The sequence below is a fragment of the Allobosea sp. UNC402CLCol genome, from assembly GCF_000745475.1.
Lineage (GTDB): Bacteria > Pseudomonadota > Alphaproteobacteria > Rhizobiales > Beijerinckiaceae > Allobosea > Allobosea spartocytisi.
Genome location: NZ_JQJJ01000010.1, coordinates 450,839 through 566,181, shown reverse-complemented (window position 1 = coordinate 566,181; position 115,343 = coordinate 450,839). Strand labels below are relative to the sequence as shown.

Genomic DNA, 115,343 nt, shown 5'->3' with positions numbered 1-115,343 from the left:
TCGCCGAGGACACACCGGTTGTCGGCCTGCCGCAGAGCTCCGAATTCGTCCGCAGCATCCGCGAGGGCGACGACACCGTTCCCTATGACGTGCTGCGCAACGAGGTGCTCGCCGCCGCGGGCGATCTCCTGAGCCGGCATCCCGATGTCGGTGCCATTGTCGGGGAGTGCACCAACCTGACGCCGTTCAGTGCCGATATCGCCGAACGCTTCGGCCTGCCGGTCTTCGACGCGGTCACGATGGTCAACACCTTCCATGCGGCGCTGAAGCCGCGGCGCTTCGGCACGGACTGACCATCGACGCTGCCATGAAACGCGCTCGGACCTATTCGCCCTGTCACGACATGGGCAGGGCCGCATGAGGAGCCCGCACAAGACGGGAATCGCCGTCATCGGCGGCGGCATCGTCGGCGCGAGCGTCGCCTATGGTCTCGCCGCCCGCGGTGAAAAGGTGACGCTGTTCGACGAGGGCGACATCGCCTTCCGGGCGGCGCGCGGCAATCTCGGCAATGTCTGGGTGCAGGGCAAGGGCGCGGGCGGCCCGGCCTATGCCGACCTGACCCGGCGGGCGGCGAAGGATTGGGACGATTTCGCCCACGATCTCGGCGCCGAGAGCGGGATCGACCTGCATTTCCGGCGGCCCGGGGCGTTCTTCTTCTGCTTCACGGAAGCGGAACTGGAACGCCGCAGCAAGACGCTGACCGATCTGGATGCCCAGGCCACGGTGCCGAGCCGGTTCGAGGTCATGGACAATGCCGGCATTCGCAGGCTGCTGCCCGAGGTCAGCTCCGCGGTGGTCGGGGCGACGTTCTGCAGCGACGACGGCACGACGAACCCGTTCCACCTGCTGCGCGCCCTGCTGTCGGTGTTCGAACGGCGCGGCGACTACCGGCCCGGCCACCCCGTGGCGCGCCTTGCACCGGACGGCTCGGGTTTTCGGGTGGAGACGCCTCAGGGCGACTGGCTCGCCGATCGGGTGATCCTGACCGCCGGGCTCGGCAACAAGGAGCTCGCACCCGGGCTGGGCCTGTCCGCTCCGATCCGTCCCGTCCGGGGCCAGATTCTGGTCACGGAGAAACTGAAGCCTTTCCTGCGCTACGGGATCAGCTTCATCCGCCAGACGGTGGAGGGCGGCGTCATCTTCGGGGAATCCTCGGAAGAGGCCGGGCTGGACGATCGCACCACGCCCGATGTCATCCAGACGACGGCCCAACGCGCCGTCGCCGCCTTGCCGCTGCTCGCCAATGCGCAGGTCGTGCGCAGTTGGGCGGCGCTGCGCGTGATGTCGCCGGACGGCATGCCAGTCTATGCCGAGTCGGCGGCCCATCCGGGCGCCTTCCTGGTCACGGTCCATAGCGGCGTCACGCTCGCGCCGTTCCATGCCGGCCCCCTTGCCACCGCATTGTCCGCCGGCCGGCTGGATCCGGCCTGGCAGCCTTTCTCATCGGATCGCTTCAGTGTTCCAGCGTCTTGACCTCCGGGAATTCGATACCTCGTTCACCTTCGCGGGCAGAGCCATTCCCGCCCGCGAAGGGGAGAATCTCGCTGCGGCCATTCTGCGTGCCGACATCAAGGCCTTCCGCAGCACACCGCGATCCGGGGCCCCGCGCGGCCCCTATTGCATGATGGGGGTGTGCTTCGAATGCCTCGTCACGGTCGATGGCGAGCCCAATCGGCAGGCCTGCCTTGAGACCGTGCATGGCGGCATGGTCGTCGAGCCGCAGGCGGGCGCCGCGGAGATCAACCGGTGACCGCCCCGTTCGACGTCGCGATCATCGGCGCGGGGCCGGCCGGCATGGCAGCTGCCGTCATGGCCCGGAAGCAGGGTCTGAGCTGCGTGGTGTTCGACGAGGCCGGCCGACCCGGTGGCCAGATCTATCGCGCCGTTACCGAGCGGCCGGAACGGGATCGCCAGGACATCCTGGGACCGGACTATTATGCGGGTCTCGACCTGGTCGAGGCCTTCCAGCGCTCCGGCGCGGAGCATCGCGCCGGGACGATGGTCTGGTCCATCGCGGAGGGAGAGATCCATTGGCGCTCGCGCAGCGGCTCGGGCGTGACCTTCGCGCGCCGGATCGTCGCGGCGGCCGGTGCGATGGAGCGTCCCTTCCCGCTCCGCGGCTGGACCTTGCCCGGCGTGATGACCGCCGGCGCGGCCCAGATCCTGCTGAAATCCGCCGGGCTGGTGGAGGACGACATTGTCTTCGTCGGTTGCGGGCCGCTGCTCTACCTCGTCGCGGCGCAATATTGTCGCGCCGGCCATCCGCCGCGGCTGGTCATCGAGACGACACCGCGGAGGAACCTCGGCGCGGCGCTCCCGCATCTCCCGCGAGCCCTTCTCGCCGCCCGCTATCTGTTCAAAGGGCTCGGTCTGATCCGCGAGCTGCGGGCCGCGGGCGTCCGGATCGAGCGCGGCGTGGAGCAGGTGGAGCTCGAAGGCGAGGACGCCATACGCGGCGTGAGATGGCGTAGCGGCGGGCGCTGGCAGCGCGCCGATACGGGCCGTGTCGCGCTCCATCAGGGCGTCGTGCCCAATGTGAATCTCGCCATGGCTCTGCGCTGCCGGCACCTCTGGGACGAGCGCCAGCGCTGCTGGCGGCCCGCGCTCGACGAGTGGAACCGCTCCAGCCAGCCCTGGCTCTGGATCGCCGGCGACGAAGCCGGAATCGCCGGCGCCGTTTCGGCGCGACTGAGCGGCGCGATCGCCGCACTCGACATCGCCCGCGACCTCGGCGCGATCGACGAGCGGGAGCGCAACAGGGCCGGCACTCCTTTGCGAGCGGCGCTCGGGCGCGACCGCGCCGTCAGGCCGTTCCTGGAGACGCTCTACCGGCCGAGCGACGTCTTCGTCGTGCCGCAGGCGGACGACGTCATCATCTGCCGCTGCGAGGAGGTGACGCGGGGCGAGATCGCGCGGGTCGTGAAGGAGGGCGCGGCCGGCCCTAACCAGGCGAAGGGATTCCTGCGCTGCGGGATGGGGCCCTGCCAGGGCCGAATGTGCGGGCATACGGTCACGGAGACGATGTCCGCGCTGAGCGGGAAAGGTCAGGAGGAGATCGGCTACTTCAGGCAGCGCATGCCAATCAAGCCGATCACCACAGGCGAGATCGCAGCCTCAGCCCCATTCGACGGGGCAGGCGCGTGAAGCGGCTCGAAGAACCTCATGAGCCGGGCGATCCGCATGAGTTCTATGAGCCGATCGATAGACGCCGAAGGGAACGAACGGATTAGGCGCCGGTTGATGCGCCGTGGCCCATCTCGTCATCCGCGATGAGCAGGAGCTGACCGCTGCGCTGGAGCGGGCCGAGGAACTGCTGGGCTGTACCACCGCTAGCGACGAAGAACGCGAGCGCGCGGCAGTCGCCGATGCTGTCGAGACCTATCGGCAATCCAAGCGCCGGGCCGAGTCCCGCCTGGTCATTCGCCTTCGGCAGGAGCCGCCGAAATCCGAACCCTGGGGGCTGTCATTCTGCAGCCTCTTCATCACCAGGGCTGCGGTGGAGGGCAAGCTTGAGCATGGCCTCAGACGAAGCGAACAGCAGATCGCGCTCCTTCTCGTTCAGCACGGCTGCGATGGCGTTCTCCAACCAGACCCGCCGCGCATGAATATCGTCGGCCAACACGCGCCGCCCTCGATCGTTGAGGGCAATGAGGATTTCGCGCCGATCGGCATCGCTTCGGGCTCTGACAATGAGGCCCTCCTGCTCCAGACCCGCGAGGATGCGAGTCAGTGACTGGGGCTGAAGACGTTCCTCGGTAGCGAGCTGGGTGGCGGCCATAGGGCCAAGCCGGCTTAGGGTTCCGAGGATGCTGACAGCGGACAGGGTGACCGAACCCTTCGGGCGCTCTGCTCGCAGCCGGCGGCCGAGCGCCAGAACGGCCCGCAGAATCGATATGGCTTCCTCACGGGATGAACTTTCCATATACTACGCATAGCGTATTATATCGGGAGGCACCAGGACATCCGGAGCGAATGCCGAACCTGAGCACAAGAGCGCATCTGCGGGAGGCTTTTCGCTGGTCCCCAGACGGGAAAATCGAGGTCGCCGCGATTCTTGCGGCGGGGCTGGGCATGGCCTGCCCGGTGCTTCTCGCCATGCAGAGAGGGCACCTCGCGCTGGGCCTTGCTGCGGCCATCGGCGGCCTCGCGGTGGGGCGCGTGGAGATTGGCGCAGGCTTGCAGGCACATGCAAAGAGCGAGCTCGATGCGCTCGTTCCCATAGTTCTCGCTGCGCTTTGTGCAGCCCTTCTTGGAGGATATGGCTGGCTGAGCAATGTCGGGCTGCTCCTGCTTTCGGGCATCGCTGCGGTGATCAGCGGCTTCAGTCGCTTCATGGTCGTAGCGGCGACCCGTTTTGTCCTCTTCCTGATGATTGTGAGCGCCGTGCCGCCGGCTGCGGAACCCGTGCGCGCATTGACCTCGCTGGGGTTCGTGGGGCTGATTTCCGCGGGTGCGTTTTGGACCTCAGGGCTCAGCCTGCTTTTCGGCGCCCTCGCCCGCCGAACCCGGCAAGCAGCGCCGGAGCCCGCCGATGCGCCGGTCCGGGTCCCGACGGCACGACAGAAATTCGTCCGCTGGCGACGCTCGCTCGCCGCACCGGCCGGCTGGAGCTACCCTGCAAGGCTGGTCACTTGCCTGGCGATTGCTGCGGGGCTGGATATCGCCTGGCCCAACCATCATTTTCACTGGATCGGGCTGACCGTGGCGATCCTGACTCCACGGCACGTGGAGACTGTGCCGATCAAGGCAACACAGAGGGCGCTTGGCACGGCACTCGGGGTTGCCGCGGCAGGGATCTTCCTGCGGCTGGGACTGCCCGCCTGGGCTCTCGTGGTCGCCATCGGGTTTCTGGCCGCTGTGCGCCCTGTGCTGCGGGGCGGCAATTATCTTGCCTACTCGGCTGTGATGACGCCGCTGATCATCCTGCTCATCGACGCCGGCCGGACGTTGGAGAACGATCTGCTGCTCGATCGTCTCGTCGCCACGCTGATCGGCGCATCACTCGTGGTTGGCGCCAACTTGTTGTTCGTCCAATTCACTGCACGACGAAACGAAAACACGTCCCCGCCCGCAATCGCCCGGTCCCTCGACGACCGTGAGCCGTAGGCGCCGTCGGCGGCGAGCTTGGCCGGCCACAGGCCGAAGCGCTCTTGCGTCCAGTCGAGCATGGTCCGGGTCGAGCCGACCTCGGCCTGCCGGATCGCGCGGCTGACCTCGACGATGACGGCGTGATCGAGATCGATCAGATCGTTGGTGGCATAGGCGAAGAAGGCCTGGCCCTTCAGGGCTCCGGTCCATTGCGCCGCCGGATCGGAGCGGGAGACGAACTTCGGCTTGGCCTCGCTGGCCGCGCCCCAGGCGGCCTCGTCGAGCGTGTCGAGATACTCGCGCACCGAGCAGCGGGTCCGGGCGAGATCGTCCCAGTCGACCGGCTCGGAGGCTTCGGCCGAACGCTGCTTGTTGGCATCGGCCTTGATCAGGCTGGCATCGACCGCAAAGCCTTCGCCGCCGACGAGCCCCTCCGCGATGCAGCGCTGCACGGTCGTCTCGAACAGCTCGCGCAACAGATCGCTCTCGCGGAAGCGGCCCTGCCGGTTCTTCGAGAAGGTCGAGTGATCAGGCGCGCTGCCGTCGAGCCCGAGCCGACAGAACCAGCGGTAGGCCAGGTTCAGACGCACCTCCTCGCACAGGCGACGCTCGGAGCGGATGCAGAAGCAATAGCCGATCAACAGCATCCGGATCATTCGCTCCGGATCGCTCACTTTGCCTAGATCAGGCTGCCTATGTTTCCAACGAGCTGCCCCTTGGCCACAAAAGCATGCTCGGTTTGCCGCAGGACGAAGCCGGACACCGGCGCCTTGATCTCAAGCGCATCCGCGAAAACGCCGCCAATCGGGTGCAGTCGCGCCACTAGTTGCCCACTTTCAACCTTGTCGCCGAGCTCAATGCAATGTTCCACCAGTGCAGGCGCAGGAGCGAGATATTGCCCGTCCGCCCCGGCGCTGAAATGCACGCCGGCAAAGGGCACGGGCTCTAGCTGCGGCTTGATCGCGCCGAAATCGGCGAGCGCGCGCAGGAGGCCGTCCTCCATGATCGTCAGCTCTTCGGATTTCATCCGGCCGCCGCCGCCCTCGACCTCGATCGAGGCGAGATCGGCGAGCTTGGCGGCACCGCAGGCCGTCTCGTCGATGCCGTCGACATGCTGGACGAAACGGTAGCCCCAGGCTTCCATCAGCCGATTCAGGCGGGCATCGTCGACCACGCTCTTCTGCGTCGCGAAGCCGAAGACCATCGGCACCACCGAGACGTCGCTGCCGCCGGCATGAACGTCGATCAGCAGATCGACGACGGGGAAGAGCCGCTCCATCACGAAGGCGCAGAGCCGTTCCGTCGGCGTGCCGTCCGCCTTGCCGGGGAAGCAGCGGTTCATGTTCTGGCCGTCGAAGGGAGAGAGGCGCTTGCCCTTCTGCGAGGCCGGGAAATTGAGCGAGGGGATGATGATGACGCGCCCGGTGACATCGGCCGGCGTCAGCCGCTCGGCCAGGCGACGCAGCACGATCTGAGCCTCGTATTCGTCGCCATGGATGCCGCCGAGCAGCAGCACCGAGGGACCTTCGCCATTATTGATGCAGCAGAGGATCTCCCCTGCGATCCCCTCCGGTGGTCCCGCGATCGGGCCGAGGTCGTGGACGGTCTTGCCGGGGCGGGCGGGGTCGAAATCGGTCAGCATGAATCCAGATCCTGTCCTGCGGCGGATGCGGGCAGGGCCGCATCCGCCGGCTGGCGTCGATGGTGCGGAGGGGTCAGGCCGCGGCGCGCCCGAGCGCGGCGGCCTTGAGCATCTCGGCCGGCTTGTGGAAACGCAGCGGCGAGAACGGCTCCAGCGCCTCCGGCTTCTCGCCGGTCGCGATCCATTCGCTGAACAGCCTGGTGAAGCCGAGCGAAATGGCGAAGCCGTGGCCGGACCAGCCATAGCCGTAAATCAGGTTCGGCAACGCCTCGGCCTGTCCGATCAGCGGAATCTGGTCTGCCGCGACAGTCTCCACCCGCGAGGCGTCGACGCTGAGCAGGCTGGAGTTGTCGATGAAGGGCATGGTCAGGAGGCCGTCGGTGACGTTCTGCGTCATCGAGCTGAGGGAGCCCTTCCACAGCCCTTCCGGCGTGTAGCCGACATGGGCTCCGCCCGAGAGCATGATCGTGCCGTCCGGGAGCTGCTTCACCGCCAGCCGGCGATGTGCATGGGAGAGCAGGTGGTTGATCGTCCTGTTCAGCGGGTTCGAAACGAAATGCATCTGCGGCATCAGGTTCCAGACCGGGCCGAGCTCATGCGGTTTCAGCACGGGCTTGAGCAGCGCCTCGGCGCCGGCATTGGCGACGACGACGAGGCGCGAGCCGACCGGGACCGTCTCGCCGCCGGCGAGCTTGACCGCCGTCACCGCCCCGCGCGTCTGCACGATCTCGGCGACCTTGGCGCCGGTGCGGATGACGGCGCCGGCCTTAGCCGCCTCCCTGGCGAATTGGCGCGTCGCGAAGCTGTGGTCGCCGACGCCGTCATGCGGGCACCAGATCGCGCCGAGGATGCCGGGAGCGAGCTCAGGCTCGCGGGCGAGCGCCTCGTCGCGCGAGAGCACCTCGGAGGGTGTGCCGAGGCTCGCCTGGACCATCGCGGTCGCTTCCATGCGGCCGCGCACCTCGTGCTCGCGATGGCCGTAGGAGACGTCGTAGATCTTGAGGCCGCCGACGCGGCGGTAGCCGACGCCGCCCTCGATCCTGGCCTGGTATTCGGCCCAGAGTTGCTGGGCCAGCGCGCAGACCGGCAATTCGCGCAGGTCGCGGCCGCTGGCGCGCACACCACGCTCGCCGGGCCCACCCGAGGCACCGCCGGCGATCTCGCCGGCCTCGAGCAGGGTGACGCTGCGGCCCGCCTTGGCGAGTTGATAGGCCAGGCTCGTCCCATAGATGCCGCCGCCGACGATGACGACTTCGGAGGCGCTGTTGTGATCGGACATCGATCGAATCCTTCGTCTTTCAACTCTCTTGGATGTGGGGGCGTTCAACCGCGAAATGACAGCTCGCGGCGCTGCGGCCCCCGGGCGCAGGGTGGAGAACGGGCGTTTCCTCAACGCAGCGGCGCGGCAGGCGTCCGTCGGGCGTGTTGACGCCCGGCAGGCCCTCGGCGGCGAGCTCGCGAGCGAGCGGGCAGCGCGTGTGGAAGCTGCAGCCGCTGGGTATGGCGAGCGGGCTCGGGATCGAGCCTTCGAGCAAAGCGGGGCGCCCGGCGCGCTGCGGCGGCACCGCAGGCGCGGCAATCGCCATCAGGCTGCGCGTATAGGGATGACGCGGCGCGCCGCAGACCTCCTCGACATCGCCCTGCTCGACGAAGCGGCCGAGATACATGACACCAACCGCGTCAGCCATGTGGGCGACCAGGGCAAGGTCATGGGTGATGACGATATAGGTCAGGGCGAGGCGGGCCTGCAGCTCGGCGAGCAGGTTGATGATCTGCGCCTGTACGGAAACGTCGAGCGCGCTCACCGGCTCGTCGAGGACGAGGATATCCGGCTCGCAGATGATGGCGCGGGCAATGGCGACGCGCTGGCGCTGGCCGCCCGAGAGCTCGTGTGGATAGCGGGCCAGATGCGCCGGGTTCAGCCCGACCATGGCGATCACGGCATCGATGCGCGCGGCGCGGGCGGCGCGCTCGCGATGCAGGCCATGCACGGTCAGCGCCTCAGACAGGGTGTCGAACACGGTCATGCGCGGATCGAGCGAGGCGCGCGGATCCTGCAGGACGAGCTGGACCTTGCGGCGCAGCGCGCGCAGGCCGGTCTTGTCGAGCGTCGAGAGCCGGGTGCCGTCGATCGTGACCTCGCCGGCAGTTGGTTTGAGCAAGCCGACGACGAGCCGGGCGAGCGAGCTCTTGCCGGAGCCGGATTCGCCAACGATGGCGAAGCAGGTCCCGCGCCGGACGCTGAACGAGACGCCGTCGACGGCGCGCACCACCGGCGCCGCGACGCGGCTCAACAGCGTCTTCCGGCCGCCGAAATGCCGGCTGATCCCATCCACGACGACGATGTCGTCGCTCTCGGTGTCCGGATGTCGGGGCGGCAGGCGGAAGGGCGCGTTCACGACAGGCCCTCCTCGGCGAAGAGGCAGGCGACCTGCCGGCCGGAGACGGTCCGCGGCTCGGGCTCCCGCTCGGCGCAGTCCGGGCGCCCTTGCGTGCGCGGGCAGCGCGGGCGGAAGGTGCAGCCCGCCGGGAACTGGCCAATAAGCGGCGGCTCGCCCGGGATGCTGCGCAGCGGCTGGCCGCGCCCCTCGCCGGCACCGGGCGCGGAGGCGCGCAGCGCCAGCGTGTAGGGATGCAGCGGCCGCTCCAGCACGGTCGCGACCTCGCCGCTCTCGACGATGCGGCCGGCATACATCACCGCGACGTCGTCAGCGAAGCGGGCGACAAGGCCGAGGTCATGGGTGACGAGCAGCACCGCCATGCCGCGCTTCGCCTGGATCTCGCGCAGCAGGACCAGGATCTGCTGCTGGATCGTGACATCAAGCGCGCTGGTCGGCTCGTCGGCGAGCAGCACCTGCGGGTCCTGGGCGAGCGCGATCGCGATGACGATGCGCTGCTTCATCCCACCCGAGAACTGATGCGGATACATGGCCAGGCGCCGCTCGGGATCGGCGATCCTGACATCCTGCAAGAGGGCGATGCAGCGCTGCCGGACAGCTTCATTGTCGAGGCTCGATCCGGCGCTCACCGCCTCGGCGAGCTGGGCGCCGACCGTCAGGACCGGGTTGAGGGCGCTCGCCGCGTCCTGGAAGACGACGCCGATCTTGCGTCGGCGCAGCTCGCGCAAAGCCGCAGCGGAAAGCCCGAGCGCGGATTGCCCGCCGATGCCGATCGCTCCTTCCGTGATCGCGACCTCCTGTGGATTGGCGAGCGTGCCGATGGCCCGCAGCAAGGTCGATTTGCCGGAACCGGATTCGCCGACCAGCGCCAGCGTCCGGCCCGGACGGATCGCGAGATCGACCCCGCGCACGACATCGAGCAGGCCGTCGCGGGTCCGGAAGGCCATACGCAGGGCCTTGACCGAAACGGCGCTCCGCTCGGCCTCCACGTCGGCAGCGATGCCGGGCGACGGTGCCGCGGGACGGCGGCGCAGGAAGGCGAAGAGCGGCGCCCTCCGGGCAGTACGCCGGCTGGTCGGGTCGTAGATCACACGCAACGCTTCGCCCAACAAGTTGAAGGCAAGGGCGGAGACGGCCAGAAACAGCCCCGGAAAGGTCGCGAGATAAGGGTGGCTGCGAATATAGGAGCGGCTTTCGCCGAGCATCGTGCCCCATTCCGGGAAGGGCGGCTGCGTGCCCAGCCCGAGGAAGCCGAGGCCGGAGGCCGAGAGCAGCGTCGAGGCGAAGAGCAGGGTCGAGAGCGTCAGGAGCGTGCCCGAGATGTTCGGCAGCACATGGCGCAGGATGATGCGGGCCGGGCTGGCGCCGAGCGCGGCCGAGCCCTCGATATAGGGTTCGGCCAGGATGCTCAGCGTCACGGCGCGGGCCGTGCGAGCGAAGACCGGCACCGCGACCACGCCGACCGCGATGATGACGTTCTGGGTATTGGCGCCGAGGATCGCCACCACCGCTAGCGCGAAGACGATGTCGGGAAAGCTCAGCATGATGTCGATGGCGCGCATCAGCACCGCCTCGATCCAGCCGCGCCGCCAGGCGGCGAGGATGCCGAGCGGCACGCCGATGAGGAACGCCACGGCGACACCGCCGACACCGATGCCGAGCGTCGCGCGTGCACCCACCAGCACGCGGCTGAAGACGTCGCGGCCGAGCTGGTCGGTGCCGAACCAGTGGGCGGCGGAAGGCGGACGCAGGGTCTGGGCGAAGTTCTGGCGGAAGGCATCCTGCGGCGCCAGCATCGGCCCGAAGATCGCGAGCAGCAGATAGAGCACGACCAGCGTCAGCCCGATCGCGCCCTTGGGCTGGGCGAGGATGCGCCACAGCAGGGTCCAGCGCCGGCGCGGAGGGGCAGCGTCGGATTTCGCGGCGAGAGGGGGAGCGCCGGCGGCCATGTCCTGCACCAGGCTCATGCCGGCCTCTCCTGCTCGCGGGTGCGCGGGTCGAGCCATTGCGTCAGCAGGTCGGTGACGAGGTTGATGACGACGAAGAAGACCGCGAACATCAGGATCGCGTACTGGATCACGGGATAGTCGGCGCGCGAGACCGCATCGACGAGCAGCCGGCCGACGCCGGGGATGCCGAACACAGTCTCGGTGACGACCGAGCCGCCGAGCATGCCGCCGAACTGCACGCCGGCGACGCTCACCGCCGCGATCAGCGAGTTGCGCAAGGCATGGGCGAGCACGACGCGGGTTTCGCTCAGCCCCTTGGCGCGGGCGGTGTCGAGATAGTCCTTGCCCATCGTCTCGGTCAGGCTGGCCGCGACGAGGCGGCTGAACATCGCGGCCGGCCGCGTGGCGATGACGAGGATCGGCAGGACGAAATGCGCCGGTGTCGAGGCCCCGGCCGCCGGCAGCCAGCCGAGATGGACCGCGAAGAGCCAGATGCAGAGCAGGCCGAGCCAGTAGATCGGCATCGAGATCCCCGCGAGCGTCAGCACGGTGATCGCCGCATCGGCGAAGCCGCCCGGGCGCATCGCGCTGACAATGCCGGCGAGCGTGCCGACGACGACGCCGATGACGAGCCCGCCAATCGAGACGATCAGCGTGTTCGGCAGCCGCTCCGCCAGTTCGACGACGACGGGGCGATGGGTGCGGAAGGAGGTCGCGACGGCCGGGTCCCAGATGCCGCGCAGGAAATGGCCGTAGCGCGTGAGCAAAGGCTCGTTCAGGCCGAGGAACTGACGGATGCTCTCGATCTCCTCGTTCGAGGCGGTCGGCCCGGCGAGAATCTGCGCCGGGTCGCCTGGGATCAGGTCGACGAAGAGAAAGACGAGCAGCGAGACCGCGAACAGCGTCGGCAGGGCTCCGCCCAGGCGTCTCAGAACGAACATCGTCCGGCCCTCCGCTTGCGTGGCGCCGGAGCATTTCCGCGTTTTGCAGAAACGCCGAAATGCTCCAACTCTTTGTTTGATCGCATTTTCTTCACGCGAACCGGTGTCCACTTCGCTCGAAAATGCGCTAGTTCAGGGTCACCTTGTCGAAGACCAGCGTCTCGTTGGGCTGGACGGCAAAGCCCTGGACGCGGTTGGCGACGCCGATCGCCTGGGTTTGGTACCAGAGGAAGAGGAAGGGCTGATCCTTCCAGACGATCTCCTGGACCTCGCCATAGATCGCCTTCTGCTTTGCCGGATCGGTCGTGGCCCGGCCTTCCTTCAGCAGGGCGTCGACGCGCGGATTGGAATAGCCGGTGCGGTTGGCGCCGACGCCGGTGTAGAACAGGCGGTAGAGCGTGTAGTCCATGCCCGCCGTGGCGCGCCCGACCATGCCCATATTGTCGGTGCGCTGGGCCGGCTCCATGCCGACCACCTTGGTCCAGGTTCCGCGATCGACGACGAGCGGCGTCGCCTTGATGCCGACATCCTCGAAGGAGCCGGCCAGGGCCTGGCAGACCTGCACGTCCTTGATGTAGCGCCCGGTCGGGCAGGTGAAGCTGAGCGCGAGCTGGCCGGGCTTGTAGCCTGCTTCCGCGAGCAGCTTTTTGGCGCCGGCCGGATCGAACGGGATCGGCGGGAAGGTCTTGCGCAATTCGTCCTGCGTGCCGGGGCCGACCATGCCGACCGAGGGCGTGCCGAGCCCGCCGAGGACACCCTTGGCGATGCCCTCGCGATCGACGGCGAGGTTCAGCGCCTGGCGCACCCGCGGATCGGCCAGCGGGCCGCGCAGCACCATCTCCATGTTGATCGAGAACATGCTGGGCGGGGTGACGACCTTGGCGCTCTTGAGCGCATTGATCGCGGCGATCGATTCGGGCGGTACGCGCTCGACGATGTCGGCGGCGCCGGTCTCCATCAGCGCCATGCGCGAGCCGTCCTCCGGCACCACGGTGAACTCGATCGCCTTCAGCGTGGCCGGATAATCGCCGGCATATTTCGGATTGGGCACGAGGCGGAAGCCTTCGCCGCCGACATAGCGCTCGACCATATAGGGGCCCGAGCCGACAGGCTTGCGGCCGTACTCAGCGCCCATCTCCTTGAGCGCCTTGACGTTGACGATGCTGGCCGCGGTGCTGGCGAGCAGCATCAGCACGTGGCCGTTGGGCTCGGCCATGTGGAACTCGACCGTATCCTCGCCGACCGCCTTCACCGTGCCGAGCGAAGCGTAGAGCCCGCGATAGATCGAGCCGGTCTTTTCGTCGAGCATGCGGTTGAAGCTCGCGGCCACCGCCTCCGCGTTCAGCGGGTCACCGTTGCTGAAGGTTTTCCCCGCCCTGATCTTGACGGAGAAGACCTTGCCGTCCGGCGAGAAGGAGGAGTCCGTCGCGAGGCTCTTCTGGACATTGTTCTGCGGATCGAGCCGGAAGAGCCCCTCCAGCACCGCGAGATCGACCGCATTGCCGACCGGCAAATCGTTGAAGGCCGGGTCGAAGGTCGCCGGATCGGCACCCACGGCGACGCGCAGGACCCCGGCGGGCTGCGCGAAGGCCTGGGCGGCGAGGAAAGAGAGGCCCGTGGCCAACGCCGCCACGGTGCAGGAATGACGAAGGCTGCGCATGTTCTGCTGTTCCCCAAGCTGGCAATTTCGTCGCACCGGGCAAGCGTCATGGCGCGCGCGAGCGCCCCACCGCCGTCCCGGTGCGAAGTCAGTCTCTGGTTTTTTGGCCGCCTTCCCGGTCATCCGGTCGAAAGTGCGGATAACGGCGACATCGGTCAGCAGATCACAGCATTCGATCTGCCTCAAATTCATAAATTTACGATCTATATGAACTCAGGTTATGGTCATGCCATGCATTACCGCCAGGTCGAAGTCTTCAAGGCGATCATGGATTCCGGCTCGATCACCGAGGCGGCCAACATCCTGCGCATCTCGCAGCCCGCGGTCAGCAAGGCCCTCAAATTGCTGGAGGCCGAGCTGGGCTTGCGGCTTTTCGCGCGCACGACCAAGGGCATCGCCGCGACCGAGGAGGCGCGGCTGCTCTATACCGAGGTCGAGCGCACCTATTTCGGCATGCAGAATCTGGCGCGCTTCGCCGCCGGTCTCAGCGACCGCAAACAGGGGCGCATCGTCGTCAGCACCATTCCCGCGCTGGGCATCGCCTGGCTTCCGGCGATGGTCGCCCGCTTCTCCGAAGCGCATCCCGACGTAACGATCTCGCTGCATTCGAGCAATTCGGCCGACGCCGCGCGGCTGGTCGGCAGCGGCGAGATCGATCTCGGCATCGCCCAGCTCCGCAGCGAGGAGTACAATCTCTCCCGTCGCAAGCTGTTCGACCTCGAAGGGGTCATCGCCTTGCCGGAAGGGCATCGGCTCGCGGGCAAGCCCTTCATCGAGGCATCCGATCTCGCGAATGAGAGGATCATCGCGCTCGGCCCCGAGGACGAGTTCCGCCGCAAGCTGACCCAGGCTCTGGAAAGCGACGGCCAGCATCCCCGGACGATCATCGATGCAAGTCTCGGCCTGACCATTTGCGCGCTCGCGGCCGCCGACTGCGGCGTCGGCATCGTCGACAGCGAGGCGGCGCGGATGCGTGACGGCCATGGCCTCGTCTTTCGCAGCTTCCGGCCGGCGATACGGGTTCCGATCTTCCTGTTCCGCCAGCGCGGCCGGCCGACGAGCAAGCTGGTCGAAACTTTCATCGCCAGCCTCAAGCCGCCGCCGCCTTTCCGGAGCGCGGCGGGCTGAGTCTGACCGCGGCCGACCCAGCTCTCTGCCCGGGGCCTTCCCTCAATGTCTCAGGCGCTTCCCCGCAGGACGCCATTGGGGGAGTATCGCTCCGCGAACTGCGCAGCCACGGGCACAGGACGCAGCGGTCGCATGTCTGCGAGGGGACGGATGACAGTGAATCTCAGGCATGTCGAGCTCTTCCGCCACATCATGCATCTCGGTACGCTCACCCAGGCGGCCGAGATGATGTCGGTCTCGCAGCCGGCCGCCAGCAAGATGCTGAACCAGCTCGAGCGCAGCACCGGCATCATCCTGTTCCAGCGCATGAAGGGACGCCTCAAGCCGACACGGGACGGCGAGCTGTATTTCGCGGAGGTTCAGCGGACCTGGGAAAGCGTCGAACGTCTCGAGCGGATGACGAAGGACATTCGCGAGCTGCAGTTCGGCCGGCTCAATCTCGGCGTCATGCCGATGCTGGCAGGGACGCTCATCCCGCCTTTGCTGACGCGCTTTTGCCGGCAGCACGAGAAGACCTCGGTCAAGCTGCATTCGCGCAGCTCCGACCGCATCATCGAATGGGTCATCGCCGGGCAGATCGATGTCGGGATCACCGAACATTTCACCCCGCATCCCAATGTCGTGTGCCGCCTGATCGCGCGCATCCCCAATGTCTGTGCCGTGCCCGAAGGCCATCGCCTCGCGGGGCTGAAGACGATCCGGCCCGAGGATCTCGACGGCGAGAACTTCGTCTCGATCGGATCGCCGGATCGTCGCATCTTCGTCGAGAAGGTCTTCGAGCAGGCGGGCGTACTGCCACGCATGTTCATCGACGCGCCAATGGCCAACGTCGCCAGCGCCCTGGTCGCCAATGGCGCCGGGATCGCGCTCGTCGACGAGCTCAACGCGCACAGCTTCATCGGACGCGGCCTCGTCGCGAAGCCCTTCGCGCCGGAAATCTTCTCTCCGGTCTGGCATCTGCGTCCGAACACCCTGACGGGCTCCTCGCTGGCCGACGCACTGATCCGGGATATCGAGGACGAGCTGGAACGGCTCGGCTACAGCGCGGATTCGTGAGGAGCGGGAGGGCGCCGCAAAGGTCCAGGTCGGCACGGACGCCATAACCTGCAGGAATGAACTGGCAAAATCATATTCTTTGACGCCTCGATTTCCGGTCCATACCTTCGCTGTCATTGACATAGATCAAACAAACGGGACCCGGTCCTGGCTGCGCCGCACAGCGCATCCAGAACACGGGAGATCTATGGCCAATCTGAACGGGAGATACTGGCCGCAATGCAGGTTTTCGTCTTTCTGACGAGGAGGCTGATCTTTGCGATCATCCTGATGCTCGGCGTCAGCGCAGCGATCTTCTTCCTGATCAACGCGATCGGCAATCCGATCGAGCTGATGATGGCGGAGACGCCCGGCATGACCGGCGAGGTGATCGAGCGCATGAAGTCCTATTACGGGCTCGATCAGCCGCCGCTCACCCGCTACCTGCTCTGGCTCGGGCGGCTGCTCCACCTCGATTTCGGCACCAGCATCGTCTATAACCAGCCGGTCGGTTCGCTCATCCTGACCTGGGGCTGGCAGACCCTCAAGATTCAGGTCCCCGCCATCCTGATCGCGCTGGCAATCGCGATCCTCTTCGGCGTCACGGCCGCCCGCCGCCAGCATTCGCGCTCGGATTTCGCGGTGATGGGCACGGCGCTGCTCGGCCAGTCCCTGCCGGCCTTCTTCCTCGGCATCCTGCTGATCTTCGTCTTCTCCTACACGCTCGACTGGCTGCCAAGCTACGGCGCCTATTCGACCCGCAACCCGCTCGGCGGCAGCCCGACGCTCGACGCGCTCTGGCACATGGTGCTGCCCGTCGCGATGCTGACCTTCTTCAACACCGCGACGCTGACGCTGCTGATGCGCTCGAACATGGTCGACGTGCTGAAGAGCGACTTCATCGCGGCGATGCGCGCCAGCGGCATCCCCGAGCGGCGCGTCATTTACGTTCACGCGCTGCGCGCCGCCTTCATCCCGATGCTGACCTATCTCGGGCTGCTGATCGGCCTGATGCTCGGCACCGCGCCGGTGACGGAATCCGTCTTCACCTGGCCGGGGCTGGGCTCCCTCTATGTCGCTGCGATCCACCAGCTCGACTACCCCGTCATCATGGGCGCGAGTGCGGTCATCGCCTTCATGCTGATCTGCACGACCCTGCTGACGGACGTGATCTACGTCCTCATCGATCCCCGCATCAGCCTGGAGTGAGCGGCGTGACCGACCAGACGATCGCGAGCCACACCTCACGGCCAAAGCCGCTGCCCAAGCCCGCCAAGGGCATCTGGCGGCAAGGTTGGCAGCGCTTCACGCGGAGCCGCACCGGCATGCTCGGCCTCGTGCTGGTCATGCTCGTCGTCGCGACAGCGGTGATCGGCCCCTTCCTCGCGCCCTTCGATGCGCATGACCAGAGCCCGATGCTCGACCCCGGCGCCAAGGCGCCGCCGAGCTGGACCCATTGGCTCGGCACCGACCGCATGGGCTACGACGTGCTCAGCCGCCTGATCTACGGCGCGCCGACGGCGCTCGCCGTCGGGCTCGGCGCGATGTCGATCGCCTCCGTGATCGGCGTGCTGGTCGGAGGCTTTGCCGGCTATCGCGGCGGAACCACCGACGAGGTGCTGATGCGCTTCACCGACTTCTTCCTGGTCATCCCGATGTTCGTCGTCATCCTCGCCGTGGTGCGGTTGCTCGGCGTCGCCATCGTCAACACGCCCTTCGAAAGCGTGCCCTATCTCAATCTCGGCGTGATCATCCTGCTGATCGGCGTCTTCTCCTGGGCGCCGATCGCGCGGATGACGCGGGCCGAGTTCCTGCGGCTCAAGAACCAGGAATTCGTCGAGGCAGCACGCTGCATCGGCGCGACCTCGGGCGACATCCTGTTCCGCCACATCCTGCCGAACGCCCTGCCCTCGCTCGTCGTCATCGTGGCGCTCGGCATCGGCGGCGCCGTGCTGGCGGAGGCGATGATCGGCTTCCTCGGCTTCGGCGATCCGGCGGCGGTGAGCTGGGGCCAGCTCCTCTACTTCAACTACGAGGCGCTCAAGGTCGCGCCCTGGGCTTCGCTGAGCCCCGGTCTCGCGATCTTCATCACCGTGCTCGGCTTCAATCTCCTGGCGGATGGGCTGACCGACGCCTTCAACCCGCGGGCCAAAGTCTGATGATGAGCCTCGCCGCCGAAACGCAGGCCGCTGCCGCCTTGCCCAGACAGCCCGAGGCTGCAGCCTCGCAGGCGCCCGTGCTGGTCTCGGTAGAGAATCTACATATCCAGTTTCCGCCCTGGAACGCGCCGATCCGGGTCGTCGAGGATGTCAGCTACCAAGTGCGTGCCGGCGAGACGATGGGCATCGTCGGCGAATCCGGCAGCGGCAAGACGCTGTCGAGCCTGGCGATCCTCAACCTCCTGCCGCCGCCAGCGCGGATCGCGGGCGGGCGCATCCTGTTCGAGGGCGAGGACATCGCGGCGAAATCGCAGCGCGAGATGCAGAAGCTGCGCGGGCGACGCCTCACCATGATCTTCCAGAACCCCGGCTATTCGCTCAATCCGCTGCTGACCGTCGGCGCCCAGCTTGCCGAGATCCTGAAGGTTCATGAGAAGCTGCCGCGCGCGGCTGCACTGCAGCGCGTCGAGGAGCTGTTCCGTCTCGTCGGCATCACCGATCCCGGCCCGCGCCTGTCGCAATACCCGCATGAGATGAGCGGGGGCATGAAGCAGCGGGTCTGCATCGCGCGGGCGCTGCTGTGCAATCCGGCGCTGGTGCTTGCCGACGAGCCGACCACGGCGCTCGACGTCACCATCCAGGCGCAGATCCTCGACCTGCTCGAGGAGCTGAAGCAGCGGCTCGGCATGTCGATGATCTTCGTCACCCACGATATGGGCGTGGTGGCGCGCATAGCCGACCGGATCACCGTGATGTATGCCGGCCAGGTCTGCGAGACCGGCGACAAGCATGCCGTCTTCGCCCGGCCTTCGCACCCCTATACGCAAGCCCTGCTCGCCTCGACGCCCCGGATCGACAAGCGCTACGCCGTCGATGCCGAAGGGAGGCGCGAGCGCCTGCCGACGGTCGGGCTCGCGGCGACGCCGGGCCAGCCGCTCGGCGGCGGCTGTCGTTTCGCCGGGCGTTGTCCAGAGGCTGCGCCGGACTGCACGCGGCTCGTGCCGCAGGCCGCCGCAATCGAGCCCGGCCGCGTCGTCCATTGCCTGAAGCGCGGCAGCGCCGGAGTGCCCGGCCATGGCTGAGACCGCGATCGCTCCCGTGCCCGAGCCCCGCCAGCGTACGAGCCGTAAGCCGCTGCTCAGCGTCGACGGGCTGGTGAAGAGCTATCCGCTGAATCGGCGCGGCCTGTTCCGCCAGAAGGTCACGGGCGAGATCCGCGCCGTCAACGACATCAGCTTCAGCCTGGACGAGGGCGAGACGCTGAGCATCGTCGGCGAGAGCGGCTGCGGCAAGACCACCGCCGCTCGCTCGATCCTACATCTCGTCCCGCCGAGCTCCGGCACGATCAGGCTCGGCGATACCGATGTCTGCGCGACCTTCTCGCGCGACCGCCGGCCGGAGGTGCTCGCGCTGCGCCGGCAGATGCAATACGTCTTTCAGGATCCCTATCTCTCGCTCAACCCGCGCTGGAGCGTCCGGCAGATCCTGTCGGAGCCGCTCAGGGTTCACGGCCTCGTTCCCCCGGCGCAATGGGACGGCGCGGTCGAGGCGCTGCTGGAGCGCGTCGGGCTGCCGGCCGAGCATGCCGACCGCTACCCGCATGAATTCTCCGGCGGCCAGCGCCAGCGCATCGGCATCGCACGCGCACTCGCCGTCGAGCCGCGCCTGCTGATCTGCGACGAGCCGGTGTCGTCGCTCGACGTCTCCGTGCGCGCCCAGATCCTCAACTTGCTCGCCGAATTGCAGGAGGAGCTGAAGCTCTCCTATCTCTACATCTCGCACGATCTGAGCTCGGTGCGCTTCCTCAGCAACCGCATCGCGGTGATGTATCTCGGCAATCTCGTCGAGATCGGCGAGGTCGACGAGATCTTCGCCCGGCCGGGCCATCATTATACCGCGGCCCTCATCTCCGCGATTCCGGTGCCCGATCCGGCCCGGCAGAAGCCGCGCGACGCGATCAGCGGCGAGATCCCGAGCGTGGTGAAGCGGCCTTCCGGCTGCGTCTTCCACACCCGCTGCCCGGCGGCGCTGCCGATCTGCTCCCGACAGGTTCCGCCGCTCGCCGCCCCGGACGGCGCCCATGCCTTCGCTTGCCACAACCCGCGCTGATGCGGGCCAGATCACAGGACATGCCATGATGAACGTCATCGTCGTCGGAGCCGGAATCGTCGGCAGCTCGGTCGCCTACCGGGTGGCGCAGGGCGGGGCGAAGGTCACCGTGCTGGAGGCCGACCGTATCGGCGGCGGCACCTCCGGCGTCAGCTTCGCCTGGACCAACTCCAACAACAAGACGCCGCGCCCCTATCACGACCTCAACGTCGCCGGCATGCGGGCCCATGCGGCGCTGAAGGAGGAATTCGGCGCCACGCCCTGGTTCCACCAGAGCGGCAGCCTGGAATGGCGCGTCGATCCGGCGGAGGTCGCTGCGCAGGCCGAGAAGGTCAAGCGGCTGCGCGACTGGGGCTACGCGGCCGAGTTCATCGACAAGAAGCGCCTCGGCGAGCTCGAGCCGGAAATCGCCCTCGATGCGGTTCCGGACGACGCTCAGGTCGTGTTCTGCCCGGAGGAGGGCTGGGTCGATCCTGTGCTCTATGCCGGCACCATGCTGCGCGCCGCGCGCCAGCGCTACGGTGCCGCGCTCAAGACCGGCGTCAGGATCACCGGGCTGGAAACGCGCAATGGCCGCGTCGTCGGCGCGCGGGACGAAAGCGGCGCGCTCCACGAGGCCGATCTCGTGATCAACTGCACCGGCCGCTGGTCGAACGAGACGGTGAGCCAGACCGCGCCGAACGTGCCGCTCGCGCCGACGATCGGCTTCCTAGTGTTCACGCCGCCGGTCGGCGTCGCATTGCGCCGACCTTTCCACGCCCCCGATGTCGATGTCCGGCCGGACGGTGCCGGGCGGCTGATGGTGCGCAAGGATTCGCTCGACGACCGCTTCGCCGCACTGGAAAGCCGCACGCCGGATTGCGAGGAGGCGCGGATCGCCATCGCCAGCGCCGCCGAGATCCTGCCGGGGTTGAAGGGCGTCAAGGCCGAGGCCGTGCGCACCACGATGCGGCCGATTCCGGCGGACGGGCTGTCGACGGTGGGGCCGGCACGCGGGGTCGACGGCTACTACGTCGTCGTCACCCATAGCGGCGTCACGCTCTCGCCCTTCCTCGGCCAGGCCGTGGCAGACGAGGTGCTGCATGGCCGCCAGCGGCCGGAGCTGGAGGCGTTCCGCCCGGCGCGCTTCCAGGCCTGAGCGACACCGTCACTTCCGTTTCCAATCAACCAGAAGAGGGGACAACGATGTCTGAGAAATCGACGCGACGTGACGTTCTGAAATGGACCGGGGCGGGGGCCGCCGCGCTCGCAGCCGGCGGCCTGCCCGAGCCCGCTCTGGCGAAGCCGCCCCACTTCAAGCTCTATCTGATGATCTTCAACAACCTGCAGTCGCGCATGATCTGGACCGATCTGATCGGCAAGCAGTTCGCGCGGCTCGGCATCGACGTCAATGCGAGCTACCAACCGCCTTCCGTGGTCATCGCGCGGCGCGCCAACGACAGCGGCAAGACCCATGTCGAGGGTGGCTTCGACATGTATTCGGAGCGGATCTACTATAACGGGCTGGCGCCAAGCCCCGAGGCGCTGTTCCACAGCAAGAACGTGCCTCCGAACGGGCAAAACTACTATCGCGTCGCCGACCAGCAGATCGACGCGGCCATCGAGACATATTCACGCGCGATCACGCCCGAGGACCGCAAGACGGCGATGGCCGCCTTCGTGAAGCGCTGGTACGAGATCGAGCCGCTGCACATCGTCTTCTATCCGGAAGAGGTGATCATCACCAATCCGAAGCTGAAGGGGATGGAATCGACGACCTATAACCCGGTCTTCTATCCGCGGCCGGAGGACTGGTCGATCGAGGGCGCGACCGGTGACGTCACCGCGACCTTCGCCTCCTGGCAGCCGCCGAGCCAGCTCATCCCGATGTATGGCAGCGGCTATAATGAATCCAACATCTTCGGCCCGGTCTACAACGCGCTGATGGAATATGACAGCTGGGCCAACAAGAAGCTTGTCCCGGCGCTGGCTGAAACGGTCAAAGGCTCGGAGGATGGCAAGAGCTGGGTCATCAGCCTGCGCAAGGGCGTGAAATGGCATTCCGGCGAGGAGTTCACCGCCGAGGACGTCAAGTTCACCTGGGACACGATCATCGACAAGACCTATGCAAGCCTGTTCCAGGCGACGCTGTCAGCGGTGATGGGTTCGCGCGACGCCTACAAGGTCACCGGCACGCACGAGATCACGGTGACGCTGCCGCAACCGAACATGTTGTTCTACGACTTCCTGCTGCCGGTCATCGCGATCATGCCGAAGCATGCCTACAAGGACATCAAGCCGGAGGAATTGCGCGGCCACGTCATCTCGACCTGGCTCGGCACCTTCCCGGTCAAGACCTCGGACGGCAAGGTCTTCGCGGCGAAGGGCGGCGTCGGCACCGGGCCCTGGATCCCGCAGGGCTTCGACCCCTCGCGCAAGGCCTACAAATACAGCAAGAACGAGAACTACTGGCGAAAGACCGACGGCAACGTCAAGACCTTCTATGTCGTCAATATCGAGGGCGCCGATGCCTTGCTCAGCGCCATCAAATCCGGCGCCATCGACGCGCATGACCCGATGTACGATGTCGGCGGCCTGCTCAGCACCGTCGATCCGTCATGGGGCAAGGTCAATCGCTTCGACTCGTTCAAGTGGATGCAGACCTGCCTCAACCTGAACCATCCGGTCTTCGGCACCGGCGTCGAGACGCCGCTCGGCAAGAAGGATCCGAGCCGCGCCGCGGAAGCGGCGATGTATGTCCGCAAGGCGATGAGCCACATGATCCCGCGTGAGCAGATCATCAAGAACGTCGTTGCCGGCTTCGGCAAGCCCGGCACGGTGCCGATGCCCTTCACCTCGGAATTCTACGACCAAGACCTGCTGAAGCCGATCGCCTACGACTTCAACCTGGCGAAGCAGTACATGGAAAAGGCCGGTTACACCTACTGACATCCCGGGCCTCGTTGCGACGGACCGGGCGCTCTTGCCCGGTCCACCCAGACCACCCCAACAAAACTCCCAAGGATCAAGACGATGCGTGTCGCTGTGCTCGGTGCGGGCTCGATTGCCTATGGCAATGCCGCCCTTCTTTCCTCCCTCGGCCATGAGCCGGTGCTGTGGTCGCCATCCGGCAAGAGCGGCCGGAGCCTCGCCAAGGGCGAGCCTCTGACGGCGACCGGCAGCCTGACCGGCAGCTTCAAGGTCGCGGTCGCCGCGAGCGCCGCCGAGGCGGTCGCCGGGGCCGGGGCGGTGCTCTTCGCCCTGCCGGCCAATGGCCACCGCGCGGCGATGGACGCCGCCGCCCCGCATCTCGCGGTCGGGCAGGTCGTCATCATCAGCTCCCACACCTCGTTCAGCGGCCTCTATATCGCCCGCAAGATCGCCGAGCGAGGGCTCGACGTGCCGGTCGTCGTCTGGGGCACGACGGTGACCGCCGGGCGCAGGACCGGAGATGCCAGCGTCAACGTCTCGACCGTCCGCTCGAAGGTCGACATCGCGACGATTCCCGTCTCGGCCTCCAAGCGGGGGCTGACAATCTGCCAGCAGCTGTTCGGCGATCGCTTCGTCCAGCGCGACGACGCGCTGGCGATTTCGCTGTCCAATCTCAACCCGCAGAACCATCTCGGCATCGCGCTGTGCAACTTCACCCGCATGGAGCATGGCGAGACCTGGGGGCAGAACGAAAACAACACCGATTCCGTCGGCCGCCTGCTCGAAGCCCTCGACGCCGAGCGTCTCGCCATCGCGGAAGCCGCCGGCTACAAGGTCCGCACCATCCGCGAGCACTACAATCTCTCCTTCCATGTCGAGCCCGGACCGGTCGGCGAGATGGCGCGCCAGCTCGCGGCCCGCGGCAATGGCGGCAACGGACCGAGCAGTATCGACACGCGCTATGTCCTGGAGGACGCCCCCTTCGGCCTGCATCCGACAGTGCTGCTCGGCAAGCTCGCCGGCCGGCCCGCGACGCTGCACCAGGCCGGCATCGACATCTTCTCGGCGCTCTATGGCCGGGATTTCGCGGCGGAAAACGATCTGCTCGGCGAGATCGGCCTCGAAGCGATGTCGCTCGCCGAACTGAAATCGCTGGCGCGCGACGGCTGGGCTGCGAAGCGCGCGGCGTAAGCCTATTCGAACCTCCCCCTTCTCTAGCGGATATGGATCATGACTGAGATCATTGTCGTCGGCGCCGGCGTCCTCGGGACGTCGGTCGCCTACCGGCTGGCGCGCGCCGGCGCCAAGGTCACCGTGCTCGAGGCGACACGCGTCGGCGGCGGGACATCCGGCATCTCCTTCGCCTGGACGAACTCCTCGAACAAGACGCCGCGTGCCTATCACGACCTCAACGTGGCCGGCATGCGGGCCCATGCGGCGCTGAAGGACGAGTTCGGCGCGACGCCCTGGTGGCACGGCGGCGGGCGCATCGAGTGGCGGGCGGAATCCGAGCAAGCCGCGCTGAAGGCCAAGGTCGAGCGGCTGCGGAGCTGGGACTATGCGGCCGAATGGATCGACCGCAAGCAGTTGCTGGAGCTGGAGCCGGACATCGCGCCCGAGGCCGTCGGCGACGCGCCGATCGCCTGGTACCCAAACGATGGCTGGCTCGACCCGGTGGTCTATGCCCATGCGATGATGAGTGCGGCGCGGCGCCATGGCGCGACATTGCGGACGCAGACCAGGGTGGCCGGCCTGATCGTCGAGGGAGGCCGGGCGAAGGGCGTGCGCAGCGAGAGCGGCGAGACCTTCCATGCCGACATCGTCGTCAACTGCACCGGGCGCTGGTCCAACGACACGGTCGGAGCCGCAGCGCCGAACGTGCCATTGGCACCCACGATCGGTTTCCTCGTCTTCACGCCGCCCGTTCCGGCCAGCATCCAGCGCGTCATCGCCAGCCCCATCTGCGACTTCCGGCCGGATGGAGCCGGGCGCCTGATGCTGCACTGGGGCGCAGCCGACGCCACGGTGACGCCGGAGATCGGCGTCAATCCCGGCATGGAGCAGGCGCAGGATCTCGTCGACCGCCTGCTGCGCATTCTGCCCGGCCTCGCCCCGCTCAAGCCGGAAGCCGCGCGCGTCACCGTGCGGCCGATTCCACAGGACGGTCTATCGGCCATCGGCCCGGTGCCGGGTGTCGAGAACTACTACGTCATGGTCACCCATAGCGGCGCGACGCTGTCGCCGGTCTTAGGGGCGATGGCCGCCGACGAGATCGTTAATGGAAGGACGCGACCGGAACTTTCGAGCTTTAGGCCGGCGCGCTTTTTTCCATGATTGAGCCCCTTCCCGGTCGTCGTCCACAGCGTGCCTGTGAACGCGTTCAGGAGAAATGGCATGAATGGAGGGCATCGATGCGATTGCCCTCCGGCAAACGAGCGAGCGAAGATGGCCATGGAAGGTTGCACAATCGCCTGAACCCGATCCCGGATGGCCTATTCGAGCTGACAAAGCCAACCAAGGTTGCTTCGCTGATGGCAGTTCCAGGTGGCTAGCTTGCCGCAGAGGCGTCGATCGCGAGCTCGCCGTCAGCCGCAAGCTTCGTGCATTGACTGGAGGCCAGGAGGTTGGAAATGAGCCAACTTTGCCAATCGTATCGCCGCGCAAACTGGATTGCCGGAAAGCAGACGCTCCACGAGTCAGCAAGGGGCCAACTGCAGACATCCGATAGCTGCCATCTGGCGGACGTAGCATGCCAGCTGCATTATGATCTCTGAGCGCCAAGCGGAGCGCCACGCGCAATGGCTGCTTATCACGGCAGGTTCTCGCGCAGCACGATCTCGATATTGGGCCGTGCCGTCCCCTCCGGCGGGTGGCGGCCCGCCCGGATGTTGGCGAAGATGGAGACGCAATCCATCAGCGCCGCCTGCGGATTCTGGTTGATGACGGCATCCATCACCCCGTCGATCAGGAGGCTACGCGTCTCCGGCGTCAGCCCGTGGCCGACGAAGACCACGTCGTTCTGCCGGCCAGCCTCCTTCAGGGCGCGTGCAATTCCCTCCGGCCCGCCACCGATGTTGTAGATGCCCGCCAGATCGGGATGCCGGGCGAGCAGCATCTTGGTCTGACGGTAGTTGCGCGCCTCCTCGTCATGGCCCTCGCGCAGCCCGACGACCTCTATCGCTGGGTAACGTTCCCGAAAGAGGTAGAGAAAGCCCATTTCGCGCTCTTCATGGGCGCGGTAGCTCAGGCTGCCGGCGATCATCGCCACCTTCGCGGGCCGTGATCCGATGAAGCGCGCGATGAGCTGCCCGGCCGTCCGCCCGGCTGCGCGATTGTCCAGCCCGACATAGGCGACGCGGCGCGTATTGGCGATATCGGAGATCAGCGTCACAGTTGGCACGCCGCGCTCCGCGAGCCAGTCGACGGCCTCGCGCACCATGGGATGCTCGATCGCCATGAAGGCGATGCCTTCGACCTCGCGGCCGACCGCCCGAAGATGCTGTGCGAGCAGCTCGGGATTGAAGCTGTCGATGTGGTCAAGCCGCGCGCGGATATTGAAGGACGCAAGTCGCTCGCGCGATTCCACCACGAGCCGGCCGAGCCCGGCGAGAAAGCGGTTACTGCCAGCCGGCAACAGGAAGGCGAGGCGCAGCGGTTTCAGCGCACCGGCAGGCAAGGCCGCATCCAGTACATAACCGAGATCGGCGGCCGCCCTGAGGACCCTCTCGGTCGTGACCGGCCGGACGCCCGGACGCCGGTTCAGCACACGGTCCACGGTCGCTGTCGAGACGCCAGCGAGCCGCGCCACATCGACGACCGTGGCCAGCTGACGCCGCCGATGCGGATCGACCGCGGTCACAGTCGGTTCGGGTGGATGCTTAGCGACATCCGAATCCATCAAAAACCATCAGTATTTGAGTTTGACGACGATCATTCTGCCTTTCTATCGTTCCCCCCAAGATCAAGACAAGGCTCATCGAGGGCCATTCGGGAGGATGACATGACCAAAGTGACTCGTCGGACGATTCTGCGCGGCGCCACCATCGGCGCGGCTTTGCCGCTGATTGGAGCGCCCCTCGTCGCCCGGGCCGCCGAGATCGAGCTGAAGTATGGCAACAACCTGCCCCTGAGCCACCCGCTCAACATCCGCTCGCAGGAAGCCGCTGACCGCATCGCCAAGGAGACGAACGGGCGCGTCGAGATCAAGATCTTCCCGAACAATCAGCTGGGTGGCGACACCGACATGCTGAGCCAGGTCCGCAGTGGCGGCATCACCTTCTTCACCCCCTCGGCGCTTGTCATCGCGACGCTGGTGCCGGTCGCGGCGATCAATGCCGTGGGCTTCGCTTTCTCCGGCTATGATCAGGTCTGGAAGGCGATGGACGGCCCCGTCGGCGCTCATGTCCGGCAGGCGATCGAGAAGGTGAACCTCTACGCTTTCGAGAAGATGTGGGATAACGGCTTCCGCCAGATGACGACCTCGGGTCGGCCGATCGAGAGCGCCAAGGACATGGCCGGCCTCAAGATCCGCGTGCCTGTCAGCCCGCTGTCGATCGCGATGTTCAAGGCGCTCGATGCGTCGCCGGCGAGCCTCCAGTTTTCCGAGGTTTATTCCTCGCTTCAGACGAAGATCGTCGATGCGCAGGAAAACCCGCTGCCGATCATTCAGGTCGCCAAGCTCTACGAGGTGCAGAAGAGCTGCGCGGTCTCCAACCACATCTGGGACGGATTCTGGTTCATCGCCAATGGCCGCGCCTGGCGCGGCCTGCCGCCGGACGTGCAGAAGATCGTGGCCGCCGCGATCAACGATGCCGGCGTGGCCCAACGCAACGACATCAAGAAGCTCAACGAGACCGTCCAGGCCGATCTGCAGTCGAAGGGTCTCGCGTTCAACAAGACCGACCCAAACTCCTTCCGTGCCAAGCTGCGCGACTCTGGCTTCTACAAGGACTGGCAGGAGCGCTTCGGCAAGGAAGCCTGGGACCTGCTTGAAGGCTCCGTCGGCAAGCTCGCCTGAGCACCGCGACCCGATCAGGAGGCTGACGAATGGATGTGCACGGCGCAACGCTGCAGGAGCCTGCGCGCCTGCCCCTGACGGGACTGGCGCGAGCGGCCGACAGGTTCGAGCGCGGCCTCGGCGGACTGGTCGAGTTCGTCGCGGCGGTGATCGTGCTCGCCGAGATCGTCATTCTTGGTGCCGGCGTGACCGCCCGCTACGTCTTCCACGCGCCGCTGGTCTGGGCGGACGAACTCGCCTCGATCCTGTTCCTGTGGCTGTCGATGCTCGGCGCGGTGATCGCATTGCGCCGTGGCGAGCATATGCGGATGACCGGGCTCGTCAGCCGCGTCTCGCCCGGCACCCGTGCGGTGCTGGAGGCGCTGGCCGTCACCGCCGCGATCGCCTTTCTGCTGCTGATCCTGCCGCATGCGCTGGAATATGCCGAGGAAGAGCATTTCATTGTCACGCCGGCGCTTGAGGTGAGCAATGCCTGGCGCGCCGCCGCCTTGCCGCTCGGCAAGAGTTTGATGCTGATCGTCGCCTGCCTGCGCCTGATGCGCCTGGGCGCGCTCAAGCCCATTCTTCTGGCCATTGCGATCACGGCGGCGTTCGTCGCCCTGTTCTGGCTCGCCGGCCCAATGCTGAAGCCGCTGGGCAAGCTCAACCTGATCGTCTTCTTCGTCGGCGTCGTCGCCCTCAACGTCTTCTCCGGCGTGCCGATCGCCTTTTCCTTCGCCCTCGCCACCTTCGGCTATCTCGCCTGCACGACCTCGACACCGATGCTCGTCATGGTCGGGCGGCTCGACGAGGGCATGAGCCATCTCATCCTGCTCGCCGTCCCGCTCTTCATCTTCCTCGGCGCTCTGATCGAGATGACCGGCATGGCGCGCGCCATGATCCAGTTCCTCGCCTCGCTGCTCGGCCATGTCCGCGGCGGGCTCTCCTATGTGCTGATCGGCGCGATGTATCTGGTCTCCGGCATCTCCGGCTCGAAGATCGCCGACATGGCCGCGATCGCCCCGGTGCTCTTCCCGGAAATGCAGAAGCGCGGCGCCAAGCCCGGCGACCTTGTCGCGCTGCTCTCCGCCACCGGCGCCCAGACCGAGACGATCCCACCCTCGATCGTGCTGATCACCATCGGCTCGGTCACCGGCGTCTCGATCGCCGCGCTGTTCACCGGCGGCATGCTGCCGGCGCTGGTGCTGGGCATCGCGCTCTGCTTCGTCGTCTGGTGGCGCTATCGTGGAGAAGATCTGAGCCATGTGGTCCGGCATTCGAGCCGCGAGATCGCCAAGCTCTGCCTCATCGCGCTCCCCGCGATTGCCTTGCCCTTCGTCATCCGCGCCGCGGTCGTCGAAGGTGTTGCCACCGCGACCGAGGTTTCGACCATCGGTATCGCTTATGCCGTGCTGGCGGGGCTCCTGATCTATCGGCAGTTCGATGTCCGCCGCCTCGGCAAGATGCTGGTCGACACAGCCTCGCTCACCGGCGCGATCATCTTCATCGTCGGCTGCGCCACCGCGATGGCCTGGGGGCTGACGCAATCGGGCTTCTCGCAGGATCTGGCCCGTGCCATGTCGTCGGTGCCCGGCGGAGGCTGGGGCTTCCTGGCGATCTCGATCCTGGCCTTCATCATTCTCGGGAGCGTGCTGGAAGGCATCCCGGCGATCGTGCTGTTCGGGCCGCTCGTCTTCCCCATCGCCCACCAGCTCGGCGTGCACGAGGTCCACTATGCCATGGTCGTGATCTTCGCGATGGGCATCGGCCTTTTCGCCCCGCCCTTCGGCGTCGGCTATTACGGCGCCTGCGCCATCTCGAAGATCAATCCCGACGACGGCCTCAAATACATCTGGGGCTACATGCTGGCCTTGCTGATCGGCCTTGTCGTGGTCGCCGCCTTCCCTTGGCTCTCCACCGGCTTCCTGAAATTCTGAACTGCTTGCATCGAGGTCATCACCATGAGCCGCTTTTTCGGCCAGATCCGCCAGGCCGGCTATGTCGTGCCTGATATCGAGGCCGCGATGGATTACTGGAGCCGCGTACTCGGCGTCGGCCCCTTCTTCTACAATCCCAAGGTTCCGATCCGGAATTACCGCTACAAGGGCGAGGCCCATGAGCCGCACAATTCCGTGGCGCTCGCCAATTCAGGGCCGCTCCAAATCGAACTGATCCAGTGCCGCAACGACGTGCCGTCGATGTACAAGGACTTCACCGATGCCGGCCATAGCGGCCTGCAGCACGTCGCCTACTGGACGTCGGATTACGACGCAGACCTTGAGCGGTTGCTGGCGGAAGGCTTCAAGCCGGTGATGAGCGGCGAGGTCGGCGAGCGCGGCCGCTTCATCTATTTCGATACGCATTATCACCCGGGCACCGTGATCGAGCTGTCGGAAGTGGCGGGGCCCAAGGGCGAGATGTTCCGGTTGATCCGCGAGGCGTCTGAAGGCTGGGACGGCAAGGATCCGGTACGGCCCTTCCCCGATCTCACGAAGCTTGCCGCAGCAAACCGGTGACGCGGGCATGATGAACCATGACCGTTTCGAAGCCAGCTACCTGATCGAGACGCCGCTCGATCCCGCGCGCGTCGCCGAGATTATGGCCGGCGAGCAGTCAAGCGGTACCTTCACCCGTGTCGCTGGCGAAACCGACGAATTGCGCAATCGTACGCGGGCCGTTGTCACACAGGTGGAGGAGTTCGCGCCCGCCGCGACGCCGAGCCTTCCCAATGCCTGGCTCGCCCGCAAAGGCGTCTCTGGTCCTTATCGGCGGGCTCAGGTCTCCATCTCGTTCCCGGTCTCGAATGTCGGCTCTAATCTGGCCACGCTCGCCTCGATCGTCGCCGGCAATCTCTTCGACCTCGGCGAGACCACCGGGCTGCGTTTGGACAGCATCCGTCTTCCTGAGAGCTATCGCCGGCGCTTCGCGCTGCCTGCGCAGGGCATCGCCGGCACCCGTAGGCTCACCGGCGTGGACGCGGGCCCGCTGGTCGGCTCGATCATCAAGCCCAATGTCGGATTGAGCCCGGATGAGACAGCCGAACTCGTCGCGACGCTCTGCGCCGCCGGCCTCGACTTCATCAAGGATGACGAGATTTCAGCCAACCCGGACCATGCGCCACTCGCCGAACGCATCCCGGCGGTGATGGCGGCGGTCCGCCGCCATGCCGACCGAACCGGCAAGCAGGTCATGATCGCGTTCAACATCACGGACGAGACCGACGCGATGAGGCGCCATGCCGATCTCGTGGCGCGCGAAGGTGGCACCTGCGTGATGGCGAGCCTGAACTGGTGCGGCTTCTCCGGTATAGAGACCTTGCGCCGCTCGACCGATCTTGCCTTGCACGGCCATCGCAATGGCTATGGCGCGGTCTCACGCCACCCCTGGCTCGGCATCTCCTTTCAGGCTTATCAGACGCTCTGGCGACTGGCTGGCGTCGACCACATGCATGTCCATGGCGTGCAGGGTAAATTTGCGCAGGAGGACGAAGAAGTCGTCTCCTCAGCACGCGACTGCGTGACGCCGCTGACCGAAGACCTAGATGACCGGGTCCTGCCCGCCTTCTCCTCCGGCCAATGGGCCGGAACGGCGCAGCCGACCTGGGATGCGATCGGCCATGCCGATCTCCTGTTCATGGCAGGCGGCGGCATCCTGGCGCATCCGGGCGGGCCGGCCGCCGGCGTCGCCAGCATCCGCCAGGCCTGGGCGGCGGTGGCCGCGGGCGTGTCATTATCCGAGGCAGCCCAATGGCAGCCGGAACTGAAGCAGGCACTCGATACTTTCGGCGCCAAACCGTGCTGACCCCGAGATGACAATCCCGCCCTTCTACGGTTGGTTCGGTGACGACTTCACCGGCGCAACGGACACCCTCGCCATGCTCGCCGAGCGCGGCTTTCGGGCGCTACTCTTCCTCGGCATTCCCACCCCGGAGCAACTGGCCTCTGCCGGACCTCTCGACGCGGTTGGAATCGCGGGTGCGACCCGCTCGATGCCTCCAACCGAGATGGGCCCCGTGCTCGACGCCGCCGGCCGCTTCTTCGCGCAGCTCGGCGTGCGGATCATGCACTACAAGTGCTGCTCCACCTTCGATAGCGCCCCTCACGTCGGCAACATCGGTGCCGCCGTCGCGGCGTTGAGGCCGCATTTTCCGGAAGGGCCTATCTCGATCATCGGCGGGCAACCCAATCTCGGCCGCTACTGCCTTTTCGGTCATCTCTTTGCTGCGGCCGGCGATGGTGAAGTCTACCGGATCGACCGGCACCCGACGATGAGCCGTCACCCCGTCACGCCGATGGTTGAGTCCGATCTGAGGCGACATCTCGGGCTTCAAGGCTTCGGATCGATCAGCCTCGTGGACTACAGGGCCCTGGAAGGCGCAGGACCAGCGAATATTCTGGATCGGGACATCATCCTCTTCGATGTGTCACGCGAGAGCGACCTCACAGTGATCGCCCATCGGCTTCGGAAGTCTCTCGATGCCGCGCCTGGACTGTTCGTAGGTGCGAGTTCGGTTGCGCGGATGGCGGCGCAACTCTTGGGGGGGACGGGGGGGCCGGCTGCGTCACAGCCTGTTGCACGATCGTACGGCCCTGTGCTTGCGCTGGTCGGTTCCCTCTCGCCCGTCACGCGAGCCCAGGTCGAGACCGCGAGCGGCTTCGCGCATCTGCCTGTCGATGCCGACCGGCTGCGCGACGAGCCATCCTATGGGCAGAGGCTCTCTGAGCAAGCCCTGGAACTCCTCGCCGTCGGCGACACCATGCTCGTCACGAGACCACCTGACGGCGCTCCGGGCGATCCGCGCTCCGTCGCACGGGAGACCGGCCGTCTGATGCGCAGAATCATGGACCGTGCCCGCATCTCACGCCTCGTCGTCGCCGGCGGAGACACCTCCACTCTCGCAATCAAAGCGCTCGACATCTGGGGCCTATCTTACCGGGCCCCGCTGGTTGATGGAGCACCGCTTTGCCGCGCCCATAGCGCAGTTCAACAGTTGGATGGTTTGGAAGTTGTCTTGAAGGGTGGTCAGATGGGTCCAGTCGATTTCTTCCAGTTGGCTTCAAATTGAACGCCCATCTGCATCAGTCGCCTTCACACGGCGCTTCACGAGCAACTCCAGGACTGTTTTTGGTTTGAATTGGCTGGCGAAGTCACAGTGCCACAAGCTGACGTTGAAGGACCGCCCGGCAGCAGACGGTCTCAGCTTCAAGTCACCGGCGATGTTTTCCGAACGTGATCGATGAACGCGTGTAGCGGGCCCGGCACCGGCCGGCGGCCGGGACAATAGAGAAACGAGCGCTCTCCGATCGACCGCAATCCAGGCGGAGATCGGCAGCGTTTAAGTAGTGAAAGTGGAGTTTGGCGTGCCGTCTCGGGCGATGATGAGAACTATGTCTGCTCCATAGTCCTCTACATTGAGAGCGGGGACATCGGCACCGCAGGAACGAGATCACTTCCGTCTGCCCAGACTATTGGATGCGAGGCCGAGGTTCGCGCAAAGCCCGGCATGGAAGACGATCTGCGCAAGGCTACGCTCCCGCTCGTGGCGCAGGTTCGCAACGAGCCCCACAACCTGATCTACTTCCTGCACGAGGATCGTACCGCGCCCGGCCATTTCATCTTCTACGAGATCTTCGCCACCGAGGCGGATTTCCAGGCGCGCAACGCGACGCCGCACGTGCAAGCCTGAGTTCGCGCGCCTGCCCGAACTCGCAGAAGGCGGTGTCGCGGTCACGCATATGCAGATGCTCTCCGAAGCAAAGCGAGACCGACAAAGCATCGATTGGGCAGGAAAACGGGACCCGCTCTCCTGCCCACAGAGCAGATTTGGCGCAGACTCACTGTCTGTTTTCCATTCGGCGCGGTCATTCGAAAAGGTGGAATCCTCAGGGCCGCCGCGCGCCACAACGCGGCCTGCGTCCTCCCGGCAGGCGCGCGCTGAGGGACTTTGGCGCATTGAGCTCAACTGGCGTGGGGCGACCGTTCTATCGATCGCCAAGCTTGCAGCCGGCCACCTGGAATGCTAGTGCACTTGTATACAAGAAGACGTTATCAAAATGATCCAGGGTGGAAATGGAGCCTATTGCCGTCAGCGTCGCGCGGCCGCACGCGCTCAGCCTGGTTTCAGGCTCGCGGCCGAATCCCGGACCGGGTGAAGTGAAGCTGCGTGTCCGTCGCGCCGGAATCTGCGGCTCCGACATGCATATTCTCCACGGCTCCAATCCCTTTGCCCGCTATCCCCGTATCATCGGCCATGAATTCGCCGGCGAGGTCACCGCGATCGGCGAAGGCGTCTCGGCGCTCGCGATCGGCGACCATGTCGTCGCCGACCCGGTCGTCTCCTGCGGCCATTGCTATCCCTGCCGCCGCGGCCGGCCCAATGTTTGCGCCACGCTCGAGGTCATCGGCGTCCATCGCGACGGCGGCTTCAGCAGCGAGGCGATCCTGCCGGCGAAGAACGCGGTGAAGGTTTCGCGCGACCTGTCATTTGCCGTGGCAGCCCTGGCCGAGCCGCTTTCGGTCGCCGCCAACGTGCTGACCGCGACGGGCTGCGACGCCGAGGACACCGTGCTGGTCTATGGCGCGGGTACGGTCGGCATCACGGTGCTGCAGGTCGCCAAGCTGAAGGGCGCCCGCTGCATCGTCGTCGATATCGACGAAGCCCGGCTGGAGCGTGCCAAGAGCTTCGGCGCCGATCTCACCATCCACTCCCCTTCCCGCTCCGTCCCCGAAGCCGTGAAAGCGGAAATGGACGGCCTCGGCCCTTCGGTGGTGATCGACGGCGCCGGCATCCCGGCCTTGCTTGAGGAAGCCTGCCGGGTCGCCAGCCCCGCCGGCCGCATCGGACTGCTCGGCTTTTCACCGGCCCCCTGCAATGTCAGCCAGCAGGAAATCGTCCGGAAGGAGCTGTCGCTCTTCGGCTCGCGCCTGAACCGGAGGCTCATTCCGGAGGTCGTGACCTGGCTGGAGAGCGGCCGCCTCGATCCGGCGGCCATGATCACACAGACCTTCGCCGCACGCGATGCGCGCGCGGCCTTCGATTTCGTCGAGACGCATCCCGATCGCCTGCTCAAGGTCCAGCTCGCCTTCGACGAATAAACCCGGCCTGACCGGGCCCCGCTTACAGGAAAGGGAGAGAAACAATGTTGTCCAAGCGCGGAATCATGAAGTCGCTTTGCGGTATCGCGGCGGTGGGGCTGTTCGGCATGGCCACGCTCGCCTCCGCACAGGCGCAGAACGCCCCCGGCATTCTCCAGAGCATCCTCCAGCGCGGCACGATCCGCATCGCGGTCCTCGGCAGCCTGCCGCCCTATAGCCGTGTGATGCCCAATGGCGAGCCGGAAGGCTACGATATCGACATCGCCAAGCGGCTCGCCGAGGCGCTGAAGGTCAAGCCGGAATTCATCATCTCGGACATCCCGGCGCGCGTCACCGCCCTGCAGACCCGCAAGGCGGACGTCACGATCGCGGACTTCACCCGCAACGTCGAGCGCTCGACCTCGATCGCCTTCACCAACCCCTATCTCGTCACCACGATGCGCCTGCTCCTGCCGGCGAACAGCCCCTACAAGACCATCGCCGAGGCCAACGAGGCCGGCATCCGCGTCGCGATCTCGCGCGGCGGCACCGCCGAGCGCGCCGTCCCGGCCAATATGCCGAAGGCCCAGATCATCCGCTTCAACACCCAGGCCGACGAGCTTAACGCCGTGTTGACCGGGCAGGCCGACGCGATGGCCGAGGACAATTTCTACAACGGCAACGCGATCAAGGAGAACCCGGGCAAGCTGCGCGAGGCCGAGGGCGACCTGGCCCGCGCCGAAATCGCCATCGGCCTGCCGGCCGGCGACGCGGACTGGCTGCGCGTGCTCAACCTCTTCGTCGATCAGTTCAATGCGTCGGGCGACAACAAGAAGCTGTTCCAGAAGTGGTTCGGCTTCGAGCAGCCGCCGATCCAGGCGAAGTACTGAGTTCGCACATGCGGCGACGCCCTCACGGGCGTCGCTCTTCCGCCGCGGAGTGCATCGGCGCCAGTTGAGCCGATGCCGGACAGGAAGGCCTGATCGGTGCCTTATTATTTCTCGTTTCGCAGCATCTATCCCTATCTCGGCGATCTCGCTGCCGCAGCTCAGGCGACGCTGCTGCTCTCCGTGCTCGCGATCGTGCTGAGCGTCGCCATCGGCTCCGGGGTCGCGCTGATGCGCCGCTCGGATTCGCGCCTCCTGCGCTTTACAGGCGGCCTCTATGTCGAGGTGATGCGCAACACGCCGCTGCTGGTCATCCTCTACATCGTCTATTTCGCGCTGCCGCAGCTCGGCCTGCGCATGTCGCCCTTCAATTCCGCGCTGATCGGGCTGACGCTGAACAGCGCCGGCTATATGGCCGAGATCATTCGCGCCGGCCTCGTCGCCGTGCCGCCCGGCCAGTTCGAGGCCGCCGCCTCGCAAGGCTTCACGCGCGTTCAGCTCTACCGCCATATCGTGCTGCCGCAGGTCTTCCGCACCATCTACGCCCCGCTCGGCAACCAGTTCATCGCCGTCATCCTCGCGTCCTCGCTGGCCTCGGCCGTCGCGGTCGAAGAGGTCGCGTCCTGGATGCAGACGGTCGGCTCCTCCTCCTTCCGCTTCTTCGAGACCTTCGTCATCGCAGCGGTGGTCTATCTCGTGCTCTGCCAGATCGTGAACCTCGGACGCATCGCCATCGGGCGCTGGCTGTTCCGCCAGCCGGAGGCCTATCGATGAGCGCACAACTGCTCACCTACATGCCGCTGCTGCTGAAGGCGGCGCTCGTCACCATCTGGCTGTCCTGGCTCGCGCTGCTGATCGGCGCGGTCGGCGGCACGCTGATCGCGCTTGCCAGGATGTCCACCTTCCTGCCGCTGCGGCTGCTGGCTCTGCTGTTCACCGAGTTCTTCCGCTCGATCCCGATCCTGATCGTGCTGTTCTTCGTGTTCTTCGGCATGCCGCTGGTCTTCGGGATCGATCTGTCTCCGTTCACCGCTACGACCGTCGCTCTGGCGCTCCATGCCAGCTCGACCATGTCCGAGGTCATCCGGGCCGGGCTCGAAAGCGTCGGCAAGGGCCAGTGGGAAGCCGCGCGGGCCGCGGGCATGACCTATTGGCAGATGATGCGCCACGTCATCGTGCCTCAGGCGCTGCGTGTCATCCTGCCGCCCTCGGTCGGCGTCTATATCGCGACGCTGAAGGAATCCTCGCTCGCCTCGATCATCGGCTATGTCGAGCTGACCAAGACCGGCCTCCTGATCCGCGAGACCATGGGCTCGAGCTTCGTGCCGCTGCTCCTGCTGGCGCTGATCTACTTCCTCATCAATTACGGCATCTCGCTCGGCGGGGCTGCGCTCGAACGGCGCTTCCACGTCAACACCCGCCTCATGACGGCCGGAGCAGGACAATGACCGACACCGTTCTCAAGTTCGACCATGTCGTGAAGCGCTTTGGGGACAGGACGATCCTCGACGGCGTCTCGACCACCGTGCAGGCCGGCGAGATCGTCTGCTTCATCGGCCCCTCCGGCACCGGCAAGTCGACGCTCCTGCGCTGCGTCAACGGCCTCGAGACCATCGAGGGCGGCAACATCCTCTTCGAGGGCAAGGCCGTGCAAGCCAAGCAGCGCAGCATCATCGACGTGCGCCGCCGCATCGGCATGATCTTCCAGCACTTCAATCTCTACCCGCATCTGACGGCGCTGGAGAACGTCATGCTGGCTCCAGTCGTCGTCCATGGCGAGGACCGCAAGACCGTCGAGGAACGGGCGCGAGGCCTGTTCGAGAAGGTCCGGCTGTCGCACCGCATCAACGCCTATCCGGCGCAGATGTCCGGCGGCGAGCAGCAGCGCGTCGCGATCGCCCGCGCGCTCGCGACCAACCCGCATATCCTGCTCTTCGACGAGCCGACCTCGGCGCTCGACCCCGAGACCGTCGGCGAAGTGCTGGCCGTGATGCGCGATCTCGCCGTGGAAGGCCGGACCATGCTGGTCGTGACGCACGAGATCCGCTTCGCAGCCGATGTCGGCACGCGCATGGTCTTCCTGGACGGCGGCAAGATCGTCGAGGAAGGCAACCCGCGCGAGATGCTGGCGGCCCCCAAGAGCGAGCGCGCCAAGCGCTTCCTCAGCACCATCAGCAACGCCGCGCATTGACGCCCGATGGTCGTGGTCCCGAAAGCCGAGAGCCGCTGGACCGTCACCCAGGTCTATGACGACCTGAGCGGGCGCATCCTCACGGGCCAGTTGCGGCCGGGAGAGGCGCTGTCCGAGATCAAGATGGCGGCGCATTACGGCTTGAGCCGGACCCCGGTCCGCCAGGCCTTTCACCGCCTTTCCGTCGAGGGCTTGCTTTCCATCGTCCCTCAGGTCGGCAGCTTCGTCGCGCCGATCCAGCTATCGGCCGTTCGCGATGCGCAATTCGTGCGGCAAACCGTGGAATGCCGCGCCGTGCACAGCGCCGCCCTCGCTACGGGCCACGAGAAGGAGCGTGTGCTGAACGGTTTGCTCAAGGAGCAGGCCAGGATCATCACGCGCCGCGACCATTATGGGTTCTTCAGCTCCGATGAGGATCTGCATCGAGCGCTCATGCTGATCGCCGGGCATCCGCATGTCTGGGATTTCATTCTCTCGATGAAAACCCAGCTCGACCGCCTGCGCTATCTCTCGCTGGAGAGCCAGGAATGGCTCGAAATGATCTTCCACCAGCATGAGCAGCTGGTGAAATGCGTGCTCTCGCATGATGCCGATGGAGCCGTGGCGTTGATGGAGACCCATCTGCACAGCGCCTCGCTGGCGCTCGAAAAGATCGCCGTCGAGCACGCCGAATTCTTCGAGGATACGCCGCCCCAGCCCGGCGGCACGCCGCCGAAATCCCCTTGAACAGGCCTATCTGAGAAAGCGCGAGACCATGGAACAGACCTGGCGGTGGTGGGGCCCCAACGACATCATCCCCCTCGATCACATCCGGCAGACGGGCGCGACCGGGCTGGTGACGGCCCTGCACGAGGTGCCGGCCGGCGAGGTCTGGACGCGCGAGCAGATCCGTGCCCGCTTCGATGCCATTGCGGCCAGGCCCGAGCTTGGCCTGCGCTGGAGCGTCGTCGAGAGCCTCTGGATCCATGAGAAGATCAAGCTGGCGGAGGATGATGTCGAGCCGCTCTACGAGCGTTTCCGCCAGTCGATGGTGAACCTCGCCGAGGCCGGCGTCCACATCATCTGCTACAATTTCATGCCGGTGCTCGACTGGGCCCGGACCGTGCTGCGTCACAAGCTGCCGAGCGGCGCCATGGCCCTGCGCTTCAACGCGCATGAGTTCGCGGCCTTCGATTGCTTCATGCTTCGGCGCGAGGGTGCGGAGGCCGACGTCTCGCCCGAAGTGCTGGCCCGCGCCAAGGAATGGTACGACGCCTCGACGCAAGCCGACCGCGACCGCCTGCTCGCCACGATCATGGCCGGCTTGCCGGGCGCCTATGACCGCTACGACATCGAGGGTCTGCGCGTCATGCTGAAACGCTATCACGGCATCGGCCGCGAACAGCTCCGCGACAACCTGATCCGCTTCCTCAAGGCGATCATCCCGACCGCCGAAAAGGTCGGCATCCGCATGGCGATCCACCCGGACGATCCGCCTCGTTCTCTGCTGGGCCTGCCGCGCATCGCCGGCTCGATGGAAGATTTCGAGGCGATCCTCAGCGCGGTCGACAGCCCTTCCAACGGCCTGACCTTCTGCACCGGTTCGCTCGGCGCCAATCCGAAGAACGATCCCGTCGCGATCGCCGAGCGCTTCGCCGATCGAATCCATTTCGCCCATCTGCGCAACGTCGCCAACGATCCCGACGGTTCGTTCATGGAAGCCGATCATCTCGGCGGCGATACCAACATGGTCGCGGTCATCCGGGTCCTGCTGCGCGAGCAGGCCCGGCGCAAGGCTGCCGGACAGGCCGACTGGCGCATCCCCTTCCGGTCCGACCACGGCCACGAACTGCTCGACGATATCGGCAAGCCGACCTTCCCGGGTTACCCCGCGATCGGCCGCATGCGCGGCCTGGCCGAGCTGCGCGGCGTGATGACGGCGCTGGCCGACGAGCACGGGTGGCCGCTGTGAGCGCGAGCGGGAAGATCCTTGCCGGCAAGACCGCCTGGGTAACGGGGGCCGCCGGCGGCATCGGGGAGGCCACGGCGCTTGCCCTGAGCCGCGCCGGCGCAACGGTCGCGCTGACCGGCCGGCGCGCGGAGCCGCTGGAGCAGCTTGCCGCGCGCATCGCGGGCGAAGGCGGGGAGGCGATCGTCGCCCCCGCCGACGTGGCCGATGTCGCGGCCATCGAGCAGGCGCTCGCGCTCCTCGCCGGCCGCTCGCTGGACATCCTCGTCAGCAACGCCGGCACGAACATTCCCGACCGTTCCTGGTCCAAGCTGACGCCGGATTCGGTCGACCTGCTGCTCGACGCCAATCTACGCGGCGCGCTGCAGCTCTCGCGGGCCGTGCTGCCGGTGATGCAGGCGCAGGGCGGCGGCGTCCTCATCCATATCGGCTCGCTGGCGGCGCATGTCCTCAGCGCCGGCCCCGGCCCGGTCTACACGGCCGCCAAGAGCGGTGTCGTCGCCATGAGCCATGCGATCAATATCGAGCACGGCGTGCACGGCATCCGCTCCTGCGTACTCTCGCCGGGCGATACGCTGACGCCGTTGATGGACAAGCGGCCGGTCAAGATGAGCGATGAGGTGCGAGCCCGGATGCTTCGCCCCGAGGACATCGCCGGCCTCGTGCTGCACGTCGCGACACTGCCGCCGCATGTCTGCGTCAACGAGATCATCGTGACGCCGACATCGCTCGTCTGACAGCCAAACATGAGGTCAGAGGCGAGCACCAAGGCTCCGAGCAGGATCGCGCCCGTCACCCAGTCGAGTAATCCGGCCGAGGGCGGCCGTCGGGCTCAAGAAGAACGGCGCCTTCAAACTGTAGCGTGCCCACAGCCCACAAAGGTAGCCGACGCCGGACAGGCTGAGCGCTATCGCTAAAACTCCAGCGAGCAGAGCAGCGACAAAACCGCCACCGCCACTCGAGAGGAACGGCAGGACAGACAGTGCTGCCAGGCCGCGAACGAAACTCATCTTCGCGGAGAAGCTGGTTCTCGGCGCCGTGAAATGGCACTCTGCCCGCCATGCGCATCCTGCTGATCGAGGACAATCGCGAGCTCGCCGACTGGCTCTCCCGCCTGCTGCGCAAGAGCCGGTATGTCGTCGATGCGGTCTATGACGGCGCGGATGCGGATGCCGCGCTGGCGACGCAGCTCTACGATCTGATCATCCTCGATATCGGACTGCCCAACATGACCGGCCTGGAGCTGCTGCGGCGCTTCCGGCAGCGGCGCGGACTCACTCCCGTGATCATCCTGACCGCCAATGACGCGGTTTCGAGCCGGGTGGCCGGGCTCGACGCCGGAGCCGACGACTATCTGGTCAAGCCTTTCGATCCGCAGGAGCTCGAAGCCCGTATCCGGGCCCAGCTACGCCGCAAGCAGGACAGCCGCGTTCCTCACCCCGCTTTCGGGCCTCTGGTCCTGGAAACCGAGAGCCGCCAGTTCAAGCTCGAAAGCACTCCGCTGGATCTGACGGCGCGGGAGTACAGCGTTCTCGAAGCCCTCCTGCTGGCGTCGGGGCGCGTGGTCTCGAAAGCGGCCCTGACCGAAACGGTCTTCGGTCTCAACGACGACGCGACCGACAATGCGATCGAGATCTACGTCCACCGCGTCCGGAAAAAGCTGGGCGATGGCCCGATTGCGATCGGCACCTTGCGCGGGCTCGGCTATGCGTTGAGAAAGACTGCCGGCTAGAGCCGGAAATCCGAAGCGGCGACGCGTCTAGACAGTGAGAGCAGGGTTCTTGCGAAAAGCCAGTTCCCCCTTTTTCGCATCCGGCTCGAGGAGCCTGCGCGCCGAGCTGCTGGGCTGGCTGCTGCTGCCTCTGGCCGGTATCGTCGTCTACAACGGCTGGACGGCACAGCGCAGCGCCGAAACCGTGGCCAATCTGATCACCGATCGCATGCTGCTGGCCTCGGCGCGCGTGATCGCCGAGCAGGTTCGCGAAACCGACGGGCGCGTCGAAGCGCTGATCCCGCCTTCGGCGCTGGAAATGTTCGCCTCGCCGGATCGCGACAGGGTGATCTATCGGGTGCTGTCGCCCACGGGACAGCTGATCGCCGGATTTCCGGATATCGAGATGCCGCCTCAGCCGCCGCGCGATCTCCAGCCCGTCTTCTACAATGCGCGTTTCCGCGTCGACGACATCCGGGGCGTGGCTCTCGCACAGCCGGTGATCTCGGAAACCGCCGGGGGCAACGCGCTCGTCATCGTCGCCGCGACGTTGAACGGGCGTGACCGGCTGGTCCGGGAGCTCTGGCTGAGGTCGCTGCGCGACCAGGCGATCCTCGTCTGCATCGCCGCCCTGCTGGCGCTGCTGGGGCTCCGCAGCGGCCTTGCGCCGCTCCTGCGGGTCCGCAATGCCCTGCAGTCGCGCGATCCCGGCTCCCTGCAACCCTTGCGGCGGGAGGATGTGCAGACCGAGCTGCAGCCGCTGATCGATGCGCTCAACCAGGCCTTTGCGCGCGTGCAACGCTACATCGATTTGCAGCGGCGCTTCGTGGCCGATGCCTCGCATCAGTTGCGCACGCCGCTCGCCGTGCTCAAGACGCAGGCCGCGACCGGGCTGCGCGAGGAGACCTCCGCGGGCAAGAGCGACGCGCTGGCCGCGATCGACGGCGGCATCGACGCCATGGGCCGCCTCGTCAATCAGTTGCTGACGCTGGCGCGCGCGGAGCCCGGTGGAGCCGCCTTGCGCAAGGAACGGATCGATCTCGCCGCCATCGCGCGCGCGGCTTTGGAGAGCCTGGCCGGCATCGCTTTCGACCGGGGCGTGGATCTTTCCTTCGAGGACAAGGTCGGTACCCTCCCTCTGGCCGGCCACAGCACGCTGCTGCGGGAGCTCGTGGTCAATCTGGTCGAGAACGCGCTTCGCCACGGGCCCTCCGGGGGCGCCGTGCGCGTGACGCTCGACCGGCAGGGCACGCAGGCCCTGCTGATCGTCGAGGACGAGGGGCCGGGCATTCCCGAGGCGGAGCGGGAACGCGTCTTCGAGCGCTTCCACCGGCTCGCTCCGGCGACGGTCGAAGGAACAGGGCTTGGACTCGCGATCGTTCGCGAGATCGTCGCGGCCCATGGCGGGACGATCTCGCTTTCCGACAGATCCGGCGGACCGGGACTGCGCGTCCTGGTCGAACTGCCCGTGGCGGACCGAGATGGCACGCCACGGGAGGAGCCTCACTGAGTGTCGTGAAGGGGCGCCGGGCGCCAGGTCGCCAGCCGGTTCTCGACCAGTGTCATCAGATATTCCGCCGCCAGCGCCACGATCATGATGACCACGATCGCCGCATACATGCCGGCCGCATCGAAGGTGCCCTTGGCGATGTTGATGAGCAGCCCGATGCCGTGGCGGGAGCCGACGAACTCACCCACGATCGCGCCGATGATCGCGAAGCCGAAGCTCACATGCAGCGATGCGAAGATCCAGCTCATGGCCGAGGGGATCACCACCGAACGGGTGAGCTGCCACCCCTTCGCGCCCAGGATCTGGGCATTGGCCATCAGGTTGCGGTCCGCCTCGCGCACGCCCTGGAAGGCATTGGCGAAGACGACGAAGAACACCATCACGAAGGCCAGCGCCACCTTGGAAGCGAGGCCGAGCCCGAAGATCATGATGAAGATCGGCGCCAGGACGACGCGCGGGACGGAGTTGATCAGCTTGATGTAGATCGAGAAGATGTCGGAGAGCATCCGGTTGCGGCCGAGCGCGATGCCGACGACGATGCCCGTCACCGAGCCGAGCGCGAAGCCGACCAGCGCCTCCTCCATCGTCACCCAGAGATGGAGCCAGAGCGGGCCTTCCGAGGTGCCGTTGACCACCCAGTCGACCAGCCGTTCCCAGATCGCGCTCGGGCGCGAGAAGAAGAACTCGTCGATGATGCCGAGCCGGGCGCCCGCTTCCCAGCCGCCGAGCAGGACGAAGAGGATCACCCAGCGCCAGAACAGGACCGTCCGGCGGCGGTTGCGGGCGGCCTTGGCGGCGGCCGCCTCGATTTCGGCATCCGACGTGCCGGGCCGGAAGGTCGTGTCGGCTGTAAGGGCTATATCGGTCATGATCGATCTCCTCAGGCAGCCACGGCTTCGTCGCGGGCGGCGCCACGCTCGACCTCGTCGCGCAGATCGTCCCAGATCGTGCGCGAGAGGGCGATGAAGTCCTCCTGGTAGCGGATCTCGGCGACCACGCGCGGGCGCGGCAGCGCCACCGGATAGACCGACTTCACGGTCGCGGGGCCGGCGGTGAGCACATAGACCTTGTCGGCCAACGCGATGGCTTCCTCGAGATCATGCGTCACGAAGATCACGGAGGCCTTCGCCTCGGACCACAATCCGAGCAGCACGTCGTGCATGATCACCCGCGTCTGCACGTCGAGCGCGGAAAAGGGCTCGTCCATCAGCAGGATCTGCGGCTCGTTGATGAAGGTCTGCGCCAGCGAGACGCGCTTGCGCATGCCTCCGGAAAGCTGGTGCGGGTACTTGCTCTCATGGCCGCTCAGATGGACCCGCGCCAGCCATTCGCGGGCCTTCGCATAGGCCTCCTCGCGCGGCTTGCCGCGGAAGAGCGGGCCGGCCACGACGTTGTCGATGACGCTGCGCCAGGGAAAGAGCGCGTCCGTCTGGAAGGCGAAGCCGATCCGGGGATCGATGCCGTCGACCGGGCCGCCGAAGAGCCGGACTTCGCCGCTCGACGGCCTGGCGAGGCCGGTGACGAGGTTGAGCGTCGTCGATTTGCCGCAGCCGGTCGGGCCGACCACTGCGACGAACTCGCCGCGGGCGACGCTCATGTTGAAGTCGCGGATGGCCGTCATCGACTTGCCGTCCGGAGTCAGGAAGCGGCGGCTGACATTGATCAGCTCGACCGCCGGGCTTGCGCTCGCCTCGATTGCAGGCATGGGGCCTCCTTCGCCGCGAAAGCGGCGGGACAGGGATGGGCTGAACGGAAGCGGGCGGAGCAGAGCCACCGCCCGCGGAGAGGTCGGCTGCGAGACCCGCCTTACTTGGCGTTCTTCACGAACTCGGTCGTGTAGGTCTTCGACAGGTCGATCTGCTTGCCCTTGATGTTCTTCGAGAAGCCGGAGAGCACAGCCAGCACCGTCTCCGGGCCACCCTGCGGCATGACGCCGTCGGTGGTGAACATCGCCTTGCCGTCGGCCAGAGCCTTCACATAGGCCTCCTTGTTGCCGACGTAATAGTCCTTCGGCATCTTGTCGGCGATCTCTTCGGCGCTGTGGGTACCGATGTATTTCAGCGTCTTGACGAAGGCATTCGCCAGCTTCTGCACGATGGGCTTGTTCTTCTCGACCCAGGCCGTCGTCATGTAGAGCGAAGCGGCGGGATAGGTGCCCCCCAGAGCCGCCTTGGTCTGCTCGACCGTGCGCATGTCGACGAGGATGCGCGCTTCTCCGGTCGAGAGCAGGCGCGAGATCGTCGGCTCGGTCGTCATGCCCGCCTGGATCTTGTCCTGCTGCATCGCGGCGATGAAGGTGGCGCCGGCGCCGACCGGGACGGAGGTGAAGTCTCCGAGCTGCACGCCCGACTTCATCATCAGATACTGCGTCAGGAAATTGGTCGACGAGCCGAGCCCGGTGACGCCGAGGTTCTTGCCCTTCAGATCGGCCATCGATTTGACGTCCGGATATTTCGACGAAACCAGCTCGACCTCGCCCGGCGCCTGACTGAACTGCACCACGGACATCACGAACTTGCCCTTGGACTGCAGGTCGACGCAATGGTCGTAGAAGCCGACCACGCCCTGGACCACGCCGGCCAGCATCTCGTTCTCGGCATCGACGCCGGCCGCCTCGTTGAGGAGCTCGACCTCGAGGCCCTCATCCTTGAAATAACCGAGACTCTCGGCGAGCTTGGCCGGCAGGTAGATCTGCTTCTCATAGCCGCCGACCATGATGGTCACCTTGTCGGCGGCCAGCGCCGCGGTCGACGCGGCGAAAAGCGAAGCGAAAGCAATCGAGCGGATGAGAGTCTGCGCGCGCATAAGGCTACTCCTTGTTCGTTTCCTCGTCCGGAAGCGCTTCTCTTGAGTGGAAGCTCTCCGACCATGCATCGGCTTCCTAGGCCGCCAAGCTTTCACCAACCTTTCAGCCTCGCCCGCCCACGGCACCGGCTTCCTTGCACGCGATGCAGCCGGAAGCTCCGCGGCTTGTGGCGCGAGCCGGTCAATAAAGGGCATCCCCAGCCCAAACATAACAGCGTCGGCTAAAACCTATAACTTGGTATGGCTCGCCCTATTCCTTGACCCAATCGACCGAAAAACGGGCTCCCAATAGCGTCTCCGGTGCCGTGAGCAGAGCGGCGTCATAAGGAGACAGTCATGAGCCTGGACATCGCCTCACGCCCCAGCAAGACAGGACCCGAGGAGCTCGTTCCATCGCGCTATGCGGTGCAGATCGGCGATATCGAGGTGCTGATCATCAGCGATGGCGTATTGCCGCTTCCGACGAAGATGCTGGGTCACAACGTCGCCGCGACCGAGCGGGCGACCTGGCTGAACGAGATGTTCCTGCCGCAGGACGCGTTCGACTGGTCGCTGAACGTGGTCGTGGTCCGCAGCGGCAACCAGACTATTCTCGTCGATGCGGGATTGGGGCTGGACCCGGACCTGAACCTGCCGAAGGCAGGGCAATTGATCAAGCGACTTGCGGCCGCCGGCATCGACCTCGCATCGGTCACCGATGTCGTGCTGACGCATATGCATATGGACCATGTCGGCGGGCTGCTCGTCGAAGGGGTGAAGGACCAGCTGCGTCCGGACCTGCGCATCCATGTCGCCGCCGCCGAGGTCAAGTTCTGGGAAGCGCCGGACTTCAGCCAAGTCAACATGCCCGAGGGCTTCCCGGATGCGCTCCGCGCCGCCGCCAAGCGGTTCGCGCAGGAATATCGGAGCCATCTGCGGCTGTTCGACGAGGAGCACGAAGTCGCGCCAGGCGTGATCGTCCGCCGAACCGGCGGCCACACCCCCGGCCACAGCGTGGTCCGCCTGGCGTCCGGCGGTGATCGGCTGACCTTCGCCGGCGATGCCGTCTTCACCGTCGGTTTCGACCACCCCGATTGGCACAATGGCTTCGAGCACGATCCCGAGGAGGCGGCCCGTGTCCGTGTCCGCCTTTTGACGGAGCTTGCGGCGTCCGGCGAACAGCTGGTGGCGACCCACCTGCCGTTCCCGTCCGTCGGCCGGGTGGCCGTCGACGGCGACGCCTTCCGCTGGGTCCCGGCTTTCTGGGACTACTGACACCTGGCCTTTCGCGCCGGCAGTGCCGTTCGCCCGCGAATTGGTGAACGGCGCGCCGCACGAATGCCGCGAGAACGGAGACAGCAGATGAAAATCGTGATCATCGGCGGGACCGGCCTGATCGGTTCCAAGACTGCGGTGCGCCTGCGCCAGAAAGGGCATGAGGTCGTTGCCGCCTCGCCGAATACCGGCGTCAACACGATCACGGGCGAAGGTCTGGCGGAGGCGCTGAACGACGCTGCCGTGGTGATCGACCTCGCGAACTCGCCGTCCTTCGAGGACAAAGCCGTGCTCGAATTCTTCGAGACCTCGGGCAAAAACCTGATGGCGGCGGAGAAGAAGGCCGGCGTGAAGCACCATGTCGCGCTCTCCATCGTCGGCACCGACCGGCTGTCGGAGAGCGGTTATCTTCGTGCCAAGGTGGCGCAGGAAGCGATCATCCGCCAAGCCGGCATCCCGTATACGATCCTGCGGTCCACGCAGTTCATGGAGTTCCTCGGCGGCATAGCCCAGGCAGGAACCGTCGGCGGGAGCACCCATCTGTCGACGGGTAATCTGCAGCCGATCGCCTCCGACGACGTCGCCGATTTCGTGGCGGAGGCGGCGCTGGCGGCGCCGGCCGATAGCATCATCGAAATCGCCGGCCCCGAGCGCGCGCGCCTCTGCGATTTCGTCGCGCGCTACCTCAAGGCGATCGGGGATTCGCGCACCGTCGTCCCCGACCCGGATGCCCGCTATTTCGGGACCAGGCTGGAGGCCGGTTCGCTCGTCTCCGACAACAATCCCCGCATCGGCCGCATCGATTTCGACCGCTGGTTCGCGACCGCTCCCCGGAAATAGCGGCTCATCACAATCCATCACGAAAGGACGATCGACATGGCCAGATCATGGGCGTGCGTTGTTGCGTTGACGGCTCTCCTGTCGGCCTCGGCGATGGCGCATGACACGCCCGGCGGCGGCGAAGGCGCAAAGGTTACGCTGGTCTACGACCACAAGCTGCCGAACGTGCCGGGCAAGAGCATGAGGGGCGTTCTCGTCGAATATGCTCCGGGCGGTTTCTCGGAGGGCCACACGCACCCGACATCGGCCTTCATCTACGCGACCGTGCTGGAAGGGGCGATCCGCAGCCAGGTCAATGATGGCCCGGTCACAGTCTACAAGGCCGGCGAAAGCTTTTCGGAGCTGCCGGGCGACCGCCACGGCGTCAGCGAGAACGCCAGCAAGACGCATCCGGCCAAGCTGCTGGCCGTCTTCGTCGTCGACACCGCCCAGCAGGAACTGACCTTCCCGCTCAAGAAGTAGAGGAGCAAGCCGGGTTTCGGCCCCGCACAGCCCTTCTCCAGCCTGGACGATCGTGATCGGGGCCCTTCATGTTCGGCGATGACCACACCCTCCCACTGGTTCTGATCAACGTCCTGGGAATTGCCGGTATCGTCATCTGGCACATTCAGGGCTGCGACCGGCCGACCGGTCGCCTGATCGTCCAGATCCTGTTCTTCGCCGGCATGAGCCTCGTGCTCTACATGGGCGGCATCGCTCCGCACCAGTCCGACGACGTCTATGCCGAGGGGTTGACCGCGCTGCTCTCCAAATCCGCCAGGATCCTCTGGTGGACCCATCTCGCCTGGACGATCATCGGCTTCATCCACATCTATGTCAGGCTCAACCGCAAGCCGCAGGAAGCGCATCTGATCCTGGATATGGCCGTCGCCGCCATCTATCTCGGCGTGGCACTGTCGGTGATGGGCTTCGTCTTCGGCCTGCCGATCGCCACGCTGGTGACGACCTCGGGCGTCGTCGCGCTGATCCTCGGCCTGGCCTTGCAGAATACGCTCGGCGACGTTTTTTCCGGCATCGCGCTGACGCTCGGCAAGGCCTATGCCATCGGCGACTGGGTGCAATTGAGCGACGGCACCGCGGGGCGCGTCACCGAAACCAACTGGCGCTCCACCAATCTGCTGACGGGCCTGAACAACATCGTCGTGCTGCCGAACAGCCTGCTGGCCAAGCAGAGCCTGACCAGCCTGAGCCGTCCCGACGAGTCCCATCTCATCACATTGGGCGTCCGCTTTACCGCCGGGCAAAGGCCGCGCATCGTCGAGGACGCCATGCGATCCGTGCTGGAAGCCAGTACCCGGATCGTCAAGGAGCCCCCGCCGGCCGTAGCGCTGAAGGGGATCGACGCGGCAGCCATCGAGGTAGAACTGCAGTTCCGCGTCGCGAGCCTCGCGACAGGGACCTCCGCCAGGAACGAGATCATCGACCTCATCCATGATCGTTGCGAAGCACAAGGCCTTTCGCTGGCCGAGCCCGCCTAGGCTCCTCTCTTCCCGGCTCGAGCTCCCGGCAAGTCATGGATTTCCATAAGTGCGGCTGCGGCCTCCCAGCGCTAGCTTCAGGTGAGTTTGTCAGTCGCGACTTCGAGGACTGGTGCTAGACGAAGCTGTGACGGTTTCCAGGCATGCCGTCTCCGAAAGGAGCAGCCGATCATGATAGCAGCGCTTCGTCGAACGCCGGCGGCGTTGATGGTCGTCACATTGGCTGTCGGCCTCGCGGCATGCTGGTCGACCGGGACACTCTTCGGCGTCCTGGCGCCGCTCGGTGCTCTGTTTCTCTATGCGCGGGGATATTGGCTCCTGCCGCTCTGGATCGGGCTGCTGATCGCCTTCGCCGCGTCGGCGTTGGTTGCCCTGCTCTACCCGGGCGCGATCCGGGACGCCGCGCTTTCGCTCGGGGCATTTGTCGCGGTCGCCGCTTGTATCGGCCTGCTCCTTTGGTCAGACCCGTCCCGGAGCGGCAGGTGGCCCGCAGCGGCGCAGCGACGAGAGCCTGGACAGCAGGACGGTCTCGGGCCTGTTTCCGAGCACAGCGCGATCCATCCGGATGACCGGCCTGCGATTGCGCAGGCCGCTGCCTACGCGTTCTGGACGGGCGTGCCACAAGTGACGAGCTATCGGCTGCGTCAGCCGGACGGCAGCTATCACTGGACCGAATTGCGCGCCGAGCCGGGCTATGGCGTCAGCGTCGATGTCGACGCGATGGTGTCCAGACCGGACGACCGCTGGACCGTCGCGGAATCCCTCGGCGCGACCGTGGAGGCGGTCAAGGCGGCCAAGGTGATCGAAAGCCTGCACGGCAAGGCCTGGGCCTTCGATGCGATGGGCAAGTTCACCTATGTCACGCCGGCCGCCCAGGTCGCGATCGACATGGCCCTCGAGGATCTCAATCGCCGCCTCGGCGAACGCGAATTCATCGACGGCGGCGAAGCCGGGTGGATGCGCGGTGTCCATCCCGACGATGTCGACAGGGCCGCCTCGACCTTGCGCCATTGTCTGAAGACGGGCGAGCCATGGAACATCGAGTACCGGATGCTGCGCGCGACGGGCCAGTATGTCTGGCACCGCATCTCGGCGCGGCCGACACGGGATGATGAAGGCCGCATCACGGGCTGGTTCGGCACCTCGATCGATATCGACGTCTACAAGAAGACGGAGGCCGCCCTGCGGGCCAGGGAACAGCATCTCGAGCAGTTGATCGACACGGTTCCGGCCATGATCTGGAGCATGACGGGGGCAGGCCATCCCGTCTATCTCAACAGGCGGATGATGGAAGTGACCGGCGCCACGACCGAGACCGTTACGGCGCCGGATGGGTCACTCACGCTCAAGAAGATGATCCATCCCGATTTCCTGGATCTGGCGGAGCGGACCTTCGCCAAATCCGTCATGACCGGCGTGCCCTACGCCATCAAATACCTTCAGCGTCGGGCCGATGGCAGCTATCGCTGGACCGAAACGCGGGCGGAGGCGCTGCGCGACGAAGCGGGCAAGATCATTCGCTGGTACGGCGTTTCCGTCGACATCCACGATCTGATCACCACGCAGACGGAGCTGCATCTCCGCAAGCAGGAATTGACCCGGCTCGTCGATCTGGTGCCGAGCTTCCTTTGGCGCTTGACCCCGGCCGGAGCACCGAATTTCTTCAACCGCCGCTTCATCGATTTCCTGGGCCTTGACGAAGGCAACCATGAACAGTCCCAGACGGAGCAATATGCGGCGGCGCTGAAGGCCGCGCTCCATCCGGACGATGCCGGTCGCGTTTGGGCCGAGCTCCACGATTGCCTGAACAGCGGCCGGCCTTTCGCGATGCGCTATCGCTTGCGCCGCCACGACGGCGTCTATCGCTGGATGGATGGGCGCGCCGAGCCACTCCTGGACGAGGATGGCAGCATCATCCAGTGGCACGGCCTGTCCCACGACATCGACGATCAGCTGCGGGTGGAGGATGCTCTCCGGGAGAGCGAGCAATCGCTGCGCCAACTCGTCGAGACGCTGCCCGCCCTCATCTACTGCGCCGCACCGAACGGGGACCCGATCTATCGCAGCGAGAAGCTGCGGGAATTCCTCGGGTTCGGGCTGGGAGACAAGGATGAGGACGGCAGCACACGCCTGGCCGGCACCCTCGAAGCCATCATCCACCCGGACGATCTCCCCGACGTCAAGGAGAGGTATGGTCGCTCGCTGGCGACGGGCTCTCCCTACGCGATGAAGCATCGCCTGCGACGGGCGGATGGCGCGTTTCGCTGGGTCGAGACGCGAACCGCGCCGATGCGCAATGTCGAGGGCGAGATCGTTCAATGGAACGGCATCTGCTTCGAGATCGAAGATCAGGTGCGTGCGCAGGAAGCGCTGACATTGACGCAGGAGCGCCTCGCACGCGCGGCACAGGCCGCGAGCCTGGCGGAACTCTCTGCGTCGATCGCCCACGAGGTCAACCAGCCGCTCGCGGCCGTGGTCGCCAACTCGCATGCCTGCCAACGCTGGCTGACCTCCGACCCTCCCAATCTCGAGCGGGCGCAGAAGACCGTCGAGCGCATCATACGCGACGCAAATTCCGCAGCCGACGTCGTCGGCAGGGTCCGTGCCCTGTTCAGGCAAACGGTCGAAGCGCGAAGCCTGTGCCAGCTCGACACGATTCTTTACGAAGCCCGCGACCTGATGTCGGAAGAAGCGACCCGGCGGCGCATTCGCATCGAGATCAATGTCGAGGCCGGGCTTCCGCCGTTGGCGCTGGATCGGATCCAGATCCAGCAGGTTCTCGTCAACCTGATCCGCAACGGCATGGAGGCGATGGAATCCGCGCAGCGCGGAGCGCTCCACATCCAGACCATGCGCTCTGGCGCGTTCGTCCGGACCGAGGTCCGGGACATGGGCGAGGGAATCGGCGCTCCGGACAAGGTCTTCGAACCGTTCTTCTCGACCAAATCCAATGGAATGGGCATGGGGCTGGCGATCTCGCGCACCATCGTCGAAGCCCATGGCGGGCGCCTATGGGCCGAGAACAATGAGGATGGCGGGGCGACATTCCTCTTCACCCTGCCTGTCGAAGCGAAAGCGGACCATGACCGCTGACGGCACCATCGTGTTCGTCGTTGACGACGACGAGGCTCTGCGCGAAGCGCTGGGTGAGCTGCTGGCGGCAAACGGCGTCGAATCCGCCCTGTTCCGATCGGCCGGCGATTACATCGCTGCGGACAAGCCCGATCTTCCCGCCTGCCTCATTCTCGATGTCGAGCTTCCCGACATCAACGGCCTCGAACTGCAGCGGCTGATCGCGCGCGATGACCATCCGCCCATCGTGTTCATTACCGGGCATGGCGACATTCCGTCATCGGTCCGCGCCATCAAGCATGGCGCCATCGATTTCCTGACCAAGCCGTTCAGCGATACGGCGCTTCTGGGGGCGATCCGCTCGGCGATCGCGCAGGACCGGGAAACGAAGGCGAAACGCGCCGAGCTCGCCCTGCTCCGAAGGCGCTACCAGGAGCTGTCTCCGCGGGAGCGGGAGGTCCTTCCTCTCGTAGTGAGCGGGCTCCTCAACAAGCAGGCTGCGGCCGAACTCGGCATCAGCGAAGTCACCCTGCAGATCCATAGAAGAAACGTCATGCAGAAAATGGCCGCGTCATCGCTGGCCGACCTGGTGCGAATTGCGGAGCGGTTGGAAATTCCGATCCAGCATTCGCGCCGGACGGGAGGAGTCTGAGTGTGAGCATGCATAAATACGTCGTCGCCGTGGTCGATGACGATCCGAGATTGCTCGAATCGCTCGAGGATCTGCTTGAATCGGCGGGCTATGCAGTTCGCGGCTTCCCCTCGGCGACAGCGTTGACCGGGGCAGGCCTCTCCGGGCTGGATCTTCTCATCACGGATATCGGCATGCCCGGATTCGACGGCTTCGAGCTGCGGGACCTCGTGAACAGGGAGCGCCCGGACCTGCCGGTCTTCCTCATCACCGGCCGCCATGAAATCGCCGACCAGATCAGGGCGCGCGCGGTTGAGTCCTTCTTCTGCAAGCCCTTCGACGGTCAGGCCCTGCTGGCGGCGATCGCAAGAGCCCTGCATCAATAGGTAGTGTGGAAGGTGAACATGATCATGGATCGCTCACTCTCGCGGAGACCGATTCCGCTTCCGGTACAACGCCAGGCCGAGGCGAAGCAGCCCCTCGTCATCATTGTCGATGACGATGCCTCGGTCCAGGAAGCCTTGTCCGAGCTGATGCTGTCGGCCGGCTTCGAAGCGGTTTCGTTCAGCTCGACGCAAGCGCTGCTCGAAACCGACGCTCTCGACTGGCCCGGATGCCTGATCCTCGACGTCCGTATGCCCGGCTCCAGCGGGCTCGACCTCCAGCGTCACTTGACGACCACTGGCAATCCCAAGCCGATCATCTTCCTGACCGGGCACGGCGACATCCCCATGACCGTCCAGGCCATGAAAGCCGGCGCCGTGGACTTCCTGACGAAGCCGGTGCGCGACCAGACGCTGCTCGATGCCGTCAACGCAGCGATCGGGCTGGATGCGGCACGACGGGCGGAAGCCGCGAAGATCAAGGGCTATGTCGAGCGCCTGCAGACGCTGACGCCCCGGGAGCGGGAAATCATGCATGAGGTGACGCGGGGGCGTCTCAACAAGCAGATCGCCTTCGATCTCGGCATCAGCGAGGTCACGGTCAAGCTGCACAGAGGCAATCTGATGCGAAAGATGGAGGTCGCCTCGATCGGCGAGCTGATCCGGGCCTGGGAAGCCCTGCCGGTCAGGATGCGCGAGACCAACGCGGCCTAAACCCATCGGGCCGGACCGCCCTTTCGCATCCGATGGGACGCATGACGATCCAGGCATGGCTACTCATCGCCGCGCCGGATCGCCTGGAATGTCCGGATCGTACCGGCGATCAGGTCAGCGTCATGCCACCGTCGACCGCGAGATTGACGCCCGTCACGAATTCGCTTGCGGCCGAGCAGAGGAAAAGGGCGGCTTGAGCAAGTTCGTCGGCCTCGCCCATCCGGCCAAACGGGATCGCCTGCGCGGCCTGTTCCTCGACCTCTGACAGCACTTCGGCCGCGATGCCGAGCTTCCCGATGATCGGCGTATCGGTCGGGCCGGGGCTGAGCACGTTCACGCGGATGCGCCGGTCCTTGAATTCCAGCGCCCAGTTGCGTGCGAAGGCCTCGATTGCAGCCTTGCTGCCGGCGTAGACGGCGTGACCGTCCAACACCTTGCGACTGGCGATCGAGCTCGTCAGCAGGATGGCGCTGCCGTCATGCAGCAAGGGGGCAATCTTCTGCACGCCGAAGAACGTGCCACGCGCATTGGCGAGAAACTGCGCGTCATAGTCGCCCGGCGTCACGGCGCGGCTGGGCTGAATGCGAATGCCACCCGCATTCGCCATATAAATATCGGCTTTGCCGAACCGTTCAGCCACGAGCGCGGCAACACGATCATGGGTGCCGAGATCGGCGACGTCGCCCGCCAGACCGGTCGCTGCTGACCCCAAGGCCTCGACGGCTGCGCCGACCGCATCCTGGCGGCGCCCGACGATCAGGACCTTCGCGCCTTCGGCGACGAAGCGCTGTGCCGTCGCGAAGCCGATGCCGCTGTTGCCGCCGGTGATCACGGCGACCTTGTTGGACAGTTTCTGCATGCGGACCTCCATTCTGAGATTCGAGAATGGGAAGCCCATCATTGAAATCAAAATATACCGAAGTAGAGATATCCTATACTTAAGAATAGACCGAGACGACATCGATCGTATTGATCGCGGTGGCGAGAAACGCATGATCGTCGAGCTTTTCGGAAGCGGTCAAATATTGACGCGGCCCCTGAGCCGAGACCTGAGGAGACGCCTGATCAAGGCGCCGTCCAAAGGTTTCGATCGCAACCCCATAGTCGCGCCTCGGAGGCGCCGATGCCGAACGAAACTCTATCCAGAGCGACTGACCTCAGTCGGCGGGACTTCCTGTGCGGCGGTGCCGGCATGGCGGCAGCTGGCACGCTTCCGCTCCAGTCTCTCGCGCAACCCGCCACCGTTTCCTCTCAGAAAAGCAGAAGGAGCCAACGCATGAACTATGTGACGACCCGTGATGGCGTCGAGATCTTCTACAAGGATTGGGGCCCGAAATCGGCGCAGCCGCTGGTCTTCCACCATGGCTGGCCGCTCAGCTCGGATGACTGGGATGCGCAGATGCTGTTTTTCCTGGCGCAGGGTTTCCGGGTCGTCGCGCATGACCGGCGCGGGCATGGCCGTTCCAGCCAAGTCTCCGAGGGTCATGACATGGATCATTACGCCGCCGACGTCGCGGCTGTCGTCGAGCATCTCGACCTGCGCAACGCCGTCCATATCGGCCATTCGACCGGCGGCGGCGAGGCCACGCGCTATGTCGCCCGTCACGGCAAGAAGCGCACGGCAAAGCTCGTCCTCATCGGCGCGGTGCCGCCGATCATGGTCAAGACCGACAAGAATCCCGGCGGCCTCCCGATCGAGGTCTTCGACGGCTTTCGCAAGAGCCTCGCCGCCAATCGCAGCAAATTCTACACCGATCTCGCGGCGGGCCCGTTCTACGGCTTCAACCGACCGGGGGTCGAAGCGGATCCGAGCCTCGTCCAGAACTGGTGGCGCCAGGGCATGATGGGCGCAGCCAAGGCCCATCATGACGGCATCAAGGCCTTTTCCGAGACCGATTTCACCGAAGACCTCAAGGTGATCGAGGTCCCGACCCTCGTGATGCATGGCGATGACGATCAGGTCGTCCCGATCGGCGACAGCGCTCCGCTCACCGCCAAGCTGCTCAAGCGAGCGACACTGAACATCTACAACAAGCTGCCCCACGGCATGGCGACCACCCACGCGGACGTCGTGAACAGGGATATCCTGGCCTTCGTCCGAGGCTGACCCGCGAGGACGAGGCGGCAATCAAAGCCGCCTCGTTCATGTTCGCGTCACGGACGCGACGAAACGATAAAACATACCCCATGACGCTGCGTAAAACAGTGCCGGCGCTCGCAATAATGCAACCGGAACGCGCCAGGCACTGTCATACTCCGCCAAGCTCAGCAAAAGGACTAATCTGACTGTCCAAAAGCGGGCATTCCCGATGTCAGCAAAGGGCCGATTTCGGCGCTCGACGACTGGCCACATAGCGCTACCCGGAAGCAGACCTTCCAGACGTCAACTAAGGGCCAGTTCCACCCTGCCTGGCAATGTAAGTTAGACTTCCGAAAGCGGACTGTCGCAAGGACCGTTGTGGCCACCTGCGGACAAGGGCTCCTGCGGTCCACCTGTCAGGAATTGGTGCGCGCCAATTGCGACGAGCGTTGCCCACGTGGGCAACGCTCGATGGACTCGCTGTCTCAAGCCGAAATGCTTTCGCCAAAGAATGACAACAGAGAACCCTCGAAGCCCTCAGAAACGCGTCCGAAGCCCCTTTTCGTCACGCATAAACCGCAACGCATCGCTTCCGAGGGTAGAGGCTACCGAAGCTCGAAAGGGGCGCGCATTCGCCCAGTGCATTGATTTCATTAAAAAAATGGCGCGCCCGACACGATTCGAACGTGTGACCTTTGCCTTCGGAGGGCAACGCTCTATCCAGCTGAGCTACGGGCGCAAACCGTGAAGGCTGGATAGCCGATCCCCGCTGCTTCGGCAATGCGGGATTTTGCGAAGGAACAAATGCCCGAAGAGGCAAAGGTCACACGTTCGAATCGTGTCGGGCGCGCCGGGAGTGTGGCTCGCCGTCATGAGACCGCCGACCATGAGGGCTCCTCAGCCTCGCTAAAGTTCTGCGACCAGGCGAGGAGGTCGATCCCGGCTGCGACGTATGCGGCGCGAGGATCTGGGCGCCCCCCCCCTGCGCAGCACCTTGTCTTCGCTTTTGAGGATCCAGGCTATTTCGGCGCGCATGAGGATCGGTACACGACAGCGCCCCAACACAGACGAGGGCAGCAAAAGCAGAACGATATCGAGACATGCTTCACTCCGGATAGACCTGATGTGCGTTTATCGGAGTGGCCGACCGGAGTTAGCAGGCAGTCCGGCAAAGCAGGTGGGATACTGCGCATTCGACGGTGCACGGTCCCACGACCAATGCGCGAGTCTATGCGGCCTTGGTTGGCAAGGATTGAGCAATGAGGCAGCGAGAGATTGGCAGCATGCTGTTGGCGCTTAGTGCGTCAACCTAGGACTTCGATGTCTGGCCCTATCCCAGGCGAACAACTAGATCGGTCGCTCGGAGGTGGGCGTAGCGCGAGAGCATTCTCAACTCCTTGTGCCCGCTGATCGTCGAGACCTCTATGACGTTCAAGCCCTTCTCGAAGATCGTGTTCAGTTCGCGGATGATGGTCGACGGCGACGCGGTCTTGAGGCGCTCATCGCGATAAGTCGCGAGATCTGAGGGCGAGAGCAGCGTGAGCGTCCGGTGACAGATCGTACGACGCAGCAGCGCCTTGATCCGAGAGGTCTCGGTGTGGGCGCTGCGTTTCCGAGGCGAGACCTCGACCATGTAGCGCTCGAGGATCGATCGGAGTGTCGTAGATTCAGCTACGCGCGTATCCGGCAGCATACCGCAGCGATCGAGCTCGCTCTCAAGGGAGCGCGCCCACTTCTCGGCGTCAGCCTTCTGATCAAAACTTTTGGCACGAGGTGCCATGCCGCGCCGTCGCACCTGTGCCTGCCATCTGCCCCGGAGCTTCCGGATCGTCGCCATTGCGGATCAGTCCTGTTCGTCCAATGACTACAGGACGCCCAGGAAGCCCCGCCAAGGAGGTTTCCGGAAGGGATGATCAGATTTCCCGAGCTGGATGTGGCCCTGTTGTGCCGATCGCCGCTCAGTCAGGTGCTCTCCGCTAAAGAAGCCCTGGTCGGTCAAGGAGTTCCGGAGATGTCGCTCACCGCCTGGAGCCACCTTCGGTAGGCAATGCTCTCACGAAACACGGAACGCTTACGCATGCCCATAGGCGTCGTTTTCGTCAGGCGCGCCGTCCTCAAGCTTGCGCGCATCGAAAACGGCCCACCAGCTGTCCAAATCCTTCCGGCGCTCGCTCGATGCGGCGAGCTGACGCAGGGTCGCCTTGATAGTGTGGTTAGCAGCTCGCACCTTCGGCACCGGGAAGGAACTCGGCTGGTCGCCGCCTCGAATGGCCGCGAGGAGATCTCGCTTGACCCTTACAAGCTCGGCATCGCCATGAGCCTGGAGCAGGCGCTGGAACTCCTTGTGCGCGCGCTCGTCCCATGGGCTCGGCCGGTCCATGGCATCCTTCACCGGGTGGGCGGGAATGAGGTGAGCACAGGGCACAAACCCATCCGGCACCGGCTCGGTCGCGGCATGGGTGCGGCCCGAGCGCAAAAGCTTCGGCAGGACATGGGTATGCGGTCCCTCGGGGCTCTTGCCGTCTGCCGGCGGGATCGGCTGATAAACCTCGCAGCGACCAAAGCGGGCGATGAAGACGCGGTGCGGCCCGGCGGCAAGGATTGCGCCCATGGCACCATTGCCGGGCGCGAAGAGCGGCCGGCCGGCCTCCGCCCTGAGCACGCCGATCAGCGCGGGATCGGCGGTGCGGATGCAAATGTCCGCCTGCAGCGTGCCGAGGCCCATGTCGAACAGAATCGCGGCACGATCCTCCTCGCGCAAAGCGTCCTTGTCCGGGCCGAGTTCAGTCAGCTCGGTCCGGCCGGACATGGCGCAGGCATCCGTCGGCAGGCAAAGCGCGACGCGGTGGTTCCAGCTCGCGCCGGTCGCGGATTCCGAGGCAAAGGGGCGGATGCCCGCGAGCGAGCCGAAGCCGATGCTGCCTCGCGCCGTCGCCGCGGAGAGAAGATCGGGCCGATCGACAATCTCGCAGGCATCGCCGGGGTCGCGCATGAACTCGGCGATGGCGCCGAACGTGCCCAGGTTCCACTGCGTCCCAGCAGTGTGGATGTGCTCGCGCAGCAGCGCGCGAACGGTCTCAGCATCCGTCATGGGTAGAGCCTCTTGCGTCGATCGTTTGCCAGGGCAGAAGGAAGGGCACACCGTCGCGCTGACCGCGCAGCACGCTCACGCCGAAGACATCGGCCAGCGCTGCATCATCCAGAACATCGCCCGGTGCCCCATTGGCGATCCGGAGGCCGCGATGGATGAGCAGCAGGCGGTCACAGAAGCGCGCGGCGAGCGACAGGTCGTGCAGCACGACCGCTACGCCCACGCCTCCGGCAGCGACGGTTCGGAGCCGCTTTAGCGTCTCGAGCTGGTGGCCGGGGTCGAGCCCCGCGAGTGGCTCGTCCGCCAGGAGATAGGCCGCGTCGACCGCGAGCGCGCGCGCCAGCAGGACACGCCTGCCTTCGCCGCCGGACAGAGTTCCGAGAGTCCGGCCAGCAAGGGCCGCGATGTCGCAAAGCGCCATGGCGTTCGCAACGGCCGCGCGGTCCGCCTCGCTCTCGGCGCCGAAGGGCGGCCGATGCGGCAGCCGGCCGAGCCCGACCAAGGCTTCGACGGAGAGCGGCCAGGTGGCTGCGCCGTCCTGAGCGAGGAAGGCGACGCGGCGCGCCAAGGCGCGCCGGCCAAGCTCGCGCGCCGTCGAGCCGTCGTAGCGCACGCTGCCCTGGTCCGGCCTAAGGAGGCCTGCGAGGACGCGCAGCAGCGTGGTCTTTCCGGCGCCGTTGGGGCCGACGATGCCGAGCACTTCGCCGGGCTGGAGCGCCATGTCGGCCGCGGTCAGCACGCAGCGGCCGCCGAGGGAAACGCAAATCCCCTGTGCCACGATCGCCATCAGAGTGCCTCCCGCCGCAGGCGCTGCACCAGCCCGAACAGGAAAGGCGCCCCGATCAGCGCGGTGACGACGCCGAGCTTGAGTTCGGGCCGGACCGGAGCGAGTCGCACGCCGAGATCAGCGGCAAGCACGAGGACCGCGCCACCAAACCCGCTCGCGACTAGGAGCCGGCCGGGCCGGTGGCCGACCAGCGGGCGCAGCAGATGCGGCACGACGAGTCCGACGAATCCGATCGCGCCGGTGACCGCGACGGCGCTGCCGACCGCGAGCGCCGCCCCGCCGATCAGCCGCGCGCGCAGCCAGGTCAGATCGAAGCCGAGGCTCGCTGCCGTCTCCTCACCCAAGCTCAGCGCGTCGAGTGCCGGTGCCGTCGAGGCCATCAGCAGCCAGCCGGCGAGCATCAGAGGCAGCACCAGCCAGACATGGCTCATGCTGCGGTCGGCGAGCGAGCCCATCAGCCAGAACACGATCTCCAGCGCAGCGTAGGGGTTGGGCGCTAGGTTGAGCGCGAGCGCAGTCGCCGCACCCGCGAAGCTGTTGAGCGCGACGCCGGCGAGGATCAGCGTCATCGTGCTGGCGCCGGGCCCCAGCAGGACGAAGAGGACGAGTGTCGCCAGGAGCGCGCCTGCGATACCGCCGAGCGGCAGGGCGAGCGCGACCGTCGCCGAAAGGCCGCTGTAGAAGGCGGTGACCGCGCCAAGGGCGGCGGCGCTCGAAATGCCGACGATGCCGGGCTCGGCCAGCGGATTGCGCATCAGCCCCTGCATCGCCGCTCCGGCCATGCCGAGGCTGAAGCCGACGAGCGCGCCGAGCAGCGCTCGCGGCAGGCGCAGTTCCATGAGCACGAGCGCCGGCAGGCTGGCCCGCCCGGCAATGGCGTCGGCAAAGGCCTGGCCGAGCGGCAGCGCCGCGTAGCCGAGCGCCAGCGACGCAGCGGCCATCGCCAGTGTGGCAAGGCCCAGCACGGGCATCAGGACGACAGGTCGGACGCCGGCTCCGGGAAGCTGTCTCATTTGCGCTGTTCCGTCTGGGCGACCAACTGCTCGATCGCGTCGACCACGCTCGGCCCGGCGCAGGTCCAGAGGCGCGAGGGCAACGCCACCAGCCTGAGCCTGCCGGAGAGCCGCGCGATGACCGGGTGATGCAGCACCTCATGGGCGAGCGACGGTGGCCCGTCCGGGGTGTCGTTGAGCACCAGCACCTCCGCGCCGGCGAGCGCGACCGTCTCGAGCGGGATTTGTCCATAGCTCTCGATGCCGAGCTCTGCGGCGATGTTGACCAGCCCGGCACGCGTCAGGATCTCGTCCACCAGCGAGCCGCGCCCGACGGTGAAACCGTTCGGGCGAAGGACGATCGCACGCAGCGGCCGCGCCGGGCGACGCGCTACAAGCACATCAAGGCGGGCATCGATATCGGCGATCAGCGCCTCACCACGCGTCTGCGCGCCGAGCAACGCCGCCATCTCGCGGATTTGGGCACGCATCTCCGCGAGGTTGCGCGGCACACTGAACTCGCGCGGCGACGCTCCGACGCGTTTCAGCAGCCCGATAGTCGCCCGCGTCGTGTAGGCACCGGCAACGACGAGATCGGGCTTAAGCGCCAGGACCTGCTCGACGAGCCCGTGATTGGCCGGGATCCGGCGCGCGACTTCTGCCATGTTGGCGTTAAGCGGGTCCTGCGAGAGCCAGGTCACGGAGGCGATGCGCTTAGCGTCGGCGAGGCGGAGCACCAGCTCGTCTGTGCACATGTTGAGCGAGACGATGCGCTCCGGCTGCGCGCGCGCTGCTGCGGTCGCCGCGAGCACGAAGCCCGCGACCACCAGCGCTGCTCGCAGCGTGCAGCGGGGACAGCGATCCGCCGTCATCCGCCGAACGCGACCTTGATGCCGCCGAAGGCGCCGAAACCAGGCACAAGGAAGCCGACCGGGTTCTCCCAGCGCTTATCGAACAGGTTGTCGACGCGCCCGAAGACCGTGACCTTGTCGGTCGCCTTGTATTCGGCGGCGAGGTTGACCAGGGTCGCGCCCTTGGCCTTCAAGCGAGGCACCGAGAAGTCCCGGTTCCCATCGACCCAGGGGCCAACATAGATCAACGTGGCCGAAAGGCTGAGCTTCTCGATCGGCGCCCAGGTCACGGTGCCGCTGGCCTTGTGACGTGGCCGACGCAGTAGCTCCTGATGCGCGGTCTCATCCTTGGCGAGCGTGAAAGTGTAGTCGCCCCGGACGCGCAACTGCTCGGAGATCTGCAGCGCAGCGAAGGCTTCGACCCCTTTCGTCTCGGCCTTGCCGACATTGGCATAGGAGTTACGCGCCACATTGGTGACGATCAGGTTCTCGATATCGTTCTGGAACCAGGTAGCACCGAACTGGACGCGCTTGTCGAAGAGCGGCTGCTCGAAGCCGATGTCCCAGCCCTTGCTCTCCTCAGGCTTGAGGTTCGGGTTGCCGAAGAAGTTGAAGCCCGGCCGGTAGTCGATGAACAGCTCGGCGAGCGTCGGCGCCTTGAAGCCGGTGCCATAGCTCGCCTTCAGCTTCGTCTCGGTGCCCGGCACGATATAGGCCGGCGCGATCCGATAGGTGGTGTGACCGCCATAGCTGTCGTCGTGATCGTGGCGGATGTTCGCTGCGAGGAAGAACCGATCGGCGAAGCTGCCCTGATACTCAAGGTAAGCCGCCTTGTTGCCGTTCGAGGCCGTGAAGCTGGGGGTCTCCAGCCGCTCGCGCTCCCAAGAGAGCCCCCCGATCAGCATATGGCCCTTGGCGATCTCGAAATCGCCCCGCCAGTCGAGCTTCATGCGCTCACCAAGGTTCTCCGTCGGCAAACCAAGGATCCCGAAGGCGTTGGGCGAGCGGTTCGAACGGTCCTGATTCGAGTAGGAGATGCCGAACCGGTTTACGAAGCGCCCGCCGAGCGGGTCCCAGACCACCTCGCCGCGAGTGAAGGCCTGGGCGTAGTTCGAAAGTGCTCGATAGGGCGTCGGCCGGCCCGGGAAGCCGGCATCGTAGGTCGAGCGGAACTGGCCGTCGGTATAGCGGCCGACCCAGTTGACGCTGAGCGTGTCGGTCAGCGCGAAGCCGAGGCGCCCGGAATAGCTATAGGCGTCATAAGCGTTCGGCTTAACGCGCACGCCCGGCGGGATCAGGTTCGGCGGCACCGAATCGGTTGAGTCCGAGCGCATATGGGAAACGTTGAAGGCGTAATTGAAGCGATCGTCGCCGCCGCTGAATCCGGCCGCCTGGTTGAAAGTGCCGTGCGATCCGGCCTCGATGCGCGCCGTTGCCTTCGGCGGACCCTCGCCCCGCTTGGTGGTGATCGAGATCACGCCGCCGATGGCGTTGGCGCCGTAGAGGCCGCTCTGGGGGCCGCGCAGCACCTCGATGCGTTCGATGTCGTCGGTCAACATCGAGCCGAAGTCGAAGGAGCGGTTCGGCGTCGAGGGGTCGTTCGCCTCAATGCCGTCGATCAGAACCTTGACGTGATTCGAGTTGGTGCCGCGCATGAAGACCGAGGTCTGGCCGCCCGGACCGCCGATCTGGACGATGTTCAGACCCGGCACAGCGGCAAGCGCCTGCGGCAGGGTGCGGCGCTGCTGCTGATCGATCTCCTGAGCGGTGACCACCGTGACGGAGCTCGCGACCTCGCGCACCCGAGTCGGCGTGCCGGTCGCACTGACGACGATCTGGTCGAGCGCGATGGTTTCGCCGGGGGCCTGGGCACGGGCGGGATGGGCCAGCAGCGTAGCACCGGCGGCGAGGGACAATGCGATGACGGAAGACGTGCCGCGCTGCGCGGCTCTGGAAAGGCGGATCACGATGAGACCTCGGGCGTTGACGTCTGTGGCACGTCACCGCGAACGCGATCTCCCGTTCACTCCCGGCAGGGAGCAGACAGTCGAGCAGCGATCGAAACACCCCGTCCGAACGTGTTCGCGTGTGACCACGACTGACGGCAGGTCTCCTGGCTCGCGGGTCGTCGCCTTGTCACCGCCTTCCCAGGGCCGAGGTCCCAGTGGCGTATGGCGATAAGGCTCGCCGCTTACAGTTGCGGGGGCAGCCGCAGCATAGAATGGCAAATCATCCGCACTGCGTTCCCTTTTGATCCCGTGAGGGAACCGTCGTGTTTACGAGTAAGGCGGAAAAGTGGCGGGGTCAATTGGCAATGTGGCGCGGTCGTGCCGAGCCGAGTTGGGATCGGATCTCGCGCGCAAATTCGTGGCGTAAGCGTCTGTTATTGTGGGGTATTTCGGCGGCGCGTTCGGCAAAAACCCAGCTTCGGAGGGACGTGCTCCCTCGGCAAGCTGCCTTCAGCGGGCAGCATTCTCTAGGGTGCGGGTTCCACCGTCAGTGTCGCGTCGTGTTGAACTCTCGATGAGATTGCAACACGGATCAGAGGTCTAGGATCTCCTTCGCAGCGATGGATCCGAGCTGCGGCAGAAACCCGTCGTCCTCGGCGATCGCCTCGCCTTGCGAAAACACCGTCAGGATGAACTCGGCACCATCTGGCAGAACGGCTCGAAGCGCGTCGTGGCGTCGAAAATCGGCGCGGTCGTCGCCGAGCCAGCGGGTGCGTCCCGCTTTCGACCAGATCTGCGTTCCGGCAGGCATGCCACCGGCGAGATAGCCCGTCACCTGATAGGCACCTCGCGGCAGGAAGGGACTGGCGAGATCGCGGGCGAGCAGCTCTTGAACCCTCTCTCGCCTCGCCTCGGTCAGCACCGAGCCGTGGAAGATCGCGTGCATCAGGCGGGCCATGGCGATCGGCGTCAGGGCATTGTGCCCGTCCGGTGAGCGATCGAGGCCAATCTTCTCCCGGCCATAGCGCAGGTCGTCCATCAGCTTCTGATTGAGGTTGATGCCGGCCAGCTCCGGCCAGCCGAGCTGTCCGAAGAAGCGGTTGACCACCTGGCGGCGCTCGCCCCATTCGGTCATCTCCGGCTCGGAAAGCAGCGTGTCCCCGGTCGTTCCGGACAGCAGGTCGATGACGTAATTGGTTGCCGCATTGGAGGACCAGAGGATCATGTCGCGCATGGCGCGATCCAGTTCCTCGTGCCCGGTTAGCTGCCCTGTCTCCAGTGCAGCCTGTGCCGCGATAAGGAAAAACACTTTGACCAGCGAACAGGGATAACTGCGCCAGTCGGGGCGCAGAGCAACTCCCTTTGGCCGCTCGCCATCTCGCGCCGGTTGCAATAGCACGAATCCGAATTGCTCGGTCGGGACACCACGTTCGCGAAAGATGGCTTCTGCCTTCGCCGTCAGCAGCGTGCCGATGCGCTGCAGGTTTTCATCGGTGTCGAAAAAGCTCATGGCGCACCTGTCGCAGGCGGGTCGGAAAAGGAGATCAGCCCTTGGGCCGAAGGGCGGTGTCGAGGCCTTCGCCGATCAGCGCGAAGGTCACGCCGGTGTAGATGATCGCGAAGCCCGGAAAGGTCGCGATCCACCAGGCATCGAACAGGAACTGACGCCCGTCCGAGATCATCAGCCCCCATTCCGGTGTCGGCGGCTGGATGCCGAGACCGAGGAAGCTCAGCGAGGTCACGGCGAGGATGGTCAGCACCACGTCGGCCATGGCGTAGACGATCGCCGGGTTCACTGCATTCGGCAGGATATGGGCGGTGACGATCCGCGGTGTCGTGCAGCCGAGGCTGCGCGCCGCCTGCACGAATTCGAGATTGCGCAGCACCAGCACCTCGCCACGAACGATGCGGGCGAAGGAGATCCAGTTTACCAGCAGGAAGGCCAGGTAGAGATTGGCCTCGCCCGGCCCCAGCACGCCGACGATGGCGATGACGAGCACATAGAAGGGGAAGGCCCAGAAGATGTCGGTGACGCGCATGATGAAGGTGTCGACGCGCCCGCCGATGAAGCCGGAGATCGCCCCGATCACAACGCCGAGAACGGCCGGCGCGGCGACGCAGATCAGTGCGACCTTGAGGTCGACATAGCCGCCCGCGAGCACCCGCGAGGCAACGTCGCGCCCGAGATCATCGGTGCCGAACCAGTTGGCCAGGGAGGGCGCTTGCAGCGTGTTGCCGTAGTCGACCTCGAAGGGATCGTGTGGCGTCCAGACCTGGCCGAGCGCGACGAAGGCGGCGAGCAGTGCCAACATGGCGAGCCCGACGAAAAGGCTCGGATTGGAGCGGAAGCGGCTCATTGGTCATTCCAGCCTGATGCGCGGATCGGCGAGCGCATAGGCGAGATCGGTCGCCAGATTGATCAGCACGACGAGGACGGCGAAGACGATGGTGAGCCCCTGGATCAGCGGATAGTCGCGGGAGAAGATCGACTCGACGAAGAGCGAGCCGAGCCCCGGCAGGGCGAAGACGGTCTCAATCACCACCGTGCCGCCGATCACCCAGCTCGTATGAGCGCCAAGCACCGAGATCGATGAGATCAGCGCATTGGGCAGCACATGGACGCCCATCAGCCGGCCCGTGCCGGCGCCTTTTGCGCGTGCCGTCGTGACGTAGTCGGAGCCGAGCACGGCGAGGATGGCACTCCGCAGACTGCGGATCGTCAGTGAGGCGGTCGCCAGCGCGATAACGAGTGCCGGCAGCGTCGTATGGTGCAGACGCGAGAGCAGGTCATCGCCATAGCCCGAGGTCGGGAACAGCGGCAGCCAGATCGCAAAGAGGATGACGAAGATCAGCCCGAGCCAGAAGGACGGCATCGCGATGACGATGGTGAAGGCGAGCTTGATCGCGAGATCGACCGGGCCGCCGCGCCGCATCGCCGACCAGAGTGCGAGCGGCACCGTCATCGCCACGGCGAGCACTGTCGAATAGGCGACGAGCCACAAAGTCGCCGGCAGCCGCTCCAGCACGAGTTGCATCACCGGTCGGGCATGCACGACCGAGCGGCCGAGGCTGCCCGAGCCGATATCGGCGAGGAACAGCAGATATTGCCGCCAGAGCGGCAGATCGAGGCCGAGCCGCTGCTTCATCAGCGCGATCTCCTCGGGACCACCGCGCGCGCCGAGGAGCAGCGTCGCGGGGTCTCCGGGGAGGGCGCGTAGCAGCAGGAAACAGGCCAGAGTGATGCCGAAGAGGACCGGCACCAGCTGGGCGAGACGCTTGACGATGTAGATCAGCATGGCGGTGCGTGAGGAAGGGCGCGGCAGCGCCCATCCGTCACTTCAGCTTGACGTCCTCGAGGCGAAAGTTCGAGGTCGGCAGCACCTCGAAGCCCTCGACATTGTTGCGATAGGCATAGGAGGTGCCCGGGTAGAACAGGAAGACTGAGGGTGCGCCGTCATGGGCGAGCTTGATGATCTCCTGGAACATCTTGCCACGCTCCGGGCCATCGGCCGTCACGCGCTCCTTCTCATAGAGCTCATTGACCCGGTCGCTCTTCCATTCGGTGTGATAGGCGTTGGCGCGCTCGGGATTGACGAGGAGGAAGCCGACGAGCTGGTCCGGATCGATCGTGTCACTCGTTGCATAGGCGACGGCCATCTCGTAGTCGCCGGATTTCGTCGTGGTCCAGTGCGTGCCGCCTTCGACGAGGCGGATATCGGCGGTGACGCCGATCTGCTTCAGCGCCGCCTGCAGGGCCTGGCCGAGCTGGCGATGCAGCGGGCGGCCGGAATCGACGAGGAGCGAGGTCTTGAAACCATCCTTGTAGCCGGCTTCCGCCAGCAAGGCCTTAGCTTTGGCGATGTCATGCGCGTGGGGCTTCAGGTCCGGATCGGCATAGGCCATCGGCGGCATCGGTGAGTTCGAGACCTTGCCCGTGCCGTAGAGCAGCGCCTTGAGCAACCCCTCTTTGTCGACGGCATAGTTCAAGGCCTGCCGGACGCGCAGGTCGTCGAAGGGCTTCTTCTTCGTATTCATCAGCACGAAATCCGTGCGGAAGACGTTGGCGACGGCCGTCTTGATCTTGCCGTCGCGTCCCAGAGCCTGGAGCTGGTTCAGCGGAATGTCGATCGCGGCATCGACCTCTCCGGCCTGCAGCTTGAGCACGCGGCTGTTGCCCTCAGGGATGACCATCAGCTCGGCGCCGTCGAGATCGGGCTTGCCGGCCTGCCAGTAGTTCGCGTTCTTCTTGAGAGACAGGCCCTGTCCCTTGTTCCAGGCCGCGACGGTGAAGGGGCCGCTGCCGATCGGTTTGTCGAAAAACTTGTCGCCCGCGGCCTCGAAGGCCTTCTGCGGCAGGATCGCCGAGGAGAACAGGGCGAGGTTGTTGAGGAGCGGCGTGAACACCTTCTTGAGCTTGAGCACGACGGTGCGATCGTCCGGCGTGTCGATGGTCTCTATGCCGGAGAAGAAGCGCTTCCAGCTCGAGGCATCGCTGCCGGCGCGCTTCAGCGAGAAGGCGACATCGGCGGCCGTCACTGGAGTTCCATCGGAGAACTTCGCCTCGCGCAGCTTGAAGCTGTAGGTCATGCCGTCATCGCTGACCTTCCAGCTCTCGGCGAGGCCGGGCTCGAGCTTCGTGGCATCCTTACTGGGCCGCAGCAACGTGTCGAAGATCAGGAGCTGCGCGTAGATCGAAGCGTTGTCGCTGGTCGCGATCGGGTCGAGCGAGACGAGATCCTGAGTCTGCGCCAATCTGAGAATGCCCTTGGCGAAAGCTGCGGACGGCGCGGTCACGAGCGCCGGGGCGCCGATGGCAAGCGCCAGCGCGCCGGCCGAAATCATCGAGCGAAGCTTGGTCATACCGATCCCCTGATTCATTGGCCGCGCCACGGCGACGACTTGCATCCTTCCATGAGGGGATCTAGTCCTTCCAATGAAACATTCGGCAAGTTCATCGACCATTTGGAATAGTCATGAAGCTGGGCTCGTTGCGTGCGATCGATGCCTTCATCCGGCTCGGCGGAACGGGCGAGGCGGCGCAAGGCCTCGGCATCAGCCAATCGGCGGTGATCAAGACATTGCGCCAAGCCGAGGAAGAGCTCGATCTCAGCCTGGCCACGACCATCCAGGGCCGCTTGGTGCCGACTCCAGAGGCTCAGTCACTCGTCCGGCAGGCTCAGCCACTCTTCGGCGCGCTGAGGCGCGCCCATCATGAAGCGGACATGATCCGGGTTGGCATGGTCAATCGGCTGAGGGTGGCGACCGTTCCCGGCCTCGCCCACAGCATCCTGCCGCCGGCCATTACCCATACGCGGCGAGCGCTCGATGAATCCGCAGCGGTGGAGATCATGTTCGACCATGTGCGGGAGCATCTCGCCACGGGCGAGGCCGATCTGGGGATTTCCTACGGTCCCATGAGGGCGGACGACATCGAGGACGTGGCGCTGGGGCAAAGCCCTCTAGTCTGCGTGCTCTCGCGCGATCATCACCTGGCCCGGCGAACGGAACTCAGCAGGGGCGACATCGAGGGCGAGCGCCTGATCAGCTATGGACCGGACGGCGTCAGCGCGTCCGACAGTTTCCAGGAGGCCCTGACGAGCGCAGGCCTGTCCGAGCGGGTCGCCATCACCGTTCGCCACACCGATACCGCCTGCCATCTCGCTCGCGAGCGCGTCGGCATCGCCCTGGTCGACGGGTTCGTCATCAGCAGCAATCTGGTTGAAGGCCTCGCCGCGCTGCCGCTGGAGCAAAGTCCTCTGGTGACGGCCTATGCCCATCATCGCCGGCATTCGCCTCTCGATCGCGCAGCCCGATTGCTCCTAGCGCAACTGCAGGAGCGATCCGGGTCATGAAGGCATTCACGCCCGCCCATGCCGCGGTCCTTCGTGCCGTTCATCGCTTCGGCACAACCGTCGAAGCGGCCCATCGGCTCCACCTCACGCAGTCGGCCATCAGCAAGATCATCGCGCGCAGCGAAGCCAGCCTTGGCGTCGCCGTCTTCGAGCGCCGGGAGGGGCGTCTGCTGCTGCGTCCCGAGGCGAGCGCCCTGATGACTGCGCTCGACTCGGTCGATCAGGAATGGCGTGAATTGCGCGCCGCCGCGACGCGGTTGCGGGCTGGCCGGGAAACGCCGCTGCGCATCGCCTCGACGCCGAGCATCGGCCACGGACTCATCGCCCGCGCCTTGCGTCGCCTGACGGACGAATATCCGCAGGCGCGCGTCGAGCTGATCATGGGCGACGCACCGACGGAGCTTTCCGCGGGAACGGCCGATATCGGCCTGATGTTCTCCCCGCGCGTGACCGACGACATCACGCTGACGCCCCTGGCCGGCGGCGAGATCATCGCGCTGGTGCGGGAGGATGATGCTCTGGCGAAGCGGCGCGTCGTCAGCCTGCATGATCTCAAAACCCGGCGCATGATCTGCTTCGATCGCGAGAAGTCGCCGCTCGGCTGGCTGATTGCGCAATGCTACGAGAGAGAGGGGCTCGAATACGCCCCGTTCATGACCGTTCCCTACAGCATTTCAGCCGCGCATCTTCTGGCGGAGCCCGGGGATGTGACGCTGATCGACAGCCTGCTGACGCAAGCGCAGCGTTTCGATGGGTTGGCTCAGCTCTCCTTGGAACCGCAGATCCCCACCACGATCTGTCTCATGACCATGCGTAGCCGGCCGCTGTCGCGATTGGCAGCCCGCTTTGTCGAGATCGTCCGCAAGCAGTGATCGTGACCGCAGCGCATTGCCCGAGCCAAACGTCAACGAACAGAACTTCTGAGGCGATAACTCGATGCACTGTGGCTTGGTCGTGCCGTCCTCTCGGAAACTGGCCCGGATCGGCTGCAGTATCAGCTTAAGATATTGATATATTGATGTAATTTTTGGAGTGCCGAGCCGCGATTCCCAGCTTCGGAGGGCAACGCTCTATCCAGCTGAGCTACGGGCGCAAACCGTGAAGGCTGGATAGCCGATCCCCGCTGCTTCGGCAATGCGGGATTTTGGATGAGGCGCAGTTCTCCGAAGGCAAAGGTCACGGCCCGAAGGCGAAACGGATCGCGCGATTGATCGCGACCGGCAGGACGGACATATGCGTCTCGCCCTCGAAGACCGCGAATTCCACCGGCTTTCCGTAACCGCGCAGGCGCTCCGCCATCTCCCGGGTCTCGTCCACCGTCCGCGCCTCCTCCAGACGCCCGCGCCGCTCGCTCTCGTCAGGGGCTCCGATCTGGAAGGGCGCAAGGGCCTGCTCGTATTCTCCGACGCCGAGGAAGACACGAACGGCTCCCTCCGGCGCAGCGGCGAAGCGCAGCACATTGTGCTGTTCCCACCAGATCGCCGGGCTGATGGCGATCCAGTCGCGAAAGGCGGCGGGACGCGTGAACAGCGCGTAGAGGACGAAGAGCCCCCCGAAGGAATGGCCGAAAATGGCCTGATGCGCCGCATCGATGCGCGTCCGCGTCGCGACCAGCGGCTTCAGCTCCTCCTCGATGAAGGTCAGGAACGCCTCGGCGCCGCCCGTGCGCACATCGGGTCCCCCGACCGCGTGTGGCGGGTAGACCTGGCCGGGTGGCGGGCCATAATCCCAGGAGCGGCGCACGCTGTCATAGGCGCCTTCGGTGGGATAGCCGATGCCGACGACGACGGCATCCCGAATGCCCGTGCCGAGCGGATAGGCCGCCTGGACGCGCAAGGCCTCCACCGCCGTGGCGATGACCGCATTGGCGTCGAGGAGATAGAGGACGGGCCAGCCCGAGGCCGGCGGCGTTCCCGGCGGAATCCGCAGGAAGATCCGGTAAGGCGCGCCCCCAGCCTGCGGCGTGAGATCGAACCGGACGGTCTCGGGAACCGGCAAAATCGCATCCATGGTCATTTCCTTGCGAGCAGGGCGATGAGGACCGGGCCACCGATCAGCGTCGCGATCAGCCCGGCCGGCATTTGCCAGGGAAAGGCGGCGACGCGGCCGAGCCAGTCCGCCGCCACCATCACGAGAGCCCCGGCGAGAGCCGAGGCCGCGAGTTGCGATGCGGCACGCTGGAGACCGAGCAGCCTGGCGAGATGCGGTGTCATCAGGCCGACGAAGGTCAAAGGACCGATGACGAGCGTCCCCGCGGCCGTCAGTGCCGCGCTCAGCAGCAGCAGGAAAAGCCTGACCAGGGGCAGCGTAAGACCCAACGATCGGCCGGCCGCATCGCCGAGACCGACGAGTTCGAGCCAGCGCAGCAGCAACGGCACCGATGCGAGGAGGAGGATGGCCGTCGCGGCGGCCCAGACCATCTGCGTCTCATCGACGGCATAGGTCGAGCCAGTCATCCAGCTCATCAGCAGCATGGCGCGGGGATCGCCTCCCGCCAGCAGGGCGCCGACGACCGCATCGAGCATGGCGCCGAGCGCGATACCGGCGAGCAGGGTGCGCTCCGGCGAGAAGCCCGCTTTGCGACCGAGCACGAGGATGAGCCCGAGGATCGCGGCCGCACCGGCCGTCGCCGCGAATAATTGCTGGTGGCGACCGACCGCGGGCAGGACGAACAGCGCCACGATCAGGCCGAAGGCGGCTCCGGAACTGATTCCGAGGACCTCGGGGCTCGCCATCGGATTGCGCAGAAGGCGCTGGAGGATCGCTCCGGCCACACCGAGCATGGCGCCCGCGGCAAGGGCCGCGACGACCCGGGGAAGGCGCCACGGCAGCAGCGCCGCCAACCCATCTCCCCACGCGAAGGACCAGCCGCCCGACGGCGTGCGTCCAAATGTTAAAGCGAGGGCCAGGACAGCGGTCAGGGCCAGGCCGAGCCCGGCCAGCACGAGGGCAGCGCTGCGGGCTCGCGGCTCGCTTCGCGGGGCGTTGCTGGCCTGCGCGAATGTCGTGCGCAGCCGCGGCAGCATCCAGAGCAGCACCGGCGCCCCGAACAGGGCCGTGATCGCGCCGGTCGGCAAGGTGGTGCCGGCACCGAGCTGCAGAACCGCCTGGTCGGTCAGCCAGAGCAGGGCTGCGCCGATGATCGGCGCCCAGAGCATCTGCTGGTCGATCCGCCGTGCACCGCCGAGCCGCGCGAGCGCCGGCGCGATCAGGCCGATGAAGCCGATGACCCCGATGAGACTGACCACGACGGTGCTGAGAGCAACGGCGACGCCAAGCGCGCCGAGCCGCGCGAACAGCAGCGACAGGCCGAGGCCGCGCACGCCGTCATCGTTCAACGCCAGCAGGGCAAGAGGCCGGAGCAGCAACACCGCCAGCCCGGCCAGGACGACGAGGCGCAAGGCCAGCGCCAGCGCGACATCCCAGCCCTGCTGTGCCAGCGAGCCGTTGCCCCACAGGAAGAGCCCCTGCAGATCATGCTCCTTGAACAGCAGCAGCAATGCCGACAGCGCGCCACAATAGAGGCCGAGCACCAACCCGCCCAGCACCAGCGCCAGCGGCGAGAGCCCGCGGCGCCAGGCCAGCGCGATCGTCGCCGCCATCGCCAGCGCGCCCCCGGCGAAGGCGATGCCGTCTCGCCCGACGGAGGAGAGCAGCGGCGCGCCCATCACCGTCGCGAGGCCGAGCGCCAGCTTGGCGCCGGCGGCGACGCCCAGCGTCATCGGGCTCGCCAACGGGTTGCGCAGCACCTGCTGGAAGATGGTGCCGGCGAGCCCCAGCGCCGCGCCGCAGAGCAGGCTGACCGCCATGCGCGGCAGCAGCGATTGCTGCAGGACCAGGATGGCGATATCGCCACCGGCATCGGCCTTGAACAGCGCGAACCATTGTGGCGGCGGCAGGCGGACCGCCAGCGTCCAGAGCGACAGGGCGAAGGCGGCAGTGAGCAGCGGCAGCGCCAGCCGCCAGGGGCGCATCGGCGAGGAATCGGCGGAGAACATTGTTCAGCCGCGCTCCGCGAGGAGATCGCCGACGAGCCGCGCGAAGCGCAGGGCCGAGGGCACGCAGCCGAACATCAGCACCGGCGGCAAGCCATGGACGCGGCCGCTGCGAACGAAGGACAGCGACCGCCAGATCGGATTGCGCGCCAGGGAAGGCAGGACCGCGGGAGGAACGGGATCGAAATAGACCAGCAGGGCGTCCTTCCCTGTCTGGAGCGCCTCGATCCCGACCGTGGCGAAACCCCAGTCATTCGTCGGGCCCAGCCAGGCATTGGCAAGGCCGATGCGGTGGAGCGTGTCATCGAACAGGCTCTTGGCGCCATAGACGCGCACATGGCGCTCGTCCATGAAGTTGACGAGATAGACCGGCGGCAGCGCGCGGTCGGCGAGCCTGTCGCGGATCTGCTCGAAGCAGCCATCCGCTTCCGCGAGGAAGCGCACCGCGGCGGCGGGGTCCCCGATCATCTCGCCGAGCCAGCGCGCCGCCGCCCCGGCCAGCGCGAGAGGGCGCCCTTCCGGCGCGTAGATCGGCAGCGAGATGACCGGCGCGATCCGCTCCAGCCGGTGATGGATTCCGGCGAGGTAGGGCGTGCTCAGGATGGCATCGGGCCGCAGCGCCTGCAGCACTTCGAGATTGGGCTCGCGGCTGGCGCCCAGATTGACGGTGTCGGCCGGCAAGGCCGGCTCGACGACCCACCGGTTCCAATCCTGGGTCGCGACCAGCGCGACCGGCGGACAGCCGAGGCGGATCAGCGTCTCGGCGAGCCCATAGTCCAGTGACGCCAGCCGGCGATCGGGCGGTGCTGCGCGAACGGCCGGCGAGAATGCCGCCGACGCGCCGGCCAGCAGCAGCGAGCGCCGGTCGAGCGACACCACCCTGCCCTCACCAGCGATAGGTCAAGGTGCCGATGACCGTGCGCCCCTGGCTCAGATAGCAATAGCCTGCATTGCAGACGCTGACCTGCTTGTCGGTGATGTTGTTGGCGGCGACGGAGGCGCTCAGCCCCGCGAGCTGCCGGTTCGCCTTGCCGAAATCGTAACGGAGCACCGCGTCGAACAGGGTGTAGGCATCGTTCTTCGCCGTATTGTCGTTGGCGGTCCAGGTCTCGCCGACATAGCGGACGCCGACGCCGGCGCCCAGGCCGGCGAACGGCCCGGCCTGCAGATTATAGTTCAGCCAGAGCGAGGCCGTATGCCGGGGCGTCACGGCCGGCGTGCGGCCATATTCGCTGGCCACCGTCGTCCTGGTGATCTCCGCATCCGAGAATGTGTAGGAGGCCGCGAGATCGAGCCCTTCGAACAGACGCGCCTTTCCTTCCAGCTCGACGCCCCGCACCGTCACCTCGCCGACCGAAACGTAATAGGGCAGCCCGGCGACATAGCCGCCGAGCTTCGGCGCATTCTTTTCCTTGAGCTGGTAGGCCGAGGCGGTGAGCGAGATCGCGCCATTGGCGGGCTGATACTTCAGCCCCGCCTCGATCTGCTCGCCCTCGGACGGCTCGAGCACCGCGCCGTTGGCGCCCTGGCTCGTGACCGGCTGGAACGAGGTCGCATAGCTGACATAGGGCGCCAGGCCGTTGTCGAAGAGATAGAGCAGGCCGGCACTGTAGGTGAAGGCGTCGTTCCGGTTGGCCGCCGTCACCGTGTTCGCGATCTGATTGCTCTCGTTGCGGTCGGTCCAGTCCTTGCGGGCGCTGAGGGCGATGCGCCAGTTGCCGAGGCTGATCTGGTCCTGGACGTAGAGGCCGAGCTGTTCGAGCTGCGAGCGCGTCCGGATCGTATAGGCCGGCGTCGGCCCCGAGAAGCCGTAGACCGGGTTCGCGATATCGAACCGGTAGGCCGGAAGCGTGGGACCGAAGCCCAGGCCGAAATGCCAGAGATTATAGTCGTAGTTCAGGCCGAGCAGCAGCTTGTGGGCGGCCGGCCCCGTGCGGAAATTCGCCTCGAGATTGTTGTCGATCTGGAAGCTCGTCAGCCTATCGCCCACCGAAACCGCGCCGCGGTCGTAGATCGTCGTCGTGGCATTGGCGAAGCTGCCGCTCAAATAGCGCGACTCGGCCTCGATCTGGCTGTAGCGGGCCTTCTGGCGGAAGGTCAGGATGTCGTTGAACTTGTGTTCGAACTCATAGCCGATCTGGCCCTGCTTCTGCTTGAGATGGTCGTAATGCGGATCGCTGCCGCGCAGCTTCAGCACCTGGCCGTTCCGGTTGATCCCCGCGGCGCTCGCATCGGTCTCGTCCTGTTGGTAGAGCGCTGAGAGGGTCAGCGAGGTCGCCGCATTTGGCCGCCAGGTGAAGGACGGCGCGATCATGAAGCGCTGGTCGGCGATGTCGAAATTGGTGTCGCCGAGGCGCCCGAGCCCGACGACGCGGTAAAGCATGGTCTTCTCGGGATCGACGGGCCCACCGAAATCGAAGGCCGTCTGGGCACGGCCGAAGGTGCCGATCTGCGCCTGGACTTCGCGGAAGGTGTAGTCCGTCGGCAGCTTCGAGCGCCGGTCGACAAGGCCGCCGGGCACGCTCTGGCCGTAGAGCACCGCTGCCGGGCCCTTGATCACCTCGATGCGTTCGAGCTGGTAGGGCTCGGTGCGGAAGGTGGTAAAGCCGGCCGGGAACTGCTTCAGCCCGTCACGGAAGTCGCCCAGCGTGGTCATCGGGAAGCCGCGGACATAGATCTGGTCGAAACGAGGGTCGAAGCCATAGGCGCCCGTCGTCACGCCGGCGGTGTAGCGCAGCGCTTCCGGCACCGTGGTCGCGCCGCGATCGTCCATTTCCTGCCGGGTCACGACGCTGATCGAACGCGGCGTCTCGATCAGAGGCGTTGATGTCTTCGTCCCCGCCGTGCTGCTGCGCGCGACATAGCCGGTCGTCTCGCCCTGCCCCTGGACCTCGACCGTATCGAGCGTGATCGTCCCCTCCGGCACGGCCGGGGTTGCTCCGCCCGAGGCCCAGGCGATCGTCACGCTGGCGGGCCCCGAGAAGCGATAGCTCAGCCCCGTCCCCGCCAGCAGCCGCGACAGGCCCTGCTGGATGCTGTGGCGACCGGAGAGGCCGGGGCTGGAACGCCCGCGCGCAACGTCTCCGCTATAGACGAGCTGGATCTGCGCTGCGTCGGCGAAGCGGTTCAGCGCGGCCGCCAGCGACCCCGGAGGGATCGCGAACGCGCGGATCTGCGCGCTCTCGGACGGCCGGGGCTGCGCGAATGACGGCGACGATGCGGCAGCCGCCAGCACGGCCGCGACGCTCGCGCTCCACATCAGCGCGGCGATCCGCCCCTTCTTCGACCCAGCCATTCCGCTCTCCGCTTCGACATCCGGCGGGCCCCTCGAGGCCCCTCTGCCGCTATGACGAAGGCGTTCGCGAAATGAGGAGGTCGATCGCCGAATTTTTTCAGCGATGGAGCAGAACGAGATAATCCGTCAGGCGCGTCGAGCGCAGGCCGAGCGATGTCTGCACCAGATCGAGGGCATGGAGCGGGTCCCTCGTCTCGAAAACCCCGTTGACGCGCTGGCGGCGGATTCCCGGGTCGACGATGCGGATGTAACCGCGATGGTAGCGGTTGAGCTCGTCGATGACCTCGCCCAGCGGCTTGTCGATGAAGATCAGCTTGCCCCGGCGCCAGGCCGTCCGCGCATCGGCATCGACGGTCTCGATCGCATCGAGCTTCGTGGACGAGAACCGCACGCTCTGCCCGGATGCGAGGGTGGCGGCTTGTCCCGCCTCCGCGCCCGGCTCCACCGCGACGCGGCTCTCCAGCACGGTGACCACGGTCTCATTCGCGTCCTGCCGCACCGAAAACACGGTGCCGAGTGCCGTCGCACTGCCCGAAGCCGTCTTGACCACGAAGGGGCGTCCCGGATCCTTCGCGACCGTGAACAGCGCCTCGCCGCCGACGACCCGGATGCGGCGCTCGCGCCCGTCATAGCGGATCTGGATCGCCGTATCGGTGTTGAGATCCACCCGCGAGCCATCGGCCAGGACGATCTCCTCGGTCTCCCCGACGCCGGTGGCGGCATCGGCACCGAGATGGAGCCACCAGGAACTGTTCAGGACGGCGAGCGCGAGCATCGCCGCGAGAGCCGCACCCGGCACCGCATGGCGCAGATAGCGGCGCGCGGGCCGCATGGAGGGGCGCTCGATCCGCGAAAGGGCCGACCAGGTTCCCGCGATCTCCGCATAGGCCGAGCGGTGGCCCGGCTCCGACAGCCAGCGCTGGAATTCCGCCTCTGCTTCCGGCGCCAGCGGACCGGCATCGCGACGAAAATACCAGGCCGCCGCCTCGCTTCTGATTGTCTCGTCGGCGTCCGCCATTCGGCTCGTCCTGCCTCGCCCGCTCCCTGCACCCTGTCCATGAGACGTCGGGCGGCAGAAAAACAGGAGCTTAGAGCATTTTCAAGCGCGGCGGTCACGGGCTCGCGCGGATAAAATTCGATAAAACAAGGGGATAGAGAGCTTTCGCGATTTGGGAAAACGCGAAAACCTTCCAAAGGCGGAATGTCGAGTCAGGTCAATCGTGCTCGCGCAGGCGTCGGGCGCAATGCAGGGCGGCGGCGCGCAGATGCTTCTCGACCATGTTGCGCGAGATGCCCATCCGCCGTGCAATCTCATCCTGCGGAAGCTCGTCGAAACGCCGCAGGACGAAGCACTCGCGGCAACGCGGCGGCAATTCCTCGACAGCCCGCGAAAGAATTGCCAGGCGCTCCCGCCAGATCAATGCGCTTTCGGCATCGGCGGAACCATCGACCGGCTCGATCTCGCCCAACGGCTCGCAAGCCTGTCGCCCGCGCCGGCGCTGGTGGTCGACGACGAGATTGGCGAGAATCCGATAAAGAAAGGCGCGCGGGCTGACGATCGACTGCGTCCGGGCGTTGGCATAGCGCAGGCAGGCTTCCTGCACGAGATCGTCCGCCACATGCTCGCCGCCGAGCTTGCGGCGCGCGAAGCGCAGAAGCTCGCCGTAGCAGGCCTCGATCAGCCGGGACGCGGGCGTGGAAGCGGCCGAACTCATGAATCCCGATTGCACGATCAACAGCACGAGTGATGTGCCGCTGCATAGGGCATCGAAATTAAACCTGCAATATCAATGTTTTATATCGATTCTAGACTACTGACGGCGATGGCGGGCGAGGCTCCCGTCCGAAACGAACGATCATCCGCACCGTCGCGATGACGGCGATCGCGGAAATCGCGGTAGCGATGGCGAACAGCCAGCCATAGCCGAGCGCGTCCGCCAGTCTGCCCGCCAGCATCGAGCCGGCGAGATAGACCAGGAGCTGCGCGCAGGAGAGGATGGTGAAATCGGTGCCTGGCTGCTCGGAGGTCGTCACCGACATGAACAGCGAATAAAGCGCGACGATCTCCATATAGCGGATCAGCGTCTGGAAACCGGCGGCGCCGAAGAGCGGCCAGGCTCCAACGACGACGCCGAGCGCATGCGCCGTGAACAGCAGGAAGCACAGCGTCCGCATGCCGCCGAGCAAAGCGAGCACGACGGAGAGCCCGTGTCGCTTGACCATCCAGGCTGCCAGAGCCGAGCCGGCGAGCCCCGCCGTCGTCGCCGAAAGCCCGGAGAGATAGCCGATCTGGTCGAGCGGAATGCCGGCATCGACGAGATAGGCCCCCTCCATCGCCTTCACCAGCCCTTCGCTCGCGCGGTAGATCAGCGCGATCCAGAGGATCTGGCGCGCCTCGGGGCGCTTCAGGAAAGCGCGGATCGACGGTCGCGCGACGGCCTGCCCGGCCACGGGATCGTCCTCGCGCATCATCGCCGCGGCGACGAGCGGCAAGAGCGAGACCGCCGCAATGGTCACGAGCATCCCGGTCCAGCCGACATGGTGGTAGAGCACCAGCCCCAGCGTACCGCCGATCACCACGCCGAAGGCGACCGAGCCGCCCTGGATGGCATTGCCGATCGGCCGATCCTCCTCCGGCAGATATTTTGCCGCATAACCATCCGTCGCGATATCCTGCGTCGAGATCAGCACGGAGGCGACGAAGCCGATCGCGACGATGGCGCCGACCTGCGTGGGCCCCGCCGCGATCAGGGCCAGGATGGCGAGGATCGTCAGGCTTTGCGTGATGAAGACCCAGCCGGCCCGATGCGCCCGCGCAAAGGGGCGGATGCGGTCGATCCAGGGCGCCCAGAGGAACTTGATCACCAGCGGCAGCAGCAGGATGCTCATGGAGCCGATGGCGGTGCGCGAGACGCCGAGCTCGCGCATGATCGGCGGCAGCGCCGCGACGAAGAGATAGGACGGGATCGCCTGCGCCAGATAAAGCCCGCTGAGCACGGCAAAGAGGCGATAGCGGCCGCCCCTCGGCGCCGCGTCGCTCTCCGCTGCCGCCGTTCCCGACCCCGCCGCGCTCATGTCGCCCTCGCCTGTCCCAGCAGGAAGGCGCGGCCGACCGCTTCGTCGCGCTCGGCGACGATCGGGAACGGCCAGAGTCGGCGGAAGATCTCGGCCGTCTTCTCCTCCGCATCCGGCCTAACGATGGCGCAGGCCCGGCAATAGCGCCCGACCCGCTCGCGCGTCGCCTTGAACCAGAGCGCCTGCTCGCGCTCGCCGGCCTGCGAGAGCGCCCGCCCGCCGCCGAAGATCGTGAGCAGCGTATAGGGCTCTTCGCGTTCGCCGATCGCGTGCAGCGCGTCGAGATAGGCGCGCTCGTCCCCCGCTCCATAGGGCGGCACGAAGCGCAGCGTCACCACCGCATCGGCGTCGATATCGAGGCTGACCATCGGCGCGCAGCCTCAGAAAGTCTTGCGGAAGCCGAGCGTGACGGTCCGGCCCCAGCTATAATTCGCCAGATTGCGGACCGAGGTCGCGGTCGGGTTCTGGTAGTTCCGGTCGAACAGGTTGTTCACCGCGACATAGGCCTCGCCCTCCCAGATCGGGGCGGTGAGCGCGGCATTCATCGTCGCCGCGCCCTTCAGCTTGTAGCGCGTGCCGCGCAGGTCGATGGCGACGTCGCGGTCCGAGAAGGCTTCACCCTCGACCCGGAGCTGCATGCCGTTCACGAAGCGATAGCTGCCATAGAGCATGCCGCGCCAGGGCGAGCCGATGCGGTTGTTCGGCAGGTTGCTGTCGAGCTTGCCGTCGCCATTGGTGTCGTAGCGACCCTCGCGATAGGAGATCACCGTGCCCATCGTGAAGGCATCGCTGACGGTGACGTCGCCGGTCGCCTCGACGCCCCAGATCCGCTCCTTCTGCTGCGACATGGTGTTGGTGACGGAATCGAAGGTGACGCCGTCGTCGGAGGTGCTGATGAAGCCGGTCAGCGAGCCCTTGAAGCGCTCATAGCTGCCGCGAATGCCGAGTTCGTAATTGTTCACGATCTGCGCCTTGGGCGCGATCGCGGCATAGCTGATCGTCTGCCGGCTGGCGGGCAGGCAGTTCGGCGCCTGCAACGGGCAGGCATAGAGCGTCGAGACGCCGGCGCGCCGCGTGAAGGCGCCCACATCGGGCAGCGCGAAGCCCTGCGAGAAGCCGCCGAAGATCTCGCTGGTCTCCGAGAGCTTGATCGTCGCGCCGATATTGGCGGTGAGCGCCGAATAGTCGAAATCGCCGCCGGTCACCTTGAGCGCCGGCAGGACGAAGGCCTGGTAGCCCTGCGCATTATTGGCGGCGACGGCGGCATAGGCGGCCGGGCGCGTATAGTCGCTGACCGAGAGCGAAAAATGCTCGTAGCGCAGGCCGCCGCGCAGCACGATACGCTCGCCGACCGGGATCTGGAGCTGGCCGAAGCCCGCCGCCGTCGTCTGCTTCAGCGGGGTGAAGACATCCTGCCCGCTGGTCAGCGTCTGCCAGGTCTTCTCCTGGATGAGGTCCCCGCCCCAGGTGAATTTCGCGCCTGGCAGGAGTCGGTCGAGCGGCGTGTCGATGGTGACGTTCACACCGCCGCGCTGCGAATGGAGCGTCGTCTGGTTGTCCGGGCTCGTCGGCGAGAGCGGGTTGAAGGAATAGTAGACCTGTGTGTTGTACGGATACGAGAAGGTCGAGAAATTGAAGCGCTTCTTGATGTCGTTGTAGTAGCCGAGCACGCTGAGCTTGCCGAGCGCGAAATCAGCGTCGCTATAGCGCAGCGAGACGGTCTTCGTATCCTCCAGCACGCTCTGGCCGGTATAGGGCTTGGTCAGGTCCGGCCGCGCGAAGGGCGGGGCGTAGTTCGTCAGAGATTTCGGGTCCTGGTCGAAGCCGATCCAGGAGGCGTTGAGTTCGACACGCTTGCCCCCAGCGAAGTCGTAGCCGAGCTTGGCGAGCAGGTTGCCGGCCTTGTAGCGATCGCCACCGCCCTGCCCGAGCAGCCCGTCCGAGGGCAGTTCCCGCCCGGCGCCGTCATAGGTCCGGCCCGCCCCGCGGATCTGGCCTGAGAACAGGTAATCCACCCCTTCCGGCACCTTGCCCGAGACCGTCACCGACGCCTCCGGCGCCAGCGAGCGGCCGATGTTCTGGGTGAAGGCGCGGATCGCCGTGTTGACCGTCACCCGCGGCTTGCCCTCGGCCGCCTTCCTGGTGATGAAGTTGACTGTCCCTCCGGTCGCCCCCGCGCCATAGAGGCTGGAGGCGCCGGCGACGACCTCGATGCGCTCGACCGTGTTGAGATCGATCAGCGAGAGGATGCGCGAGACGTCGCGCAGCGGCGTGTTCATCGGCACGCCGTCGATCATCACCAGCAGATCGCGGCCGCGATAGTTCTCCGAGGCGCTGGAGACCGTCTGCGTCGACATCGAATAGCCCGGCACCAGCTTGCCGAGCACAGCGGCGGCGTTCGGGCTGAACTGAAGCTGCTCCTCGATCGCCTTGCGCTCGATCACCTGGATCGATTGCGGGGTCTCGGCCGTGCTGCGCTCGGCGCGAGCGGCTGTGACGGTGATGGTGTCGAGATCGATCGTGGCCGGCGGCGGCGCCTGCTGCGCGAAGGCGGGCGATGCGACACAGAGCGCCAGGAGGCTGCTGGCAAGGGGAGCGAACTTGAACATCTCGGCACCTGTCGGTGAAGGTTCTCGGATCTGTGCTGCCGGGCAGCGCCATGAATCCGAAGTTGATCTAGTCTTTGTACGTGAACTCTGCCGGCTGTTTAGAAATAGAATAAACTGTGAAATCGCATCTTTATCACCGTCCATTCCGCGTAAGCGTGCAGCGATTGATCGATTGCTCTATCTTCCGCTACAGGATTTAATCTTGGACCTGTGCGAACGCCGTATAGGACGGAAGCGAACTGAAGCATCGAAGACGATGGATGTAGTCGCCACGACACAGCCCGAAACCGCAGATGCCGGCGCCGGCGATGCCTTTTCACCGTTCTGGCTGATGTCGGACGGCATCGCGGAGGCAGAGGCGCGCGCGATCGCGCACAAGATTCTCGGGCGCGTTCTCGGGCGCCGCGATCTCCGCACCGAGCCGGCGCTGCCTTTCGGCGCGCGCTGCGTCCTGACCACCCGGCCGGATATCGGCCTGATGTCCTGTTTCGAGCCGGCGGCCCGCTGGCTTTGGCCGGCGACCGCCGGCACCGACCAGCCACGCTACGTCCTCGTCAGGCCGGCCGACGGCCGGGCCGTGATCGAGCAGGGCGAGCATCGGCTGTCATTGCGTGCCCGCGAAGCAGCCATTCTCGACCTCGCCTGCGAGACGCGCTTCCGCCTGCCGCAGCTCGGGCGGATCGACCTCATCGCGCTCGACGCCGGGCGGTTGCCCGCCCTGGCCTCGGTCGATGCGGCCGCGTTGATGCGACCGATTCCGCGCGGCAATCGCGGCCTGCAGGTTCTCGCGCATTACGGTGCGCTGCTGCTGCGCGGGTTGTTCCCGCTGAACTCGGCCGCGCTCCGGGATCTCGCGATCCGGCATGTCCATGACCTGGTCGACGTCATGATGACGGATCGCAGCCCGCCCGGCACGCCCGCCACAGCGGACAAGCGGGCGGGACGGCTGATGGCGATCAAGGCGGATATCGAGGTCAGGCTGGAACGGCGCGACCTGAGCCTCGAGATGATCGCGGGACTTCACGGCGTGACGCCCCGCGCCATCCAGAAGTCCTTCGAAGCCGAAGGCAGGGCCTTCTCGGAATATGTTCTCGAACGCAGGCTGGAGCGCGCCTGGCTCAGGCTGGTCGCGGCGGACGAAGCCCGGCTCTCGATCAGCGGCGTCGCCTTCGAGGTCGGCTTCGGCGACCTGTCCTATTTCAACCGCAGCTTCCGCAAACGCTTCGGCTGCTCACCATCGCAGGCGAAGGCTGGTGCGGCGCAGAGCGAGGTTCCGTAGCGAGGGCGCCAACGAGCGATGGCCCCAGTGGTCATCGCGGGCTTGACCCGCGATCCATACCGGAGCGCTGCCGAAACGAGGCGCGAGCACGCCGTTGGGCGGCCTGCTCCCATCTTGTCTCTCTCACATTTTGAATCCCGAGCGAATATCGAGCGAGCCCGCTTCCTTTCGTCATGAGCAAAATCTGTCGACATCAAGAAACCGTAGAACGAATGCTTAATTCGATTGTATTTAGAGCAATTACAAACAAGAGAATTGCTTTGCGGAACTGTGACCGCCTGTGGTAGCGCGGGGCCGTCTTCACTGATGGATCCCCTCCCATGGCCGCTTCCCGCTGGTTCCGCCGCCTGACTTCGGCGCTCACGCTCGGCATGGCGCTCCTCGGTGCCGCCACGGCCTGGGCGGAGACCATCGAGGTCACCGATCTCGCCGGCCGCGTCGTCAAGGTGACGCGCGATCCGCAGAAGATCGTCCTCAGCGAAGGCCGGCAGCTCTACACGTTGGCGATGCTCGACCGCGACGATCCGTTCAAGCGCGTCGTCGGCTGGGGCAACGACCTGATCGCCAACGATCCGGGCGCCTGGGCGAAATATCTGGCCAAATTCCCCAAGGCCAAGGACGTGGCCGATATGGGCAACCCCTACTCGTCCGATGTCAGCATGGAGAAGATCGCCGCGCTCGGCACCGAGGTCTACATCCTCGACCTCTCCAACTATTTCAAGGCGCAGGAGACTGGCCTGCTCGGCAAGCTCGATAAGGCCGGCATCGCGACGATCTTCGTCGATTTCCGCCAGGACCCGACCCAGAACGTGCTGCCGAGCGTCCAGCTGCTGGGCCGCGTGCTCGGCCGCGAGAAGGAGGCGAACGCCTTCGCCGACTACTTCCTGCAGCAGACCCGGCGCATCTATGCCCGCGTCGGCGCTGTTCCCGACAAGAAGAAGCCGCTGGTCTTCATCGAGCGCGCCGCCGGCCTGCTGCCCTGCTGCGCCACCTTCGGCGCCCTCAATTTCGGCCGCTTCATCGAGGAGGCCGGCGGGCGCAACTGGGGCAGCCAGTTCTTCACCGGCTTCCAGGGCGATGCGGCGCAGGAGAAGGTCCTTTCGGACAACCCCGACATCTACTTCCTGACCGGCGCCAACTGGTACGGCAGCAATCCGGGCAGCAGCGCCGTCAGCCTCGGCTATGACGCCACGCCCGAGAAGGTCCAGAAGGAGATCTCGGCCCTGATGAACCGGCCGGGCTTCCAGCAGCTCAAGGCCGTGCAGGGCAAGAAGGTGATGGCCTTCTACCACCAGTTCTACGATGCGCCCTATTACTTCGTCGCCGAGCTCGCCATGGCGAAGGAATTCTATCCCGATCTGTTTAAGGACGTCGATCCGGAAGCGGTGTTCAAGGAATTCCACGAGAAATTCCTGCCGATCTCCTATTCCGGCCTGTTCTGGGCGAAGCTGCAGTGAAGAGGTAAGCGGCGATGGCCGCCGTCATGCCCGCCACAGTGCCTGCCGCCGCGGATTATCGCAGGCGCAATGCGCGCCGCCTGCAGCTCGTCCTGTTCGGGTTGCTGGCGCTGACCTTCGCGCTGGCGCTCGACGTCTCGATCGGCCCGGGCAATCTGCCGCTCGCCGACGTGCTGCGGACATTGCTCGACCCGCAATCGGCGACGCCACGCCTCTCCGTCATCGTCTGGGATCTACGCCTGCCGATTGCGCTGATGGCGCTCGCCGTCGGCGCCATGCTGGGCCTGAGCGGCGCCGGCATGCAGACGATCCTCTCCAACCCGCTGGCCGACCCGTTCACGCTCGGCGTCTCCGCAGCCGCCACCGTCGGCGCCTCCGTCGCGATCGTCTTCGGCTGGAGCATCGTGCCGGGCGCCGGCCCCTTCATCGTGACGGCGAACGCCTTCGTCTTCGCGCTCGGGGCCTCGCTCATCCTGTTCTTCATGACCAAACTGCGCGGCGTCAGCGCCGAGACCATGATCCTGGTCGGCATCGCCCTGCTCTTCACCTGCAACGCCATCACCGCCCTGCTGCAATATCGCTCGAACGAGGTGCAGCTCACCCAGATCGTGTTCTGGTCCCTGGGCAGCCTCGCCCGCGCGACCTGGACCAAGGTCGGCGTCGCCGCGCTGCTGATCGCGCTCGCCCTGCCTTTTTTCCTGATGCGCGGCTGGGCGCTGACCGCGCTCCGGCTCGGCGACGAGCGAGCCGAGAGCCTCGGCATCCGCGTCGATCGCTTACGCCTGGAAATCCTGATCGCCACCTCGCTGCTCGCGGCGGTTTCCGTCTCCTTCGTCGGCGGCATCGGCTTCATCGGGCTCGTCGGCCCTCACATCGCCCGGCTCCTGGTCGGCGAGGACCAGCGCTTCTTCCTGCCGGTCGCGACGCTGGCGAGCGCCACCCTGCTTTCGCTCGCATCCAGCCTCTCGAAGGCGATCACGCCCGGCGTCATCTACCCGATCGGCATCATCACGGCGCTGATCGGCGTGCCCTTCTTCTTCAGCCTGGTCATGTCGATCCGCAGCAGGGGAGCCTGAGCATGGCGCTTGCGATCCGCGATCTCTCCTTCCGCTACGGCGCGGTGCCCGTGCTGGAGCGGCTTTCCACCGGCGCATTGCCGCGCGGCGAGCTCACGGCGCTGGTCGGCCCCAACGGCGCCGGCAAGTCGACGCTGTTCCGCTGCGCCGCCGGGCTGCTCAAGCCCCAGCTCGGTTCCGCCACCCTCGACGGCGCCGATCTCGCCCCCCTGACGAGCCGTGAGCGGGCGCGCAAGATCTTCTACCTGTCGCAGGATACGCAGGCGCGCGTCGCGCTTTCGGTCTTCGACATCATCCTGCTCGCCCGCAAGAGCCTGCATCGCGGCTTCGCGCTGGCGGCCTCGGCGGACGACATGCGCGCGGTCGAGGCGGTGATCGCCGAGCTGGGCTTGGGCCCCTTCGCCTCGCGCGATATCGGCACGCTCTCCGGCGGCCAGCGCCAGCTCGCCGCCATCGGCCAGGCACTGGTGCGCGAGCCCGACGTGCTGCTGCTCGACGAGCCGACCAGCGCGCTCGACGTGCGCCGCCAGCTCGACGTGATGGCGACGATCCGCGAGGCGACGCGCCGGCGCCATATCGTCACGATCACCGCCATCCACGACCTCTCTCTGGCGGCGCGCTTCGCCGACCGGGTGCTGGTCATGAATGAGGGGCGCATCGCACAGGCCGGCCCCCCGGCCGAGGTGCTTGCCCACTCCGCCGTTTCCGAGACATATGCGGTCGGCGTGCATCTCGAACGCTCGGCACGCGGCACGCTTCTGGTCGAGCCCTATATCCAGGTCGATTGAGCCATGTCAGCCATGAACCCGCAGGACAATTTCTCCCTCAAGGAAGAGATCCGGGCCTATTGGTCGGCGCGGGCCGAGAGCTTCGACCTCTCCTACGGCCATGCGATCAAGTCAGACCGTGAGCTTGCCGCCTTCCAGCGGCTGATCCGCGATTCCTTCGGACCGGCGCCGCTCGACGTGCTCGACCTCGCCTGCGGCACCGGCGAGATCACGCGCGCCTTGCTGTCGCTCGGCCACCGCGTCACGGCGCTCGATTTCTCCGAGGCGATGATCGCGCGCGCCCGCGCCAAGCACGGCAATGCCGCGCGCATCCTGCTCGGCGACGCCGAAAGGCTACTCGACGACGATGCGAGCTATGATGCGCTGATCACGCGCCATCTCGTCTGGACGCTGACCGATCCCGAGGCCGCCTTCGCCGAATGGTTTCGCGTGCTGAAGCCCGGCGGCCGGCTCCTGGTCATCGACGGCGACTGGGTCAACCGCACCCGCTGGCAGGCTCTCGTCAACCGCTTCGGCACCTGGCTGCGCGAGCGTCGCGGCGCGGCCGTGCACCAGATCGACGCCGACACTCACGCCTCGATCACCAGCCGCTTCTATTTCAGGGACGGACTCGGACGGGAGCGTCTCGAAGCCATGCTGACGGCCGCCGGCTTCACCGGGATCACGCCGGCCGACTACCATCAGGTCGTGCGCGAGCAGCAGCGGGCAGCCCCGCTGCACGACGCGATCCGCCTGGCTTCCTCGACCCGCTTCGCGCTGGTCGCACGCAAGCCCGGCGGCGCGGCGCGGTAACGGCCACCGGTCCGCGCGGCGCATAAGCAAGTCGGACCTCGCAACAGGGTGGGGTTTGTTCTATCGGTTTAAATGTTTCGCAATGGCGCCGCCCCCATAAACGGGGCGAATCTCGCTGCCTGATCCAGAGTCGCCCGTGCCGCTGGACTATCATTCGCTGCTGACGGCCTTCACCCTTTCCGGCTGCGGATTGGCGGCCGCGTTCCTCGCAAGCTGGCTCGTCTCGCAAAAGGAACGCTTCCTGATGGCCTGGACCATCGGCGTCTCGCTGATGGCGCTCGGCGTGCTGGTCTATGGCGCCTATGGAAAGACGATGTCCCCGGCGCTCGGCGCCACCGGCTATACGATCCTGCTGATCGGCCTTGCCTTCGTCTTCGGCGCCGGCCGCGAGTTCCGCACTGCAATTCTGCCCTGGCGCGGCATGGTCGTGATGGCGGTCTCCTCCTCCGTCGCCATGGCCGTTCCCATGCTCGCCGGCTACAACGGCATCGCGATCCTCATGCTCAATGCCGCGGCGACGATCATCCTGCTCGTCACCGCCTGGGATTACTGGCTCGGCCGCGCGGAAGCCCGGCTGATGATCGCGCTGCTCACCGCCCTCTACGTCCTGACCGGGCTGTCCTTCGTTCCCTGCGCCGTCCTCCTGCTGCAGGACGGCCAATGGGTTCTGCCGCAAATTCCGGCGAACTGGGCCGAAGACCTCAATATCGGCATCTGCCTGACCACGCTTGCCGGCATCGGTGCCCTCTCGCTCGCGCTCAACCAGGCGCGGCTGGCGCGTGGCCACAAGCGCGACGCGGAAACCGACCCCCTTACCGGCCTGCTCAACCGGCGCGCGTTGCTCGCTCGCCTAGCAGGCGAGATCAAGGGACCGGCCGCGCTGGTCGTCCTCGACGTCGACCGTTTCAAGATGATCAACGACGCCCATGGCCACCTCGCCGGTGACGACGTCCTGCGCGCCTTCGGCGAAATCCTGACCCTCTCTGCGCGCCCGCAGGATCTGGCCGCACGGCTCGGCGGCGAGGAATTCGCGCTGCTCATGCCCGGCACCTCGCTCGTCTCCGCCGCCATTCTCGCCGAAGGCATCCGCACGCGCCTCGCCAAGCGCGATTTCACCGGGAGCGCCGGCGCGTTCGACTGCACCGTCAGCGCGGGCGTCGCCCATACCGAAGACAGCGTCATCGATTTCGACGCCTTGCTGCACGACGCCGACAAGGCGCTCTACGCGGCCAAGCGCAATGGCCGCGACCAGGTCGCGATCAGCTCGGACGAAGCGGAGTTCCTGGCCCAGATCCGGCCACTGCCGGACGGCCAGCGCGGCTCCGCCGACATCGTCAAGCTCAGGACAGGCTGAGACGCCGCCGCAGCGACCTTCTCCCCACCACCCGCGCCGGTCCCCACCCAGTGCAGGCCGCGTGGTGTCCCGGGTCTGACGCCCGCTAGCGGCGGCAGACACGAAGCCGGGCCTGTCCGCCTCAGCTCGAGCCGAAAGACGGCGATGGGAGCCGCGACCAGCAGCTCCAGTAACGGTCTGTCCGTTCGTCAGGCGGCCTGGGACTGCTCCTGCGGCGCCAGATAGGCGTTCTCGAAGGTCGTCATCACATGCGCGACCATGTCACGGGCAATGTGGAGCTGATCGTCCTGGAAGGCGATCGGCCGCGGCGAGTTGAGCACGATCTCGTAGCTCGGGAAGTAGTCGACGAAATCGTGGCGCCGGAACAGCTCCTCCGCCACCGCCCGCAGCACCGATTTCGAGGCGCTGTTGGCGACGATGACGTCGGCGTCCTTGAAGGTCGCGCCGAACGGCACCGGCGAAACCGTGACGACGAAGCGCATCTCCGGATGGCAATGCTCGCGGATCAGCCCGATGATCTCCTCCATGTCGGCGAGCGTCGCATCGTAGCCGTAGTCCACGAAGCGGAAGCGCTCCGGCATACGTTGCAGCCAGCTCGGCCCGGGATGCGCATTCATGGCGATGCCGGTCTGCGCATCGAGCCAGGTCTCGGTCAGGCCGAGCGTGAAGAAGCAGACGCGCGCCTGCTTGATCTGGGCGGTCGCCGCCGCGAGGCGCTTGCGGTTGGCAAAGGCGTTCTCGCGATCGAGCAATCGCAACCCGCTGGCTTGCGGATCGAACCATTGCCCGGGCGCGAGCTCGATCAGCCCATCGTCCGGATAGCTTTCCCCGAGTAGGCTGCGCTTGAGCTCGTGTGTCATCGAGCGCACCGAATATTTATTCAGCGCGCCCCGGCTGAGCTGGCCACGGTCGGCACCGCCGCCACGGCCGCTTTCCTCGTTCCAGCTCTCGAAATGCTCGGCCGGCACCCCGTGACCGTTGAGCAGCAGCTGCAGGCCGCGCATCATCAGGATATTCTCGACCTCGCGCGCAAAGCACGAACCCATGGTGAAGATCGGCCAGGAGGGGTCGATCTTGAATTTCGGCTTGTGCTCGATGGCGAGGTAGGCGCCCGTGGTCAGGCGCTCCTTGGCCATCTTTTCCGGCTTGCCCGAAATCCAGCCGCGCACGGGGTTGCCGCGCATGATCGAAAGCGCCGTGCCTGCATCATATTCGATCTTCATGATCGTCTCCTGACTGGTGAGAACGCGTAGGCTTGCAGTCTTGGCTCTCCCGGCCTGCGGACCTGCGAGGCGGGCCGGCCGTGATCCCGCCCGGCCCTCACATCCGGTGGGGAATACCGTTCCGGTCGAGGAAATTGCGCATCCGGTCGTAGGATCCGGCATAGCTCTTCGCCAGGCCGTTCAGCGCCGCCTCCTGATAGACCGCGCGCCAGCCGCCCTCGGCCAGGGCCGCTTCCGGCACGACCGGGATCTTCAGCGTCTCGGCCAGCTCCTGGCTGCGCGTGTCATAGGCGACGAGCACGCCGGGCACGCCATGCGCGACGGCCGGCAGCACGCCATGGACGCGGTAGCCGACAGCAAGGTCCTGCGAGCGGGCAAAGGCGTCGTAATGCTCGACATCGAAGAAGGAGAACAACTGCTTCTCGTAGATCCGGCGCATCGCGGCGTCGTCCGGCCCGCTCCACCAGCCGGTCTTGACGAATTCGGCAACCGCCTTCTCCTTGGCCGCGACATCGCGCAGGAAGAACGCCTTCTCCTCTTGCTCGCCATGCGAGGACATGACCATCTCGCTCTGGTCGTCGACCTTGAGGAGGGCGGCCTTCTGGTTGCGCAGATAGGCTTCCGGATCGGCGGTGTAGCTCTTGTCGGACTCGCGGCGCAGGCTGAACGCGACCTTGCGGATATCGCGCTGGTCGGGAACGCGGATCTGGAGCTCGCGGTTGCGGGTGCGGAAGATCGAGGGACAGCCCACCACCTCGACATTGCGGATGCCGTTCTGCCTGAGGGTCTCGGCACTGAAGGCGCCACGGACGCCGATGGCGGCAGAGCGCTCGGCCACGATCGACCAGAAGCGCTTCGAAGCTTCGGGGAGCTCGATCCTGCGGTTCTGGCTCGCCTGAGCGCCGACGCCGATGGCGTAGATCGGCAGCTTCACCTTCTCCAGCACCTCGACGGCGCGGAACCATTCCATGCTCTCATGGATGAAGTTCGAGCCGCGCACGAAGATGAAATCGAACTCGTTGGCATAGCGCGCGATGTCGGCCTCGGTCGGCGCCATGATCTTCATCGGCTCCAGATGCGCATAGCGCAGGAGCTTCAGCGTCGAATCATAGACGATCATGTCGCCGATGTTGAAATAGTCGCTGAGCAGCTTCTCCATCGGCGCGCGGTACCAGCGCACCTTGTCGTGGTCGTAGACCTCGCCGGCCGGATAGATCACCAGCGCGCGCAGCTTGGTCTCGGTCGGGATCGGACGCAGATTCGAGCCGGGCGCGAGCGTGCCCGTCGCCGCATCGACAACCGCGATCGAGCGGAGGCGCCCCTCGGGCAGGCGCGGCAGCGGAATCGCCAACTCGGCGACGGGCGCGTGGCCGGTCACGATCGCGCCGGGCTGGATCGTCGCGTAATCCTGCCCGTCGAGCATCAGCTTGAGCGCCGGCCAGCTCCCATCCGGCCGGCGGTCGACGGAGACGACGACCTCGCTCGTGGTCGCGCGCAGGATCTTGATGGCGTTCTCCAGCGAAACGGCGGAGACAGGCGAGAGCACGGGCGCGTTCATGGGCCCTCCTTGACGAAACGAAGTTTCAGGCGAACCAGGTCGCGGTCGGGGCCGAGCTTGCAGCCGGTGACGTGCATCCGCGTCATGAACAGATAGGCGGTGTCGCCCGTCGTCTGGAAATTCCGCGAACGCGATTGCGGATCGGCGATGGCGCCATAGCCGTAGCGCAGCCGGTCGCTGCAATCCTTGCTCCACATCGTCGGATGCACGAGCAGCGTCTGCAGCGGCGACCAGTGGATCAGATCGTCTGACCAGCTATAGGCGACGCGGCCACCCGCAATGTTCTGGCGCGGATCCGGGCCGAGATGGAAGAGAGAGAGCCATGTCCCGCTCGCCTCATGCCGGGTGACGGAACCGACCGTGGTCGGCAGCTCCTTGAGCGGCTGGCACGGCCGCGCCCGGCTCAGATCGTCGCGGTAGGGGTCGACCGCCGGAATCGTGAAGTCCTGCCCGTCAAAGGCCCGCCAATTCGTCGGATCCTTGATGTCCGTGGACCGGAACAGGCAGACGCCGCTCTTCTGGCCCTCGCCGCCGGTGGTCGCGATCAGCGCATACCAGGCGCCATCCTTCTCGACGATGTTCGAGGGGTTGAAGAAACCGCGATGCCGGCCCTGGTCGACATCCTGCCTGTAGGGCGGCGCCGCCACGAGAGGGCGCGGCTCGTCGGTCTTGAAGCTGCGCCCGCCATCGTTCGACTGGGCCGCGGTGACGACGTTGTACCAGCAGCTCATCGCCTCCTTGAAGCGGCAGGCCCCGGGATGCTTGTCGGCATGGTATTCGGCATGGATCAGCGCCTGGACATGGCGTCCGTCGTCGGTCCAGGTCGCGGCGATCCAGCTCTTGTCGCTGAACTGGCTGGGATCGGCGCTGTTCTTCGCCTCGAAGGAGACGGCGCAGCTCTTGCGGATCGAGGACAGGTCGGCCCCAATCAACGGGCGGCTGCGGTAATGGCTGGCGAAGGCGACGACCTCGCCCTTGTCGTCGCGGAAGGCACGCAGAGGCGCGTCCGGCAGATCCCATTCCTCGCAACGCTGGCGCGCCCAGGAGACGACCGTCTCCTCCTTCGCGTCGGGCGCGACCTCGAGCCGATAGGCAGGCGTCTGCGCCTCTGCGGCCAGAGGCGCCACCAGCAGCAGGAAAGCCGCCGACAGCGCGAGATGCGCGATGCGGGCGCCCCTCATGCCACCTTCCGCTGCGGCTCGGCCGCACGCGGCACCATCTTGTTGTCGACGCGGTTCTCGACGAGGAAGTCGCGCATCTGCCCGTAGACCTGGGCGTAAGCCGCGTTGAAGCGGTCGAAGCGGGACTGGTCCCAATACTCCTCCAACCGGAAGTCACGGCCGGAGAAGACGTCCACGCTCGGGATCTTGAAGGTATCGGCGAACTCGACGGTGCGGCTGTCGTAGGTGAAGTAGATCGACGGCGTGCCATTGGCGAGCGCCATCAGATTGCCGTGCAGCCGGTAGCCGAGCACGAGGTCGAGCCCGCGCACCAGTCGCTCATAGTCCGCGACCACGTCGGAATAGAACATGCGGTTCCGATAAAGGCCCTCGACCTGCTCATCGAGATACCAGCTGCTCGCCCAGGCATTGTCCTTGAGCGCCGCCATGGCCGCGGCCTTCTGCTCAGGCGTGCCCAGCGCGAGCTTCTTCTCCTCGGCCTCGCCCTGCGACATCAGCGTGACCTCGAAGCGATCCGCCATCGCCTTCACCAGATCGCGGTGGAAGGTGAGATAGCGCTGGATGTCCTGCGCATAGGTCTTGGAAACCTCGCGCCTGAGCGTGACGCCGGCGGTCTTGACCTGGTCGAGCGGCGGCAGGCGGATCGCGAGACCGGGATTGTTGTTCCGGAACGCGGTCGGGCAGCCGATGATGCGGACATTGCGGATGCCGAGATCGTTCAGAACCTCGGCCGAATAGGTCCCGCGCACGCCGAGCGAGGCGGTCGAATCCGCGATCAGCTTGAGGACCGTCTTGCTATCCTCGCTCAGCTCCAGCTTGCCGCTGACCGGCGCCTGCGCGCCGATGCCGAAGGCGATGACCGGGATCTTCAGCCGGCGCAGCACATCCGGGGCCTGTGCCCAGTCCATCTCCGCATGGACATAGTTCGAGCCACGCAGGAAGACGTAGTCGTATTCGGCGTTGAGCCGGTCGATCATCGCCGGATCGACATGGTCGATCGGCAAGGTGTCGAGCGTCTCGAAATTGAGCAGCTTCAGCGAGGAATCGAAGACGAAGGCGTCGCCAATATTGTGATAGTGATCGATGTGGCTGGCGAGATTGGCATAATCGTACCAGCGCACATTGTCATGGTCGTAGACCTCCCCGGAGGGGCTGATGACGAGGATGCGGGCCATGGACAGGTCTCCCCTTTTGTCTCGTTATGGTTTCAGGCGATCATCGCCGCGGGGTCTTGCCGCGCCTGCGCGGGGCGGCTGCGTTCGGCGATGAGGCGGCGATAGAGATCGAGATGCGTCTGCGCGCATTCGCGATGGCTCATCGGCCGGGTGATGCCGCCGCGCAGGCGTTCCCAGAGCCCCGGCTCGGTCAGGGAGCGGACCATGCAATCGACGAGATCCTCCGGGCTGCCAGCGCGGAAATGCAGGCCGTCGACCTCGTCGGTGATCTTCTCGGCCATGCCGCCAAGCGCGCTCGCCAGGATCGGGCGGCCATGGAAGAACGCCTCCTGGATCACGATCGGCGAGTTCTCCCACCAGACCGAGGGCATCACCACCCAGTCGACCGAGCGCATCAGGTTCGGCATCTCGTGGTTCTGGAAGGCGCCGCAGAAGCGCACGCGCCGGCCGGCGCTCTCGACCAGCTTGGCGAACTTGTCCTGATAGGCCTGCGGCTGGCGCTCCAGATTGCCGCCATAGACCAGCAGCATCGCATCCTCGCCCCAGACGGAATCGGGAATGCGCGTCACCGCGTCGATCAGCACGTCGGCGCCCTTATAGGGCGTGAGCTGGCCGAAATAGGCGAAGCGCGAGCGCCGCTCCTTGCCTTCGGGCAGGGGCCGCGGCGGGGCGGTGCTGGCCACGTCGATGCCGTTCTCGATCACCGAGAAGCGCTCCTCCGCCAGTCCCCAGCCGACATAGCGGTCGACGAGGAAGCGACTCGGCGAGACGAAATGGTCGGCCAGCCCCAGCATGCCCTTGATGAAGGTCTCGCGCGCCAGGAAGCGGGCCGGCGAGATGTCGGGAAAGCAGGCGTTGCAGTCGGTCGGCGAGGCCCGGTAGCAGAGCTTGAAAGCGCCGGTCTTCACCATCTGGCCGTGATGGTGGCAGATCGAGAGATATTCGTGGAAGGTAACCACGATCAGCGCATCGGGCAGCGCGTCGCGCACCGCGAACAGGCATTCGAGCCCGAGCCCGATGAAGTGGTGGAAATGCACCACATCCGGTTTCAGATCGTGCAGCACGCGGACGAAGTCGCGCTCGATCTCCTCCGTGGCGCGGTTGGAGATCAGGAAGTGATCGTAATCCTCGGCGTAGTAGAGCAGCTCGCCGCCGCGTTGGCGCAGGCTCATCAGCGCCGTGCCGGCATGGCGCGGCGTCGGCGCGCCGACACGGGCGAGATAATGGGAATCGATGCCCTCACCCGCCTGCAGCCCCTTGTGCAGGTTGTAGGACGCCACCTCCGCCCCGCCCAGCGAGAGCGAGGGATGGGCGTGCGATATCACGAGAACCCGCATCCTCAGCCTTTCATGTTGGAGATGGCGAGCGCCCAGCGCCGGTCGAAGCTCGTCCGGTCGGCGAGCCTGGCCAGCGCGCCGGCATGCGGCGCAGCCGTCTCGGTGTCGTCGACCGCGTAGACCTCGACGTCGGGCACCCAGAGCGAGGGCGAGCCCGCCATCCTGAGCTTGAGGCAGAGATCGAGCCCCTTCTCCGCCGTGGTGAAGTAATTGCGCGCGAAGCCGCCGACCTCGATGAAAGCGGCGCGCGACAGCACGCAGCATTCGCTCGCCCCCGCCGCGACCTCCATCGGGCCGAGATTGCCGACCGCATCGAGCGGATAGCCGACGAAGCGGTTGGCGATGCGCCGGCTCGCGCCTTCTCCCTCCAGCCAGGCGCCGGCCCAGCGGATGGAATCGTCCTCGAACAGCAAGGTCGGGCTGGCGACGCATTGCCCGCCACGGGCGCGATAGGCTCTTTCGAGCCGGCCGAGCCAGCCCGGCATCCGGATCTGCGCGGCGCCCGAGAGCAGCACGACCGTCTGGAAGCGACACGCGCGTACGCCAGCCTCCAGCGCGTCGCAGGCATCCTCGACGCCTTCGACCGCGACGAGACGCACCGACAGCCCGTAGAAGCGTGCGAGCCGCCGCGCTTCCGCGCCGACGCGGTCGAAGCTCTCCGACGGCGCCGCGATCGCGATCGGCAGCGGCCGGACTTCCGGATCCATCGCCAGCAAGGCGAAGAGCGCCGACAATTCGCGCTGGCGATGGTCGAGGCCGATGACGAGGCCGAGCGGTGCCTCCGCATCGAAGGAGCCGACATCGAGCGTCTCGACGGCGCGCGGCGGCACGATCTCGGCCGCCTGCAGGGCCGGCGCGATCTGGCGCTCGACCACCGCATTCGCCGTCGAGGAGCGCGGATCGAGCAGGCCGAGGACGCGCTCCAGCGCCCGCCGCGCCTGGGCGCGGTTCGGTTCGAGCGGCAGGAAGGCCGGCCCCGTACCCTGAACCTCGAAGGCGAGATGAAGCGGCTGCCCAGGCTCCGGCAGGAGCTTCGGCGCGAAGACGATGAAGCCGTGGCTGTTGCGCCGCGCCGCCAGCGCCGGGCCGAAGCGCGGATCCTCCATGAAGGCGGCGGTGACGTCCGGCCGCTGCACGCGCGTCCAGAGCCGGTCGACGGCGCAGGACTGGCCGCCGCTGCGCAAGGTGACCGCATCGACCCGGCGCTCCGGATCGAAAAGCCAGCCGATGATCAGCACGCCGGTATCCTCGACGACCGTCACGGAGTCGATGCCGGCGCGCACCGGCTCCTCCAGCAGACAGACGGTGTCGCGGCCGTCGAAGCGCTGCGAGGCACGCCTGAGCCTGTCGGTGGTGGTCTGGGGCGCCGTGCCGCGCGCCAGCCCGTCGCGCAGATGGCCGGGAACCGTGATCGGCTCGAGCAGGACGTAGCGCTCATAGACCTCCAGCGCCCGCCAGCCATCGCTACCGCGGAAATAGAGCCGCTCGATCTCGCCCGGCTGCTGGACCTGGCAATCCTCGAGCAGGCCGAAGAAGCCACGCGCGCCCTCCCCCAGATCGCCCCGCTCGAAGGTTCCGGCTTCGAGATGGGCCGGAGACAGGCCGCCATGCGCGATCAGGAGCTTGAGCCGCCCGGCGGCGAAATCGGAGGTCCAGCCCTGCAGGAAGATGCCGTCGCCCTCCAGCGCGCCCATCACCTCGACGAAGCCTCCGGGCCGCGCGACGGTCTGCAGCAACATCGCCACCGCCCTCAGGCGACGCGGATTGGGCGCGCCGGTCAGCAGCACTTCGAGCAGGCCATCGACCACGCTCGGAAAGGCCTGGCCCGCATCCTCGGCGAGTTCGGAGAGGAAGGTCTGCAAGGGCTGCGGCTTCGCCGCCAGGATCAGGCGCAAGGGACGGCCAGGGCGGCCGATCAGCAGGGCGCCGGTGCCGCTATTGTCGACGCTGGGCGCGGGCGCGAGGCAGAGGAAGCCGGTGGCCGCCAAAGGCTCGGCCCCGGGCCGGCGCCAGCTCAGCACCATGGTCTGGGCGCGATTGCGCGGATTGCCGTCGACCGCGACCGGAACCTTGGCCGGAATGGCGTCGCAGGCGCTGCGGACAAGAATGGCGTTCTCGCCGAGCGGCGTCCAGGCGACGATCGGCGCCGGGCTGACGGACGTCCTTTCGGGAACGATAACCTCGCTCATCGCCTCAACCTCCCCAGAGCGTCACGGCAAGCGTGGCGAAGGACATCACGGCGGCGAGCGTCGAGAGGAAGCCGAGGATCACCGTGACCTGCCGGAGCGGCGCGCGCGCCTCCTTGCGGATCGCCATGAGGCGCTCGTCGAAGGCGCGCAACGTGCCGTCGAAGCGAAGCTGGAAGACGTCGAGCTCGCCGAGACGGCGCACGATCTCGCTTTGCGTCTCGGCCTCCACCTTGCTGGCCTCGGCGAGGGCGTTGTTCTCTTCGAGACGCGCCGCGATGCGGTCGAGCTTCTCGTTCAGCTCCTTCTGGACGAGTTGCGCCCGCCGGTTGAGCGCGATCAGCACCTCGACCTTGTCGAAGAAGCGGGCGAGCGGCACGGCGATCGCGGCCTCCGCCGCCAGCTCGTCCGCCGCCGGCAGGCGCAGTTCCAATTCGGCCCCGGTCGCCGGCGAGATGCCGACGACCTTGAGGCGGCCGCGTGCCGCGACCAGCCTCTCGTCGAGTTCCATGGAGAAGGCGTGCTTGCCGTCGCCGATGCCGTTGCGACGCAGATCGATGCGGCTCTGATCCGCCTTGGCCTCCAAAGCGAGCTTGCCGTCGCAATAAAGCTTCACCGTGACGGCCTGGTCGGGACGGGCCTCGTCCCAGATCCAGCCATGCAGGCGGTTGCCGTCGAGGGCGTCGATCCGTCCGTTCAGCTTCGCCGGCTCGACATTCGGCGCGTCGACGCGCGGCAGCCGGAGTTCGTTGTTCTGGTTGGTCGCGGTCGTCATGCGGCCTCCGCGAGCTTGAGGCTGTCGAAGAGGGCGAGATGGCGGGCGGCGCATGCGGCGAGCGAAGGCTGCTCGGCGATGCCGTGGACGAGGCGCTGCCACAGCCCGGCCTCCTCCATCGCCCGGCGCATGGTGCGGGCGAGCGCGGCCGGATCGCCCGGCCGGACATGCAGCCCGTCGATCTCGTCGCGCACCATCTCGGCCATGCCACCGATATCGCTGACGATCAGCGGCCGGCGATGCTGGAAGGCTTCCTGGATGACGAGCGGCGCGTTCTCCCACCAGATCGAGGGCATCACCACCCAGTCGATTTCGGCCATCAGGGCCGGCACCTCGTCGCGGGCGTAAGCGCCGCAATGGGTGACGACGCCTTCGGTCCCGGCGAGCGCGGCGTCGAGCGCGCTGGTGAAGGCCTCGCTCTGGAACGGCGCGCCGCCATGGATGCGCAGGCTGAAGCCGCCCTCCCCCGAAGCCTGAAGAATCCTGGCCGCCTGGAGGAGTGGCAGCACGCCCTTCCAGGGATTCAGATTGCCGAAATAGCCGAAGCTGGCGCGCCGGCCCGTCGCGCGGCGGTGCGGAACCGGCTCCTGCGCCGGGCGGGCATTGGCGAAGACCTCGATCCTGTCGCCCGGCAGGCCCCATTCGATATAGCGCTGGCGCAGGAAACGACTCGGCGCGACGAAATGATCGACCGCCGCCAGATGCGTCTTGATGAAGCGCTCGCGCAGCAGGAAGCGGTCGGCGCCGATCTCGGGGAAGCAGCCATGGCAGCCCGCCGGCGAGGCGCCGGCGCAGCGCTGCCGGTCGCCCGGCCGCACCATCAGCCCGTCATGGTGGCAGATCGGATAGTAGTCGTGCAGCGTCATCACGATCGCCGTCCGCGGCAGCAGCCGGCGCGCCAGCGTCAGGAATTCCGCGCCGATCAGGGCGAGATGATGGACATGGATCACGTCCGGGTGGAACTCGCTGAGCAGCGTCCCGAGGTCCTGCAACGTGCCGTAATGGTCGATCTGGCTCATGTGGAAGCGGTCGTAATGCGCGCTCCACAGCACCACGTCCTCGCCGACCGATTGCAGCGCCGTGCCCGGATGCGGCTCGCGATGGATCGTGTTGGTCGCGCCGAGGAAGAGCACCTCGCAGCCCTGCTCGCGATAGGCGCCCGCAAGGTCATGCGCGAAGATCTCGGTCCCGCCCGGATGCAGCGCGGGGTGGTTGTGCGCGGCGACGAGGATGCGGCGGCTCATGGCCGGCCTCCCGGCTTGGTCGCGATCAGCACGTCCTGGTAATGCGCCGCGCTGATACCGCGCCAATGCCCCGGACGCAGGGCCTCGACGGCGAGCCCGGCCTGCATCGTCTGCTCCAGCAGGAAGCTCGCATCGATGCCGGCCGCCGCAAGCGGCGCCTCGTCGATCGCATACCAGCCGGGCCCGTCCTGCCAGCGCTTGAACGAGAGGCGCTCCTGGCCCGTGCTGCCGTCGATCGCAAAGGCGGTGAGGAAGAGCCGGCCGCCCGGCGCCAGCAGGCGCGAGGCTTCCTGCAGATAGACCACGAGCTCGTCGGGCGGCAGATGCGTCGCCACCGAGATCATCGTCACGAAGTCGAAGCTGCCATTGGCGAAGCCGAAGCGGACCTCGTTGCCCGGCAGCGACCCCTGCGGATTGTAGAGCGGGTGGGCGATGTCGAGGCGCTGGAAGCGGAAGCGCGGATAGGCCGGCGTGATCGTCTGGGCACACCAGAGAATGCCGTCCATCACCGGGTCGACACCGTCATAGCTGCCCCGTTCGGGGTCGAGATACTGCGTCAGCGGCACCGCCATGCGGCCGATGCCGCAGCCGATATCGAAGACGCGCTCATGCGGCATGAGCCGGCCGATCCGGACGAAGTGGCCGAGGAATTCGGCGCCGATGGCGCGATAGTCGCCATCGCCGACGAAGATCGAATCCGGCGGCGGATGCGGCATGAAGCGGTTGGTCTGGAGCCCGGCCAGCAGCCAGTCGAGCTCCGGCCCGGCCGGGGCGCTCGCGGGCGCCGGTTCGGGCGCGATCTGTCTCAGGGCCGTCATCGCCGTCATGCCGCGGTCGCTCTCCTGAAGCTGAAGCGGGGAACAAGGTCGGGTTCGCTCGGCGCCTGTGCTTGCAGCAGCGCGGGCTCGGCCGCCGAGGTCTCGAAGGCCTGCATCAGCGCGGCGATCTGCGCGTCCCAGCGCCGCATCTGCAGCCAGGCATTGTGCTGGGAGGCGGCGCCGCGCGTGTAATCGGTGCTCTTGGAGATCGACTGGCGCTCGAGATGGTAGAGCGCGACATCCGGCACATAGACGATGCCGAGGCCGGCGCGCCGGATCTTGAGGCACAGATCGCTGTCCTCGTAATCGCCGATCACATAGCTCTCGTCGAAGCCGCCGAGCTCGCCGAACAGCTCGCGCGCCATGACGATGCAGGCGCCGGTGACGCCCGGCACCGGGCGCTCGACATTGGCCGGCGCATAGCTGCCCGGCATGCCCTTGAAGTAATGATGGTTGAGCCAGGTGCCTTTACTGTCGCGCTTGAAGAAAAGGCCGGCATGCTGCAGCGAGCCGTCCTCGTAGAGCAGCTTCGGGCCGACGGCACCGATCCGCCGGCGCTTGTCGAGCTTGGCGACCAAAGCCGGCAGCCAGCCATTGCCGACGGGGATCACGTCGGAATTGACCAAAGCCAGCGCCTCGCCGCGCGCCTGGCGCGCCCCGGCATTGCAGGCAGCCGAGAAGCCGCCATTGCGCCGCATCGCCACGAGCTGCATCGGCAGGCCGTAGGCGAGATGCAACCCGCCCAGGAGATGCGCGACCTCGGCCTCGTGTTCGGGAGAATCGAGCACATAGATTAGCTCGGCGTTCTCAGCGAACCAGGGATCGCCTGCGAAGGCCGCGACCTGCACGCGCAGGAAATCATAGACGCGGTAGAGCGGGATCACCACGGAGGCTTTCGGCCGGGCCGGGCCACGGCCGAAGGTTTTCACTTCAGGCTCCGGCCGATTCGCGCGCAACTCCTCCTGGCAAGCGGCGAGGATCGGCGCGAGCGTCTCCTCCAGCATCGCGGCGGTGAGATATTGCGGCGGGATCGCCGAAAGCGCCCGCGCCCGGATCGTGGCCGCGTCGGCCGGCTGCACGGGCGGGCGCAGCGTCAGCACCGTCCCCGATTTCAGCCTGATCTCGCAGCGCGGCTGCAGCACCGGCGCCCCAGCGGCATAGTCCGGGGCGAAGGCGGCGAAGCCGATGGCGGCACGCGTCTCGCCTTCCGCCCCGCTCGGCAACCTGACCGGGAAGCGCTGGAGACGCGAGAGCATGGCGATCGGCTCGCCGGTGCCGCGATGCAGCAGCACCTCCTCCAGGAGATCGTCGGGATCGCGCAGATAGCCGCCGATCAGCAGGCCCGCCCGGTTGCAGACCGCGAGATCGAGCTCGGCGGCGGGCAGATCGTCGTTGCGGCGGACATGCTGGACGGCGAGAGGCGCCCGGCGCTGCATCTCGACGGCGAGAAGCCGTCCCTGCTCGGACAGGCCGGCGAGCTGCTCGATGACCCAGTTGCGCAGGCCGTCGCGGCTCGCGGCCTTGCCTGCCCACCAGCGGCCGAGCGAGGGCGCCGCTTGCCGCCCGGGCAAGGTCCTGACCACGAGCGAGCGCTCGCTCTGCAGGATCAGCAGGCCGCCGCCGCGCACCGGCGGCTCCTCCAGCACGAGGTGAAGCTCGCGCTGGCCGTTGCGATCGGCTGCGCCGAGGCGCGACGGCAGCTCGAGGCGCGTGAGGCCGGCGCCGTCCAGGCGGAACGCCGTGCGCAGCGCGTCGAGATCGGCGGGGACGACGGTCTCGGACAGCCATCGGCCCTCGACCAGCGCCGCGCTGGGCTGCATCGCGGCCGGCTCGGGAAAGAGAGCCAGGAGAAGCTGGCGCAGAAAGGACAGGTAGCTCGGGACCGCAGCGAGGTTGAACAAGGGCGGCCAGGCCCGCACCAGCGCATTGGCGAGCGCCAGCCGGGCCCGCGGCGTGAGGTCCTCCAGGATGTCGTCGGGATCGGCCAGGCCGTGAACCAGCGCCGGGTCGAAGGCTGCGGTCACGTCACCCTGCGGGCCGTGGTCGGACAGGGTCGCGACGATGCTGTCATGGCCGGAGGAGCGGAAGGCGACGGCCAGCCTTTCGCGCCCGTCGCGCAGCCCCAGCGAGATCGAGGCCGCGGCGAGGCGCCGGCCGCCGCCTGTCAGCGCGATCGACGGCTTGCCGAAGGGCGAGGCCTCGAGCGTCCAGCAGAGCAGGAAGACCGAACCGCCGAGGCGATGGAGTTCGAGCTGGGTCGGGGCCGCCACCGCCGTGGCGGCGGGCGCAAGTGAAAGCATGGGGTTCTCCTGCCGCACGGAGGGTCCCGGAGCGCTCGGCGAAGAGGGAAATCCACCTCCCGGGAAGCCGCGCGCTCCGGAGCGTTGTCGGGCGCGTCGCCTTCCGCCCGGCCACTGCCGGCCGGACGGGTACGCGCGTCAGGACGATCAGGCGATCGAGAAGTAGCTGTGCGGATCAGCCTGGATGTCCTCGGCGGTCACGCCGACGAGGGTCAGGGTGTCGCCATGGCCGAGGTCGATGACGGTGTTGCCGCCGACCGTGGTCGCGCGGGCCGCCACGTCCTCGGCGGTCGCCACGCCGGTGCCGTTGATGTCATGCGCGATCTGCAGCATGTCCGTGCCCGCCTCGAAATCGAGGACGACGTCGTTGCCGCCTCCACCGGTGAAGACGAAGACATCGTGTCCGGCGCCGCCGATCAGGACGTCGTCCCCGGCGCCGCCGAAGAGGATGTCGTCGCCCGCGCCGCCGATCAGCACGTCGTTGCCGTCGCCGCCATACAGGACGTCGTCCCCCTTGCCGCCCTGGAGAATGTCGTCTCCCGCGCCGCCCTGAAGGACATCGTTGCCATTGCCGCCGGACAGGACATCATTGCCATTGCCGCCGAAGAGGATGTCGTCGCCATTGCCGCCGAAGAGCGCGTCGTCGCCCTCGTCGCCGTAAAGCACGTCGTCCCCTTTATCGCCGAAGATGAAATCATCCCCGTCGCCACCATGAACGAAATCGTCGCCGTTGCCGGCGTGGATCACGTCGCTGAAGCGAGTCCCAATCAAAAAGTCGTCGAATGCACTTCCTTCGATCGTCGCCATTCGGCACCTCCTAAGCGATCTGGTGAACCCGGACCTGTCCGGAAATCCGGCCGCAAATCCTGTGTCCGGGAACGGTTCCGACAGCATCGCAAGCGTCACGCCGTCGCTCGACTCTTAGAGGATTACTCAATGCGTGCGTCGCAGCAAGCTTTTTATTGTGACTATTTTGCGATGCACAAAAATTTAGACTTCATTTTATTCGGCAACTCTTCCGACAATCCCGAGAATATACTTCCAATTTTGAAATATCCCTCGCCATCCGCTCCTCGCCTCGGGTCGCGTCAATCCTCGCGGAATGCCCGGTTGAAGCTGTCGGTGAAGGGCGAGATCAGATAATCGATCGCGCGGCGCGCGCCGTTGACGATCATGACCTCCGCGGTCATGCCGGCATGCAGCACGATCTTATGGCCCTTCAGGCTGTCCGGATCGATCTCGGCGCGCACGACGAAATAGGCAACGCCGGACTTCTCGTCGACGAGCTGGTCCGGCGCGACATAAGTCACCTTCGCCTCCAGCGGCGGCAGGGTCCGCGAGTTGAACGCGGTCAATCGCACGCGGGTGGGCGCCCCGACGCGCACCACATCGATATCGCGCGGGTCGACCTTGGCCTCGACGATCAACGGCTCGTTCTCCGGCACGATGTCGAGGATCGCCTCGCCGGCCGTGATCACGCTGCCGGCGGTGCGCATGCGGATATTGGTGACGATGCCCTCCTGAGGAGCGGTCACGATCAGGCGGCGCAACACGTCCCGCGCCTGGACGATGCGCTCGATGACCTCCGACAGCGCCAGCTGGGCGTCCTGAATGTCGCCGGCGATCTGGTTCTGCCGCTCGAGGCTGATCGACAGGATCTCCAGATTGGCGCCGGCGACCGCCTGCTCGGCCTTGGCCTTGCGCGCGGCGAATTCGCCGGCCCGCCCGGAAAGCTCGCTCTGCCGGGTCTGCAGCTCGACCAGCTGGCTGCGCTTGGCGTAGCGCTTCTCGTAGAGATCGGTGAGAATCCGGACCTCGTCGTCGATCAGGGAGCGCTGCCGGATGGTGGCGTCGATCTGCGCGTTCAGCGCCTCGGACTCGGCCTGATGCTGTTCGATGACGCGCTGCTGGATGTTGATCTTGCCGTCATGGACCTGCGCGCGTGACTTGAACAGCGTGAGCTCGGCACGCAGCACCTCGCGCGCGATCGGGCTCTCTCCCCGCTCGACGATGTCGGGGAAGTCGACCTCGGCTGCATTCGCCTGCTCGGCCCGGAGGCGGGCGAGCTTCGCCTCCAGCCCGATCCGCTTCGCCTCGAGCTGCTGCAATTCCGCACGGGCGCGGGCATCCTCCAGCCGCAGCAACGGTTCATCCTTGGCGACCCGCTCGCCCTCGGCCTTGAGCAGGGTCTTGAGGATGCCGCCTTCGAGATGGCTGACCGTCTTGCGCTTGCTGTCGACGGCCACGACGCCGCTCGCCACGGCGGCATTGTCGAGCCGGGCAGTAACCGCCCAGGCGCCGAAGCCGCCGAAGCCCACGCCGATCGCCGCCACCCCGGCGAGAACCAGGCTGCGCAGGCTCGGCACGCGCTCCTCCGGTTCCTGCCACGCGGCGGAGGCGACAGGCAGCATTTCAGGGCGTTTGATCAGGGAGTTTCCGGTCACGCCTTCACCTCGCGAACGGACGGGGCGGATGGGGCGGCATTCGCCGCGGCCGGCTCGATCTCCACGCGCCCGCCGGGCGTGATCATGCCGGCGATCGCCGCGCGTGGGCCGAATTGCTGGACGCGGCCGTCCTTCAGGATGAGGAGCTTGTCGACGACCTGCATCACCGAGGGGCGGTGCGCGATCAGAATGACGATGGCCCCGCTCTCGCGCGCGGCCGCCACGGCGCGGATCAGACTCTGCTCGCCCTCGGCGTCGAGATTGGCGTTCGGCTCGTCGAGAACGATCAGGCGCGGCAGCCCGTAGAGCGCGCGCGCCAGGCCGATGCGCTGGCGCTGGCCGCCGGACAGCTTGAAGTCGCTGTCGGCCACGCTGGTGTCGTAGCCGAGCGGCAGCCGGCCGATCAGCTCATGCACACCGGCGATGCGCGCCGCTTCGAGGATCGCATGCGGATCGGGGGCCCGCATGCGGGCGATGTTCTCCGCGATCGTGCCGTTCAGGAGCGAGACCGATTGCGGCAGATAGCCGACCATGGCCCCGAAGGAGCCGCGCTCCCAGAGATAGGTGCTGTGGCCATCCAGATAGACGCCGCCGGCATTCGGCTTGAGGACGCCGACGAGCAGCCGGGCCAGCGTCGACTTGCCGGCGCCCGACGGCCCGACGATGCCAAGCACCTCGCCCGGCTCCAGCGAGAAGGACACGCCCTTGATCACGGTCTGCTCCGAGCCGGCAGGAGCGAAGATCACGCGGTCGACCACCAGATCGCCCTGGCAGGGCGGCGTCGGCACGGTCTGGCGCTGCGAGCTGCGCGACAGCACCAGCTCCCGCACCCGCTTCCATGCGGTCGCGGCCAGCACCCATTGCCGCCAGTCGGTGATCATCGAATCGAACGGCGCCAGCAGCCGACCGAGCAGGATGCTCGCCGCCATCAGCGTGCCGGCCGTGACCTCCGCGCGGATGATCAGCACGGCGCCGGTGGCATAGACCGCCAGCTGCATCGTCATCCGGCACGAACGCGTCAGCGCCGCGATGAACTTGGCGCGGCGCGTGCCCATGTCGAGCTGCTCGATCATGACGAGCTGCTGTCCGCGCCAGCGCTGCGACAGCGCCGGCAGCATGCCCATCGCCTCGATCGTCTCGGCGTGACGCAGGCTGGAGCCGACCTCGTTGATGCTGGCGACGCCGGCCTCGTTGGCCTCCTTGAGGATCCGGCGGGTCAGCATGTCCGACAGCACGCCGAGCAGCAGCAGGATGATCAGCGACGCCAGCCCGACCAGCCCGTAGACGGGGTGCAGCATGAACAGCACGGCCAGGAAGACCGGCGACCAGGCGGCTTCGAGCGGTGTCGCGATGGCCGAGCTCGCGATGAAGAAGCGGATGTCGTTGAGATCGCGGATCGCCTGCGTCGCCTGGCCCGAGCCCTGCTCGAGCGAGGCGCTCACCGCCGCCTGCAGGGCCGGCAGGTTGAGTCGGCGCGCGAAGATGCTGGCCATGGTCTGGAAGGTCAGCGAGCGGATGAACTCGATCGTGCCATAGAGCGCGAGCGCCCCCACCGCGACGACGAGCAGCATCGTCAGCGTGTCGTAGCTGTGGCTGACGGTCACCCGGTCCTGGACCTGCATCATGAAGAGCGGGACGGTCAGCAGCAGCAGATTCACGCACAGGCTGAGAGAGCCGGCATAGCCGAGGCCGCCCACGAACGACCGCTGCAAATCCCTGACCAAGGCGTCGGAGGCGGTCTGCACAGCCTTCATTCCTATCTCCGGAAAGCGAGGGTTGCCGAGCCAGAAGGATGACGTCACCATTGGGCGACGCCGACCAAGCGTCAGCATTGGGAACGTGATATGCGCGGAGTGTCAAGATTATGACAGATTAGAACTCTATCTCCTCACGCAGCGACTCAGCAAATGCGGCGTGATTATGGGATATTTCGAAATTCGAAGTAGTTTCCATCTAATTCACGTTTGATAAATTCTTATCTTTTGGCCACGCAGTATGGCACGTGCTTTGCCATAGGCTTCACTGGGGAAAGGGAGAAAAAAGGGTGGATTGTCCAAAACTCGATCAGACGGGGTAAGGAATGCACTTCAAATTGCATGGCGGCGGGCAATTTTCAGGCAGATCCTTGAACGGCCATCACCAGCCCAACGGCGATGGCGATATCGAGGACGGTCCCGAGCGAAGGCTTTCCGCCTTTGATCTGGCCCGTGTCATCGAGCGCGTGAGCCGAAGATTTCTCGACTATCTGCGCCTCGAGCTGGGCAAGCTCGGCATCGAGGACATCTCACCTGCGCAGGTGATGATTCTGTTAACCATCGGGCAAGGTGAGATCGCGGTCCGCGACCTGCTGGATCGCGGGCATTACGGGGGCTCGAACGCCTCCTATAATCTCAAGCAGCTCGTCGAGAGCGGCTATCTCGATCGAACGGCGTCGCCACGCGACCGCCGGCTGGCCAAGATCTCGCTCTCGCCCAAGGGGCAGATGCTCTGCGAGCGGCTGCGCCTGCTCGACGAAACCAGCCAGTTCAGCCAACGCTCCGAGAACGGAACCGAGGCCGATCTCCTGACGACTCACGAAACCCTGCGCCGTCTGGAGCAGTGGTGGAACGATTCCCTCCGTTACGGCGGTGTCTTACTGGCCTCATGCATATCCTATTCGTTCATCGTGCAGGATCTGGTCAGTTCGCTTCTTTGATCGCGAGCCTCGTCGCCCAGGGCGACGAGGTCACGCTGATCACCGAACGCCCTGCGCAGGAGCAGGCCGGCGTGCGGCAACTGACCTATGCGGTCGGGGAAGCATCGACACAGCACCCGGCGCTTGCCGCCACCGACTATCATCTGCGCACCGGGGAGGCCGTTGCGCAGATGATGGCGTCCCTGAAGACGACCGATCCGCCCGATGTCGTGATCGGGCACACTGGCTGGGGCGGGCTTCTCTTCGCGCGTGACGCGCTGCCGGACGCCGCCTTGATGGGTTACTGCGAATATTACTACCGCAGTTCCGGATCGGATCTGGATTTCGGCGCGACCGCGCCGATCCCCCTGGCGGAGCGGCAGCGCATCCGCATGCGCAACGCCGCGCAGCTCCTCGCTCTCGACACGCTCGACGCGGCCTACGCCCCGACGCAGTGGCAGCGCCGGCAATATCCCGCAGCCTATCGCCAGCGCATCGCCGTCTGTCATGACGGGATCGACACCGCACTCTGCCGGCCCGAGCCGCAAGCGCGCTTCACCTTACCGGATGGCCGCGAGCTCGCGCCGGGCGCGCCGGTCGTCACCTTCGTCGCGCGCGACCTCGACCCCTATCGCGGCTATCCCCAGTTCATGCGCGCCGCCGCCATTCTGGCGGAACGCGATCCGGACCTGATCTTCGTGGCTGTCGGTGGCGACGGGGCGGGCTATGGCCGCCCGCGCGACGATGGTCGCGTCTGGCGCGAAGCGATGCTGGCAGAAACCGGCCTGGCCGATCGCATCGTGCACATCCCCTGGCTGCCTCATGACGAACTGATCAGGCTGTTCCAGGTCTCGGCGGCACATGTCTATCTGACGGTCCCCTTCGTGCTGTCCTGGTCGCTGCTGGAGGCGATGGCCTGCGGCTGCCTCGTCGTCGCCTCCGACACGCCGCCGGTGAGGGAGGTGGTGCGCGACGGCATCAACGGCCTGCTCGCCCCGTTCGACGACCCCGCCTTGCTGGCGCGGCGCATCGGCGAGGCGCTGCGGAACGCCCCCGCGATGGCGCCTCTGCGCCACGCCGCACGCGAAACCATCCGGGCCGGATATGAACGCGAGCGTTGCGTGGACCGCCAGATCGGCTGGATTCACAGGCTGAGCGGCTAGCCGCTGCTGCGCGCGGGCATTTTCGGGCGAAGCGGATCGATACCAATGCGCATGAGGAAAATACTCGGGCAGCCCGACCTCAGCCCGGCGTGCCGCGAAAGGCCGGCGGGGGCTTGAGGCGGCGCCGAAGGCCTCGACCAGCTCGCCGGTCGGCCGTCCGCGTTGGCGAAACAGGAAGATCGGAACCCGTATCCGGAAGCTGCGGAAGACGAGGCCGTGGCCGTCGCGCATCCGCGCCGCCTCGCTATCAGCGATGCCGACACCGCAACCGGCGGCTAGCGCCGCGTGCGGCCTCTTTCCGCGCCAATCGCCTCAGGCCGTTCCGGCCGGCCGGCGGGCGTCGGCGTTGACGCGCTCGACATCGCTGCGCGACAGAGCGAGATCGGACAGGCCGCGCTCGTCCATCGCATAGAGAGCGCGCGCGCTCGCCCTCGCATCGAGCCAGGCCTCGAGCTGCAGCAGGAGTTTCAGGGCGCCGCCGCGCGAGCGATGGGAAAGGGAAAGCTGGGCTGTGGCTGGGCTTGCGAACATGGCATGCCTCTCAGGTGACTTGATTGCCCGGGAATCTGCGCCTTGCCGCGGCGTCAAGCAAATGCGAAGTTCTTCGCATTGCCCAAGTTGAGCTTGGCCTGTCATGAGCCGTCGCCATCTTCCGCCATTGGCCTCCTTGCGCGCCTTCGAGGCTGCCGCCCGGCATCGCAATTTCGAGAAGGCGGGCGATGAGCTGGCTGTCACCGCCAGTGCTGTCGGCCAGCATGTCAGGGCGCTCGAAACCTGGCTGCGGCGCCCGCTCTTCATTCGGCTGCCGAGCAAGGGCGTGGCCCTGACCGAAATCGGCGAGCGCTATGCCGCGACCGTCTCGCAGGCGCTCGACCAGCTCAACGAAGCGACGGCGCGGGCCTTGCGCCCGGAGACGCCGAATGTCCTGACCGTCAGCACCTTGCCGAGCTTCGCCCTGAACTGGCTGATTCCCCGGCTCGGCTCCCTGAAGGAGCGCCAGCCCCATCTGGAGGTGCGGGTCGAGATCTCGGTGAGCCTGACCGATTTCGCCCGCGAGAACGTGGACGTGGCGATCCGCTCCGGCCGCGGCGGCTATCCGGGCCTGCGGGCGGATCTCCTGATGGAGGAGAATTTCTTTCCCGTCTGCAGCGCCTCCCTGCTCGGCGATCCGGCCCGCCCGCTGCGCGAGCCGGCGGATCTCAGCCATCACACCCTGCTGCACGAGATCCCGGAAGGAATCCCCGACTTCGTCACCTGGCCGCGCTGGCTCGCGGCGGTGGGCATGCCGCAGATCGACGCGAGCCATGGGCCGCGCTTCTCGCATACCTTTCTCGCTTTGCAGGCTGCCGCCTCGGGACAGGGCGTGGCGCTCGCGACCAATGTCCTGATCGGGGATTATCTCGATGCCGGCCGTCTGGTCCGGCCCTTCCCGGATCAGGTCAGGGGTCCGCACCAGTATTATCTGGTCTGCCCGGAGGCGTCGGCGCAGCGGCCGGCGATCGCCGCGTTCCGGCAATGGCTCCGCGACGAGGCGGCAGCCCATCGCCTCGCGGCCGGCCCGGGATGACCGCGTCGTTCCGCTGAAAGTCAGCCCGTTCTAATGAAGTGGACGCGCGGCGCCATCCCGCCGGGTTTCGGGCGTCCTGCGGCTCGCATGGGCCAGCGCCAGGATGAAGGCGAGCGACAGCAGGAGCACGATGGTCGGCGCGGGCGCACTGTCGATGAAGAACGAGAGATAGACCCCGAGGAACGAGCCGGTCACGGCCATGACGACCGCCGCAAGCAGCATGGTGCTGAACCGGCGGGTCAGCAGGAAAGCGATGGCGCCGGGCGCGATCAGCATGGCGATGGCCAGGATGATGCCGACGGCCTGCAGCGCGCCGACGATCGTCAGCGAAATCAGGCTGAGCAGGCCGTAATGCAGCAGGTTCACCCGAAGGCCGACCGCCCGCGCCTGCGCCGGATCGAAGGCGTGCAGCAGGAAATCCTTCCATTTGAGGCCGATCACGCCCGCTGTCAGCAGGGCGATCAGCGCGGCCCCGCCGATATCGGCCCCGGAGACGCCGAGCATGTCGCCGAAGAGAATATGGTCGAGATGCACCTCGGACTGGATCATCACATAGAGGACGAGGCCGAGCCCGAACATGCCGGAGAAGACCACGCCCATCACGGTGTCCTGCTTGATCCGGCTGTTGTCCTTCAGGAAGCCCGTTGCGGTGGCGCAGATCATCCCTGCGGCGAAAGCCCCGACGGCATAGGGAAAGCCGAGGATGTAGGCGAGGACCACGCCGGGAAAGACGGCGTGGCTGATCGCATCGCCCATCAGCGACCAGCCCTTCAGCACGAGGAAGCAGGACAGCAGCGCCATCGGTATGGCGACGACCACCGCGATCACCAGCGCATTGACCATGAAGTCGAAGCGGAAGGGCTGGAGCAGCGTCTCGACGAGGATCGTCATGCGGCCTCCAGGGTGCGGGCGGCGCGGCGACGGGCGGCCAGCATGCCGTGCTTGGGCGCGAGGAGGAAGGCGAGCAGGAAGATCGCCGTCTGCAGCACGACGATGATGCCGCCGGTGGCGCCGTCGAGATGATAGCTGGCATAGGCGCCGGCGAAGCTGGTCAGCGTGCCGATCGCGACCGCGATCACCAGCAAGCGTGGGAAGCGATCCGTCAGCAGATAGGCGGTGGCGCCGGGCGTGACGACCATGCAGATGACGAGGAAGGCCCCCACCGTCTGCAACGCCGCGACGGTCGAGGCCGAGAGCAGCGTGAAGAACATCAGCTTCAGAGCGGTCGGGTTGAGGCCGATCGAGCGCGCATGGCTCTCGTCGAAGAAGGTGACCATGAGGTCCTTCCATTTGACGAGCAGGACACCGAGCGAGACGAAGCCGATCAGCGCGAGCTGAATCGTGTCGGCGGGGGTGATGGCGAGGATGTTGCCGAGCACGATGGTCTGGATGTTCACCGAGGTCGGCGACAGCGACACCATGAACAGGCCAAGCCCGAAGAAGCTCGAGAAGATCAGGCCGATGATGGCATCTTCCTTCAGCTTGGTCCGCTGGTTCAGGAAGAGCATCGCGCCGGCGGCGAGCCCGCCGGAGAAGAAGGCGCCGATCGAGAAGGGCAGGCCCAGCATATAGGCGCCGGCCACACCGGGCACGATCGCATGCGACAGCGCATCGCCGATCAGCGACCAGCCCTTCAGCATCAGATAGCAGGACAGGAAGGCGCAGACGCCGCCGACGAGGGCCGAGACCCACATGGCGTTGCGCATATAGCCATAGGAGAAAGGCTCGAGGAGAACGGCGATCATTCCCCGCCTCCTTCGCGCATCCCGGCCTCCCGGCGGGCCGCCCTGCCCTCACGCAGGATCAATGGCCGCTCGTCGTCGGTGACGACGCCGACGGGCGCCTGCCCGCCGCCATTTGCCCCGTTCAGCACGACATGGCGCAGCACGCCGCCGAAGGTCTTCTGCAGGTTCTCCTGGGTGAAGGTGTCCGCGGTCGGGCCATGGGCCAGGACCGTTCCCTTGATCAGGATCGTCCGATCGCAGAATTCCGGCACGGAGCCGAGATTATGCGTCGAGACCAGCATGACGCGGCCCTCCGCCCGCAATTCGCGCAGCAGCGCGATGATTCGCTCCTCGGTCTTGACGTCGACGCCGGTGAAAGGCTCGTCGAGCAGGATGACCCGGCTGTCCTGGGCGAGCGCCCGCGCCAGGAAGACGCGCTTCTTCTGGCCGCCCGAGAGCTCCCCGATCTGGCGCTTGCGAAAGGCGCCCATGTCGACGCGGGCGAGCGCGGCATCGACAGCCGCGTGATCGGCGGCCTTCGGGATGCGCATCAGGCCCATGCGGCCGTAGCGGCCCATCATCACGACATCCTCGACCAGGACCGGGAAGTTCCAGTCGACCTCCTCGGCCTGCGGCACATAAGCGATGAGGTTCTGGCGCAGCGCCTGCCGGATCGTCAGCCCGAGCACGCGGATATCGCCTTTGGCGAGGCGCACGAAGCCCATGATCGCCTTGAACAACGTCGACTTGCCGGAGCCGTTGACGCCGACGAGAGCCGCGATCGTGCCCGTAGGGATGCGGAAGCTCGCATCCCGCAACGCCGTATGGCCATTGCGGTAGGTGACCGTCGCACCGGTCACCGCGATGCCGCCCCCCGCCTCGGACGCGGCGAGGAGGGCTTTGGCATCGACAGGCACGTTCACTGCGCCAGCCCCTTGGCGATGGTGCCCGAGGTGACCTTGAGCAGGTCGATATAGGTCGGAACCGGACCGTCGCTCTCGCTCAGCGAATCCACATAGAGGACGCCGCCATATGCCGCCCCGGTTTCCCGCGCGACCTGCTGGGCCGGCTTCGGCGAAATCGTGCTCTCGGAGAAGACCACCGTGATCTTGTTCTTCCGCACCGCGTCGATGACCTTGCGGACCTGCTGCGGCGTGCCCTGCTGGTCGGCGTTGATCGGCCAGAGATAGAGCTCCTTCAGCCCGAAATCGCGTGCGAGATACGAGAAGGCGCCCTCGCTGGAGACAAGCCAGCGCTTCTCGGCGGAAACGGCGGCGAGTTCCGCCCTGATCGGCTCGATGGCGGCCTTAATCCTGGCCTTGTAGGCTTCCGCATTGGCCTTGTAGGTCTCGGCATTCTGCGGGTCGTACTTCGCGAAGGCGTCGCGGATGTTGTCGACATAGATCAGCGCGGCCGCGGGCGACATCCAGGCATGCGGGTTCGGCTTGCCCTTATAGGGGCCTTCGACGATGCCCATCGGGGCGACGCCCTGCGAGACGACAACGCCCGGCACGTTCCTGAGATTCTGGAAGAACTTCTCGAACCAGAGCTCGAGCCCGAGGCCATTCCAGAGGATGAGCTGCGCGCCCTGGGCGCGCTGGATGTCGCCCGGCGTCGGCTGGTAGTTGTGGATTTCGGCACCGGGCTTGGTGATCGACTCGACGACCGCCGCGTCGCCCGCGACGTTTTTCGCGATGTCCGCAATCACCGTGAAGGTGGTGACGGCCTTGAACTTGCCCTGGGCGGCGGCCGGCAAGCTGCCCAGCATGGCGGCAAAGGCGGCGCCCATGAAACCGGCCAGGACCGATCGACGCGAAGCAGCGGGCATGGAGGCATCCTTATTGACAATGAATTGCAGAAGCAATTCATTGCTACCTTGAAGTCCGCCGTACTTGCAAGTGCGATTTATTCGCAATTATGGAGGAGGAATTGCGCCCGACCCGCTGGAGGGCGGCGGCGTTCGGCGCCGTCGCGAGCGCTCAATAGGTGACCGTCGCCTGGATCGTATCGGCATAGGCGCCCGGTGACGGCGTCGCCTGAGCCGGCACGCGCCCATAGACGAATGTCGTCTGTGCCAGGCCCGACCCCAGCCCCGCCAGGGTATTGGCACCGAGCGTGTTTCCGAACGCCTGGGTGCG

The 115,343-nt window shown here is 66.4% G+C and carries 101 protein-coding genes, 1 tRNA gene, 1 pseudogene and 1 riboswitch (2 of these 104 running past the window's edge); of the genes and pseudogenes, 51 read left to right on the top strand and 52 right to left on the bottom strand.

The features are described 5' to 3' along the window. The 4 genes from GY40_RS14570 to GY40_RS14555 all read left to right on the top strand — a co-directional run. Window positions 1–293 carry the final stretch of an aspartate/glutamate racemase family protein gene (locus GY40_RS14570; protein ID WP_038363369.1) on the top strand. The gene continues 430 nt to the left of window position 1, outside the view, so only the last 293 of its 723 coding nucleotides appear in the window; the start codon falls outside the window, past its left edge; it ends in the stop codon at window positions 291–293. A 64-nt stretch (window positions 294–357) separates the two neighbouring features. Next, entirely contained in the window at window positions 358–1,473 is a 1,116-nt protein-coding gene (locus GY40_RS14565) for an NAD(P)/FAD-dependent oxidoreductase (RefSeq protein ID WP_038363366.1), read from the top strand. Beyond that, on the top strand, window positions 1,457–1,750 hold the full coding sequence (locus GY40_RS14560) for a (2Fe-2S)-binding protein (protein ID WP_038363363.1): 294 nt from the start codon (window positions 1,457–1,459) through the stop codon (window positions 1,748–1,750). The genes GY40_RS14565 and GY40_RS14560 overlap by 17 nt, the downstream gene beginning before the upstream one ends. Then, a complete protein-coding gene (locus tag GY40_RS14555; RefSeq protein ID WP_038363361.1) occupies window positions 1,747–3,144 on the top strand; it encodes an FAD/NAD(P)-dependent oxidoreductase in 1,398 nt (465 codons plus the stop codon). Before GY40_RS14560 ends, GY40_RS14555 begins: the two co-directional genes overlap by 4 nt. Before the next feature lie 319 nt (window positions 3,145–3,463). Here GY40_RS14555 and GY40_RS27105 read toward each other — a convergent pair whose 3' ends face one another. Next, entirely contained in the window at window positions 3,464–3,778 is a 315-nt protein-coding gene (locus GY40_RS27105; protein WP_248311194.1) for a MarR family winged helix-turn-helix transcriptional regulator, read from the bottom strand. Between the two features lie 131 nt (window positions 3,779–3,909). Between GY40_RS27105 and GY40_RS28560 the strand changes: the two genes are divergently transcribed. Next, window positions 3,910–5,106: an FUSC family protein gene (locus GY40_RS28560; protein WP_081925463.1), complete on the top strand. Its 1,197-nt coding sequence runs from the start codon at window positions 3,910–3,912 to the stop codon at window positions 5,104–5,106. On the opposite strand, the pseudogene GY40_RS14545 reads toward GY40_RS28560, so the two are convergent. From GY40_RS14545 to GY40_RS14515, 7 genes and pseudogenes are all read right to left on the bottom strand, one after another. Further along, a pseudogene (locus tag GY40_RS14545) lies at window positions 5,097–5,768 on the bottom strand (transposase); the annotation flags it as partial. The gene GY40_RS28560 and the pseudogene GY40_RS14545 sit on opposite strands and share 10 nt — an antisense overlap. Further along, entirely contained in the window at window positions 5,768–6,730 is a 963-nt protein-coding gene (locus GY40_RS14540) for a M14 family metallopeptidase (protein WP_051988053.1), read from the bottom strand. The pseudogene GY40_RS14545 and the gene GY40_RS14540, both read right to left, overlap by 1 nt. A 73-nt stretch (window positions 6,731–6,803) precedes the next feature. Then, window positions 6,804–8,009: an NAD(P)/FAD-dependent oxidoreductase gene (locus tag GY40_RS14535; RefSeq protein WP_051988051.1), complete on the bottom strand. Its 1,206-nt coding sequence runs from the start codon at window positions 8,007–8,009 to the stop codon at window positions 6,804–6,806. Between the two features lie 19 nt (window positions 8,010–8,028). After that, window positions 8,029–9,129, bottom strand: coding sequence for an ABC transporter ATP-binding protein (locus GY40_RS14530; RefSeq protein WP_051988049.1), 1,101 nt, complete (start codon window positions 9,127–9,129; stop codon window positions 8,029–8,031). After that, the gene (locus GY40_RS14525) at window positions 9,126–11,096 is read right to left on the bottom strand and encodes a dipeptide/oligopeptide/nickel ABC transporter permease/ATP-binding protein (protein ID WP_051988047.1); all 1,971 of its coding nucleotides are present in this window, start codon (window positions 11,094–11,096) and stop codon (window positions 9,126–9,128) included. Before GY40_RS14525 ends, GY40_RS14530 begins: the two co-directional genes overlap by 4 nt. Continuing rightward, window positions 11,093–12,019, bottom strand: a complete 927-nt coding sequence (locus tag GY40_RS14520; RefSeq protein WP_038363357.1) for an ABC transporter permease — start codon at window positions 12,017–12,019, stop codon at window positions 11,093–11,095. Before GY40_RS14520 ends, GY40_RS14525 begins: the two co-directional genes overlap by 4 nt. A gap of 127 nt (window positions 12,020–12,146) precedes the next feature. Beyond that, window positions 12,147–13,679: an ABC transporter substrate-binding protein gene (locus tag GY40_RS14515; RefSeq protein WP_038363356.1), complete on the bottom strand. Its 1,533-nt coding sequence runs from the start codon at window positions 13,677–13,679 to the stop codon at window positions 12,147–12,149. Between the two features lie 231 nt (window positions 13,680–13,910). Between GY40_RS14515 and GY40_RS27595 the strand changes: the two genes are divergently transcribed. From GY40_RS27595 to GY40_RS14465, 10 genes are all read left to right on the top strand, one after another. Further along, entirely contained in the window at window positions 13,911–14,807 is an 897-nt protein-coding gene (locus GY40_RS27595; RefSeq protein ID WP_038363354.1) for a LysR family transcriptional regulator, read from the top strand. 150 nt (window positions 14,808–14,957) lie between these two features. After that, window positions 14,958–15,863 (top strand): LysR substrate-binding domain-containing protein, encoded by a 906-nt coding sequence (locus tag GY40_RS14505; RefSeq protein WP_038363352.1) that lies wholly within the window; start codon window positions 14,958–14,960, stop codon window positions 15,861–15,863. A gap of 219 nt (window positions 15,864–16,082) precedes the next feature. Beyond that, window positions 16,083–17,051 carry an ABC transporter permease gene (locus GY40_RS14500; RefSeq protein ID WP_038363350.1) on the top strand — a complete coding sequence of 323 codons (969 nt, stop codon included), beginning with the start codon at window positions 16,083–16,085 and terminating at the stop codon, window positions 17,049–17,051. Window positions 17,052–17,056: 5 nt separating this feature from the next. Continuing rightward, window positions 17,057–18,001, top strand: coding sequence for an ABC transporter permease (locus tag GY40_RS14495; RefSeq protein WP_156115959.1), 945 nt, complete (start codon window positions 17,057–17,059; stop codon window positions 17,999–18,001). Between the two features lie 2 nt (window positions 18,002–18,003). Then, the gene (locus tag GY40_RS14490) at window positions 18,004–19,083 is read left to right on the top strand and encodes an ABC transporter ATP-binding protein (RefSeq protein WP_081925461.1); all 1,080 of its coding nucleotides are present in this window, start codon (window positions 18,004–18,006) and stop codon (window positions 19,081–19,083) included. Then, entirely contained in the window at window positions 19,076–20,110 is a 1,035-nt protein-coding gene (locus GY40_RS14485; RefSeq protein WP_051988043.1) for an ABC transporter ATP-binding protein, read from the top strand. The genes GY40_RS14490 and GY40_RS14485 overlap by 8 nt, the downstream gene beginning before the upstream one ends. 25 nt (window positions 20,111–20,135) lie before the next feature. After that, entirely contained in the window at window positions 20,136–21,248 is a 1,113-nt protein-coding gene (locus GY40_RS14480) for an NAD(P)/FAD-dependent oxidoreductase (RefSeq protein WP_051988041.1), read from the top strand. A gap of 47 nt (window positions 21,249–21,295) precedes the next feature. After that, the gene (locus tag GY40_RS14475; protein ID WP_038363347.1) at window positions 21,296–23,038 is read left to right on the top strand and encodes an ABC transporter substrate-binding protein; all 1,743 of its coding nucleotides are present in this window, start codon (window positions 21,296–21,298) and stop codon (window positions 23,036–23,038) included. 84 nt (window positions 23,039–23,122) lie between these two features. Continuing rightward, on the top strand, window positions 23,123–24,211 hold the full coding sequence (locus GY40_RS14470) for an NAD/NADP octopine/nopaline dehydrogenase family protein (protein ID WP_038363345.1): 1,089 nt from the start codon (window positions 23,123–23,125) through the stop codon (window positions 24,209–24,211). Window positions 24,212–24,250: 39 nt separating this feature from the next. Beyond that, window positions 24,251–25,354, top strand: coding sequence for an NAD(P)/FAD-dependent oxidoreductase (locus GY40_RS14465; protein WP_051988040.1), 1,104 nt, complete (start codon window positions 24,251–24,253; stop codon window positions 25,352–25,354). A 475-nt stretch (window positions 25,355–25,829) separates the two neighbouring features. On the opposite strand, the gene GY40_RS14460 is transcribed toward GY40_RS14465, so the two are convergent. Next, entirely contained in the window at window positions 25,830–26,879 is a 1,050-nt protein-coding gene (locus GY40_RS14460; protein WP_038364237.1) for a LacI family DNA-binding transcriptional regulator, read from the bottom strand. A 141-nt stretch (window positions 26,880–27,020) separates the two neighbouring features. On the opposite strand from GY40_RS14460, the gene GY40_RS14455 reads away from it, so the two are divergent. From GY40_RS14455 to GY40_RS14380, 16 genes are all read left to right on the top strand, one after another. Then, window positions 27,021–28,037: a TRAP transporter substrate-binding protein gene (locus GY40_RS14455; protein ID WP_038363342.1), complete on the top strand. Its 1,017-nt coding sequence runs from the start codon at window positions 27,021–27,023 to the stop codon at window positions 28,035–28,037. A 29-nt stretch (window positions 28,038–28,066) separates the two neighbouring features. After that, complete coding sequence (locus GY40_RS14450) at window positions 28,067–29,953, top strand: TRAP transporter large permease (RefSeq protein WP_051988037.1); 1,887 nt, start codon at window positions 28,067–28,069, stop codon at window positions 29,951–29,953. 24 nt (window positions 29,954–29,977) lie between these two features. Then, entirely contained in the window at window positions 29,978–30,532 is a 555-nt protein-coding gene (locus GY40_RS14445; protein ID WP_038363339.1) for a VOC family protein, read from the top strand. Window positions 30,533–30,539: 7 nt separating this feature from the next. Further along, complete coding sequence (locus GY40_RS14440; protein ID WP_038363337.1) at window positions 30,540–31,817, top strand: ribulose-bisphosphate carboxylase large subunit family protein; 1,278 nt, start codon at window positions 30,540–30,542, stop codon at window positions 31,815–31,817. 7 nt (window positions 31,818–31,824) lie between these two features. Further along, on the top strand, window positions 31,825–33,081 hold the full coding sequence (locus tag GY40_RS14435; protein WP_038363335.1) for a four-carbon acid sugar kinase family protein: 1,257 nt from the start codon (window positions 31,825–31,827) through the stop codon (window positions 33,079–33,081). 438 nt (window positions 33,082–33,519) lie between these two features. Beyond that, window positions 33,520–33,702: a putative quinol monooxygenase gene (locus tag GY40_RS28265; protein ID WP_051988036.1), complete on the top strand. Its 183-nt coding sequence runs from the start codon at window positions 33,520–33,522 to the stop codon at window positions 33,700–33,702. Window positions 33,703–34,085: 383 nt separating this feature from the next. After that, window positions 34,086–35,111: a Zn-dependent oxidoreductase gene (locus GY40_RS14425; protein ID WP_038363333.1), complete on the top strand. Its 1,026-nt coding sequence runs from the start codon at window positions 34,086–34,088 to the stop codon at window positions 35,109–35,111. A gap of 44 nt (window positions 35,112–35,155) precedes the next feature. After that, complete coding sequence (locus GY40_RS14420; RefSeq protein WP_038363331.1) at window positions 35,156–35,980, top strand: transporter substrate-binding domain-containing protein; 825 nt, start codon at window positions 35,156–35,158, stop codon at window positions 35,978–35,980. A 96-nt stretch (window positions 35,981–36,076) separates the two neighbouring features. Then, window positions 36,077–36,751: an amino acid ABC transporter permease gene (locus GY40_RS14415; protein WP_038363328.1), complete on the top strand. Its 675-nt coding sequence runs from the start codon at window positions 36,077–36,079 to the stop codon at window positions 36,749–36,751. Beyond that, complete coding sequence (locus GY40_RS14410; protein ID WP_038363325.1) at window positions 36,748–37,425, top strand: amino acid ABC transporter permease; 678 nt, start codon at window positions 36,748–36,750, stop codon at window positions 37,423–37,425. The genes GY40_RS14415 and GY40_RS14410 overlap by 4 nt, the downstream gene beginning before the upstream one ends. Then, window positions 37,422–38,168: an amino acid ABC transporter ATP-binding protein gene (locus GY40_RS14405; protein ID WP_038363322.1), complete on the top strand. Its 747-nt coding sequence runs from the start codon at window positions 37,422–37,424 to the stop codon at window positions 38,166–38,168. The genes GY40_RS14410 and GY40_RS14405 overlap by 4 nt, the downstream gene beginning before the upstream one ends. A 6-nt stretch (window positions 38,169–38,174) precedes the next feature. After that, complete coding sequence (locus tag GY40_RS14400; protein ID WP_051988035.1) at window positions 38,175–38,894, top strand: GntR family transcriptional regulator; 720 nt, start codon at window positions 38,175–38,177, stop codon at window positions 38,892–38,894. 28 nt (window positions 38,895–38,922) lie between these two features. Beyond that, entirely contained in the window at window positions 38,923–40,119 is a 1,197-nt protein-coding gene (gene uxuA, locus GY40_RS14395) for a mannonate dehydratase (RefSeq protein WP_038363319.1), read from the top strand. Further along, complete coding sequence (locus tag GY40_RS14390) at window positions 40,107–40,853, top strand: SDR family oxidoreductase (protein WP_248311170.1); 747 nt, start codon at window positions 40,107–40,109, stop codon at window positions 40,851–40,853. The genes uxuA and GY40_RS14390 overlap by 13 nt, the downstream gene beginning before the upstream one ends. A gap of 323 nt (window positions 40,854–41,176) precedes the next feature. Further along, a complete protein-coding gene (locus tag GY40_RS14385; protein ID WP_038363316.1) occupies window positions 41,177–41,848 on the top strand; it encodes a response regulator transcription factor in 672 nt (223 codons plus the stop codon). Window positions 41,849–41,897: 49 nt separating this feature from the next. Then, a complete protein-coding gene (locus GY40_RS14380; RefSeq protein WP_051988032.1) occupies window positions 41,898–43,337 on the top strand; it encodes a sensor histidine kinase in 1,440 nt (479 codons plus the stop codon). Here GY40_RS14380 and GY40_RS14375 read toward each other — a convergent pair. From GY40_RS14375 to GY40_RS14365, 3 genes are all read right to left on the bottom strand, one after another. Beyond that, the gene (locus GY40_RS14375; protein WP_038363314.1) at window positions 43,331–44,206 is read right to left on the bottom strand and encodes an ABC transporter permease; all 876 of its coding nucleotides are present in this window, start codon (window positions 44,204–44,206) and stop codon (window positions 43,331–43,333) included. The two genes, GY40_RS14380 and GY40_RS14375, sit on opposite strands and share 7 nt — an antisense overlap. A gap of 11 nt (window positions 44,207–44,217) precedes the next feature. Beyond that, a complete protein-coding gene (locus GY40_RS14370) occupies window positions 44,218–45,042 on the bottom strand; it encodes an ABC transporter ATP-binding protein (protein ID WP_038363313.1) in 825 nt (274 codons plus the stop codon). A gap of 101 nt (window positions 45,043–45,143) precedes the next feature. Continuing rightward, entirely contained in the window at window positions 45,144–46,142 is a 999-nt protein-coding gene (locus tag GY40_RS14365; RefSeq protein WP_038363311.1) for an ABC transporter substrate-binding protein, read from the bottom strand. Between the two features lie 336 nt (window positions 46,143–46,478). Between GY40_RS14365 and GY40_RS14360 the strand changes: the two genes are divergently transcribed. The 8 genes from GY40_RS14360 (at window position 46,479) to GY40_RS14325 (ending at window position 54,514) form a co-directional block, all read left to right on the top strand. Next, the gene (locus GY40_RS14360) at window positions 46,479–47,396 is read left to right on the top strand and encodes an MBL fold metallo-hydrolase (protein ID WP_038363309.1); all 918 of its coding nucleotides are present in this window, start codon (window positions 46,479–46,481) and stop codon (window positions 47,394–47,396) included. Window positions 47,397–47,483: 87 nt separating this feature from the next. Further along, on the top strand, window positions 47,484–48,236 hold the full coding sequence (locus GY40_RS14355; protein ID WP_038363307.1) for an SDR family oxidoreductase: 753 nt from the start codon (window positions 47,484–47,486) through the stop codon (window positions 48,234–48,236). 36 nt (window positions 48,237–48,272) lie between these two features. After that, window positions 48,273–48,698 (top strand): cupin domain-containing protein, encoded by a 426-nt coding sequence (locus GY40_RS14350; protein WP_038363305.1) that lies wholly within the window; start codon window positions 48,273–48,275, stop codon window positions 48,696–48,698. Between the two features lie 68 nt (window positions 48,699–48,766). Continuing rightward, window positions 48,767–49,714 carry a mechanosensitive ion channel family protein gene (locus GY40_RS14345; protein ID WP_038364225.1) on the top strand — a complete coding sequence of 316 codons (948 nt, stop codon included), beginning with the start codon at window positions 48,767–48,769 and terminating at the stop codon, window positions 49,712–49,714. Between the two features lie 171 nt (window positions 49,715–49,885). Further along, window positions 49,886–52,807: a PAS domain-containing protein gene (locus GY40_RS14340; RefSeq protein WP_081925395.1), complete on the top strand. Its 2,922-nt coding sequence runs from the start codon at window positions 49,886–49,888 to the stop codon at window positions 52,805–52,807. Then, complete coding sequence (locus GY40_RS14335) at window positions 52,797–53,438, top strand: response regulator transcription factor (RefSeq protein ID WP_038363301.1); 642 nt, start codon at window positions 52,797–52,799, stop codon at window positions 53,436–53,438. Before GY40_RS14340 ends, GY40_RS14335 begins: the two co-directional genes overlap by 11 nt. A gap of 2 nt (window positions 53,439–53,440) precedes the next feature. After that, window positions 53,441–53,803, top strand: coding sequence for a response regulator (locus tag GY40_RS14330; RefSeq protein ID WP_038363299.1), 363 nt, complete (start codon window positions 53,441–53,443; stop codon window positions 53,801–53,803). Between the two features lie 18 nt (window positions 53,804–53,821). Beyond that, window positions 53,822–54,514 (top strand): response regulator transcription factor, encoded by a 693-nt coding sequence (locus GY40_RS14325; protein ID WP_038363297.1) that lies wholly within the window; start codon window positions 53,822–53,824, stop codon window positions 54,512–54,514. A gap of 109 nt (window positions 54,515–54,623) precedes the next feature. Here GY40_RS14325 and GY40_RS14320 read toward each other — a convergent pair whose 3' ends face one another. After that, on the bottom strand, window positions 54,624–55,373 hold the full coding sequence (locus tag GY40_RS14320) for an SDR family NAD(P)-dependent oxidoreductase (protein ID WP_038364223.1): 750 nt from the start codon (window positions 55,371–55,373) through the stop codon (window positions 54,624–54,626). A 417-nt stretch (window positions 55,374–55,790) separates the two neighbouring features. Between GY40_RS14320 and GY40_RS14315 the strand changes: the two genes are divergently transcribed. Next, window positions 55,791–56,621, top strand: a complete 831-nt coding sequence (locus tag GY40_RS14315) for an alpha/beta fold hydrolase (RefSeq protein ID WP_038363295.1) — start codon at window positions 55,791–55,793, stop codon at window positions 56,619–56,621. 635 nt (window positions 56,622–57,256) lie between these two features. Here GY40_RS14315 and GY40_RS14310 read toward each other — a convergent pair. The 11 genes from GY40_RS14310 to GY40_RS14260 all read right to left on the bottom strand — a co-directional run bounded on the left by GY40_RS14310 (window position 57,257) and on the right by GY40_RS14260 (window position 69,124). Beyond that, a tRNA-Arg gene (locus tag GY40_RS14310) sits at window positions 57,257–57,333 on the bottom strand. 591 nt (window positions 57,334–57,924) lie between these two features. Beyond that, entirely contained in the window at window positions 57,925–58,431 is a 507-nt protein-coding gene (locus GY40_RS14305; protein WP_051988030.1) for a hypothetical protein, read from the bottom strand. 234 nt (window positions 58,432–58,665) lie between these two features. Further along, on the bottom strand, window positions 58,666–59,685 hold the full coding sequence (locus GY40_RS14300; protein ID WP_038363293.1) for a DUF6925 family protein: 1,020 nt from the start codon (window positions 59,683–59,685) through the stop codon (window positions 58,666–58,668). After that, window positions 59,672–60,472, bottom strand: a complete 801-nt coding sequence (locus tag GY40_RS14295; protein ID WP_038363291.1) for an ABC transporter ATP-binding protein — start codon at window positions 60,470–60,472, stop codon at window positions 59,672–59,674. The genes GY40_RS14300 and GY40_RS14295 overlap by 14 nt, the downstream gene beginning before the upstream one ends. After that, window positions 60,472–61,485, bottom strand: coding sequence for a FecCD family ABC transporter permease (locus tag GY40_RS14290; RefSeq protein WP_038363288.1), 1,014 nt, complete (start codon window positions 61,483–61,485; stop codon window positions 60,472–60,474). The genes GY40_RS14295 and GY40_RS14290 overlap by 1 nt, the downstream gene beginning before the upstream one ends. Next, window positions 61,482–62,336, bottom strand: coding sequence for an ABC transporter substrate-binding protein (locus GY40_RS14285; RefSeq protein WP_038363286.1), 855 nt, complete (start codon window positions 62,334–62,336; stop codon window positions 61,482–61,484). The genes GY40_RS14290 and GY40_RS14285 overlap by 4 nt, the downstream gene beginning before the upstream one ends. Next, entirely contained in the window at window positions 62,333–64,282 is a 1,950-nt protein-coding gene (locus tag GY40_RS14280) for a TonB-dependent receptor plug domain-containing protein (RefSeq protein WP_248311169.1), read from the bottom strand. Before GY40_RS14280 ends, GY40_RS14285 begins: the two co-directional genes overlap by 4 nt. A gap of 118 nt (window positions 64,283–64,400) precedes the next feature. Then, window positions 64,401–64,602, bottom strand: a riboswitch (cobalamin riboswitch). Between the two features lie 254 nt (window positions 64,603–64,856). After that, the gene (locus tag GY40_RS14275; protein WP_038363284.1) at window positions 64,857–65,774 is read right to left on the bottom strand and encodes a serine hydrolase; all 918 of its coding nucleotides are present in this window, start codon (window positions 65,772–65,774) and stop codon (window positions 64,857–64,859) included. A 34-nt stretch (window positions 65,775–65,808) separates the two neighbouring features. Next, window positions 65,809–66,621 (bottom strand): ABC transporter permease, encoded by an 813-nt coding sequence (locus tag GY40_RS14270; protein ID WP_038363282.1) that lies wholly within the window; start codon window positions 66,619–66,621, stop codon window positions 65,809–65,811. Window positions 66,622–66,624: 3 nt separating this feature from the next. Then, on the bottom strand, window positions 66,625–67,560 hold the full coding sequence (locus GY40_RS14265; RefSeq protein WP_038363279.1) for an ABC transporter permease: 936 nt from the start codon (window positions 67,558–67,560) through the stop codon (window positions 66,625–66,627). A gap of 37 nt (window positions 67,561–67,597) precedes the next feature. Then, window positions 67,598–69,124, bottom strand: coding sequence for an ABC transporter substrate-binding protein (locus GY40_RS14260; RefSeq protein ID WP_038364215.1), 1,527 nt, complete (start codon window positions 69,122–69,124; stop codon window positions 67,598–67,600). 113 nt (window positions 69,125–69,237) lie between these two features. On the opposite strand from GY40_RS14260, the gene GY40_RS14255 reads away from it, so the two are divergent. Continuing rightward, the gene (locus GY40_RS14255) at window positions 69,238–70,116 is read left to right on the top strand and encodes a LysR family transcriptional regulator (protein ID WP_038363277.1); all 879 of its coding nucleotides are present in this window, start codon (window positions 69,238–69,240) and stop codon (window positions 70,114–70,116) included. Beyond that, a complete protein-coding gene (locus tag GY40_RS14250) occupies window positions 70,113–70,988 on the top strand; it encodes a LysR substrate-binding domain-containing protein (protein WP_038363275.1) in 876 nt (291 codons plus the stop codon). The genes GY40_RS14255 and GY40_RS14250 overlap by 4 nt, the downstream gene beginning before the upstream one ends. Window positions 70,989–71,292: 304 nt before the next feature. Here the strand turns inward: GY40_RS14250 and GY40_RS14245 are convergent, their stop codons facing one another. The 9 genes from GY40_RS14245 to GY40_RS14205 all read right to left on the bottom strand — a co-directional run bounded on the left by GY40_RS14245 (window position 71,293) and on the right by GY40_RS14205 (window position 83,090). After that, window positions 71,293–72,132 carry an alpha/beta hydrolase gene (locus GY40_RS14245; protein WP_038363273.1) on the bottom strand — a complete coding sequence of 280 codons (840 nt, stop codon included), beginning with the start codon at window positions 72,130–72,132 and terminating at the stop codon, window positions 71,293–71,295. Continuing rightward, window positions 72,129–74,114 carry a Fe(3+)-hydroxamate ABC transporter permease FhuB gene (fhuB, locus tag GY40_RS14240; protein WP_081925394.1) on the bottom strand — a complete coding sequence of 662 codons (1,986 nt, stop codon included), beginning with the start codon at window positions 74,112–74,114 and terminating at the stop codon, window positions 72,129–72,131. The genes GY40_RS14245 and fhuB overlap by 4 nt, the downstream gene beginning before the upstream one ends. 3 nt (window positions 74,115–74,117) lie before the next feature. Further along, window positions 74,118–74,990 (bottom strand): ABC transporter substrate-binding protein, encoded by an 873-nt coding sequence (locus GY40_RS14235; RefSeq protein WP_051988028.1) that lies wholly within the window; start codon window positions 74,988–74,990, stop codon window positions 74,118–74,120. Between the two features lie 7 nt (window positions 74,991–74,997). Next, entirely contained in the window at window positions 74,998–77,406 is a 2,409-nt protein-coding gene (locus tag GY40_RS14230) for a TonB-dependent siderophore receptor (RefSeq protein ID WP_051988026.1), read from the bottom strand. 97 nt (window positions 77,407–77,503) lie between these two features. Continuing rightward, window positions 77,504–78,424 carry a FecR family protein gene (locus GY40_RS14225; protein WP_038363269.1) on the bottom strand — a complete coding sequence of 307 codons (921 nt, stop codon included), beginning with the start codon at window positions 78,422–78,424 and terminating at the stop codon, window positions 77,504–77,506. Window positions 78,425–78,620: 196 nt separating this feature from the next. Then, window positions 78,621–79,121, bottom strand: coding sequence for an RNA polymerase sigma factor (locus tag GY40_RS14220; protein WP_156115957.1), 501 nt, complete (start codon window positions 79,119–79,121; stop codon window positions 78,621–78,623). A gap of 91 nt (window positions 79,122–79,212) precedes the next feature. Next, complete coding sequence (locus tag GY40_RS14215) at window positions 79,213–80,481, bottom strand: MFS transporter (RefSeq protein WP_038363267.1); 1,269 nt, start codon at window positions 80,479–80,481, stop codon at window positions 79,213–79,215. Next, window positions 80,478–80,849, bottom strand: coding sequence for a hypothetical protein (locus tag GY40_RS14210; protein WP_038363264.1), 372 nt, complete (start codon window positions 80,847–80,849; stop codon window positions 80,478–80,480). Before GY40_RS14210 ends, GY40_RS14215 begins: the two co-directional genes overlap by 4 nt. Before the next feature lie 12 nt (window positions 80,850–80,861). Then, window positions 80,862–83,090, bottom strand: a complete 2,229-nt coding sequence (locus tag GY40_RS14205; protein WP_038363262.1) for a TonB-dependent receptor — start codon at window positions 83,088–83,090, stop codon at window positions 80,862–80,864. 256 nt (window positions 83,091–83,346) lie between these two features. Here GY40_RS14205 and GY40_RS14200 point away from each other — a divergent pair, with 256 nt between their 5' ends. The 6 genes from GY40_RS14200 to GY40_RS14175 all read left to right on the top strand — a co-directional run bounded on the left by GY40_RS14200 (window position 83,347) and on the right by GY40_RS14175 (window position 89,836). Further along, complete coding sequence (locus GY40_RS14200) at window positions 83,347–84,369, top strand: helix-turn-helix transcriptional regulator (RefSeq protein WP_051988024.1); 1,023 nt, start codon at window positions 83,347–83,349, stop codon at window positions 84,367–84,369. Between the two features lie 320 nt (window positions 84,370–84,689). After that, entirely contained in the window at window positions 84,690–85,826 is a 1,137-nt protein-coding gene (locus tag GY40_RS14195; RefSeq protein WP_081925392.1) for an ABC transporter substrate-binding protein, read from the top strand. A gap of 14 nt (window positions 85,827–85,840) precedes the next feature. Further along, window positions 85,841–86,902, top strand: coding sequence for a FecCD family ABC transporter permease (locus GY40_RS14190; protein WP_051988022.1), 1,062 nt, complete (start codon window positions 85,841–85,843; stop codon window positions 86,900–86,902). Between the two features lie 2 nt (window positions 86,903–86,904). Beyond that, window positions 86,905–87,690 (top strand): ABC transporter ATP-binding protein, encoded by a 786-nt coding sequence (locus GY40_RS14185; RefSeq protein WP_038363260.1) that lies wholly within the window; start codon window positions 86,905–86,907, stop codon window positions 87,688–87,690. Between the two features lie 3 nt (window positions 87,691–87,693). Then, window positions 87,694–88,482, top strand: a complete 789-nt coding sequence (locus GY40_RS14180) for a class I SAM-dependent methyltransferase (protein WP_081925391.1) — start codon at window positions 87,694–87,696, stop codon at window positions 88,480–88,482. 136 nt (window positions 88,483–88,618) lie between these two features. After that, on the top strand, window positions 88,619–89,836 hold the full coding sequence (locus GY40_RS14175; protein ID WP_051988020.1) for a GGDEF domain-containing protein: 1,218 nt from the start codon (window positions 88,619–88,621) through the stop codon (window positions 89,834–89,836). 188 nt (window positions 89,837–90,024) lie between these two features. Here GY40_RS14175 and GY40_RS14170 read toward each other — a convergent pair whose 3' ends face one another. The 13 genes from GY40_RS14170 to GY40_RS14110 form a co-directional block, all read right to left on the bottom strand. Further along, window positions 90,025–91,059 carry a GSCFA domain-containing protein gene (locus GY40_RS14170; RefSeq protein WP_038363256.1) on the bottom strand — a complete coding sequence of 345 codons (1,035 nt, stop codon included), beginning with the start codon at window positions 91,057–91,059 and terminating at the stop codon, window positions 90,025–90,027. Between the two features lie 97 nt (window positions 91,060–91,156). Beyond that, entirely contained in the window at window positions 91,157–92,617 is a 1,461-nt protein-coding gene (locus tag GY40_RS14165) for a polysaccharide pyruvyl transferase family protein (RefSeq protein ID WP_051988018.1), read from the bottom strand. After that, on the bottom strand, window positions 92,614–93,798 hold the full coding sequence (locus GY40_RS14160) for a hypothetical protein (RefSeq protein ID WP_038363254.1): 1,185 nt from the start codon (window positions 93,796–93,798) through the stop codon (window positions 92,614–92,616). The genes GY40_RS14165 and GY40_RS14160 overlap by 4 nt, the downstream gene beginning before the upstream one ends. Next, on the bottom strand, window positions 93,795–94,973 hold the full coding sequence (locus GY40_RS14155) for a polysaccharide pyruvyl transferase family protein (protein WP_038363251.1): 1,179 nt from the start codon (window positions 94,971–94,973) through the stop codon (window positions 93,795–93,797). Before GY40_RS14155 ends, GY40_RS14160 begins: the two co-directional genes overlap by 4 nt. A gap of 32 nt (window positions 94,974–95,005) precedes the next feature. Then, window positions 95,006–96,310, bottom strand: a complete 1,305-nt coding sequence (locus tag GY40_RS14150) for a glycosyltransferase family 4 protein (RefSeq protein ID WP_038363249.1) — start codon at window positions 96,308–96,310, stop codon at window positions 95,006–95,008. Window positions 96,311–96,312: 2 nt separating this feature from the next. Continuing rightward, window positions 96,313–98,499, bottom strand: a complete 2,187-nt coding sequence (locus GY40_RS14145) for a glycosyltransferase family 2 protein (RefSeq protein WP_038363247.1) — start codon at window positions 98,497–98,499, stop codon at window positions 96,313–96,315. A 4-nt stretch (window positions 98,500–98,503) separates the two neighbouring features. After that, window positions 98,504–99,271, bottom strand: a complete 768-nt coding sequence (locus GY40_RS14140) for a hypothetical protein (protein ID WP_051988016.1) — start codon at window positions 99,269–99,271, stop codon at window positions 98,504–98,506. After that, window positions 99,268–100,515, bottom strand: coding sequence for a glycosyltransferase family 4 protein (locus GY40_RS14135; protein WP_038363246.1), 1,248 nt, complete (start codon window positions 100,513–100,515; stop codon window positions 99,268–99,270). Before GY40_RS14135 ends, GY40_RS14140 begins: the two co-directional genes overlap by 4 nt. Then, window positions 100,512–101,342 carry a class I SAM-dependent methyltransferase gene (locus GY40_RS14130; protein WP_112764334.1) on the bottom strand — a complete coding sequence of 277 codons (831 nt, stop codon included), beginning with the start codon at window positions 101,340–101,342 and terminating at the stop codon, window positions 100,512–100,514. The genes GY40_RS14135 and GY40_RS14130 overlap by 4 nt, the downstream gene beginning before the upstream one ends. Further along, the gene (locus GY40_RS14125; RefSeq protein ID WP_051988014.1) at window positions 101,339–103,633 is read right to left on the bottom strand and encodes a glycosyltransferase; all 2,295 of its coding nucleotides are present in this window, start codon (window positions 103,631–103,633) and stop codon (window positions 101,339–101,341) included. Before GY40_RS14125 ends, GY40_RS14130 begins: the two co-directional genes overlap by 4 nt. A gap of 147 nt (window positions 103,634–103,780) precedes the next feature. Further along, window positions 103,781–104,440, bottom strand: a complete 660-nt coding sequence (locus GY40_RS14120) for a calcium-binding protein (protein ID WP_038363243.1) — start codon at window positions 104,438–104,440, stop codon at window positions 103,781–103,783. A gap of 281 nt (window positions 104,441–104,721) precedes the next feature. Further along, a complete protein-coding gene (locus GY40_RS14115) occupies window positions 104,722–106,077 on the bottom strand; it encodes an HlyD family type I secretion periplasmic adaptor subunit (RefSeq protein WP_156115956.1) in 1,356 nt (451 codons plus the stop codon). Next, window positions 106,074–107,831, bottom strand: a complete 1,758-nt coding sequence (locus GY40_RS14110) for a type I secretion system permease/ATPase (protein WP_038363241.1) — start codon at window positions 107,829–107,831, stop codon at window positions 106,074–106,076. The genes GY40_RS14115 and GY40_RS14110 overlap by 4 nt, the downstream gene beginning before the upstream one ends. 326 nt (window positions 107,832–108,157) lie before the next feature. On the opposite strand from GY40_RS14110, the gene GY40_RS14105 reads away from it, so the two are divergent. Both GY40_RS14105 and GY40_RS14100 read left to right on the top strand, forming a co-directional pair. Continuing rightward, complete coding sequence (locus tag GY40_RS14105; RefSeq protein WP_081925388.1) at window positions 108,158–108,772, top strand: MarR family transcriptional regulator; 615 nt, start codon at window positions 108,158–108,160, stop codon at window positions 108,770–108,772. After that, the gene (locus tag GY40_RS14100; RefSeq protein WP_248311168.1) at window positions 108,769–109,914 is read left to right on the top strand and encodes a glycosyltransferase; all 1,146 of its coding nucleotides are present in this window, start codon (window positions 108,769–108,771) and stop codon (window positions 109,912–109,914) included. Before GY40_RS14105 ends, GY40_RS14100 begins: the two co-directional genes overlap by 4 nt. 312 nt (window positions 109,915–110,226) lie before the next feature. On the opposite strand, the gene GY40_RS14095 is transcribed toward GY40_RS14100, so the two are convergent. Further along, the gene (locus GY40_RS14095; RefSeq protein ID WP_038363236.1) at window positions 110,227–110,445 is read right to left on the bottom strand and encodes a YjiS-like domain-containing protein; all 219 of its coding nucleotides are present in this window, start codon (window positions 110,443–110,445) and stop codon (window positions 110,227–110,229) included. 103 nt (window positions 110,446–110,548) lie between these two features. On the opposite strand from GY40_RS14095, the gene gcvA reads away from it, so the two are divergent. Next, window positions 110,549–111,481 (top strand): transcriptional regulator GcvA, encoded by a 933-nt coding sequence (gene gcvA / locus GY40_RS14090; protein ID WP_038363234.1) that lies wholly within the window; start codon window positions 110,549–110,551, stop codon window positions 111,479–111,481. A gap of 30 nt (window positions 111,482–111,511) precedes the next feature. On the opposite strand, the gene GY40_RS14085 is transcribed toward gcvA, so the two are convergent. The 5 genes from GY40_RS14085 to GY40_RS14065 form a co-directional block, all read right to left on the bottom strand. After that, window positions 111,512–112,372, bottom strand: a complete 861-nt coding sequence (locus tag GY40_RS14085; protein WP_038363232.1) for a metal ABC transporter permease — start codon at window positions 112,370–112,372, stop codon at window positions 111,512–111,514. Next, a complete protein-coding gene (sitC, locus tag GY40_RS14080; protein ID WP_038363229.1) occupies window positions 112,369–113,226 on the bottom strand; it encodes an iron/manganese ABC transporter permease subunit SitC in 858 nt (285 codons plus the stop codon). Before sitC ends, GY40_RS14085 begins: the two co-directional genes overlap by 4 nt. Then, on the bottom strand, window positions 113,223–114,128 hold the full coding sequence (locus GY40_RS14075; protein ID WP_038363226.1) for a manganese/iron ABC transporter ATP-binding protein: 906 nt from the start codon (window positions 114,126–114,128) through the stop codon (window positions 113,223–113,225). Before GY40_RS14075 ends, sitC begins: the two co-directional genes overlap by 4 nt. After that, entirely contained in the window at window positions 114,125–115,033 is a 909-nt protein-coding gene (locus GY40_RS14070) for a metal ABC transporter substrate-binding protein (RefSeq protein ID WP_038364187.1), read from the bottom strand. The genes GY40_RS14075 and GY40_RS14070 overlap by 4 nt, the downstream gene beginning before the upstream one ends. Before the next feature lie 151 nt (window positions 115,034–115,184). After that, window positions 115,185–115,343: the final stretch of a Csu type fimbrial protein gene (locus GY40_RS14065; protein ID WP_081925387.1), read on the bottom strand. The gene runs 813 nt beyond the window's last position; only the last 159 of its 972 coding nucleotides appear in the window; its start codon lies off the right edge, out of view; the stop codon is at window positions 115,185–115,187.

Bases quoted from the DNA above. Each gene is read 5' to 3' on its own strand.
- GY40_RS14565 (WP_038363366.1), top strand. From the start codon at position 358: ATGAGGAGCCCGCACAAGACGGGAATCGCCGTCATCGGCGGCGGCATC.
- GY40_RS27105 (WP_248311194.1), bottom strand. From the start codon at position 3,778: ATGGCCGCCACCCAGCTCGCTACCGAGGAACGTCTTCAGCCCCAGTCA.
- GY40_RS28560 (WP_081925463.1), top strand. From the start codon at position 3,910: ATGAACTTTCCATATACTACGCATAGCGTATTATATCGGGAGGCACCA.
- GY40_RS14540 (WP_051988053.1), bottom strand. From the start codon at position 6,730: ATGCTGACCGATTTCGACCCCGCCCGCCCCGGCAAGACCGTCCACGAC.
- GY40_RS14535 (WP_051988051.1), bottom strand. From the start codon at position 8,009: ATGTCCGATCACAACAGCGCCTCCGAAGTCGTCATCGTCGGCGGCGGC.
- GY40_RS14525 (WP_051988047.1), bottom strand. From the start codon at position 11,096: ATGAGCCTGGTGCAGGACATGGCCGCCGGCGCTCCCCCTCTCGCCGCG.
- GY40_RS14520 (WP_038363357.1), bottom strand. From the start codon at position 12,019: ATGTTCGTTCTGAGACGCCTGGGCGGAGCCCTGCCGACGCTGTTCGCG.
- GY40_RS14515 (WP_038363356.1), bottom strand. From the start codon at position 13,679: ATGCGCAGCCTTCGTCATTCCTGCACCGTGGCGGCGTTGGCCACGGGC.
- GY40_RS27595 (WP_038363354.1), top strand. From the start codon at position 13,911: ATGCATTACCGCCAGGTCGAAGTCTTCAAGGCGATCATGGATTCCGGC.
- GY40_RS14505 (WP_038363352.1), top strand. From the start codon at position 14,958: ATGACAGTGAATCTCAGGCATGTCGAGCTCTTCCGCCACATCATGCAT.
- GY40_RS14500 (WP_038363350.1), top strand. From the start codon at position 16,083: ATGCAGGTTTTCGTCTTTCTGACGAGGAGGCTGATCTTTGCGATCATC.
- GY40_RS14490 (WP_081925461.1), top strand. From the start codon at position 18,004: ATGAGCCTCGCCGCCGAAACGCAGGCCGCTGCCGCCTTGCCCAGACAG.
- GY40_RS14485 (WP_051988043.1), top strand. From the start codon at position 19,076: ATGGCTGAGACCGCGATCGCTCCCGTGCCCGAGCCCCGCCAGCGTACG.
- GY40_RS14480 (WP_051988041.1), top strand. From the start codon at position 20,136: ATGATGAACGTCATCGTCGTCGGAGCCGGAATCGTCGGCAGCTCGGTC.
- GY40_RS14475 (WP_038363347.1), top strand. From the start codon at position 21,296: ATGTCTGAGAAATCGACGCGACGTGACGTTCTGAAATGGACCGGGGCG.
- GY40_RS14470 (WP_038363345.1), top strand. From the start codon at position 23,123: ATGCGTGTCGCTGTGCTCGGTGCGGGCTCGATTGCCTATGGCAATGCC.
- GY40_RS14465 (WP_051988040.1), top strand. From the start codon at position 24,251: ATGACTGAGATCATTGTCGTCGGCGCCGGCGTCCTCGGGACGTCGGTC.
- GY40_RS14455 (WP_038363342.1), top strand. From the start codon at position 27,021: ATGACCAAAGTGACTCGTCGGACGATTCTGCGCGGCGCCACCATCGGC.
- GY40_RS14450 (WP_051988037.1), top strand. From the start codon at position 28,067: ATGGATGTGCACGGCGCAACGCTGCAGGAGCCTGCGCGCCTGCCCCTG.
- GY40_RS14445 (WP_038363339.1), top strand. From the start codon at position 29,978: ATGAGCCGCTTTTTCGGCCAGATCCGCCAGGCCGGCTATGTCGTGCCT.
- GY40_RS14440 (WP_038363337.1), top strand. From the start codon at position 30,540: ATGATGAACCATGACCGTTTCGAAGCCAGCTACCTGATCGAGACGCCG.
- GY40_RS14435 (WP_038363335.1), top strand. From the start codon at position 31,825: ATGACAATCCCGCCCTTCTACGGTTGGTTCGGTGACGACTTCACCGGC.
- GY40_RS28265 (WP_051988036.1), top strand. From the start codon at position 33,520: ATGGAAGACGATCTGCGCAAGGCTACGCTCCCGCTCGTGGCGCAGGTT.
- GY40_RS14425 (WP_038363333.1), top strand. From the start codon at position 34,086: ATGGAGCCTATTGCCGTCAGCGTCGCGCGGCCGCACGCGCTCAGCCTG.
- GY40_RS14420 (WP_038363331.1), top strand. From the start codon at position 35,156: ATGTTGTCCAAGCGCGGAATCATGAAGTCGCTTTGCGGTATCGCGGCG.
- GY40_RS14410 (WP_038363325.1), top strand. From the start codon at position 36,748: ATGAGCGCACAACTGCTCACCTACATGCCGCTGCTGCTGAAGGCGGCG.
- GY40_RS14405 (WP_038363322.1), top strand. From the start codon at position 37,422: ATGACCGACACCGTTCTCAAGTTCGACCATGTCGTGAAGCGCTTTGGG.
- GY40_RS14400 (WP_051988035.1), top strand. From the start codon at position 38,175: ATGGTCGTGGTCCCGAAAGCCGAGAGCCGCTGGACCGTCACCCAGGTC.
- uxuA (WP_038363319.1), top strand. From the start codon at position 38,923: ATGGAACAGACCTGGCGGTGGTGGGGCCCCAACGACATCATCCCCCTC.
- GY40_RS14385 (WP_038363316.1), top strand. From the start codon at position 41,177: ATGCGCATCCTGCTGATCGAGGACAATCGCGAGCTCGCCGACTGGCTC.
- GY40_RS14375 (WP_038363314.1), bottom strand. From the start codon at position 44,206: ATGACCGATATAGCCCTTACAGCCGACACGACCTTCCGGCCCGGCACG.
- GY40_RS14370 (WP_038363313.1), bottom strand. From the start codon at position 45,042: ATGCCTGCAATCGAGGCGAGCGCAAGCCCGGCGGTCGAGCTGATCAAT.
- GY40_RS14365 (WP_038363311.1), bottom strand. From the start codon at position 46,142: ATGCGCGCGCAGACTCTCATCCGCTCGATTGCTTTCGCTTCGCTTTTC.
- GY40_RS14360 (WP_038363309.1), top strand. From the start codon at position 46,479: ATGAGCCTGGACATCGCCTCACGCCCCAGCAAGACAGGACCCGAGGAG.
- GY40_RS14355 (WP_038363307.1), top strand. From the start codon at position 47,484: ATGAAAATCGTGATCATCGGCGGGACCGGCCTGATCGGTTCCAAGACT.
- GY40_RS14350 (WP_038363305.1), top strand. From the start codon at position 48,273: ATGGCCAGATCATGGGCGTGCGTTGTTGCGTTGACGGCTCTCCTGTCG.
- GY40_RS14345 (WP_038364225.1), top strand. From the start codon at position 48,767: ATGTTCGGCGATGACCACACCCTCCCACTGGTTCTGATCAACGTCCTG.
- GY40_RS14340 (WP_081925395.1), top strand. From the start codon at position 49,886: ATGATAGCAGCGCTTCGTCGAACGCCGGCGGCGTTGATGGTCGTCACA.
- GY40_RS14335 (WP_038363301.1), top strand. From the start codon at position 52,797: ATGACCGCTGACGGCACCATCGTGTTCGTCGTTGACGACGACGAGGCT.
- GY40_RS14325 (WP_038363297.1), top strand. From the start codon at position 53,822: ATGATCATGGATCGCTCACTCTCGCGGAGACCGATTCCGCTTCCGGTA.
- GY40_RS14320 (WP_038364223.1), bottom strand. From the start codon at position 55,373: ATGCAGAAACTGTCCAACAAGGTCGCCGTGATCACCGGCGGCAACAGC.
- GY40_RS14315 (WP_038363295.1), top strand. From the start codon at position 55,791: ATGAACTATGTGACGACCCGTGATGGCGTCGAGATCTTCTACAAGGAT.
- GY40_RS14305 (WP_051988030.1), bottom strand. From the start codon at position 58,431: ATGGCGACGATCCGGAAGCTCCGGGGCAGATGGCAGGCACAGGTGCGA.
- GY40_RS14300 (WP_038363293.1), bottom strand. From the start codon at position 59,685: ATGACGGATGCTGAGACCGTTCGCGCGCTGCTGCGCGAGCACATCCAC.
- GY40_RS14295 (WP_038363291.1), bottom strand. From the start codon at position 60,472: ATGGCGATCGTGGCACAGGGGATTTGCGTTTCCCTCGGCGGCCGCTGC.
- GY40_RS14290 (WP_038363288.1), bottom strand. From the start codon at position 61,485: ATGAGACAGCTTCCCGGAGCCGGCGTCCGACCTGTCGTCCTGATGCCC.
- GY40_RS14285 (WP_038363286.1), bottom strand. From the start codon at position 62,336: ATGACGGCGGATCGCTGTCCCCGCTGCACGCTGCGAGCAGCGCTGGTG.
- GY40_RS14275 (WP_038363284.1), bottom strand. From the start codon at position 65,774: ATGAGCTTTTTCGACACCGATGAAAACCTGCAGCGCATCGGCACGCTG.
- GY40_RS14270 (WP_038363282.1), bottom strand. From the start codon at position 66,621: ATGAGCCGCTTCCGCTCCAATCCGAGCCTTTTCGTCGGGCTCGCCATG.
- GY40_RS14265 (WP_038363279.1), bottom strand. From the start codon at position 67,560: ATGCTGATCTACATCGTCAAGCGTCTCGCCCAGCTGGTGCCGGTCCTC.
- GY40_RS14260 (WP_038364215.1), bottom strand. From the start codon at position 69,124: ATGACCAAGCTTCGCTCGATGATTTCGGCCGGCGCGCTGGCGCTTGCC.
- GY40_RS14255 (WP_038363277.1), top strand. From the start codon at position 69,238: ATGAAGCTGGGCTCGTTGCGTGCGATCGATGCCTTCATCCGGCTCGGC.
- GY40_RS14250 (WP_038363275.1), top strand. From the start codon at position 70,113: ATGAAGGCATTCACGCCCGCCCATGCCGCGGTCCTTCGTGCCGTTCAT.
- GY40_RS14245 (WP_038363273.1), bottom strand. From the start codon at position 72,132: ATGACCATGGATGCGATTTTGCCGGTTCCCGAGACCGTCCGGTTCGAT.
- fhuB (WP_081925394.1), bottom strand. From the start codon at position 74,114: ATGTTCTCCGCCGATTCCTCGCCGATGCGCCCCTGGCGGCTGGCGCTG.
- GY40_RS14230 (WP_051988026.1), bottom strand. From the start codon at position 77,406: ATGGCTGGGTCGAAGAAGGGGCGGATCGCCGCGCTGATGTGGAGCGCG.
- GY40_RS14225 (WP_038363269.1), bottom strand. From the start codon at position 78,424: ATGGCGGACGCCGACGAGACAATCAGAAGCGAGGCGGCGGCCTGGTAT.
- GY40_RS14220 (WP_156115957.1), bottom strand. From the start codon at position 79,121: ATGAGTTCGGCCGCTTCCACGCCCGCGTCCCGGCTGATCGAGGCCTGC.
- GY40_RS14215 (WP_038363267.1), bottom strand. From the start codon at position 80,481: ATGAGCGCGGCGGGGTCGGGAACGGCGGCAGCGGAGAGCGACGCGGCG.
- GY40_RS14210 (WP_038363264.1), bottom strand. From the start codon at position 80,849: ATGGTCAGCCTCGATATCGACGCCGATGCGGTGGTGACGCTGCGCTTC.
- GY40_RS14205 (WP_038363262.1), bottom strand. From the start codon at position 83,090: ATGTTCAAGTTCGCTCCCCTTGCCAGCAGCCTCCTGGCGCTCTGTGTC.
- GY40_RS14200 (WP_051988024.1), top strand. From the start codon at position 83,347: ATGGATGTAGTCGCCACGACACAGCCCGAAACCGCAGATGCCGGCGCC.
- GY40_RS14195 (WP_081925392.1), top strand. From the start codon at position 84,690: ATGGCCGCTTCCCGCTGGTTCCGCCGCCTGACTTCGGCGCTCACGCTC.
- GY40_RS14190 (WP_051988022.1), top strand. From the start codon at position 85,841: ATGGCCGCCGTCATGCCCGCCACAGTGCCTGCCGCCGCGGATTATCGC.
- GY40_RS14185 (WP_038363260.1), top strand. From the start codon at position 86,905: ATGGCGCTTGCGATCCGCGATCTCTCCTTCCGCTACGGCGCGGTGCCC.
- GY40_RS14180 (WP_081925391.1), top strand. From the start codon at position 87,694: ATGTCAGCCATGAACCCGCAGGACAATTTCTCCCTCAAGGAAGAGATC.
- GY40_RS14170 (WP_038363256.1), bottom strand. From the start codon at position 91,059: ATGAAGATCGAATATGATGCAGGCACGGCGCTTTCGATCATGCGCGGC.
- GY40_RS14165 (WP_051988018.1), bottom strand. From the start codon at position 92,617: ATGAACGCGCCCGTGCTCTCGCCTGTCTCCGCCGTTTCGCTGGAGAAC.
- GY40_RS14160 (WP_038363254.1), bottom strand. From the start codon at position 93,798: ATGAGGGGCGCCCGCATCGCGCATCTCGCGCTGTCGGCGGCTTTCCTG.
- GY40_RS14155 (WP_038363251.1), bottom strand. From the start codon at position 94,973: ATGGCCCGCATCCTCGTCATCAGCCCCTCCGGGGAGGTCTACGACCAT.
- GY40_RS14150 (WP_038363249.1), bottom strand. From the start codon at position 96,310: ATGCGGGTTCTCGTGATATCGCACGCCCATCCCTCGCTCTCGCTGGGC.
- GY40_RS14145 (WP_038363247.1), bottom strand. From the start codon at position 98,499: ATGAGCGAGGTTATCGTTCCCGAAAGGACGTCCGTCAGCCCGGCGCCG.
- GY40_RS14140 (WP_051988016.1), bottom strand. From the start codon at position 99,271: ATGACGACCGCGACCAACCAGAACAACGAACTCCGGCTGCCGCGCGTC.
- GY40_RS14135 (WP_038363246.1), bottom strand. From the start codon at position 100,515: ATGAGCCGCCGCATCCTCGTCGCCGCGCACAACCACCCCGCGCTGCAT.
- GY40_RS14130 (WP_112764334.1), bottom strand. From the start codon at position 101,342: ATGACGGCGATGACGGCCCTGAGACAGATCGCGCCCGAACCGGCGCCC.
- GY40_RS14125 (WP_051988014.1), bottom strand. From the start codon at position 103,633: ATGCTTTCACTTGCGCCCGCCGCCACGGCGGTGGCGGCCCCGACCCAG.
- GY40_RS14120 (WP_038363243.1), bottom strand. From the start codon at position 104,440: ATGGCGACGATCGAAGGAAGTGCATTCGACGACTTTTTGATTGGGACT.
- GY40_RS14110 (WP_038363241.1), bottom strand. From the start codon at position 107,831: ATGAAGGCTGTGCAGACCGCCTCCGACGCCTTGGTCAGGGATTTGCAG.
- GY40_RS14105 (WP_081925388.1), top strand. From the start codon at position 108,158: ATGCACTTCAAATTGCATGGCGGCGGGCAATTTTCAGGCAGATCCTTG.
- GY40_RS14095 (WP_038363236.1), bottom strand. From the start codon at position 110,445: ATGTTCGCAAGCCCAGCCACAGCCCAGCTTTCCCTTTCCCATCGCTCG.
- gcvA (WP_038363234.1), top strand. From the start codon at position 110,549: ATGAGCCGTCGCCATCTTCCGCCATTGGCCTCCTTGCGCGCCTTCGAG.
- GY40_RS14085 (WP_038363232.1), bottom strand. From the start codon at position 112,372: ATGACGATCCTCGTCGAGACGCTGCTCCAGCCCTTCCGCTTCGACTTC.
- sitC (WP_038363229.1), bottom strand. From the start codon at position 113,226: ATGATCGCCGTTCTCCTCGAGCCTTTCTCCTATGGCTATATGCGCAAC.
- GY40_RS14070 (WP_038364187.1), bottom strand. From the start codon at position 115,033: ATGCCCGCTGCTTCGCGTCGATCGGTCCTGGCCGGTTTCATGGGCGCC.